Origin of the sequence: Rathayibacter sp. AY1G1 (genome assembly GCF_002932095.1) — a bacterium.
Taxonomy (GTDB): Bacteria; Actinomycetota; Actinomycetes; order Actinomycetales; family Microbacteriaceae; genus Rathayibacter.
On record NZ_PSUZ01000014.1, the window covers coordinates 1 to 103,176 of the forward strand.

Below are 103,176 nucleotides of genomic sequence, written 5' to 3' on the forward strand. Positions count from 1 at the left end.
TGAGGGCGGCGATGAGCGCGGGCCGCGGCGGGGTGTGCGACGAGAGCGCCCAGGCGCCGGCCGCGACCCCGGCGCCGAGCACCTGCACGGCGGCCGGCCAGGGGCGGGCGTAGGAGTCGACCAGCACCAGCTCGACCCCGAGCGAGCGCGCGCCGTCGAGCACCACGGCGATGCCGACGACGATGCCCAGCGTCAGCAGCCCGACCTCGAGCAGCCGGCCGCCCGCGGTGATCGGGAACCCGTTGATCGCGTCGTCCGCCGCTCCCACGAACGAGAGCCCGGCGAGGAGCACGACCACCCCCGACGCGACGACGAGCGCGGGCGGCAGCACCGCCAGCTCCACGGGCAGCCGCGGCACGACCGCGAGCAGCACCACCGCCACTCCGGTCGCCAGCGCGGCGCCCGCGATCTGCTGGAAGAAGGCGGGCAGGCCCCAGCGGGCGAGGAGCTGGTTGACCAGGTCGATCGCGGCGGCCGTCGCGGCGGCGAGGAGCACGACGAGGGGTCCGCCCCCGAGCAGGAGCGCGACGCCCGCCGCCATCAGTGCGAGCGTGAGGGTGACGACCCCGCGGCGGTAGCGGTGCGGCTGGACGAGGATCGCGTCGAGCCGGTCGTGCGCGGCCTCGAACTGGTGGCGGGCCTCCTCGCGGGCCTCGGCGGAGTCGACGGCGTCGGCGACGCGCACCTCCGGCGAGCCCTCGGTGATGGCGGTGACGAGCGCCGTCACGCGGGCGAGCCGCTCGTAGTCGGCGCTGCGGGAGGGGACGACGCGCAGCACGCTCACGCTGGGGGAGTCGTCGCCTCCGTCGTGCACGACCAGGATCGATGTGAAGGTGAGGTCGACCTGGCACTCGATGCCGTAGGCGCGGCACACCCGCTGGATCGTCTCGGTCACCTCGGCGGCCGCGGACCCCAGCGAGAGCAGCGTCTCGCCCAGCCGCACGGCCAGCTCGAGCACCCCGCGGACCGTCTGCTCGGCGAGGAGCGCCCGCTGCGCTCGACGGCTCACCGGGGCCGCGGGCCGCTGCCCGCCGAGCTTGCCGACGACCTGCTGCAGAAGACGAGGAGAGCGCACCGTCCAGGGTAGGCACGCAGGGGCCGGTCCGGGGACGGGTTGCGCCGGCTTTCCCGCGGATGTCCGAGCAGCAGTCCTCAGAAGCAGGCGAGCACCCGGGTCGTCAGCCAGAGGGCGGCCTCGAGCTCGGTGTGCAGCTCCCGGCCGAGGGCGAGCCAGCGCTCCTCCGCCTCGGCGCTCCTCCAGCCCTCGAACACGTCGCATCCGGACGCCCAGAGCTCCTGCCAGCGGAGCAGCGGTCCGTGCAGGGCCTCCGGGACGCCGATCGTACCCGGATCGTCGATCGGGCCGTCGACCGCCCAGAGCGGATACTCCGCGCAGTGGTCCGGGTACAGGCGGAGGTCGGCGAGCCGCCCCTCCCGATCGGCCCGCGCGCGGGCGAGGGTGTCCTCCTCGGTCGCGAACGGCGGGACGATCCACTCGATCTGCGTGACGGGATCGACGACTCGGCGTTCCACGGCTCCTCCTCCGCTCCTCGATGCGCGCACGACGGTAGCAGGGCCGTTCCGCGCCGCATCGGAGGGGGCCTGCCTACACTGGCGAGCGACTGCGTCCGCGAACGGGCGGGCGGGGCGAGGGGTGGGAGCGCATGAGGGTTCACGAGCGCGCGGTGCGGCACGGGCGGCTCCGGCGGCGGTCCGGGGTGCGGACAGTGGTGGTCGGGATCGCGGCGGTGGTCGGCGTCCTCGCTGTCAGCGCCACCTCGCTCGTGGCGATCGCGACGGTGAGCATCAGCCGGAACGTCGCCGACAACGCGGTCGACCTCGGCGTCGCTCCTCCCACCGCCGGGAACGTGCAGATGGGCGCGGTCGAGGGCGGTTTCGACGTCTTGGTGGTCGGCACCGACAACGACGCCACGCAGGGCGACACGTTCGGCGTCCGCGACGACACGCTCAACGACGTCAACATCCTGCTCCACGTCTCGGCCGACCATCGCAGCGCGACGGTGATCAGCTTCCCGCGCGACCTGATCCTGGACCGTCCCGCCTGCACGGACCCCGAGACGGGCGTCGTCACCGAGGCGGCCGCCGGCGTCCCGCTCAACTCCGCGTTCCAGTACGGCGGGCTCGCCTGCGTCAACGACACCCTGCAGCAGTTCACCGGCCTGACGGTGCCCTACGCCGGCTGGGTGTCCTTCAACGGCGTCATCGAGATGAGCAACGCCGTCGGCGGCGTCCCGATCTGCCTCACGGGTCCGATCCTCGACACCGACTCGGGCCTCGACCTGCCCGCCGGCACCTCCACCGTCTCCGGGTCGATGGCCCTCTCGTTCCTCCGCAGCCGCCACGGCGTCGGCGACCAGAGCGACCTCAGCCGCATCTCGTCGCAGCAGCAGTACCTGGCCTCCCTGATGCGCACCGTCCGCTCGGCCGACACCCTCTCGAACATCCCCGCCCTCTACGGACTCGCGCAGGCGACCTCGTCGAACGTGCACCTGTCGACCTCGCTCACGAGCCCGGCGACGATGATCTCGCTCGCCCTCGCGCTGAAGGACGTCGACCTCTCGAAGATGGTGTTCGTGCAGTACCCGGCGCTCGACGACCCGGACTATCCGGGCAAGGTCGTGCCGAACGCCGAGGTCGGCGCCGAGCTCATGAACCGCGTCCTCAACGACCAGCCGGTGACCCTCGCATCCGACGCTCCGGCGGAGGAGGCGCCCGCGGAGGAGGCGCCCGCGGACGGCGGCGCGGCTCCGACGGATCCCGCTCCCGTCGCCGTCGACGCTCCGGGTCAGACCGCGGCGGAGGAGACCTGCGCGGTGCCGTCCGACTGACCCGACAGGTCTCGCGACCGCGAAGGCGCCCGGGCGGTGTGCCCGGGCGCCTTCGTCGTGCGCGGTGCGCGGCCGTCTACGCGCGGCGGCGGCGGAGCACCGTCAGGGCGAGACCGCCGAGGATGCCGAAGGCGGCCAGGGCGAGCGGCGCGGTCGTCGAGACGCCGGTCGAGGCGAGGACGGGGCGGTGGCCGCCCGTCTGCGCCGCGGGTCCGGAGCCGGCCGGGTGCACTGCGGGCCCGGCGCCGGCAGGGTGCGCCGTGACGGCGGCGACCGCGGCGGAGCAGTCGGCCTCTCCGGCGATCGGGTCCTCCTCCGTCAGCGTGTAGTCGTAGGAGGTGCTCGCCACGAGACCGCTCGACGTGCCGCGGGCGATGACGCAGTAGATCTCGCTCGCCGGGTCCTGCAGCGGGTACTCGCCGAGGGAGATCAGGCTCCAGCCCAGCGCGTCGACGCCGACCTCGAGGCTCGAGCCGCCGCCCGTGAGCGTCTGGCGCGCACCCGAGGTCGAGAAGACGCCGATCGAGACGGTCTCGTCCGCGCCGAAGCCGAGGAGAGCGCCACCGCTGGTGGGCTGTCCGTCCGCCGGGGCGGGCTCGGGCGGAGCCCCCTGGGGCCAGATCCGGATCGCGGTGCGCGAGGGGACCTGCTCGAGCGACGACGTCACGGAGCGTCCGCTGGTCTCTCCCGTGGCGGTGACGGTGAAGGTGCCCAGCTGGTCCGCCATGGTGTCGGCGTCGAGCAGGACGAAGGCCTCGCCCGAGAGCGGGGTCGGCGCGGGGGGCACGAGGGCGGAGGTGCTGCCGTCGGGCGCGGTGAGCGTGACGGACACGTCCTCGCCGCGGTCGAATCCGCGGAACGAGGCGACGACGCCGTGGATCCGGAACTCTCCGACCTGGATGTCCGCACCGGCCGGGAGCACCCCGCCGTCCTTCCGGTTCTGGAAGACGACGCTCGTGTCGGGCTGCGTCACGGTCAGCTCGACGGCATCGGAGGCGACACGGGCGCCCGAGGCGTCGAGTCCCTCCGCGACGACGGAGATCGTCTCGCCGGGGAGCGGGAGGTGGGGGTCCACCGCGACGCCGTCCGCGTCGGTGGGGAGCCAGTCCTGGAGGCGGAGCTCGCCGGAGGCGGTGATCACGCTGGTGGTGACGGCCTCCTCCGAGGCGCCGTCGCGGAGCACGACGACGGCGACGGTGCCGGGCTGGAAACCGGTCCCGGACACGTCCAGGCCGCCGGCCCAGCCCTCCGCCGAGGGGATCGCGGAGAACGCCGAGCCCGCTTCGTAGGTGGTGCGGTCGAGGGCGATCGCCAGGGGCGACTGCGCGCTCTCGACGGGCGCGGTGGTCGGAGCCGGAGTGGGCGCCGGAGTCGAGGCCGGCTGCGGCGTCGCCGTGGGCTCCGGAGTCGCGGTCGGCTCCGCGGTGGGAGCCGGCTCGGCCGGTGCGGGGCTCGAGGCGGCGTCAGGGACGACCTCGGTGGCCAGGGCGACGGACGGGAACGCGAGCGCCCCCAGCAGTGCCGCAGTGGTGATGATGGTGACGCCGTGGCGTCGTCGCGCAGAACGCACGATTCCTGCTTTCTCCGAGCAGCTGATCGCGGTCGGCTTCCCCATGAGCGGGGGACGATCGCCCCCTGTGGCCGAGTGTGTCCTATGCGGAACCTCAGCCTGTGCCGGATCCTGCAACGATCCGATCACGCCGCGCGGCGCGAGGTGACGGTTCGGTCACGGCCGGGCGCGGCGATTCTGACGGGCCGGTGGTCGTCGCTCTCCGGAGGCTCCTCAGGCCGGCGGCACGACCAGCAGGACCACGCCGATCGCGGCGCTCACCGCGGCGACCACGCACCAGCGCTCCGCCCGGGTTCCCGCGGGTCCGCGCGTCCGCGCCACGGCGCCGAGACCGATCGCGAGCACGGCGATGCCGATCTGCAGGGCCACCGTCGTCCGGATCAGCGCCCACGCCTCGAAGGCGCTCGCTCCGGTCGATCCGGTGGCGAGGAGCGGCACTCCGCCGACGCCCGCCGGGACGAGCAGCAGGCCGGATCCGATCGCCAGCGCCGCGATCAGGTGGGCGAGCACGTCGTCCAGCGCGGTCCGAGGCGGCGCGCCGACCGGCGCGAGGGCGGCGGTGCCGGGCCTGATCGCGACCGTGCGGAGGTGCATGGGGCGAGCGTAGGCCCGGACCGCACCCGAGCGGACCCCCTGCGGAGGCCCCTGTCCGGTGGGCATTCCGGGGGAGGATCGGCGCTGAGCGAGTAGTCGAGGGCCCCGCCCTCCGGTCGCTCGTCGACGCCGTCCGGGCGGCTCGCTTCACGCCCGTCAATCGCTGCTTCCGGTCCAGGTCCCTTCGATCACCTGGATCAGGTCGTGCCGCTCAGCGGGACCCAGGTGGGGTTCGAACTCGATGACGAGCCGGTCCGACCGGTAGACGTCCGTCGTGTTGTACACCGTCGCCTGCCGCGCGAGATCGAGGGAGTGGTAGCGGTGGATCGACGCCCCGGGCCCGTCGACGCCCTCCACGCACCCACGACGATCTCCGCAGGCCTCCCTGCTCGGAGCGGCAGCGCGCTCGAGTCCGTCCAGCTCCGCGCGGGTGACGTCCCGGATCGTGATCCTCGATCTCGAGTCGTCGAGGAGGAGCCCCGCTCCGAAGACGGCGGCTCCGCCGACGACGGCCCCGACGACGAGACCCGCCGCCCCGAAGACGACGGCGGTCCGGCCGACCGTTCCCGTGGCTCTGCTCGTCGCTGTCATGGAGGTCCTCTCTTCGGCCGGCTGCTCGGGCGGACGGCGGAGTGCCACCGCATCCGGAGAACCTCCCAGCGCGCATCGGCGGAGTCAAGAGCGCACACCTCGATGGCAGGAGATGTGGCGCGATCGTCGACGCAGAGGGTGCAGCAGCAGGCTCCGCATCCGCCCGGCGCCTCCGCCTCAGGCGCCGTCTCCGGCAGGATCAGGGGATGCGCCTGCAGACCCTCACCACCGGATCCGGACCGCGACACGTCGGGCTGGTGCACGGCCTCGGCGCGTCGGCGACGACCTGGGGGCCGTTCGTCGAGCGGCTCGTCGCGACCGGCCGCTACACGGTCACGGCCGTCGATCTGCGTGGGCACGGCGCGAGCCCGCGGGCGGAGTCGTACCGGATCGACGACATGGCCGCTGATCTGGTCGAGTCGCTGCCGGCGGGGCTCGACAGCGTGGTCGGCCACTCGCTCGGCGGCGCGGTGCTGCAGCGCGCCGTCGCCGCACTCGCGCCCGGCCGGGCCGTCTACCTCGATCCCGGGTTCGCCCTGTCGCTGCCGACGAGCGGCCTCGCCGGACGGCTGTTCTGGGCGGTGCCGCTCCTGTCGCTCGGCCTCGCTCAGCTCGGACAGGCGCGGGCGGGCGCCGCGGTCCGCGCCGCCTACAGCCCCGAGACCCGCGCGCTCCTCGACGACGCGAAGAAGCGGTTCGACGCGCGGATGGCCGTCGGCGTGTTCCGGGACGTCGCCTTCCACCCGGTCCCGGTCGAGGCGCCGACGGTCCCGTCGACGGTCGTGCTCTCCGACCAGTCGCCGGCGGTGCTGCCGGACGCCCTGGCCGCGCGGCTCGAGCAGCGGGGCTGGCAGGTGCGCCGGCTCCCGGGCGTGCACCACGACATGCAGCTCGAGGACCCGGACAGGACGTTCGCCGCGATCGCGGACGTGCTCTAGCCGCGAGCCCCTCCGCGGGTCGGGCGCCGATGAGCGGGAACTACCGGCACATCCGCCCCGACGACCGCGGCCACGGGCGGCTCCGGACGGACGGACGCTCGAGCCGTCTGCGAGAGTGCTGGCATGTCCCCGCAGTCGTTGTCCGAAGCCGATCGTCGCCTCGTCGCCGCGTGGGCCGCCGACTGCGCGGAGAGGGTGCTCCCCCTCTTCGAGGCCGAGGCCCCCGACGACGTCCGGGCACGGGACGGCATCGCCCGCGCCCGAGCCTTCTCGCGGGGCGAGTCGGACGCGGCGGGGGAGATCCGGCTCCGCTTCGTCGCGGGTCGTGCGGCGCAGTCGGCGATCTCTCCGGCGGCGAAGGCTGCGGCGCGGTCGGCGGGACAGGCGTCCGGCGTCGCCCACATGGGAGCTCACGCGCTCGGCGCCGCCGCCTACGCAGTGAAGGCGGTCGGGCTGGCCTCGACGCGGGAGGGCGGCGAGGCCGAGATCCGGTGGCAGCTGGGGCACATGAGCGGGCAGGTGCGGGCGGCGCTGCGGACCCTGCCGCTCCTCGGTGAGGACCCGTCCGGCCCGCTCGGTCCGGGACTCCTGACCTCGGGTGTGCTCGGATCGAGCATCCGCGCGGTGCAGGCCGCGCTCGGCGCAGCAGCCGCGGACTGATCGCCGACGCAGGCGGCGCAGCAGAGGGATCGGGCGACGGCGCGCAGGTCGTCCCCCCCTCAGCGTCTTCACCCGCGTTCGCCCACCGCGGATCCGGACGCGCTGCCGTCCCAGGCGGAGAGCATGCTGAGCCGATCCGCACTGTCGCTGTCCGCGTCCGGGCAGAAGACCACCAGGACGCCCCCGCCCACCGGCAGCTTCTCGCACGGGCGTCGGTTCGCGCTCGTGCACATCCCCTCGACCAACCACTGCACCCTCGTGATCGCCGCCGAGCCGGACGGCGCGCGCTGGTCAGCGACTCCACGCAAGCCAGCGCTTCGGCTCGGTCCACATCCAGCCGCACCGCGGATCTTCGGATGAGCCGTGTGCTCATCTCGCGTCACTCGCCGATCGGCCGCCTGCCGTCGACCTCGAATCGCCGCTCCGACGGCTTCATCCACCCCGATGATCGGTCGCGTTGCCATTTCGCGGAGGAGGGGACGACGTGCTTCGCCGCACGATCAGTTCGGTTGAGACCGTCGTTCGAGCATCCACGGCCTCGCGGCCCTCGATGACCGCGACGAGTGTCCGAACGCTCACACGGCCGACCTCCATCAATTTCTGGCGGACCGTCGTCAGAGGGGGCCAGAAGGCCTCGGCCTCCTCGATGTCATCGAACCCCACGACGCTGACCCGGCCGGGCACGGGGATGTCCGCCTCGTGGTAGGCGAGGAGGACTCCTAGCGCCATCTGGTCGTTGGCGGCGAACACTGCGGTGACGTCATCCCGCTCTCTCAGCGTGACTCCGGCGCGGTACCCCGATCCGGTCGACCAGTCGCCGGCGAGGGTGGCCGGCGGTTCGATGCCGCGCTCACGCAGCGCCTCCCGCCAGGCGGCCTCCCGTCGCAGAGCCGCGAAGCTGTCGCTCGGTCCGCTGACGTGCCAGACCGTGTCGTGCCCGAGGTCGAGTAGATGCTGGGTGGCGAGCAGTGCGCCGTGCCTCTGGTCGGAGTCGACCACGGGATGGCTGGTCTCCCGGCTGGCGTCCAGGGAGACGACGGGAACGCCTGGCGGGAGGTGCACGTCCGGGTTGTCTCGGTAGTGGAACTGCTCGAGCACGATGATGATGCCGTCCAGGGCCTGGTCGGCGAGCACCGAGAAGGCGTTGCTCGTCTCGTCCCGGCTGGAGACGTCCACGGTGATGAGCGTGAGAGAGTACCCGGCCCGGTTGGCCTCTGCGGAGATCGCCTCGAGGGTTCGGCGGTTGCCGAACGAGGAGAGGGTCGAGAGCACCACGCCGATGTTCCGGTACCGGCCCGATCGGAGCGCGCGGGCCGCGCGATTGGGCCGGTAGCCGAGCTCGGTCATGCTCAGGAGGACCTTCTCCCGGGTGAAGGAGTCGACCTCGGGCGCCCCGTTCGCGACGCGCGAGACCGTCTGCTTCGACACCCCCGCCCGCTCGGCGACGTCGCTCTGAGACGGTCCCTTGTGCCTCGTCGCACCGGGACGGTGCGCCTCAGACATCCTGGTCGTCCGCGCGCACCGGGGCCGCGGGAGGAGGCGTCGCACGGGGATCCTTCTCGTTGCTCATGGCTCCATGCTAGAGTCCGGACGCAGATGGTCACGTGACCAAAAATCTCAACGACTGAGGAGCGACGATGGTGTCTCTGACGACAGCGGGACCGGTGAGCGCCCGCCGCGCCCGCCGCGACTGGCGGGGCTGGGGGTTCATCGGCCCGTTCATGCTCGTGTTCCTGGCGGTCCTGGTCGCGCCGGTGGTCTACGCGATCTACCTCAGCCTGTTCCGCCAGCAGCTGGTCGGCGGCAACGCGTTCGTGGGAGTGGAGAACTACGTCCTCCTCCTGCAGGACCCGCGCTTCTGGGAGTCGCTGGGCCGCGTCACGCTGTTCCTCGTTGTGCAGGTCCCGGTGATGCTGGTGCTCTCCCTCGTCGCCGCTCTCGCCATCGACAGCGCCCACCTCGTCGGCCGAGGCGCGTTCCGGATCCTGCTGTTCCTGCCCTACGCGGTTCCCGGCGTCGTGGCAGCACTGATCTGGGGCTTCCTCTACGGCAACCAGTTCGGCCTCACGGGCAGCGTCAACGATCTGCTCGGCGCGGAGATCCTGCAGCCGTTCAGCTCGGAGTGGGTGCTGGGCTCGATCGGCAACATCGTCACCTGGGAGTTCCTGGGCTACAACATGCTCATCTTCTACGCGGCACTGAAGGTCATCCCCGCCGACATCTACGAGGCGGCGGACCTCGACGGAGCGGGCGGCCTGCGAGTGGTGTGGAGCATCAAGCTGCCGGCCATCCGCAGCGCGGTCGTGATCGCCACCATCTTCTCGATCATCGGCAGCTTCCAGCTCTTCAACGAACCGAACCTCCTGAAAGTGCTGGCCCCCAACGTGATCTCCACCTACTTCACCCCGAACATGTACGCCTACAACCTCTCCTTCGCAGGCCAGCAGTACAACTACTCGGCCACGGTGGCGATCGTCATGGGGCTCCTGACCGCCGTTATCGCCTACATCGTGCAGCTGCGAGGACAGCGCTCCGAGGTGCGCTGAGATGACCGTCTCCTACGCACGCACCAGCCCCCGCGCTCGACGCCCGCGCCGCTCGATCCTGCTCGCCGTCATGATGGTCGTCTTCGTCGTGTATTCAGTGGTCCCGCTGGTCTGGCTCCTCATCAACGCGACCAAGAGCCAGAGCGATCTGCTCTCCACCTTCGGCCTCGGCTTCGGCGGCGAGTTCGCGCTCTTCCAGAACATCTACGAGACACTCACCTACCGCGACGGCGTGTTCCTGCAGTGGTTCGCCAACACCCTGCTCTACGTCGTCGTCGGAGCGGGCGGAGCGACACTCCTCGCCACGGTCGCCGGCTACGGACTCGCCAAGTTCGACTTCCCCGGGAAGCGGGGCGTCTTCGCTCTGATCCTCGGGGCGGTGGCGGTGCCCGGGACCGCCCTGGCCGTGCCGACCTTCCTGATGTTCAGCCAGGTGGGACTGACGAACACGCCCTGGGCGGTCATCCTGCCCTCGCTCGTGAGCCCCTTCGCGCTCTACCTCATCTGGAGCTTCGCCACCGAGGCCGTCCCGACCGAGCTGCTCGAGGCGGCACGCATGGACGGGTCGAGCGAGTTCCGCACTTTCTTCACCATCTCGCTGCGACTGCTCTCCCCGGGCATCGTCACGGTCGTCCTCCTCACCGTCGTCGCCACCTGGAACAACTACTTCCTGCCGCTCATCATGCTCAGCGAGCCGACCTGGTATCCGCTCACGGTCGGCCTCAGCCAGTGGAGCGCGCAGGCGACAGGCGTCGGAGCCCAGCCGATCTACAACCTCGTGATCACCGGCTCGCTGCTCACGATCGTCCCGATCGTCATCGCGTTCCTGTTCCTGCAGCGCTACTGGCAGTCGGGTCTGACCGCCGGAAGCGTCAAGCAGTGAACCTCCGCACCTCCTTCCTCCCCTCCCTTCCCGTACAACGAAGTCACTCGAAAGGAACTCCCATGACTCACTCCACCAGCAGGCGGCGTCTCGGCCGCTTCGGCACCCTGGCGGGCGCCGCGCTCACCCTCGGCCTGGTGCTCTCCGGCTGCTCCGCCGCCGGCGGCGCGACGAACTCGGACGCCGATGCGGCCGACCTGGACGCGGCCCTCGAAGAGGGCGGCGCCCTGACCTACTGGACATGGACTCCGTCCGCCGAGGCGCAGGTCGCCGCGTTCGAGAAGGCCTACCCGAACGTCGATGTGAACGTCGTGAACGTCGGCACCGGCACGACCGAGTACACGCAGCTGCAGAACGCGATCACCGCCGGCTCCGGCGCGCCCGACGTCGCCCAGGTCGAGTACTTCGCCATCCCGCAGTTCGCGCTGGCCGACTCCTTCGTCGACCTGACTCCGTACGGCCTCGCCGACCTCGAGGATCTGTACAGTACCGGTCCCTGGAGCTCGGTCAGCATCGGCGGCGGCCTGTACGGCCTGCCGCAGGACTCCGGCCCCATGGCCATGTTCTACAACCAGGCAGTCTTCGACCAGTACGGCATCGAGGTCCCCACTACCTGGGACGAGTACTACGCCGCCGCACAGAAGCTGCACACAGCGAACCCCGACGCCTACATCGCCGGCGACACCAGCGACCCCGGCTTCGCGACGAGCATGATCTGGCAGGCCGGCGGCCGCCCGTTCGAGGTCGCGGACGACGGCACGACGATCTCCGTCGACCTCGAGGACGAGGGCTCTCAGGCCTTCGCCGCGAACTGGTCCCGCCTGACCGAGGGCGAGCTCTTGCCGGACATCCCGAGCTGGAGCGACGAGTGGTACCGCGCACTCGGCGACGGCACCATCGCCACGCTCCTCAGCGGGGCCTGGATGCCCGGCGTGCTGGAGTCCTCCGTGCCCGAGGCCGCGGGCGACTGGCGCGCCGCAGCCCTGCCCACCGCCGACGGCGGCAGCACGGGCGGCAACTCGGAGAACGGCGGCGGCGGACAGGTCGTGCTCGAGCAGAGCGAGAACAAGGCTCTGGCCGCTGCGTTCGTGCGGTGGCTGAACTCGGACGACGAGAGCATCGACATCTTCCTCCAGTCCGGCGGCTTCCCCGCGACCGTCGCCGACCTCGAGTCGGACGAGTTCCTGGCGCAGACCCCCGAGTACTTCGGCGGGCAGGCGATCAACGAGATCCTCGTCGAAGCGTCCCGCACCGTCAGCACGGGCTGGCAGTACCTGCCCTTCCAGGTCTACGCCAACAGCGTCTTCCCGGACACCGTCGGTCAGTCCTTCGTCAACCACGAGGACATCGGCAGCGGACTGATGGACTGGCAGGACCAGCTCGTCGAGTACGGCGACCAGCAGGGCTTCTCCGTCAACAAGTGATACGGAGTCGCTGAGCGATACGAGAGCGCGGCGCGGGGCCTCCCCGCGCCGCGCTCTCATGCGCGGTCGAGGGCGCGATCGACTGTCCCGCGACAGCCGCCGCGCTCCGCGGGACCGGAGAGGATCGGCGCGGAGCGATCAGGGCCGGTACAGGACGGCCGCTGTGCCGCGGACTCCCGGCCGCACCTGGAACAGCGCTCCGGCGAGAGGGTGCGCGGCGGCATCGGCGGGAGAGTAGTCCTCGCGGGACGTCGTGATGAACAGGGTGTCCAGATCGGGTCCGCCGAAGGTCACGCTGGAGACCTGCGGGGCGTCGACGTGGACGACACCGATCAGCTCGCCGGAGGGGTCGTAGCGATGCACTGCCGAAGCACCCCACATCGCTACCCACAGCGCCCCCTCGTCGTCGATCGTCATGCCGTCCGGGCTCCCTGGCCGCGACGACAGATCGAGCGATCCGTCACGACGGAGGGCGGACCCCTCCGTGAGATACCGGTCGATGCGGTGGGTCGGGGTGTCGATGTAATGCATCGTGCCGCCGTCTGGGGACCAGGCCAGACCGTTGGAGATCGTGACCTCGGGGACCGCCTCCGTGACGACGCCCTGGTCGAGGGCGTAGAGGGAGCCGGCGCCCGAGCGCTTGTCCATCGCCATCGTGCCGAACCAGAACCGGCCGGCCGGATCGACCTTCCCGTCGTTCATGCGCCGGTCCACGCCGTCGCGCGGAAGGACGTCGACGACGGGGGAGACGGTGCCCTCTGGGGAGAGGGACCACAGGCCGTCCGCAGCCGCGACGAGCCAGCCGCCGCGCACGTCGCCGACGACGGCGCCCACGGGACCGTCGAAGGCGATCGGGGGGCGGAGCAGGAAGCTCGTACCCTCCGGGGTCGCGGAGCGGACGAGTCCCGCGTACTGGTCGACCCATATCAGCGTGTCGCCGCGCGGGTCCCAGAGCGGGCCCTCGGCGTGATGCGACACGGGCGGGATGCACACCGCGGCCTCCCAGAAGGCGGGGACGGCGGAGCTCATGCGCCGCCTCCCGGCGTCGCCGCGACCGCGTCGTCCGGGTGCTCCACGGGCTTCTCCAGGCGGCCCCGGGTCTGATCGACGAGCGCACGGGTGAGGCCGACCGCTGCTCCGGCGTCGCGTGCGGTGAGCGCGTCGGCGAGCCGGACGTGGATGGCCAGGGCCCGCTCGCCCTCCTCGTCGAACACCGGCACGCTGCCGGAGTAGCGCAGCCGGAGGGCGGCGAGGACGGTGTCGGAGAGCTGCGCGAGGACGGAGCTCGAGGCCGCGACGACGATCGCCGAGTGGAAGTCGAGGTCGGCCCGCGTGAACGCGGCGACGCGCCGGTCGCGGTAGGTCGCGGTCATCTCCTCGGCGGCCCGGACGATCGCGGTCAGCTGCTCCTCCGTGCCTTGGACCGCGGCGAGCTCCGCCGCCGCCGGCTCGATGATGGTGCGCAGCTGCATGAGCTCGCGGAGCTGGATCTGCGCGTCGTCCGTGTGCGACCGCCAGGCGATGACCCGCGGATCCAGGAGCTGCCAGTGCTCGCGGCCGAGGACGGTGATCCCCACCCGCTGGCGGGCGACTATCATCCCGAGCGTCTCGAGGATGCGCAGAGCCTCTCGGATCACCGACCGCGAGACGCCGTGCTCGCGGGTGAGCGTCTCGATGTTCAGCACCGTGCCCGTCGGCGGATCTCCACCGACGATAGCGGTGCCGATGGTGTCGACGAGGGAGCGTTGATGAGTCATGAGACGGGTGGGACCACTCCCTCGTAGGCGCGCTGTGGGAGCTGCGTGGCGAGCTTTCCGCCGCTCACGTCGATGAGCGTGCCCGTGATGTAGTCGGCGGCGTCGCTCGCGAGGAACACGAGCAGATCGGCGATGCTGTCGGCGGTGCCCCAGCGGCGGAGGGTCAGCGTGTCGAGCAGCCGGTCCTGAGCCGCCTGGGGCATCGTCTCGAAACCGTTCATGGCGCTCGGGATCATACCGGGAGCGTAGGCGTTGACCGTGACGCCCCACGGCCCCAGCTCGCCGGCGAGCACCCGGCTGAACTGCACGACGGCCGCCTTCGATGCGCCGTAGGCGGCCGCGCCCACCGAGGGGACGATCGCCGCGAACGAGGCCGCGTTGAGGATGCGTCCATGACCGGAGGCCTTCACATGCGAAAGCACCGCCTGCGACATCAGGAACACGCCGCCGACGTTCACGTCGAAGCAGCGGCGCCAGGCGGCCAGATCGAGATCCTCCACCCGGCCCTCGACGTTGATGCCCGCATTGTTGACCAGGACATCGATACCGCCGAACTCCTCGGCGACGCGAGCGACGCCGCTCGCCACGGAGTCGGGCTCGGTCACGTCGCCCTCGATCTGGAGGACGCCCTCGGGCGCGCCCTCCGGGAAGGCGACGTCGAACGCCGCCACCTTCGCACCCTCGAGGGCGAACCGCTCAGCGAGCGCCCGCCCGATGCCCCGGCCGCCACCCGTCACCAGGACGACCCGATCCGTGAGATCCATCAGCATGTCCTACCCCCGTCGTTCTGAAAAGTCTGCTTATTATAGATCTCATGGACGCGGAGATGCGAGTCGCCTGGGTGACAGGAGCCGGAAGCGGAGTGGGGCGCGCCTGCGCGACGGCCCTGGGGGAGCGGGGGTGGACCGTCGCCCTCTCGGGGCGCAGGGCGCCCGAGCTGTCCGAGACGGCGGGATTCGTCCGCGCCGCAGGCGGCACCGCCCTCGAGCTGCCGTTCGACGTCGCCGCGGACGACGCCCGTGAGCGCGTCGAGGCGATCGCCGCTGCGACCGGCACCGACCGCCTGGACGCCGTCATTCTCTCCGCCGGTGCCAACACCCCGCGGCGGGCGTGGGCGGACCAGTCGATGGCGGAGTTCGCGAGCGTCGTGCAGACCAACCTCCTCGGCGTCGTCCGCAGTGCCGACGCCGCACTTCCGGGACTGCGCGCCGCATCCGGCGTGATCGTCGTGGTCTCCTCGATCGCGGGCTGGCGCCCCTCGCCCGGCGCCGGAGTCGCCTACAGCGCCGGGAAGACGGCGCTCGCTCCGGTCGTCCGCACCCTCAACGACCAGGAGGCGGACTCGGGCGTCCGCGCGACACTCCTCTGCCCCGGGGACATTGACAGCGACTTCCTGCGCCAGCGCCCCGAGGTCCCCGGCGCGGCGGCCCGATCGGTGATGCTCGCGCCCGCCGATATCGCCCGCTCGGCGATGTTCGTGGTCGACGCACCCCGCCACGTGCGGATCGACGAGCTCGTCATCTCCCCGCTCTCTCAGCGCTCCGCCTGATCGCGCTCGACCCGCGCTCGACCCGACCCGACCCCACACGACCCGCGGTCGCCGTCTTCACGGCGCCCGGACACCGACGAGAGGCTCCCATGAACCACCGATGGCTCCGCACCGGCGAGGAGCGCACCCCGCGCATCTCCTTCGGCGCCGACTACAACCCGGATCAGTGGCCGCGCGAGGTCTGGGCCGAGGACGTCCGGCTGATGCAGGAGGCCGGGGTCGACGTCGTCTCCGTCGCCATCTTCTCCTGGGCGAAGATCCAGCCCGCCCCCGACCAGTGGGACTTCGCCTGGCTCGACGAGGTCCTCGACCTGCTGCACGCCGGAGGCATCGGAGTCGATCTGGCGACGGCGACCGCCTCCCCGCCGCCCTGGCTCACGCTGGCCCACCCGGAGATCCTCCCCGTCACCGCCGACGGCAGGATCCTCTCGCCCGGGGGCCGGCAGCACTGGCGTCCCACCTCAGCGGTCTTCCGAGCGCACGCCCTCGAGCTCGTCGAGCGCATCGCCGAGCGCTACCGGGACCACCCCGCGATCGTCGCCTGGCATGTCAGCAACGAGCTCGGCTGCCACAACGCCTGGGACCACTCCGAGGACGCCACGCGGGCGTTCCGCACCTGGCTCGAGCACCGCTACACCGGCATCGACGGCCTCAACGCGGCGTGGGGGACAGCGTTCTGGTCGCAGCGCTACAGCTCGTTCGAGGAGGTGCTCACTCCGCGTCTGGTGGCGGCCCTGCCGAACCCGACCCAGCGCCTGGACTTCCTCCGTTTCTCCTCCGACGCCCTGAAGGAGTACCTCGTCGCCGAGCGCGAGGTGCTGCGGCGGATCACCCCCGACATCCCGGTCACGACCAACTTCATGATCATGGAGGGCAAGAACCACGCCGCCTACGACGACTGGGCGCGGGAGGTCGACTTCGTCTCCAACGACCACTACCGCTTCGCCGGGGAGCAGTCCTTCGACGAGCTGGCCTTCTCAGCGGCGCTGACCTCAGGCGTCGCGCAGGGATCGCCCTGGTTCCTGATGGAGCACTCGACCAGCGCGGTGAACTGGCAGCCGGTCAACCAACCCAAGCAGCCGGGGGAGATGGCGCGCGACGCCCTCACCCACGTCGCCTACGGCGCCGACGCCGTCTGCTACTTCCAGTGGCGGCAGTCCGTCGCCGGAGCGGAGAAGTTCCACTCCGCGATGCTGCCCCACGCCGGCGAGGACAGCCAGCTGTTCCGCGACGTCGTCCAGCTGGGGGAGCGGCTGCGCCGGCTGGACGACGTCGCGGGGAGCCGGCGCGAGGCGGCCCCGGTCGCCGTCCTGTTCGACTGGGACTCCTGGTGGGCGAGCGAGCTGGAATCGCACCCCAGCACGCTGCTGCGCTACCGACGCGAGGCGCTGGACTGGTGGCGCGCGCTCGCCGACGCGGGCGTCCGCGCGGACGTGATCACCCCGGGCAGCGACCTGACCCCGTACGACGTCGTCGTCGCTCCGATGCTCTACCTCGTCTCCGGGCGGACAGGTCGCGAGCTGACCGGCTACGTCGAGGGCGGCGGGAACCTGATCACCACGTACTTCTCGGGGATCGCCGACGAGAACGACCACGTCGTCGCCAGCGGCTACCCGGGTGCTCTGCGCGACCTCCTCGGCATCCGAGTGGAGGAGTTCCACCCGCTCCTCGAGGAGGAGCACGTCCTGCTGGAGGGTGACCTGCGCGGATCCCTGTGGACCGAGGGGATCCAGCTCCGCAGTCCTGAGACGCGGGTGGTCCGCCGCTACGCGACAGGACCGCACGCGGGCGAGCCGGCGGTGACGCGGCGCGCGGCCGGAGCGGGCAGCGCCTCCTACGTCTCGACCCGTCTCCGAGGGGGTGACCTCCTCGATGTCGTCGCCGAACTTCTCGAGGCCGCCGGAGTGGCCTCCGAGCTCCCGTCGGAGATGGTCGGCGCCGTCTTCCACTCGCGGCGGACGATCGACGGCAGCGGGTTCGATTTCTACATCAACCGCACCGACCGCCGAGTCGCGCTTCCCTCTGATGAGCCGGACCTTTTCGAGCAGCGGGCTGTTCCTCCGAGGGGAGTCGCAGTGGTTCGTCGGATCGGCAGCCCACTCCGCTGACAGCGAGCCGGGCGGCGCTGCTGCTCGAAGCGCTGATCCGCTCGATCGTGCAGCGCGCGGGGGCCGTGCCGCATCGCGACCGGTCGCCGGGAGTCGGCGCGTCCTGATCGGAGGCGGGCTCACCGGTCCGGTCGTGCCGACACCCCCCCCCGACGCGAGGAAGGGCCGCCCCGAGGGACGGCCCTTCCTGCGACTCCGTCGGCCCGCGCTCCTCCAGAGGAGCCGGGCCGACGAGTGCTCAGTGCTGGCGGATCCTGTCGATCAGCTTCCCGCCGATGTCCTTGACCTTGTCGGTGATGGGGGTGCTCGACTTCGGGCGCTCGGTGACGGTGAACGGCAGGGTGATCGCCTTGCCGGTCTGGTCGCCGGTCACCGTGACGCTGTAGTCGCCGGGCGTGGCGGGCGCCTTCGCCGTGACGGTGAGGCCGCCGCCGGCGAGGTCGCGGGTCGCGGTGCGGTCCGTGAAGAGGGGCGCGGAGCCGATCAGCTGCGTGTCCCCGTTGAAGCCCTTCGCGGTGAGGGTGACGTCGGCTCCGGGGGCGAACGACGAGCCGGAGAGCTCGGCGGTGGCTCCGAAGCTCATCGAGCGGATGTCGCGGTCCACTCCGAGCGCGTTCGTGATGGTGAAGAACGTGTCGGTCTGGTCGGTGAGCCCGGCGACGTTCGCCGCGCCCGGCCCGTAGGCGGCGATGCGCAGCTGCGTTCCGGTGTGCTGCTGCGATCCGCCCTCGGCGGCGGTGCCGTACGACACCTTCATGGTGCTGCCGTCGGCGGTCTTCAGCGCGGTGCTGAGCGAGGTCGGCGGGGTCGAGTCGACGATCTGGCTGGAGTGGGCGTGGTCGGCGGTGACGATGACGAGGGTGTTCCCGTCCGCCTCGGCGAACGCGAGCGCGGCCTGGACGGCCTCGTCGAGGTCGACGGTCTCGCCGATCTGGCCGCACGCGTTCGCGGCGTGGTCCTGCTTGTCGATGCTCGCGCCCTCGACCTGGAGGAAGAAGCCCTTGTCGCCGGTGTCGAGGAGGTCGATCGCCTTCTCGGTCATGGAGCGGAGCGTCGGCTGCTCGGCCGGACGGTCGGGGTTCGCGACGCAGGTCTGCGGGGCGGCGTCCGCTCCGCCGACCGTCGCCGGGGTGGGCGCGTAGCGGACGGGCAGGTTGCCGGAGTTGAACAGTCCGAGCACGGGCGCGTCCTGGTCGGCGACGGTCAGCGCGTCGAGCTGCGCGGCGGTGGCGGCAGTCGTGGCGTCCCCGAGCACCTGGAAGCCGCGCTCCGCGGCCTGCTGGAACAGCGGCTCGCCGCTCCAGTCGCCGGCGCGGGCGACCTGCGCGAAGCTGGCCGAGCCTCCGCCGAGGGTCAGGTCGGCGCGGGTGTCGAGGATCTGCTCGCTGATCGAGCCGAGTCCGCCGTTCTCCAGCGCGTCGTCGCCGCAGCTCGCGCTGTCGGGTCCGTAGCAGCTGCGGGCGTCGACGTGGGCGGCCTGCACGGCCGGGGTGGCGTCCTGGATCTCGGCGGTGGTGACGTTGCCGGTCTTCAGGCCGTTCGCCTTCGCGATCTCGAGGAGGGTGTCCTTGCGCTGCTGGTCGATGTCGACCGAGATGGCGTTGTCGTAGGTCTTGGTGCCGGTGGCCCAGGCGCTGCCGGTGGCGGCGGAGTCGGGTACGTAGTCCGGGGCGCCCTTGACGGCGCCCGTCGCCGGGTCGTCCGCCCGGTAGAGCGAGTAGGTCGTGTACTGGCCGGTGATCGGCAGGGCGTCGATCCCGGGGAAGCGGCCGGCCGCTCCGTACTGGTAGTTGCGAGCGACGGTGATCTCCGAATCGCCCATGCCGTCCCCGATGAGGAGGATGACGTTCTTCGCGTCCTGCTCCTTCACCGCTGCGCGCAGCGAGTCGGAGAGGTCGGCGTCGACCGGGGAGATGCGGGCGGCTCCGCCGGTGGCGGAGAGGTCGGCGGCACCGACGGCAGTGGCGGCGCCGGGTGCGGCCAGGGCGGCGGCGCAGACCAGAGCAGCGGCCGAGAGGGCCAGAGCGGAGCGTCCGCGGTTCGCGGAGCGGAACAGTCGTGTCACGTCGTGGACTCCTTGAGAGGTGAGACCCCGGAAAGGGGCACGCTCATCTCACTCCTCATCGCCGCGTCGGTGGGTGAACGGTGATGCATAGCTGAGTGAACTTTCCGACGAGGGCTCTCGGCCCCGGCGGCCCGCCGGAGCGTCCTGCCGACCGGCGTCCTGCCGACCGGCGCTCACCGGGAGCGTCGGTCGGCAGGGGCGCGGTCGCCGGGAGCCTTTCGGGTCAGCGCTGGACGAGCGGGACGGCGATGTCGGTGACGTTCGCCCCGATGGCGCCGAGCGGAGTCGCCGTGCCGTTCAGCAGTCCGATCTCGTAGAGCGACCCGTTGACGGCGGCGAGGCCGACCGAGCCGATGGAGCTGCCGTTGCGGAGGACGGAGTAGATGTCGAAGCCGGTCGCACCCGCTGCGTCGAGGCCGAGCTTCCCGGTCGGCGCCAGGGTGCCGGCGTTGGCCGGGGACTGGATGGCGATCTGGTCGAGGGCCGTGTCGAGGACGAACAGGGTGGTCGCGCTGTTCGCGTCGAGGTCGTTGTTCGTGTACGCGGCCCCGGCGACACCGGTGGCCACGGCGGGCGCGGCGTAGCTGAGCGTGCCGTCGGCGACCGTCGCGGCGCCCGCGGTGGCGAACGGCTGACGGAGGTTCTGGCCCGTGTCGCTGACCACGCGCAGCGCGTTGGCGGCGGGGTTGAAGTCGACGCCGAAGGAGGTGCCGCTCAGCGCCACGGTGAGACGGGTCACCTGAGTGGCCACGCCGGTGGACGGGTTGATGGAGTAGACGCCGGCGCTCGCCGCGTTGTCGCCGACGCCGTAGAGGGCGCCGTCCTGGACCCGGTAGTCGATGCCGATGAGCGCGGTGTCGCCGCCGGTGAGGCCGGTGACGGCGACGCGGTTCGTGACCTTGCCGGGCTTCGTCGGGTTGAACTGCACGAGCTTCGTGCCGCCGTCGGAGAGTCCGACGACCCGCAGCTTCGCCGCCACGGAGCGGACCGCGTTGATCAGGTTCCTGTCCGACGCGCTGCTGGAGTCGCTGGTCGCCGCGGCGGGAGCGACGCTGCTCGCACCGGCGAGCACGGGTGCCACCGCCATCACGCCCGCGACGGCGACAGCTGCGATACCGACTCTGATGTTCCTGGTCATCGTGCACTCCTCGAGACTTGCGGTCGCCGGAGATCGGCGGCTCGGAAGGGGATACCGTCCGGAGCGCGCGAGCGTTCATCCGATCCGGAGATCCGTGCCCCGTCACTCCCGAGAGCCGTCGGCGAACCGGCGGAGCGCGGCCGCGTAGCGGTCCGGGTCCCGGTGGTCGCTGTCGGTCAGGAGCAGCACCGAGCCGGAGACGGCGCGCGTGTACTCGCCGCGGCAGGGGAGGGTGACCACCGTCCTCAGTCCGGCCTTCCAGGCGGGGACGAGGGAGCCGAGGCAGCGCCGCTCGGGGGCGGCGTCCAGCGGGACGTCCCGCGCGTCCATCCGGGTGGACCGCAGCTCGTCGTGCCAGGCGCGGAAAGGCGCTCCGAGGGAGTCGTCGCCGAAGCGCTCCCGCCAGCCGGGGCCGCGCGCGAGGTCGAGGAGGCGTGCGCGCTCGGGCGATCCGTCGGCGGTACTGGAGAGCCGTCGGAGGAGCGGGCCGGTCTCGACCGCCAGATGCTCGACGCAGTCCTGCCACAGCTGAGGCCAGGCGCGCTGCTCGTCGGCGCCGGGCTCCGCCGACCCGACCCGTTCCGGGGACCGCTCGAGCGGCGGCGGCCCGTCGCCCGCCGGAGTGAAGCCCCACGCTTCGCGGATCCAGAGGAGCTCGAGCAGCGCCGCGGGGTTGTCCTCGACCGTGATGACCATCTCCGACGGCCAGGGGTCGCCGGGAAGAGGACGGGATGCGCGCATGAGAGGAGCTCCTTCCGAGGGGATGAGGTCGGATCGTGCCGGAGAAGGCTCCAGGGAGGCTGGACTCGCGTCGGCCGACGCGCCACTCCTCCGTGCTCCCAGCGGCGTCGCCGGTGATCCTCCGCGCCGGCGGTCCAGGACGGCGCCGAGCGCCTCCCGAATGTCGGTGCCCCCGACCTACACTCGGACGCGTTCGAACACCCGTTCGATGAGACGAGGAGGGGGCCGACCATGGGCGTGACCGTCGTGGAGCGCATCGCGACCCCGGCCTCGGACGCCGTCGCCGTCATGTTCCTCGTCACCAGCGAGGCGGTGGCGGCCGGATTCCCGTCGCCGGCGCAGGACTACTTCGACGGGTCCCTCGACCTCAACGACCACCTGATCCGCGACAGGACGTCGACGTTCATCGTCCGCGTCTCGGGCGAGAGCATGGTCGGCGCGGGCATCAGCGACGGCGACGAACTCGTGGTCGACCGGTCGATCACGCCGACGCACGGGAGCGTGGTCATCGCGATCCTCGACGGCGAGCTGACCGTCAAGCGCCTCGAGCTGCACCCCGGGGGAGTGGTGCTGCGGGCCGAGAACCCGGAGTACCCGCCGATCCACGTCGCCGAGCTGAGCGACCTCCAGGTGTGGGGCGTCGTCACCGTCTGCCTCCACCGGCTGCACCGTGCGCTCTGAGCGGCGCATCGCCCTGGTCGACGTGAACTCGTTCTACGTCTCCTGCGAGCGGCTGTTCGACCCCAAGCTCGCCGGCCGGCCCGTCGTCGTCCTCTCGAACAACGACGGCTGCGTGGTCGCGCGCTCCGACGAGGTGAAGAGGCTCGGGATCGAGAACGGCACGCCTTGGTTCCAGATCGAGCCGCTCATCCGCTCCGGTCGCCTCCCGGAGGTGATCGCCCGATCGAGCAACTACGAGCTGTACGGCGAGCTGTCCGCGCGCGTCATGGAGCTGCTGGGCCGCTACTCCGCCTGGCAGGAGGTGTACTCGATCGACGAGTCCTTCCTCGGCGTCGACGGCGACGTGGCGGAGCGGGCGAAGGTCGGCCGGGCGATGCGGGCGGCCGTCGCGAAGAACGTCGGGCTGCCCGTCTGCGTCGGCTTCGGCCCGAGCAAGACGCTCGCGAAGTTCGTCAACAAGGGCGGAGCGAAGAAGCACCCGCGCCTGGGGGGCGTCTGCGACACCGACTGGTACACGCCCGAGCAGCTCGACGCGCTGATGGCCTCCCAGCACGTCACCGAGCTGTGGGGAGTCGCCGGCCGCACAGGGAAGCGCCTCGCGGAGCTGTCCATCCACACCGTCCGCGACCTCCGCGACGCGGACCCCGCGCTGATCCGCAAGAAGTTCTCGGTCGTCCTGCAGCGCTCCGTCTACGAGCTGCGCGGCATCGACTGCATCCCCCTCGAGCCCGCCCGCACCGTCCGCGACCAGCTGATCTTCTCCCGGTCGTTCGCCACTCCCGTGACGACGATCAGCGACATGGAGCAGGTGCTCTCCGTCTACGCGCAGCGCGCCGCCCACCGCCTCCGCGCGCAGGAGTCGGTCACCAGGACGATGAGCGTGTTCGCGTCGACGTCGCCGTTCGCGGACGCGCCGTACGAGTCCGCCGGCGGCCTGGCCGGCTTCCCCGTTCCCACGGACGACCCGGTGGCGATGGTGAGGGCCGCGATCGGCACCCTGCGCCCGCGGCTGCGGGAGGGCGCGCGCTACGTGCGGGCCGGCGTCATCCTCACGAACCTCTCACCGCGGAACTCCCACGCGCTGCTCGAGATCTTCGACACCGCCTTCGACACGAAGGGCCTCGGCGCCACCATCGACGCCGTGACGAAGCGCCACGGGCGATCCGCGGTCGGCCTCGGGCTGGCGGGCATCCGCACGGGGCCGGTGTGGACGATGAAGCGCGACGCCCTCTCGCTCCGGGCGACGACGCACTGGGGCGAGCTGGCGACGGCGCACGCGCGGTGACCCCGCCTGCGGGGAGATCGGGTCATCCGACGCGTAGGCGCCCGGGGCTCTCTCGGGCAGGCTCGTCGCCATCGACGAGTGTCGGTGCGGGGACGGCGGGAGGACCCATGGCCGAGAGCTGGCAGGACGCGTCGGTGCGGGGCGTCGCGATGATCGAGAACGAGCTGGTCGTGCGCGACTTCCTCGAGGTGTGGAGCGCTCGCGACAGCCGCCAGCTCATCCCGTTCCTGCATCCGGAGGTCGTCTACAGCGCGTCGAGCTCGCAGGAGATCGCGGGGCGGGCGCGGGTCCTCGAGATGTGCGACGAGGTCCACCGGGCGTTCACCGAGATCCGGATCGCCCTCGTCACGATCGCCGTCGCCGGCAGCGTCGTCCTCACCGAGCACGCCCTGCACCTCCGCTCGGACACGGGGGAGGGCCACTGGCTCCGCTGCTTCGGGAGCTACGAGCTCCGCGGCGAGCAGATCGTCACCTGGCGGCAGCTCCATGGGTGAGGGCCGCGCGTGACGGCGGTGACCGGCCCCGCGCGCCTCAGGCTCGCCCTGGTGCTGCTGGCCATCGCCTCGGGCGCGACCGACGCGTTCGCGTTCCTCCTGCTCGGCGGCATCTTCACCGCGAACATGACGGGCAACCTGGTGCTGCTGGGGCTGTACCCCCGCTCCGCCTGGCTGACGACCGCGGCCGGAGCGGTCACGGCGATCGTCTTCTTCGCCGGAGCGGTCTACGCCGGATTCCGCACGACCCGGGCGCGCACGCCGTCGACCGGCGACGGGAGACGTCCGCTCCGCGCGATCGCGCTCGTGGGGGTCGTCCTGCAGCTCGCCGTCGCGGTCGCCTGGCCGACGGTGCAGGGCGGCACATCGCTGCTCGTGGACTGCGCGTTCATCGCGACCAGCGCGGCGGCGCTGGGGCTGCAGACCGTGCTCGCGAAGCGGATCTCCGGCGCCGCCGGCCTGACGACCACGTTCGTCACGGGCACGCTCACGAGCCTGATGCAGGAGCTCGCCGAGCGCTCGTCCGGGTCGAGGACCCTCCAGGCGCTCATCGTCGCGAGCCTCGCGGTCGGGGCCGTCGTCGGAGCGGCGACCGTGACGCTCGCTCCGGCCTGGGCTCCGACGCCGGCCCTGGTGCTCTCGGCGCTCGCCGTCGTGCTGCTCTTCGCGCACCGCGCGCGAGCCGTGCCCGCGGGAGCGGAGCCCGGGGCCCCGCGTCCCGCGTGACCGGGATCAGGCGTCGAGCGCCCACTTCGGCCGGACCCAGTGGCAGGTGTAGCCGCCGGGGTGCTTGCGCAGGTAGTCCTGGTGCTCCTCCTCGGCGTCCCAGAACTCGCCGGCGGGCTCGACCTCGGTGACGACCGGTCCGGGCCAGCGGCCCGACGCGTCGATCTCGGCGATCGTCTGGCGCGCGACCCTCTCCTGCTCAGGCGAGAGGAAGAGGATCACGGAGCGGTAGGCCGTGCCGATGTCGTTGCCCTGACGGTTCTTCGTCGTCGGGTCGTGCACCTGGAAGAAGAACTCGAGCAGGTCGCGGTAGGAGAGCTGCTCGGGATCGAACTCGATCTCGACCGCCTCCGCGTGGTCGCCGTGGTGGCGGTAGGTCGCGTTCGGCGTGCTGCCGCCGGCGTACCCGGCGCGGGTGCTGAAGACGCCCGGCATGTCGCGGATGAGCTCCTGGAGCCCCCAGAAGCATCCGCCCGCGAGGATCGCGCGCTCCTCGGCCATCAGACGCCTGCCTTCGTGTCGTGCGCGGACTCGCGCGGAGAGATCATCATGCGGGCAAGTCCATCACGACCGGGGACGTCGCGGCGAGCGTCGGACGACTCTCGGAGCAGACCGTCGGCGGGGGAGCCGAGCGTGTCCCGGCCGAGCGCTCCGTCACTGCGATCGGTACGCCGCCGGAGATGCACCGGTGGGAACGAGTCATCTGACCGGGTCGCTCCGGGTGCCCCCGTTCCTACGCTCGTCGGTACAACCGAGGAGAGAGCGGAGCGGACCATGGAGCAGCCGAACGTCGAGACGCGCAGTGCACGGCGGGTGATCGAGACCCTGACCGCCAACGGCGTGAAGTACGTCTTCGGGATCCCGGGAGCGAAGATCGATGCGGTCTTCGACGTCCTCGCCGACGAGGGGCCGGAGCTGATCGTCTGCCGGCACGAGCAGAACGCCGCCTTCATGGCCGCCGCGGTGGGGCGGCTCACGGGCAGCCCGGGCGTCGTCCTGGTGACCTCCGGCCCCGGCACGACCAACCTCGCCACCGGCCTGCTCACGGCCAACACGGAGCAGGACCCGGTCGTCGCGCTCGCCGGGGCCGTGCAGCTCTCCGACCGTCTCAAGCGCACGCACCAGTCGATGGACGCGGCCGCCTTCCTCACCACCGTGACGAAGTACACGGTCGAGTCGACGGATCCGGACGACGTCTCGGAGGCGGTCAGCAACGCCTTCCGCGCCGCCGTCACCGAGCCCCGAGGCGCCGCGGCGGTCGTCCTGTCGGCCAGCGTGATGGCCGCGCCGACCTCGCAGGTCATCACCCGGGCGGCCACGGGGCCGACGAGCGGTCCGGCGCGCGCCGAGGACCTCACCCACGCCGCCGACCTGATCAACACCGCGGAGCGGCCCGTCCTCCTCGTGGGACTCCGCGCGTCGGAGCCGGCGACCGTGGCGGCACTGCGGGTCCTGATCAGCGAGACGGAGCTGCCGGTGATCGAGACGTTCCAGGCGGCCGGCCTCGTCTCCCGCGAGCTCGAGGACCACTACCTCGGCCGCGTCGGCCTGTTCAAGAACCAGCCCGCCGACCTCGCCCTCGCCGAGTCCGACCTCGTCGTCGCGATCGGCTACGACGCCGTCGAGTACGACCCGGTGATCTGGAACAGCGACGTCGACCGCCGGATCGTCCACATCGACTCCGTCGACGCCCCGCTGGACAACCACTACCTGCCCGCGCTGGAGCTGAAGGGCGACCTCGCGCAGACCGTCGCGGCCCTCACGCCGCTCGTCTCCGGCCTGCAGCTCGACGAGGACGCGGCCGACCGGGTCGCACGGCACCGGAGCGAGCTGGAGCGGATCGACGACGCGGCGCGCACGGCCGAGGCTGCTCCCGGGACCGTCGATCCCGCCCGCCTCGTGCTCCTGATGCGCGACCTGCTCTCGGACGACGCCACCGTGGCCTGCGACATCGGCTCGAACTACATCTTCATGGCCCGGCACTTCCGGGTGTACGAGCCCAAGCACCTGCTCTTCTCGAACGGGCAGCAGACCCTCGGCGTCTCCTTCCCGTGGGGCATGGCGGCGAGCCTCCTGCGCCCCGGGACCCCGGTGGTCTCCGTCTCGGGCGACGGAGGTTTCCTGTTCTCCGCGACGGAGATCGAGACGGCGACGCGGCTCGGCCTCTCGTTCACGCACGTGATCATGCGGGACGACACCTACGACATGGTCGGCTTCCAGCAGCTGCTGAAGTACGGCCGCAAGTCCGGGGTCCAGCTCGGCGACTACGACATCGAGAAGTTCGCGGCGGCGTTCGGCGCCACGGGCAGGAGGGTGAGCGGCCTCGCCGAGTTCGAGGAGGCGTTCCGGGCGTCCCTGGCCGAGCCGGGCGTCTCGATCATCGACGTCGCGGTGGACTACAGCCGCAACGTCGACATCGCCGCTCACCTGGTCGAGGACGCCTTCGAATGAGCACGCACACGGTCGACTCGACCGACGACTACGCGATCTACCAGAGCTCGACCATGGCCGCGCTGCTGGCCGGGGTGTACGACGGGGACCTGACGATCCGCGAGCTGCTCACCCACGGCGACCTCGGGCTGGGCACCTTCAACCACCTGGACGGCGAGATGGTGATCGTCGACGGCGTCTGCTACCACCTGCGCAGCGACGGCTCCGTCCAGGTCGCGGACGGCGACGACCGGACGCCCTTCGCCGCCGTGCTGCCCTTCCACGCGACCACGACGTTCACGGTCGAGGAGCCGACCGGTCTCGCCGGACTCACCCGGCTGATCGATGACGCGGTCGACGGCGGGAACATCCCCGTCGCCCTGCGGATCGACGGCCGGTTCACCGAGGTCCGCACTCGGACCGTGGGCGAGCAGACGGAGCCGTACCCGCCCCTGATTGAGGCGACCGCCCACCAGAGCGTCACCGGCATCGCCGACACCCGCGGCACGATCGCGGGCTTCCGCACTCCGCAGTTCGAGCAGGCCGTGTCGGTCCCCGGGTACCACCTGCACTACGTCGACGACGCCCGCGAGAAGGGCGGGCACGTCCTCGACGTGACCGTGGCCGAGGTGACGGTCTCGCTCACTACCGTCGCCGGACTGCACCTCGCGCTTCCGGAGACGGACCAGTTCCGCCGGGCGGACCTGGCGATGAAGGACATCGCGGCGCAGGAGGCGCGAGCGGAGGGGTGAGGCGGGCGGGACCTCCGGGGAGACGGGCCGGCCGCGACCCGTCTCCCCGGAGGCCGGTCAGGGCGCGAGCTCCTCGCGGACGATCGCTGCTCCCGCGCTCAGCGCGCTGAGCTTCCCCCAGGCGAGGTCGCGGGGCAGCGGTGCCATGCCGCAGTTCGTGCTCGGGAGGAGCAGGTCCGCGTCGACGAACTGGAGGGCGCGGCGCAGGGTGTCGGCGACCTCCTCGGGCGTCTCGACGGTCCCGCTCGCCACGTCGATCGCTCCGAGCATGACCTTCTTGCCGCGGACGAGCTCGATCAGCTCCATCGGCACGTGGGAGTGGTGGCTCTCCAGCGAGACGATTTCGAGCGAGGACTGCTGGAGGAGCGGCAACGACTCCTCGTACTGCCGCCACTCCGACCCGAGGGTCGCCTTCCAGTCGGTGTTCGCCTTGATCCCGTAGCCGTAGCAGATGTGCACCGCGGTCTCGATGCGGAGTCCCTCCGCCGCCCTCTCCAGCGCGGCCACGCCCCAGTCCTGCACCTCGTCGAAGAAGACGGTGAAGGCGGGCTCGTCGAACTGGACGATGTCGACTCCGGCGTCCTGGAGGGCTCGCGCCTCCTCGTTGAGGATGGTCGCGAACTCCCACGCCAGCTTCTCGCGGCTCCCGTAGTGCCGGTCGGAGAGAGTGTCGATCATCGTCATCGGGCCGGGCAGCGCCCACTTGATGGGCTGATCGGTCTGCTCGCGCAGGAACCGGGCGTCGTCGGCGAACACGGGCCTCTCGAGCCCTACGGCGCCGACGACGGTCGGCACGCTCGCGTCGTACCGGTCGCGGATGCGCACCGTCTCGCGCCGCTCGAAGTCGACACCCGTGAGGTGCTCGATGAACGTCGTGACGAAGTGCTGCCGGGTCTGCTCCCCGTCACTGACGATGTCCAGGCCCCGGTGGTGCTGCTCGTGGACGGCGGCGCGCAGGGCGTCCTGCTTGCCCTCGGCCAGGGCGTCGCCGGTCAGGCGCCACGGGGACCACAGGGTCTCCGGCTGCGCGAGCCACGACGGCTTCGGCAGGCTGCCGGCGATCGAGGTGGGCAGGAGCGGGAGGGACGTCGAGGATCCGCGGGCGCTCATCGGACCGCTCCCGCGTACCCGGCGGCCCACTGCCGCAGCCGCTCCCCGTGCGGCTTCATGAGGTGCTCCTCCGCGAACCGCCCCTGCTCGACCGCGAGCCGACCGCGCTCCTCGCGGTCGTAGGAGACCGCGGGCCGCACGTAGTCCTGCTGCTCCAGGTCCGGCCGGTAGACGTCGGCGGCGGCCGAGCGCGCGCCGTAGATCTCGGGCCGGTAGATCCTCTGGAACGTCTCCATCGTGCTGATGGTGGCGATGAGCTGGAGGTCCGAGTAGTCCTCCAGCAGGTCGCCGCCGCAGTAGAACGCGAGCGGCGCCGTGCTGCCGGGCGGCATGAAGAAGCGGACCCCGAGGCCCATCTCCGCGAAGTACCGGTCGGTCAGCGAGAGCTCGTCCTGCCGGTACTCGACGCCGAGGATCGGATGGAGGGTCCCGGTGCGCCGGTACGTCCTGCTCGTCGAGACGCTGATGCAGATGACGGGCGGCGTCGACGAGAGCTCCGCGTACTGCGCGGAGTCCCGGAAGTGCTGGAAGAGCGCGCCGTGCAGGACGCCGAAGTCGTCGGGGACGGTGAAGCCGGCCTGCGCGGCGTTGACCGCCGGCAGCCGCACGCTGAAGTCGTGGTCGCGGAGGTAGGAGGAGAAGTTGTTCCCCAGTGTCCCCGGCTGACATCGGCCGGTGCGGCGGTCGAGGATCCGGGTGCGCAGGACCTCCAGCAGGGGGAACTCCCGGTCCTCGCCGTCCGCGGTGAGCCGCAGCCCGACGGAGACGATGTCGAGCCCGACCGTGTAGCGGCCGCGGCTCGGATCGTCGCCCGGCACGAGATCGTTCAACCGGTCGTCGATCATCCGCAGCGCGGTCCGGAGGTTCTCCCGGCGGCGCTCGCCGCGGGCCAGATTCGCGAAGTTGGTGGTGATCCGGGAGCTCTGGGCCGGCGAGTAGTCCTCGTCGAAGGGGGTGAGGGTGATGCTGAAGGCGGGTTCGTTCGTCATGATCGGCCGATCGGTAGGAGGGACTGGGGCGGGGGCGCGATCAGTGCGGGTGGTCCTCGGTCAGCTTGAAGCCGAGTCGGCCGTGCGCGAAGGCGGCTCCGGCTCCGATGGCGGCCGCGACCCAGGCTGATTCGGCGAGCTCGGTCTCGGTCGCACCGGCGCGCACGGCGTTCTGGCCGTGGCCGTCGATGCAGTAGACGCACTGCTTGCTGATGCCCACGGCGTAGGCGATGAGCTCGCGGTACTTGAGCGGGATCTCGCGACCCTGCGGAGCGAAGACGGCGGTGTCGAAGGCGGTGAACGCCGCAAGGACGTCGGGGGTCTCCTTCTTGTAGGCGGCGGTGTAGCGGCGGTCGGCTGCGCGGTCGTAGTAGGCGTCGGTCATGGTCTTCCTTCGGAGGTCGGAGAGGGGGCGGAGGGGATGAGGTCACGGCCGGGCGGGGATCTCCAGGCCGAGGTTCTCCCGCAGGGTCGTGCCCTCGTACTCGGTGCGCAGCGAACCGCGCTCCTGCAGCAGCGGCACGACGCGGTCGACGAACTCGTCCAGACCTCCCGGGTGCAGGTGCGAGCCGAGGACGACCCCGTCGCCGCCTCCGCTCTGCACGAACTCGTCGAGACGGTCGGCGACCTGCTCAGCCGTGCCTACGTACTCCGTGCGGTCGAAGACGGTCTCGGCGAGACCGCGGAGGGTGAGGTCGCGCTCCTGAGCGAGCGCACGCCAGGCGCGCACGGTCCCCGCGCGATCACCGTGGATCAGTGCGCGGCCCTCGATCAGCGGCGGCGTCTCGAGGTCGGGCTCGAGATCGGGTACCGGCCCGTCGACGTCGAAGCCCGACAGGTCCCGGTTCCAGACCTGCTCGAAGAGCACCTGGATCGTGCGCGGTGTGAGTTGCTGATCGCGGATCCACCGCGCTCTCTCCTCCGCCTCCGCAGCGGTGCCGCCGAGGACGACGGCGGCTGACGGGAGGATCCGCACGGAGCCGGCCGGGCGACCCGCCGCCGCGACCCGGGCCGCGATGTCGCGCGCGAACTCGTGCGCCTCAGGTCCCCGGTGGTAGGGGGAGAAGATCACGTCGGCGCTCGACGCCGCGAAGTCGCGACCCTGCGGAGAGACGCCCGCCTGCACGATCACCGGGCGGCCCTGCGGGCTGCGCGGCACGGTGAAACGGCCGGAGACGTCGAACTGGCTGCTCGAGACGGCGAACGACCCCGTCGACGAGTCGGCGAGGAACTCGCCGGAGGGGGCATCGGGTCGCACGGCGTCGGAGGTCCAGGTGTCCCAGAGCGTCGTCACCGCGCGGACGGCCTCCTCGGCACGGGCGTAGCGGTCGGCGCGGTCGAGGAAGCCGCCGCGGCGGAAGTTCGCGCCCGTGAAGGCGTCGAAGGACGTGACCACGTTCCACCCCGCTCGTCCGCCTGAGAGGTGGTCGAGGGTCGCGATCTGACGGGCGAGCTCGAAGGGCTCGTTGAACGTCGCGTTGAGCGTGCCGACCAGGCCGATGTGCTCCGTGACCGCGGCCAGCGCGGCGAGGAGCGGCAGAGTGTCCGGTCGTCCGGCGATGTCATGGTCGAACGGGCGCCCCGCGCGCTCCCGCAGTGCCAGACCCTCGGCGAGGAAGAAGTAGTCGAACCGCCCGCGCTCCGCGGTCTCTGCGACGCGGCGGAACGTCGAGAAGTCGACCTGGCTGCCGGCGTCGGGGTGCTCCCACAGGGTGTGCTCGTTCACCCCGCCCACGTAGGCGGCGAGGACGATCTGCTTCGGTCGCCGCGTCATGACTGCTCCTCGGAGGCGTAGCGGTTCGGGATCGACGTGGGCAGGCCCAGGGCTGAGCGGAGGGTGCGGCCCTCCTCCGTCCCGACGAGCAGACCGCGTCGGCGCAGCTCGGGCACGAGGTCGTCGGCGATCAGCGGCAGATCGGTGGCGAGAACCGCGGGTCGGAGGCGGACGCCGTCGTAGCCGAGCCGTGAGAGCTCGGCGATGCGGTCGGCGACGGACGCGGCCGACCCGGCGGCGACGGCGGCGTCGCCGGTGAGCGGTCGGCCGAGAGCGTCGAGGCGCGAGAGTCTGGCCGCGGCGGACTCCGCCGGGGTGTCGAGGACGACGACGAGGTCGGCGAGGACCCGCAGGCGCTCGCCCGTGCGCCCCGCCCCGCGCTCCGCCTCGGCGATCTCCTGGAGGATCCTCTCGGCGTCCGCTGCGTTCTGAGGCGTCGCGAACACGACGTCGGCCGAGCGCGCGGCGAAACGGTACGGGATGTCGGCGTGTGCGAGCGCGGCGACGACGGGCTGCCCCTGCGGCGGCCGGGGAGTGATCGCGGGGCCGCGCACCGAGAACCAGCGTCCTGCGAAGTCGACGCGGTGCACCTTGTCGGCGTCGAGGAAGCGATCGGTGGCGACGTCGCGGATCTCGGCGTCGTCCTCCCAGCTGTCCCAGAGTCTCCGTGCGACCTCGACGGCGTCGGCCGCCTCCTCGAAGAGCTCGTCGACGACGGCGCGGATCGCGGGGTCCTCGAGAAGGGGCGTGCCCGGCTCCGGCGGCACCATCGCCGCGATTCGTCGTCCGACGTGCGAGGCTTCGTCGACGCGTGACGACACCCTGACCTGCCAACCGCCCCGCCCCCGGCTCAGGTGGTCGAGCGTCGCGACGGCCTTCGACACGTGGAAGGGCTCCGTGTGCGTCACGGTGACCGTGGGCACGAGACCGATGCGGCTCGTGAGGGGGGCGACGTAGGAGGCGATCAGCAGCGCGTCGAGCCGGCCGCGGACCTCGTCGGTGCGGTCGTCGGCCAGGAAGGGGTCCGCCGATTGCAGGGCGAAGGAGTCCTCGATCGTCACGAAGTCGATCCCGCCGCGCTCCGCCCGCTGCACGATGTCCGCCCAGTACGCGCCGGTGAAGAGCGCGTCGGGACGGGCGCCAGGCTCGCGCCAGGACGCGGGGTGCCAGCCGGCGCCCTCGAGGGCGACGGCGAGGCTGAGGGGTGGGGCGGCGGTCATCGTGCTCCTCGGATCAGGGTGCCGGCTCGGACGAGCTCCTCGTCGTCGAGTGCGCGGAGGCGGCGCAGCAGCGCGCGCGCGACCTTGTCGTTCTCGCGGAACGACACCGCGTTCGTGCCCGGCCGGGAGAAGGCGCCGACGAACGGCGAGTCGGTGTACGGGCCGATCGCGTACCGGCGGCCGACGCGGCCTCCCGCCGTCGAGCGCAGCAGGGTGTCGTCCTGGTGCACGCGCAGCCTCCCGGTCGACAGGAGAGTGTCGCCGACGTCGACGAGGTCCTCGACCGCCGACCCCGACGCGACAAGCGCTCGCATCAGCGCGTCGTCACTCCTCGCAACGGACGTCCGGGGGAGGCGCGCGTCGACGAGAGCGTCAGCGAGGACGACCTGATCGGTCGCCCCGCCGCTCGCGACGAAGCGGCCCTTCTCTTCGGAAGTCTCCACACGGATGCCCGGGCCGAGGAAGTCGACGACGCCCGCGTCCGAGAGTGCGAGCAGCTCCTCGAGACGGTGCGCGGGCGGCCCGCTCGCGAGGAAGCTGAACCAGCCGAGCCACCATCCGTGCAGATCCTCGATCCGCGAGCGGGGCGTCCACCTCGCGGACGCGGTGAGATCGGCGACGAGGAAGTGGCTGCGCAGAAGCGCGAGGAAGAGCGCCATCGTGGCGCTGTGCTCCTGCCGGCTGCGCAGAGCCAGGTCGTCCCGGATATAGGCGCGCACCGCCTCCTGCAGCGCCGAGCCGTCGGCGAACCGCACATCGGCGAACGGGCGGTCGAGATCGGGGAGGAGCAGCCTGTCGAGGCTGTCCGGCACAGTGTCCGCGACGAGCGCGGTCAGAGTCCGCGCATCTCCGAGGACCCGCTCGGCGTCGGCCCCGAGTGCGGGGAGAGCGTACCCCTGTCCCGCTTCGGGTCGCGGGCCGCGGGAGCCGGCGAGGACCGAGGCGCGCGGGTCGAGCCGCGAGAACACCTCCGAGAAGTGCGTCCAGTCGGTGCTCACCCGGTCGGGGTGCCCGGTGAAGAGCTCACGGTAGTAGCCCCAGAGCATCTCCTGGGCGATCAGGGGCCAGACGTCCTCGCTGAAGTCGAGCGGGCGGTGTCGCGAGCGCAGCTCCTCGACGACGGACGCCGAGAACCAGCGGGGCTCGGGCGCGGCTCCCTGGATCGTCGAGCCGATCTTCGAGTGGTAGGGGACCCCGCGGCGGCTGCCGATCAGGATGCGCGGCTCACGTCCCGACGGGTGGTAGCGCAGTCCGCCGGCGTCGTCCCGTTCGAAGCGGCCGCCCCGGCCCTCGGTGAGCAGCACCAGGAGGTCGACCGCGACGAGGCCGAGGCCGCGCACGATCACGTCGTGTCCGGCGCGGAGGGATCCGAGGTCGGCGTCGGCCGTGAACGACGGCGGCAGGTAGGCGAGGCCGTGGCGCTCGGCGAACCCGGCCAGCCGGGTCTCGTCGACCGTCGGCAGAGCGCCGCTGTGCCCGAGCGAGAACAGGACCAGGTCCGCCTCGATCACGTCGCCGGAGTCGAGGACGACCCGCTGCGCACCGTCGTCGCGGCCGAGCACCTCGACGACGCGCGCCGCGTGCTCGCGGACCTCGACGTCAGGGCGGAGAGCGACGAGCGCCTCCCGGTGGAACCAGCGCAGATAGAGGCTCTGCAGCCGGCGGGTGGGGAAGCTGTCGGCGCGGAGCCCGTCGAGCTCGCGGCGCACGGCTTCGTCGCCCTCTGCGAGCGCGATCCGGCCGGCCCGCACCGCCTCCGCCCACTCGATCAGCGAGGGTCCGGGGCGCACCGGCCCCTCGATCGTCGCGCTCGCGTCGGTGAACATCGTCACGTCGGCTGCGCGCGAGTTGAGCTTCAGCAGCGGCGACTGCTCGTAGCGCCAGATCCGGCCGGGGCCGACGGGGTACGGGTCGACGACGTGGACGACGAGCGCGGCCGGCCCGAGGGCGTCCTCGGCGGCATTCGCGGCGAGGCGCTCGAGGACCCCGACCGCGCGGGGACCTCCCCCGACGATCACGAGGGAGCGGGTCCCGTCCGATGGCGCTGACATGCGTCCACGATGACCCTTCCCCCGTGAGGACGCCGCTCTGTGACGACTCGTGACGATGTGAAGAAGTGTGTAGCGGCGGGGTTGGAGCCGGGTGGCCGCGGACCCTAGCGTCGGCCCCCACGGCGTGCAGAACGGTGCGCCCCGACAGGCAGGAGCCTCGAGTGCCCATCGAATTCCTCGGCATCGCCGCGCTCAACGACGGCAGCGAGACACGAGCACGCAGCGGCGCGAGCTTCGACCCGGAGTACACGGTGCGTCTGGCCGCGGCTCATGAGGACAGCGGGTGGGACCGCATCCTGTTCGCCTACCACTCCGGAGCCCCCGACCCCGCCGTCGCCGCCGCTTTCATCGCGTCGCGGCTCGAGCGCATCCAGCTGCTGCTGGCGCACCGGCCCAACGTCTCCTACCCCACGGTCGCGGCGAAAGCCTTCGCGACCCTCGATCAGCTGAGTGGAGGCCGCCTGAGCGTCCACGTGATCACGGGCGGGTCGGACGCGGACCAGGCCGCGGAGGGCGACTACCTGAGCAAGGACGAGCGCTACGCGCGCACCGCCGAGTACATCAGGATCGTCAAGCAGGTCTGGACGACCCGTGAGCCGTTCGATCACGCCGGGGAGCACTACCGCTTCTCCCGGTTCGTCAGCGACGTCTGGCCGGTGCAGCAGCCTCGGCTGCAGATCTCGTTCGGAGGCTCCTCTCCCGCCGCTCTGTCCGTCGGTGCCGCCGAGAGCGACGTCTACGCGCTCTGGGGCGAGCCGCTGCGGGACACCGCCGAGCAGATCCGCAGCATCCGGGAGGCGGCGGCGGCGGCCGGCCGCGACGTCGCGCCGCGCATCCAGGTCGCCTTCCGACCCATCCTCGGGGCCACCGAGGAGCAGGCCTGGGAGAAGGCGGAGGGGATCCTCCGCCGCATCGAGGCGCGCACCCGCGAGACCGCCCCCGGAGGCCTCGCCGCGCCGGAGAACACCGGCTCGCAGCGCCTCCTCGCGATCGCCGCCGCAGGCGACCGTTTCGATCGCGCGCTCTGGACCAGGGCGGGAGTCGCCGCGGGAGCGCGCGGCAACTCGAACGCCCTCGTCGGGACGCCGGAGACGGTGGCCGCCGCGCTGCTCGACTACGTCGATCTCGGGGTCGACATCATCTCGGCGCGCGGCTACGACTACGTCGACGACACCCTCGACTTCGGTCGCCACGTGATACCGCTGGTGCGCGAGGAGATCGCTCGACGCGACGCCGCGGCCGCCCAGGCCGCCGAGGAGGCCGCTCGTGTCCTCGTCTGACACCGTCGCGGCCGACGAGTTCGTCCATGTGCGGGCCGATGACCCGCGGGCCCGGCCCCTGCTCGACGAGCTCGAGCGCGAGTACGACACCCGCTACGGCACCGCCTGGGGCGAGCCGGCATCGGCCGAGCTCGCGCGCTACCCGAGCGAGGTGTTCGCCCCGCCGGAGGGATCCTTCGTCCTGCTTCTGCGCGACGGCACCGCGATCGCCGGAGGCGCGCTGAAGAGATTCGACGACACGACCGCCGAGCTCAAGCGCATCTGGACATCCTCGGCGCACCGTCGGCAGGGACTCGCCCTGCGCGTGGTCGCAGAGCTCGAGGCGGAGGCCCGCCGGCTCGGCTACTCGACCGTCTACCTCACGACCGGGCCGCTCCAGCCGGAGGCGCAGCGGCTCTACCTCACCGCGGGCTACACACCGCTCTACGACGTGACCCAGCCTCCGGAGGTGGTCGTCCTGCACGGCTATGCGCGGACGCTCACCGATCGGCCGCTCGACGTCGCGAGGATCCGGACCGCGCACGACGACTCCTTCGCGCAGCTCACCGCGTCCCTGCCCGACGGCGGAGCACGCCTGCGCGGTCGCGTCACGGGGCGTGCCTCATGAGCGGCACGATCGCGCCGCCTCGACCGCGGGACACGTCCGGCCCCCTTCCCGGAGGCATCGACCTCGCCCGACTCGGCGAGCGGCCGGTGCTGCCGCTGCGCCACCCGGTGCGCTGGGTGGTCGCCGCACTGGTCCTCGTGCTCCTGCTGAACGCCGGACAGACCCTCTTCACGAACCCGTCGTGGGAGTGGCCGAAGGTCGGGACCTGGCTCTTCAGTCCGGCGATCCTGAAGGGGCTGCAGCTGACGCTCCTCGCCACCGCCATCAGCGCCGTGATCAGCTTCGTCGGAGGCATCGTCGTCGCCGTAGCCCGGCTCTCGGGCAATCCGGTGCTGTCGACGCTCAGCTGGGTCTACATCTGGCTGTTCCGCTCGGTGCCGCTGATCCTCGTCCTCATCTTCCTGTTCAATCTCGGCAACCTGTATCCGACCGTCGGCATCGGCATCCCCTTCGGTCCGCAGTGGTCGGTGCCGACGGTGTCGCTGCTGCCTCCGCTCGCCCTCGGCGTGATCGGCCTGAGCCTGTCCGAGATCGCCTACAGCGCCGAGGTCGTCCGTTCCGGGGTGCTCGCGGTCGATCAGGGGCAGCACGAAGCGGCGAAGGCGCTCGGGATCCCGCAGCGCCGCCAGTTCACCCGCATCATCCTCCCGCAGGCGCTCCGCTCGATCGTGCCCGCCTACGTGAACCAGATCATCGGCCTGCTGAAGGCGAGCTCGCTGCTGTTCTACGTCTCGCTGCTCGACCTGTTCGGGGTCGCTCAGAACCTCGGCAGCACGTACCCGACGGACATCATCCCCCTGCTCGTCGTCGCGACGATCTGGTACCTGGTGCTGACCTCGGCGATCTCGGTCGTGCAGTTCTACATCGAGCGCTTCTACGCCCGCGGCGCGCACCGGGAGCTCGCGCCCACGCCCCTCCAGCGGGTGCGGCGCTCGCTCGCCGGCCTGAGGAGTGCGCGATGACCGCCGCCATCGAGATCCACAACGCGACCAAGTCCTACGGCGACCGGACCGTGCTCCGGGGAGTCGACCTGCGCGTCGAGGCGGGCACCGTCACGGTTATCCTCGGTCCGAGCGGCTCGGGCAAGTCGACCCTGCTGCGGGCGATCAACCATCTCGAGAAGCTCGACGAGGGGTTCGTCTCCGTGAACGGCGAGCTGATCGGGGTGCGGCTGCGCGGCGGTCGGCTCAAGGAGCTGCGCGAGAAGGAGATCCTGCGCCAGAGGGCGAGGATCGGCTTCGTCTTCCAGAGCTTCAACCTCTTCCCGCACCTGACGATCCTCGAGAACGTCACCGAGGCGCCGATCTCGCAGGGGCAGCCGCCCGCGGAGGCCCGCGAGCGGGCACGCGCCCTGCTCGAGCACGTCCGTCTCGCCGACAAGGCGGCGGCCTATCCGAGGCAGCTCTCCGGCGGCCAGCAGCAGCGCGTGGCCATCGCGCGTGCGCTCGCGCTCGACCCCGAGGTGATCCTCTTCGACGAGCCGACCTCGGCTCTCGATCCCGAGCTCGTCGGGGAGGTGCTGCAGGTCATCCGGTCGCTGGCCGAGAGCGGCCGCACCCTCATCGTCGTGACCCACGAGATCGGCTTCGCCCGCGAGGTCGCCGACCGGGTGGTGTTCGTCGACGACGGCCTCGTCGTCGAGCAGGGCAGCCCGAGCGAGGTCCTCGACCGCCCGCAGAATCCGCGGACCCGCGACTTCCTCGGCCGAGTCCTCGGCTGAGCCCCCGCACTCCTCCTCCTCTCCATCCGCACGACAGACACAGGAATCGAATCATGACCAGACCGCACATCACTCGTTGGACCAGAGTCGGGGCGCTTCTCGCTGCCGCCGCGCTGACGACGGGCCTCGCGGCCTGCTCCGGTGCCGCCGCCTCCGACCCGGCCTCCCCGGGAGCCGCCTCCGGCACCACCACCGTCACCGTGGGTGCCCTCTCCAACGGAGCGGCGACCGAGACGGACATCGACGTGCCGGTCGTCGACGAGATCCGCGGCACGCTGCCGCAGGAGATCCTCGACCGCGGGACCCTGACGATCGGCGTCGGCGCTCTCCCCGCAGGCTTCCCTCCGCTCGCGTTCACCGGGACCGACACCGAGACCCTCACCGGCTCGGAGCCCGATCTCGGCCGCCTCGTCGCCGCCGTCCTCGGGCTGCAGCCCGAGGTGGAGAACTCCACCTGGGACAACCTCTTCGTGGGCATCGACACCGGAGGCAGCGACGTCGGCTTCTCGAACATCACCGTCACGGAGAAGCGCAAGGAGAAGTACGACTTCGCCTCCTACCGCGCCGACACCCTCGCGTTCCAGGTCCTCGCCTCGAACGACTGGGAGTTCGACGGCGACTACGAGAACCTCGACGGACTCACCGTCGCGGTCAGCAGCGGCACCAACCAGGAGAAGATCCTGCTCGAGTGGCAGGCCCGTCTGCAGTCCGAGGGCAGGTCCCTGGAGATCACGCGACTGCCCGATGCCAACTCCGTCACTCTCGCTCTCGGCTCCGGCCGGATCGACGCCTACTTCGGGCCCAACCCGACGACGGTCTACCAGAACCGGATCTCGGAGGACGGCGCCGACCCGACCCGCAACGCCGGCACGTTCTCCGGAGCGGGCGAATCGCTCGACGGGCTGATCGCGGCGACTGTGAAGAAGGACTCCGGACTCGCCGAGCCGATCGCCCAGGCCCTCGGCTACCTCATCGGGAACGGTCAGTACCAGGACTGGCTGTCGGCCTACGGCCTGCAGGACGAGGCCATGGACGAGGCCCTGGTGAACCCGCCCGGGCTCCCGCTCGACAACAGCTGAGCCGCCCCCGCCTCGGGCGCCCCGATCGACCAGCGGGGGCGCCCTCCGCCCGCTTCCCCGAGGACTCCCATGCACCTGTTCGACTCGCTCACGCGCGAACGACTCGACCGCCCGACGAGCCGCAAGTGGAGCCTCCGCCCCGGCACCATCGGAGCCTGGGTCGCCGAGATGGACTTCGGTACGGCGCCGGCCGTTCGGAGGGCACTGCACGACGCCGTGGCCGGCGACGTGCTGGGCTATCTGTCCCCCTCGACTGCGGGCGAGCTGGGCGAGGCCGCCGCGGAGTACCTCGCTGAGCAGTACGCGTGGACGGTCGACCCCGCCCGCGTGCACTCCGTCTCGGATGTCATGGCCGCGCTCGGAGTGGCCGTCACCGAGTTCTCCCGCCCCGGCTCACCGGTGATCGTGCCTACCCCCGCTTACATGCCGTTCCTCACCTACCTGTCGGCCATCGGACGCGAGGTGATCGAGGTCCCGGGAACGATCGTCGACGGCCGCTGGGAGCACGACCTCGACGGGATCGATGCGGCCTTCGCGCAGGGAGCGGGCACCCTGGTGCTCTGCAATCCGCACAACCCGACGGGCTCGGTCCTGCCGCGGTCCGAGCTCGAAGGTCTCGCCGCTGTCGTCGAGCGCCACGGCGGGCGGGTCTTCGCCGACGAGATCCACGCGCCGCTGCGGTTCGACGGCGTCCCCCACATCCCCTACGCCTCGGTCTCGGAGGAGGCCGCCCGGCATTCCGTCACCGGAACGAGCGCCTCGAAGGCGTGGAACATCCCCGGCCTGAAGGCCGCGCAGCTGATCACCACGAACGACGCAGACGAGGACGTCTACTCGCGCTTCGGGTTCGCGGTGCAGCACGGCGCTTCGAATCTCGGCGTGATCGCCTCGACGGCCGCCTACCGGGAGGGCGGAGCGTGGCTCGACGAGGTCGTCGACTACCTCGACGGCAACCGGCGCCTCATCGCCGACTTCCTCGCCTCCGAGCTGCCCCGGATCGGGCACCGCACCCCGGAGGCGACGTATCTCGCCTGGTTCGACCTGGGTGCTCTCGGCCTCGCCGATCCCGCGCAGCACCTGCAGCGCGAGGCGGGAGTGACGCTCACCTCCGGACGCCTGTGCGGCGCCGGCTACGCCGACCACGTGCGTCTCGTCTTCGCCATGCCGCGTCCCCTCCTCCTCGAGACGCTCGAAGCCGTGCGGGCCGCCGTGTGAACGGCGGAGCGCCTTCGCGGGGACTCGACGAGGTGGGACGGCGGAGCACCGAGGCGGGCGGCATCGCACGACAGTGGCGAGGAGCCGTCCTTCAGCGCCTCCGCTCCCTCTGCACCCCCGATGAGGCCGGGCCGCCGGCGGTGGACCGGGCGGCCTCGCGTGTCGAGGCTGTGCAGCTCGCCCACGAGATCGAGCACGGATCCTTCCGCCCGGTGCCCGGCCGGGCGCAGGATCCGGAGTGAGACGGGGCGGACCCCCCCTACGTCCCGAAGAGGTTGGCGCGGGTCCCGCCGGGAGCGAGCTCGTCGCGGAGGATCCCGCGGCGGCGCAGCACGGGGACGAGGTCGTCGAGCATCCGGTGCAGGGTGACCGGGTGCAGGTCCCCGGAGAGGAGGAGCCCGTCGCTGCCGCCGTCGTCGCCGAGCTCCTCGACGAAGTCGGCGAACTCCTCCGCGGTGCCGACGAAGCCGGCGCGCTCGGCGACGCGGCCCTTGCGCGCCTTCCTGATGAGCAGCTCCCGCAGCGGAGCGTCCTCCGTGCCGCCGTAGAGGCCGGCGATGGTGCCGTGCGAGACGTGCTCGCCGAACACCGACCGCGGGACGGGGAGGTCCAGGTCCAGCCCGGTGAGGTCGGTCTCCAGGTCGCTCGACCAGCCGAGCGCGATCCGCCGCAGCGCGTCCTCGTCGGGGTGGCGCGACGCCTCGACGACGCGCGCGGCCTCCTCCGGGCTCGACACGATCTCGGGCTTCACGACGAAGAGCACGCGCAGGTCGTCCGCCGTCCGCCCGAGCTGCTCGGCCGCGGCGAGCACGCGCGCCCGGTAGTCGCGCACCGCCCGGGCCTCCAGAGGGGCGAGCGCGAGCTGCACGTCCGACTGCGTGCCGGCGAAGGCCAGCCCGCGGGGGGAGCCGCCTGGGGAGACGACGATCGGGTCGCCGTTCGCGAAGGGGACGGCGTTCAGGGGGCCGTCCACGCGGAAGTGCTCCCCGCGGTGCCGGAACGCGTCGATCCGGGTGCCGTCGGCGTAGCGGCCCGACCCGGGGTCGGCGACCAGCGCGCCCTCGCCCCAGCTGTGCCAGAGCCGGCGGACGACCGCCATCCACTCGTCGGCCCGGTCGTAGGCCGCGTCGTGCGACAGCGGCTCCAGGCCCACGTGTCGGGCGCTGCCGACGTCGGTGACCAGGTTGATCCCGAAGCGGTCGGAGCTGAGGTGCTGCAGCGTCGCCGCCTGCCGGGCAGCGAGGTACGGGGGCGTGATGCCGGCGTTGATCGTCGGGGCCAGCCCGATCCGCTCGGTCGCCGCGAACAGGTACGGCGCCAGGAGGAGCGGATCGTGCTTCGGCCCGCCGTACGCCCCCCGCACCCGCAGGTCGAGCGTCTCCGGGGAGCCGAGCGAGACGGCGTCCTCCATCACGATCAGCTCGAAGCCGGCCTGCTCCAGCTCGCGGGCCGACTGCTGGTAGAGGCCGGGCTTCGTCCAGTCGTGGTTCCACTCCCGGTAGGGGTGCCCCCACCCCTGCGGGCCGAAGCCGCGGGAGAAGAACCAGCCGAAGTGCTGACGGCGCGCCACGCTCACACCTCCGCGAGCGCGGGGAGGGCGTGTGCGCGCACCGCGGCGAGCCCGCGCTCGAGGTCGCGGAGGAGGTCGTCGACGTCCTCGATCCCGATCGACAGCCGGAGGAGCCCGGGGTGGATCCCGGCGGCGGCGCGCTCGGCGGGGGTGCGTCCGGCGTGGGTGGTCGACGCGGGATGCAGCACCAGCGAGCGCACGTCGCCGAGGTGGGTCATGTGGCTGAACAGCTCGACGGCGTCGATGAAGGCGGCCGCGCCCGCCTCCCCTCCGGCCACGGTGAAGGAGAAGACGGAGCCCTGCCCGCGGGGGAGCAGGCGCTGCGCGAGGGCGAACGACGGGCTCGACTCCAGGCCGGAGTAGTCGACCGACACGACCTCGGGCCGCCCCTCGAGGAAGCGGGCGACGGCGAGGGCGTTCGCGGAGTGCCGCTCGACCCGCAGCGACAGCGTCTCGACGCCCTGCCGCAGCAGGAAGGAGTTCAACGGTGACGGCGTCGGTCCCAGGCGGGAGACCACGATGTCCCGCGTGTACGAGACGAAGGCGCGCCGGCCGTGCTGCTCGGTCCAGCTGCGGCCGCCGAACGACCGCTCCTCCTGGTTGAGGTGCGGGAAGAGCGCGGGGCGCGCCGCCCAGTCGAACGTGCCGGCGTCGACGATCACGCCGCCGAGGGCGGAGCCGTGCCCGGCGAGGAACTTGCTGGTCGAGTGCACGACCACGTCGGCCCCGTGCTCGATCGGGCGGAGGAGGTACGGGGTCGCGAGCGTGTTGTCGACCACGAACGGCAGCCCGTGCCGATGCGCGATCGCGGCCAGCGCCGGGAGGTCCAGCAGATCGTTCTTCGGGTTCGGGATCGGCTCGCCGAAGAGGACCCGGGTGTCGGGCCCGATCCGCCGCTCCCACTCGCCGAGGTCCGACGCGTCGTCGACGAAGTCCACGCCGATCCCGAGCCGACCGAAGTTCTGCACCAGCAGCCCCCGGTTGCCCTCGTACAAGCGGCGCGACGAGAGCACCCGGTCGCCGGCCTGCAGGATCCCCAGGAGAGCGGAGGCGGTGGCCGCCTGGCCGCTCGCCACCAGGATCGCCTCGGCGCCGCCCTCGAGATCGGCGAGCCGACGCTCGACCTCCTCGGTGGTCGGGTTCCCGTTGCGGGTGTAGAGGTAGCCCTCGTCCTCGCCGGCGAACCGCTCGCGGGCGTGCTCGAAGCTGTCGAACACGAAGCCGGCGCTGAGGTGCACGGGCGTGACGCGCGCTCCGTGGGCGCCGTCGGGCGCGGCACCGGCGTGCACCTGGCGCGTGGTGAAGCCGGCCGCCGCGGAGGCACGGGGTGCGGGCGCGGAGACCCTGGTCGCGGCGCTCGCCGCCGCAGTGGTCGCGGTGGTCGCCGGTGCAGTGATCGTCACGGTGTGCTCCTGTCCAGACGCCCGGAAGGCGGATGCCGGGAGCCTGTCAGGCCGAGGGGAGTGCGCGCCGGATCGTGACGGAGTGTGACTGCGCGGGTCGTGGACGTCGACCGCTCGGCGTCCACGGGTCGTGCCTCAGCTGTGCGTCGTGTTCGCCCGGATCTCCTCGACGGACAGCTCCGGCGCACCGCCCGCCGCAGCCGCCGGGTCCATCCAGACGAAGTCCCAGTGGTGGCCGTCGAGGTCGTCGAAGCTCTTCGAGTACATGAAACCGTGGTCCTGCTCGCCGGCCGGGGTCGCGCCCGCGGCGAGGGCCCTGCCGTGGAGGGTGTCGACCTCCTCCCTGCTGTCGGCGCTGAGGGCGAGCTGCACCTCGGTCGAGGTGGTGGCGTCGATGATCGGCTTGCTGGTGAACTCGGCGAAGAACTCCCGAGTGAGCAGCATCGCGGTGATCGTGTCACTGATCACCACGCTGACGGCGTTCTCGTCGCTGAAGCCCTCGTTGATCGAGTAGCCGAGCGACTCGTAGAAGGCCCTCGCCCGGGCGAGATCGGCGACGGCCAGGTTGACGAAGAGCATGGTGGGCATCGGTGCACCGTTCCTGTCGGGTCGCCGGTGGCACGCCGCCGCCGGTCGTGACTGCATGATGATGACCGGCCGGCGGCGGTGTCAAGGAAGCGCCGTCGAGAAGGCGGCGGATGCCCGGTGCGGGGCGCCCGGGTGAGACTGCGGCGCGCGAGCGGGGAGCGGCTCATCGTCGTGAAGCCCTTTGGGAAGGGTCGTCACGGCTCCGCGTCCGCGCCAGTTCTGGTGGAAGCCGCGCCTGTACGGAGAAGGCTGTTGTTCCCTCGGCCGCTCGAACCTATGGTCGGCGATCGTGACCGCGGCGGCGGGGCTCCTCCTCCGTGACGGACCGCTCGGAAGGGTTGACCATGCGACGAAGCAGAACGTTCCACCTCTCGATCACCGCTGTGATCGCCTGCCTGACCGTCGGGACGGTCGCACCGGCCCCAGTCGCTCCTGCCGCCTCGACGAGTGTCCCGGTCGTCGTGAGCCGCGTCGACGGCATGTCCACGGGATTCCTCAGCGGTGTCGACGTCTCCTCCGTCCTCTCCCTCGAGGAGAGCGGGGTCGTCTTCCGCGAGAGGAGCGGCTCTCCGGCGGATCTCTTCGCCGTCCTCGCTGATGCGGGCGTCACGGCGGTCCGGGTCAGGGTGTGGAACGATCCGTTCGATGACCGCGGCCGAGGCTACGGCGGCGGGAACGTCGACGTCGGGCGAGCCGTCGAGGTCGGCAGACGCGCCACGGCTGCTGGACTGGGAGTGCTGGTCGACTTCCACTACTCCGACTTCTGGGCGGACCCCGGTCGTCAGCTGGCTCCGAAGTCGTGGGCCGGCTCGACGCCGGAGGCGACGGCAGCAGCCGTGCGAGGCTTCACGGTCAGCGCGCTGCGGAGGTTCGAGGACGCCGGCGTCGACGTGCGCGTCGTTCAGGTCGGAAACGAGACGAACACCGGGATGGCCGGCTACTCCCGCGACGCCACATCGATGGACGCCTCCCTCGCAGCGCTCTTCGCAGCGGGTGCTTCCGCCGTGCGGGAAGTGCTGCCGCATGCTCTTGTCGCTCTGCACTTCACGAACCCGGAATCCGTCGGGCGGTACTCGGCGATCGCCGCGGGGCTCCACCGCTTCGGAGTCGACTACGACGTCTTCGCGAGCTCCTACTATCCGTACTGGCACGGCTCGACCGCGAACCTCACCGAGGTGCTGGCCCAGGTCTCACGGACCTACGGCAAGAAGGTGATGGTCGCCGAGACCTCGTGGCCATACACCCTGACGGACGGCGACGGGCATCCGAACGTCATCGCCACTGCTCCCTCTTCGAGCCGGTACCCGATCAGTGTGCAGGGCCAGGCGACGGCTCTCCGGGATGTCGTCGCAGCAGTGCGCGATGTCGGATCGACGGGCATCGGCGTCTTCTACTGGGAGCCGGCCTGGCTGCCCGTCGGTCCTCCATCGGCTCTCGCCGCGAACCGGTCGCTCTGGGAGCGCTTCGGCGCGGGATGGGCGACGAGCCGCGCCGCGGGCTACGACCCGGTCCACGTCGGCGGGAGTCACGGCGGATCGGCCTGGGACAACCAGGCCCTGTTCGCTGCGGACGGCCGTCCCCTTGAATCCCTGCGCACCTTCGAGTACCTTCGCGGCACCCGCGGTTCCCGCGAGGTCTCGACCTCGGAGTGAAGCAGGTGGTCGATCCTCAGTGGTCCCGCCGCACGACCCGGACGCCCTTCCCCGGAACGACCACGGTCCCGTCCACGGTGCTGCCGGTGATGAGCTCGAGCGTGCCGGGGCTCGCGACCGCCGCGTCCGTCTCGGCATGGTTGATGAGGAAGGTGAAGTCCGCGACGTCACCGTGGCGGACGACGACTTCGAGCCCTTCCACTGTCTCGGCGGGTGGAGTGATGCCGGCGTCCGTGAGCAGGGTGTCGACGAAGTCCGCGAGGTCGTCGCCCCGGAGCCGCGTGGAGAGGTACCAGGCCGATCCGTCGCCGAGCACGTTGCGGGTGATCGCCGGTCCTCCGGCAGCTGGTCCGGTGGCGTACCGCGCTCTCTCGACCGCGCCCTCGAGGGCGATGTCGTCGGTCCAGCCGCTTCCTCGCGCTCCGGAGTCGAGCTCGACGACCTCGCCGTCGCGGAGCGGCAGGAACTCGGGGATCGAGAGGCCGAGGACCGCGCGAAGGGCGCCGGGGAAGCCGCCCTCGTGCACGGCGTCGTTCTCGTCGACGATCCCTGAGAAGTAGGAGGCGGCGAACGTGCCGCCGGCGCGGACGTACTCGGTCACGTTCGAGGACGACGTCCGGTCCATCAGGTAGAGCGAGGGGGCGAGGACGAGGCCGTAGCCGCTGAGATCGGAGTGGGGGTGGGCGAAGTCGACCGTGACACCGCGCTTCCAGAGCGCGGAGTAGAAGGCCTCGATCCGCTCGCGGTGATCGAGCTCGACCGAGGGCCGCCACTCCAGATCGTGCGCCCAGAAGGACTCGATGTCCCACAGGATCGCGACGCGAGTCCGGACGACGGAGCCGAGGACCGCTGAGAGGCGGTCGAGGTCGGCGCCGAACTCGACGACCTCCTTCCAGACCCGCGTCCGCGCCCCGGCGTGGGGGAGCATCGCGGAGTGGAACTTCTCGGCTCCGTACCGGGAGGCCCGGAACTGGAAGAAGAGGACCGCGTCGGCCCCGCGCGCGAGATGGCTCGCGGCGTTGCGTGCGAGCTCACCGGGGCGTTTCGCGATGTTGCGCGGCTGCCAGTTCACCGCCGACGTCGAGTGCTCCATGAGGATCCACGGACGCCCTCCGGCGAAAGATCGCGTGAGGTCGGCGTCCATCGCCAGCAGCACGTGGTTGTCGTGGCGCTCTGCGGCCAGGTAGTGGTCGTTCGAGACCAGGTCGACCTCGCTGCTCCATCTCCAGTAGTCGATCGAGGGGCAGTTGGTGGCCATGAAGTTCGTGGTGACCGGCTTGTCCGAGTAGCGCTTGATCGCGTCGCGCTCCGCCGTGAAGCAGGCGAGGAGCGCGTCCGAGGTGAAGCGGGCGAAATCGAGCCGCTGCGTCTGGTTCACGACGGTGGCCGCGACCCGTGGCGCGTCGATCTCGTCCCACTCCCCGTACACCTGGCCCCAGAAGAGCGTGCCCCACGCCGCGTTCAGAGCGCCGAGCGTCGCGTACTTCGCCTGCAGCCAGGCGCGGAAGGCCGCGACAGAGTAGTCGGAGTAGTCCTCGCTGACCGGAGCGCCGTACTCGTTGTGCACGTGCCAGAGGACCACCGCGGGATGCGCGGCGTAGCGCTGCGCGAGCTGCTCCGTGACGGCGACGGCCGCCGCCCGGTACTCGGGCGAGCTCGGGCTGACCATGCCGCGCGAGCCCCGGCCCAGGGTGACGCCCTCCCGGGTGACAGGGTGGGAGTCCGGGTACGCCTTCCAGAACCAGGCGGGCGGGACGGTCGTCGGGGTCGCGAGGTCGACATCGATCCCGGCGCCGTGCAGCAGATCGAGCAGCTCGTCGAGGAACCCGAAGTCGTACCGGCCCTCCTGCGGCTCGAGCAGTGCCCAGGAGAAGATCCCGACGCTGACGAGGTCGACGCCCGCCTCGCGCATCAGGGCGACGTCCTCCGCCCAGACCTCCCGCGGCCACTGCTCGGGGTTGTAGTCGCCTCCGTAACGCAGCCCCGGCCGCCCCGGGATCCACGGAGCCCGGGGGAGCGGACGCCCGTCGGCTCCGGGGAGCCGGTAGCGGAAGGCGGAGGGGGTGTCGCCGGTAGCGGTGGTCATGCGAGCTGTCTCCTTCGGCTGTGCGCGGTCCCAGTGTCGTGCCCTGGTGCGGGTGGCTGCGCCACTGTTGACAGGACCATACACGTATGGCTAACTGTAACCGCTCACAGGGCACGCCGCCGTCCTCCTCCCGAGCGGAGGCGCCGGGGATCGACAAACCAGCTTCTTCAAGGAGGACGAATGCACATCCCGTTCCGCAGGATCCGCTCCCTCGGCGCCGCCGCTGTCACCGGAGCGCTCCTGCTCACCGGTTGCTCCACCGGCTTCGACGACGGAGCCTCGGGCACTGTCGAGCTGACGTATTGGGCCTGGGCGCCGAACCTCGATCAGGTCGTCGACATCTGGAACGAGGACCACCCGGAGATCCAGGTCACCGTCAGCAAGCAGGACGGCGGCGACCCCGCCATCACCAAGCTGCTCACCGCCGTCAAGGCGGGCAGCGGAGCCCCCGATCTGGTTCAGGCCGAGTACCAGAAGATCCCCACCCTCGTCGCGGCGGATGCTCTGGCCGACATCTCCGACGAAGGCGCCGGCGATCTGGAGGGCAGCTTCTCCGACGGCACCTGGTCGGCCGTCACGCTCGGAGGTGACGCCGTCTACGCGATCCCCCAGGACTCGGGGCCGATGATGGCCTACTATCGCGCGGACATCCTCGAGAGCCTCGGCCTCGGCGTCCCGACGACGTGGGAGGAGTACGCCGCGGCCGCGGAGGTCGTCCACGCCTCCGACCCGGCCCGACACCTGGGCACCTTCTCCTCCAACGACGCGGGCTGGTTCGCCGGCCTCGCGCAGCAGGCCGGAGCCTCCTGGTGGTCGACGGACGACCGGAGCTGGGGCGTCGACATCGACGCCGGACCGACCGAGAAGGTCGCGGCCTACTGGGGAGAGCTCGTCGAATCCGGGGCGATCGGCAACACGCCGATGTACACGCCGGAGTGGAACGCAGGGTTGAACGACGGTTCGCAGGTCGGCTGGATCAGCGCCGTCTGGGCACCCGGCGTGCTCAGCGGCAACGCCCCCGACACGAAAGGCGCGTGGATCGCCGCAGCTCTGCCGCAGTGGGACGCCGCGAACCCCTCCAGCGGGAACTGGGGAGGAAGCACCACGGCAGTCACCAGTCAGACGAAGAAGACCGCGGCCGCTGCCGAGTTCGCGACCTGGCTGAACACGGATCCGGTGGCGGTCGCGGCACTCGCCGAGGTCGCGGGCGTCTACCCGGCGGCGACCGAGGCGGCGAGAGCAGCGCTCAGCAGCCCGCCCGACTTCTTCAGCACCCAGGGGGACTTCTCCGACATCGCCGCCGCCGCCTCCGAGTCGGTCGCTCCGTTCACCTACGGGCCGAACGTGAACGTCGCCTTCAGCGCGTACAACGACGAGTTCGCGAAGGCCGCCGCCGCGAGGACGCGGTCCGCCTTCGTCGACGCCGTGGCCGAGATGCAGCGGATCACCTCCGACGACCTCGTGAAGAGCGGCTTCTCCGTGGAGTGACCGGTGCGCGGCCCGCGTCCACCATCGGGCCGCGCGCCTCCCGGCGGCGAGGATCCGGCGCCGCTTCCCGACCGCTCTCGTTCCGAAGGACTCGGCATGGCTCCCCCACCCCTGACTCTCCCGACCGCGCCGCCGAGGAGAGGTCGACTCGGCACCGGCTTCCGCGCCCGAGTACTCGCTCCCTATGCGATGCTCGCACCGGCGATCGTGCTCTTCGCCGCCTTCATGGCCGCGCCGATCCTCTACACCGTCATGCTCAGCTTCCAGAAGAAGCAGGCCGTTGGGCTCGGCCTGGGTTCCGGCGGCCGGAAGCAGGTCTTCGCCGGCATCGAGAACTACCTCGGGTCGCTCAGCGATCCGGAGTTCGGGGCCAGCGTCGGACGGGTGCTCCTCTACGGGCTCGTCCTCATCCCGTGCATGCTCGGTCTCGCGCTCCTCTTCGCTCTCCTCCTCGACGCGAGGCGGGCCCGTGCGGTCTCGTTCTCGAGGGTCTCGATCTTCCTGCCTTACGCCGTACCGGCCGTCATCTCCTCGCTGCTCTGGGGATTCCTCTACCTGCCGGCCGTCTCGCCTTTCGCGTACGTGATTGAGCGGCTGGGCGGGGAAGCCCCCGACATCCTGTCCTCCGGCGCCGTCGTCTTCGGGATCGCGAACATCGCGCTCTGGGGCGGCGTCGGATTCAACATGATCGTCATCCACACCGCCCTCCAGGCCATTCCCTCCGACGTCTACGAGGCGGCACGGATCGACGGGGTGAGCGATCTGCAGATCGCGCTGCGCATCAAGATCCCGATCGTCACCCCCGCTCTGGTGATGACGGCGCTCTTCTCGATGGTCGCAACTCTGCAGGTGTTCGCCGAGCCGACGACGCTGCGACCGCTGACCAACAGCCTCTCGACCTCCTGGTCCCCGCTGATGCTCGTCTACCGGGACGCGTTCACCCGCGACGACATCCACTCCGCCGCCGCGACCTCCGTCGTGATCGCGCTCGCCAGTTTCGCCGTCTCCTTCCTCTTCCTCCGGGTCGTGCAGAAGCGAGCCTTCGGACAGGAGGACTGATCCGTGCCCGGCATCCTTCAGCGGCCCCCCGCCCGCACCGTCGGGCGGACACGGTCCAGGACCGCACGCCGCGACCCCGATCGCGGACGTCCGGGCTGGATCGCGACGACGATCCTGCTGATCGGCGCCGTCTACTGCCTCTTCCCCGTGCTGTGGGTGGTGACGGCGTCCACGAAGAGCGGCGGCGAGCTCTTCTCCACCTTCACGCTCGCGCCCGGCTCGCATCTGATCGACAACGTGGTCGCTCTCGCGCAGTACCGGGGAGGTCTGTTCTGGCGCTGGATGCTGAACACCGCGCTCTACGCGGGCGTCGGTGCAGTGGCCTCTACCTGGGTATCGGCACTGTCGGGATACGTGCTCGCGAAGTTCGACTTCCCAGGCAGGAAGGGCGTCTTCGCCGTCCTGCTGATGGGCGTCCTCGTCCCCGGCGTGATCCTCGCGATCCCTCAGTACTTCCTGCTGGCCGAGGTGGGGCTGACCAACTCGTTCTGGGGAGTGCTGCTGCCGCAGATCATCAGCCCCTACGGCATCTACCTCGCGCGGATCTACGCCGCGGCCGCCGTGCCGACGGAGGTCATCGAGGCCGCCCGGACCGACGGCGCCCGGGAGATGGGGATCTTCACCCGGATCGCCGTTCCGATGCTCCTGCCGGGGCTGGTGACGATCTTCCTCTTCCAGTTCGTCGCGATCTGGAACAACTTCATGCTGCCGTACATCATGCTCGGCGACGACTCGCTCTTCCCGCTCACGGTCGGCCTGAACGGGCTGCTCAACCAGGGCGCCTCCGCGCCGGCGCTCTACACGCTGGTCATCACCGGGGCACTCCTCTCGATCCTGCCGCTGATCGCGATGTTCCTCGTCCTGCAGCGGTTCTGGCGGGTCGACCTGGCGGCCGGGGCGGTGAAGTGACGCGGATGCCTTCGCGCGGAAGAGGCGGGACGCCCTCACGCCCCACGATTCAGGACGTCGCTGTCGAGGCCGGTGTCTCGCGCGGGACGGTCTCGCGCGTGCTGAACGGCGGAAGATGGGTCAGCCCCGAAGCGCACGCGCGAGTGGAGGCGGCGATCACGAGGACCGGCTACCGCGCCAATCCCCACGCCCGGAGCCTGTCCCGCAGCCGCACCGACACGGTGGCCTTCCTCCTCACGGAGGACGCGCGCTCGCTCTTCGAGGATCCGAACTTCGCCACTCTGCTCCGAGGCGCCTCAGCCGCACTCGCGGAGCACGACGTCGCCCTCGTCCTCATCCTCGCGGGGACGGAGCACGAGCAGAGGCGAGCCCTCGCCTACATCGACGCGGGCCACGTCGACGGGGTCCTGCTCATCTCCGCCCACGTCGGCGCACGGCTGCTCACGGACATCCAGAGATCCTCAGTGCCGGCCATCGCCTGCGGCGTGCCGGTCGGCTACGAGAAGCGCATGGGCTACGTCGCCGCCGACGACGAGGAGGGAGCGCGGGAGATGGTCGCTCATCTGCGGAGCCTCGGACACTCGCGCATCGCCACGATCGCCGGACCGCCCGACACTACGGGAGGGATCGCGCGGCTCGCGGGCTACCGCGCGGAGGTGGGCGGTGCGGAGGCGGTGGAGTTCGGCGACTACGGACGGGCCGGTGGGGCCACTGCGATGGAGGCGCTTCTCGCCGCGCATCCCGACATCGACGCCGTCTTCGCCGCCAACGACCGCATGGCAGCAGGCGCTATCGACGCACTCGCCCGGCTCGGCAAGCGTGTGCCGGAGGACGTCGCCGTCGGCGGATTCGACGATTCGGCCGTCGCCCTCACGACGGACCCGCCGCTGACGACCATGCGGCAGCCCTTCGAGCGGATCAGCGCGGAGATGGTCCGCCTCCTCCTGCAGGCGATCGAGGGGGAGCGCCCGGCTGCCATCACCCTGCCTACGGACCTGGTGAGGCGCGGGTCGACCCAGCCCGGCGTGAGCCCCTGACGACGGCGGTGCCGGTCTGGGCCTCGCGATCACCCGGGCGATCCTCGCCCGGGCAGGCGGGACCGTCACCGTCTCGACGTCGTTCACCCGGCCCGCCGGGGGCCGGTCTTCACGGCGACCCTCTCGGTACCGGCCTGACGGCGACTGCCCGGCAGCGGTCATCATGGGAGGCGTGCGCCGGTGGTCGGGTCCGACACCGCAGCACGGGCAGGAGGGAGCGGGAGTGGTCCGGACCCTCGTCCTCACCGCCGTCGCGGCAGCCCTCCTCGCCGCCGCCTGGCACGCGATCGGACCCTCGCGCCCGGTCTTCGCCGTGGTCGGGCAGATGGTCCTCACCGGCTGGGCGGCACTGACCTTCGGTGCGCGCACCCGTCCGCTCGAGCAGTCCTGGTTCGACGTGGGCCGCCGTGAGCCGACGGTGCTGCGGGCGCTCGGGGTCGGCGTCTTCGGTCGGCTGCTCGACGTCGCCGGGTGGAACCGCCTCGTCACCCGCGAGCGCGGCTTCGACGGCACGCGCGCGGGGCTGGCCGCTCTCGATCAGCACACCCGCCGCTCCGAGGCGGTGCACGTCGCGTGCACGGCCGTCGGAGTCGCGCTCGCCCTCGCCGCGACAGTCACGGGTGCGACGGGCGGCGCGGCCTGGCTGCTCGGGTCGACGATCGCCGTTCAGCTCTACCCCGCGCTGCTGCAGCGGCTGGTGCGGGCGCGCATCCAGCGGGCGGGGCGGGCGGCGCGAGGTGCGCTTCACGTCGCGGACGCGGGAGACAGCGCCGCCGGCGGCGGACCGTCCACGGCTCCGGAAGGGCGGTGATCACGGGGTGCCCGACGCGCCGCGATCGTCACCGGGATCGGCCAGGGGATGGCGGCGCGCGAGGACATCGCGAGCCACGTCGGGCGGATCGCGCCGGTCGTCCTCCGCCGCCGTCAGCAGGAGAGCGAGGGCCGTGTCGGCGGGGACCCGCTGCGCTGCGCTGATGAAGCCGACGGCCTGCAGCACGGCGATCGTCCCCGGCGTGAGCGGGGCGCGGGACGCCGCCCAGCGACGGACCTCGGCGTCGTCCGTGTCCCCGGTCAGAGCGTCGGCCAGGGGGCGTGGAGGGAGGCCATGGGCGGGCCGGTCAGTGTCCGAAGCCGTGCTCGAGCTCGACGTCGAAGGTGATGTCGTCCTCGCTCGGCTGCACGGGGAACACTCCCGTGAGCGCCCTGGTGCGTTCGCGGATGCGGGCGACCTCGGCCGTGTTGTCCGGCTCGGGGAGATCGGAGGGAGTGGTCTCGGCGACCAGGGCGGCGCCGGCGTTGAGCAGGAACACCGCCTGCACGGTGCCGCCGTCGGCGCCGATGCCGGTGTACTCCACGCGGTCCGCCGTGCTGCTCGCGGCGAGGGCGACGCCGTACTCGACCAGAGCGTCCGCCGCGTCGTCTCCCACGAGGATCGTCTTGTTCGCGAAGAGGAGGTGCTTCATGCCCCCAGCGTGCGCAGCGCCGAGGCCGACGGGGGAGAGACTTGACAGCTCCTGGGGCGGTCGACAGACGCGACCGCGGCACCCGGTGACGCCCGGTCGTCCTCGGCGTCGCCGAGACGGCACCCGTGGCGTCGGCCGTCCTCTGAGCAGGTCCGCGTCACAGGGACGTGGATCGACGGACCCGTGCTGATGTCGGCCGCCGAGACACCCGGCCGAGAGCAGGGCGACGTGACAGGCGGTGTCAGCGGACCATTCGCCGACGCCCGCGCCGCTTCTCCCCTCTGAGGATCAGGGCCGCGAGGAACGCGGCGAGGAGTGCGCCGATGGTGTTCATGAACCAGTCGTTCGTGTCGCAGGAGCGGCCGATCGCCGGAACGCCCGCCTGGACCAGCTCGATCAGGGCGGACAGGCCGGAGACGGCGGCGGCGACGAGCAGGGGCCGGCCGACCGCGACCGCGAGCAGCAGGGCCCCGGGGAGCGGGAGCGCGATGTTCGCGAGGGTGTCGATGCCGTCGAACGGCACCGAGAACTGCACGGTGCAGAAGACCCGCGGCGTCCCGTCGGGCGGATACACGGTCAGCGCGATCCCCACGACGAAGGCGAGCGCGGCGAGGACGAGAAGAGACCTTTCCGCGCCGCGCCGGTGCAGCAGCCAGGCGATCGCCGTGACCACCGCGACCGCGATCCAGAAGGCGATCGGGACGAGCGCGGCGTGGTCGACGAGGAACGTGCTGATCACGGTGCTCCGCTTCGAGGTGTCGGGGTGGCGGGAGAGGAAGAGGTCTTCCGTTGACGGACGGCCCGCTCACTCCAGGTCGGCCTGTGCCGACGGCCGGCAGGCCTTCGGCGCGAGTCAGCTCCGGAGGGGAGAGCCTGCTGCGTCGAAGCGGTAGCCGCCGAAGGCGCCGCTGAGCAGCGGGCGCGCCGTCGCGATCGCGGCCTGGACCCGGGGGAGGGCGAGGGAGGCCCGATGCGCCTCGGCGCTCTCCCACAGCTCGACGACGAAGACGGTGTCGGGCTGCTCGTCGTCGACCCCGACCTCGTAGAGCAGGCAGCCGGCGTCGACGAGGTCGTCGTTGTGCTCGGTGAGGACGGCGACGAGCTCGTCGCGTCTGCCGGGGACGGCCCCGAGGGTGCCGACGTTCACGAAGGTCATGCCGCGAGGGTACCGCCGAGGACACCGGCGGCGGGTGGCCGTCCCGACGGTCGGAGTGCGGTCGGGACGTCACGCTGGACGGAGTCGCCGTGCTCCCGCCTGCGACCCGCAGACCGATCGCGCTCGGCCCGAGGCCACGCCCGCTCGGGAGGATCGCCTCGCGAGAGAGGATCTCCGGTGGTCTCCGCGACCCCCGTCGTGTCCCACCGGCCAGGCATGGGCGTGCTCGGACCGACGGAGAGCGCCCGATCAGCCGGCGGGCCTGCTGAACAGATTGACGACGTTCCCGTCCGGGTCGCGGACGAGGGCGGAGCGGTTGCCCCACGGCATGGGGCTCGGCGGGAGCACCACGTCCTCGCTCCGGGGTGCGAGCTCGGCGAAGGCGCGGTCGACGTCGGCCACCTCGAACTCGAGCAGGACGGAGCGGTTCGACGCGGGGACGACGGCGCCGTCGAGCATCGCGACCGTCGAGGTGCGGGCGATCGCGAGGGTCGCACCCGCTCCCGTGAACTGCGCGAAGACCGGCGCCGGGCGCTCGGCCGGTCGGCCGACGACCTGCTCGTAGAAGGCGACGAGGCCGTCGAGGTCGTCGGTGACAATGCGGAGGGAGGTGAACGACATGGGGCTCCTTCAGGGCCGGGATGAGGTGATGGCACCAGGCTCGCCGGTCGTCGCGACACCGTCCTGTCGGTGTTTCCGAAGATCGTCCGCGACTCCGCGAGGTCCGCGGCGGCCGTCCCCGGGGCGGGTCAGTCGTCGACGACGGACCGCAGCCGTCCGTACTGGAGCGCGAGGTCCTCGGCTCGCAGGGTGCGCTGCGGAGGCCGCTCGTCGGTCACCTCGACCGACAGCATCTGGTCGCCGCGGAACGCCCTGACCCCCTCCCGCAGCCGGCACCACGCGATCAGGTACCAGTGCTCCTCCTTCCCGATCGAGCCGAGCGGTTCGACGTCGCGGACCGACTCCGCGCCGCTGCTGTCGCGGTAGCGCAGCCGGACGACACGATCCGCTCGGAGGGCCGTCGCGAACTCCGCCGGGACGACCGCCTCCTCCTCGCTCTCGAGGAGGAAGTGCACCCGGGAGGCGACCGCGCCGGCGCGGGCGGCCACGTCGTCCGGCAGGACCGCGAGCGTCTTCCGGGCAGCGGTCAGGGCCGCCTGCCGGAACGGACTGCGCCGCGGCGCACTGAGGCCGATCAGCACGGCGACGGCCTCCTCCACCGTGAACCCGGCCGGACCGAGGGTCGCGGACGCGTCGATGACGTAGCCGCCCGTGCGGCCGGGCTCCGCCCAGATCGGCAGACCCGCCTGCTGCAGCGCGGACAGGTCCCGCTCGATGGTCCGCACCGACACCTCGAACCGCTCGGCGAGACGGCGCGCGCTCCGCGGCCGGGGCGAGACCGCCCGCAACTCCTCGACGAGCCCATACAGACGATCGGTGCGGTTCACCCGACCATCATCCGCCCGAGGCCGCCGCGAGCGCCCGCAGAGCTGGGCTCAGTACTGCGCCTGCTCGTGCACCTCGACCGAGCCGTAGAGGGGGGCGCGTCGGGCGTACCGCACGGCGTCGTCCCGGGTCGGGCAGTCGAGCAGGTAGTAGCCGACGAGGGCGGACCGCTCCTCCGCTCGGGAAGGGGCCGGAGCGCCGCTTTCTCTGCCCGCCACGGTCAGATCCGTCTCGACGGAGACGTCCCCGGAGGCGTCGGCGAAGCGTCCGGAGTCGACGAGGACGCCGTCCGCCTTCAGCGACGCGTCGTAGTCCGCCCAGGCCGCGTAGTCCTCGGGCGCATCGCCCCCGGCGTAGCTGCCGTCCGACCGCATCACGAGCATGATCTTCATCGCGCCTCCTGGTTCATCCGACCACCGTTCCCCCGGCGGCCGCCTCCGCGGTCGGATCGCCCCCGGGAACCGGCACGCCGAGCCTCCGACCATTCCGGGTCGAGGTGACCGTGCAGGGAAGGGATCGCTACGGAGCGGGATCGTCCGCGTCGAGGGCCTGCTGGAGGAGCCGGAGCGCCTTCGGCCCGACTCCGTGGAGGGTTGCGAGACGGTCGAGGCCCACCCGCCTCACGTCGTCCACATCGTGCACGCCCGCGTCCTCGAGCGCACGGGTGGCCGGGGCGCCGACGGCGGGAAGCGGTCGCGGATCCATACGTCCGACACTACGAACCGGACGACCGTGCCGACAGCCGATCATTCGGCGACTTCTGGCGGCGGGTGATTCCGGCGGCTGCCGTCACGACAGCAGCGGCGGCGAAGGCGACCATCGTGCCCGGCCCGTCGAGCAGCGCTCCGAGCCCCACTGCGCCCACGGCCTGTCCGGCGATCAGCACTACGAAGAGCAGGGCCGTGCCGGTCGCCGCGCGGTCCGAGTCGAGAGCGGCGGTCCAGGCGATGAGCGACCCGGTGGCGGCGGTGTATCCCCATCCGAAGAGCAGGCAGGCCGCGAGGGCGGACGGAGTGTCGGCGGCGAGCGCCAGGCCCAGAGTTCCCGCGGCGGCGGTCGCGGTGGTGATGGTCCACGCGGTGCGAGGCGACAGGGTACTGGTCCAGCGGGCGGTGGCGATCGCGACGGCGGGGCGCGAGCCGCTGCGTCGAGCGAGACCTGTCGTCCGCCCGGCCCGTGCTCGTGGTGCCGGAAGGCCGTCGACCGTTCCGCCGATCGGAGGTCGGCACGACGCTCCGGAGGGACTCGAGAACGAGGGACGGATCAGACCACTGTCTCGATAGCCTCTGGATCGAGACGCCCGGTCTCACGCCCTCCTCCTGCCACCGAGGCAGGGCCCTGCAGCCCCGAGAGGACCGCTATGAGCTTCCCGCCTGTCGATTACGCCACGTACCAGGCCCTGCGTGACGAGGACATCAGCCATCCCGATGTCGAGGGAGGGGGCTGGAAGCTCGGGCACGCGACGTCCTGGGCGAGGTGGGGCGAGCGCGGTGACCTGGCCGGCCCCGTCACGGCGAGCAGTCCCGAGGAGTTCGTCGAGCTGCAGCCCATGACGACATCCGTCGTGCTGTTCGCGATCAACTGGGGCGGGAAGAACCCTCCCTCCGACCCGACGTTCTGGCAGACCTTCCATTCGCCCGGTCATCGGGGCGACGGCGCACTCCGGAACAGTGTGCGCGCCGCCTACGACGAGGTCCTCGACTCGAGTGCGCCTGTCGCCTACATGTCGGACGTCTTCAAACTGGTTCCGACCCGTGACGCGGGGGCTCTTCGGACGACTCTGCGCGACGAGCAGCAGGCGGGCAGGGACCACGTCGAACGCTGCGCCGAGCTGCTGACCTGGGAGCTGACCACCTGTCGCGAAGGAGCCGACGGCCGGACGCCGGTGGTGGTCGGCATGGGCGACGCCGCGTTCGAATGGCTGTCGGGCACAGGACCGGACACCCGGATCGCCGAAGCACTGGAGAAGGCTCTCGGACCCGACGCCCGGTCGTTCGTGAGGAGGATGCCCCACTACACGTTCGGATCGGCCACCAACCACGAGAGGACGACAGCGCTGACCCGCATCCTTCGGGAGGTTCTCGACGACCTCTGAATCCGCGGCTGATGCTCTCGCTGGTCGCGACTGCTGCCGGACTCCGGGGTCCCGACGCCCTCCTGCGGTCCGCTGCCGACGCCTCGTGGTCGTGGTCCCGGGTGGAGGGAGAGGGCGCCCGGGCGAGGTCGTCCGCTCAGGCCGCGGGAGCCGGACGCGGAGGCGCCGTGCTGCCACGTTCGACGATCTCAGGGCCGAGGAGGCGCACGACGTACGCCTCCTCGGTGTCGGTCGCGCCTTCGATCCGGCGGACGAGCTGACGCACCGCCATGCTCCCTAGCCGGTCGGGTGCGCTCTCCACGAAGGAGTAGGGGAGCGAGAAGGTGCGCGCGAACTCCTCCGAGAACCGGCCGAGCACGGAGACGTCCTCCGGGCTCCTCGTGCTCCGCGCTCCCAGAACGCTCGGAAGTGCCGCTGCGGCCGCCTCGTTGTTGACGAGCAGGCCCGTCGCCCGAGGGTGCGCGTCGAGCAGGTCTCCGAGCGCCCGGCCGACGTCCGGCTGGGTGGAGGGCGCGAACGACGTGTGCAGTCGGATGCCGTGGGCGTCGGCGGCCTCGAGAGCGGCGTCCTGCAGGCGCCAGACGTAGGCGCCGCCGCGATCGACGACGTGCTGGGGCGGGGACACGAGCACGAGCTCCCGATGCCCGAGGGCGTGGAAGTGCTCGATCATCGCGCGACCGGTCTCCTCGAAGTCGAGGTCGAAGACGTCGACGCCGGAGCAGTCCCTCGGCAGGCCGACGAGGGCGCCCGGCTGCCGGGCGTTGCGCAGGATGTCCAGCCGCGGATCGTCCACGGCGACGTTGAGCAGGACGATCCCGTCGACCATGCGGGAGTCGCTGATGCGTCGCAGGGCGCTCGTGCCGTCGGCGTCGGTGACCAGCAGGATGTCGTATCCGAGCTCGCGGGCCATGTTCGAGACGCCGAGGGTGTACTGCAGCATCGCGGGGGCGAACTCGTCCTCGAGGAACTGCGCCAGCAGGCCGATGACCCGGGTCTGCGAGGTCGCCAGCGATCGCGCGCCCGCGTTGGGCGTGAACTCCAGGCGACGAGCCGCAGCGAGCACTCGCCGGCGCACTTCGGCCGAGATCGGGCGGTTGCCCGAGAACGCGTAGGACGCGGTGCTGCGGGAGACGCCCGCTTCGCGGGCGACGTCTGCGATGGTGGCCACTGTCGTTCTCCTCGGAGGCTGTCGGACGGCGAGGACCGGTCGGACTGCTGCCGGCTCTCCGCTCAGGTGCAGGAGAGCACGCGGCGGTCGCACCTCATGCTCCTGCATCCAGGGGCCGCTGCCGGTCCGGGTGGGGGGCGCCCCAGCTGCGCCCAGCCTGCCGTGGCATGCCCCGCACACGCTCGAGGCGCCCCGTACGGATACGGGGCGCCTCGAGGTCCGGGTCAGTTCAGGGTGAACTGGACGGTGGTGGTGTTCCCGGCGACGTCGTGGACGACCATGGTGTTGGCACCCTTGACCGCGCCGAAGACGCCCGGCTTGATGAAGTTCACGTCGGACCACGCGTTGTCGGTGAGATCCTTCACGCGACCGTTGATGACCGCCCTGTCGATCCTGCCCGCGTCGTACAGCTTGAAGCTCACCTGGTCGTAGACGCCCTTCTCACCGGTGGTGAAGGAGGGCTCGGTCTTGACCGTGGCCGTCGGCGCCGTGCTGTCCAGCGTCACCGCGAAGGTCTTCGTGGGCGCGATGTTGCCCGCGAGATCCTCCGCGTTGTACTTGACGGTGTAGTTCCCGTCGGGCAGCTGCACCGTGGCCGAGTGCGATCCGGTCCTCGCTCCACCGGCGACCGGGGACTGCGTGCTCGTGACGAGCTTGCCGTCCTTGTAGATGTTGGCCACGATGCGCTTCAGTCCGAGGTCGTCCGTCGCGTCGACCTGGACGGCCAGTGCGGAGAAGGGGCCCGCCGTGGTGGGCGACACCAGCGTGACCGCCGGCTTGGTCGTGTCGGCGACGGCGACCGGCGTGAGCGTCCAGAACCGGTCGGCGGTCTGGGCGTCGGTCGCGGTGCTGGTGGTGGCCCCGTCGGTTCCGAGCACGATGGTCCCGTTCCGGTTGTTCCCCGAGGAGTCCTGGAGCGCGGCTCCGGACGCCTCGTCGAACGCGTACTGCGCGACGGTGCCCGCCGCCGCCCGGCCGCCGGCCAGAGCGGCCACGTCGGCCGCGGACAGCGCCCGGTCGTAGACGGCGAAGTCGTCGATCGCGCCGTCGTAGGCCGGGTCCCCGTACTGCGACTTGCCCAGGTAGTTCCGGTTGGTGTTCCCGAGAGCCGACGGCTTCACCGTCATGTTCGGGTTCGTGGCGACGACCGTGCCGTTGAGGTACATCGTGCCCTGCGTGCCCGAGACGGTGACGACCACGTTCGACCACTGGTTGAGCGGGAAGTTCTGACCGCCGTAGGTCAGTCGCTGCTCGCCTCCGGCGCCGGTGTTCGTGATGGCGAACCGCGGTCCGGCACCCCCGGCGTTGAGAGTGAGGAACATGTTGACGTTCTGGCCCGTGCCGAAGTCGAAGACGCGGGAGTAGTTCGTCAGCGACGCCGGCTTGATCCAGGTCGAGACGGACCAGTCGCCGGTGAGTCCGCTGACGATTCCGCTGGGGAGCGACCCGTACGACGCCGTCTTGCAGAAGTCCAGTGCCGTGCCGAACCTGCCCGGCTGGCGGGCTCCGCTGACCTGGCAGTTGGACGTCGGTGCGCCGTCGGACCACTGGATGACCGCAGCGCCCGCGTCCTTGCTCAGGTTGAGGACCCCGAGCGTCTTGCCCGTCGCGTAGTTCGCGAGGCGGACCTTCCCCTTCCCGTCGGGGATGAGCTGCCACAGCTGCTCGTCTCCGCCGTTCGCGTCGGCGATCACCGCGGCTGCTCCGTTGGACGCTGCGGCGCCCGCGATGGTCAGGGCGCGCCCGCTGGGGGTGTGGACGACGCGGTAGAGGCCCTGGCCCGCTGCCGTGATCCTCCACGCCTGTCCGGTCGCGGTCGTGGAGTCGGCCTGGACGACCGGCGTCCCGTTCGCGGTCGCGCCGCCCTGCGTGGCGAGCTGCAGACCGGAGTTCGCGTTGCCCACGGTGTAGTCGCCCGCCAGGCTGGTCGGGCTCTTCTCCGGGGTGACGATCACCTGGTAGCCGTAGGTCGGGTTCATCACGATGGGCACCGTGATCGATCCGTCGGCGGCGACCTCGTAGGTCGTGTTCGAGATGGTGACCGGGCCGTCGGTCTTCACCGTGCGGCCGTAGGAGGCGGTGAAGTCCACCTGGACGTCGACCTTCGAGCCGAGCGACAGCTCGTCGAGCCCGTTGACCTTGATGGACGTGGCTCCGGTGTTGCCACCGGCGATGACGCGCACTTCGTCGCCCTCGTCGCTGACGGAGGCGGCGCCGTCGAGCGGGCTCTCGTTCGACGGCGGCGTGGTGGTAACCATCTGGCCGCTCATCTGGGCGTACCAGGTGTAGAGCCAGTACGCGCCGTTGGGGTCGCCGTTCCGTCCGGTGAGGAGGTCGCCCAGGGCGCCCGACTGGTTCCAGAACGGGAGCTCGGCGCGGGTGATCCCGTAGCGCTCGAGCTTCGCGATGTATCCGACCAGCGGGCCGGACAGGCCGACCTCGGCGGGTGCCGCGTACTCGGTGATGTCGATGGGCGGCTCGGGGAGGTCGAGGTCGTCGAGGATCGCCCGGACCTTCTCGACGTCGCCCTTGATCTTCGAGGAGCGGATCAGCTCGTGCCACTCGAGGACGTCCGGGAGGGTGTCGGTCGCCTTCGCGTGCTCGTAGAACGCGCGCATGTTCGTGATGTTGTCGGAGTAGGCGGGGCCCTGGATCGGCATCTCGGGGTCGAGGGTGCGGATCAGACGGTAGGTCTCGGTCCAGAGATCGAAGAAGGAGCCGTTCGACGCCTGCCAGGTGATATCGGGCTCGTTCCAGATGGCATAGGCGACGATGTTCGTCTTGCCGGACGCCTGGGTGTCCTCGACCATCTTCTCGACGGCCGGGAGCCAGGAGGCCTTGTCGTATCGATAGGGCCAGCCGGGCAGGTAGTCCACCAGGCGGACGACGACGCCCGCACCGGCCGACTTCGCGGTGTCGGCGACCGACAGGGCGTCACCGGTCGGCTGCTGGGTGCCCCCCTCGGGCTTCTGCACGAAGGTGTGCGGCTTGATGGGGAGGATCTTGTCGAGGGACGGGACGCCGGCGCTCGCCAGTCCGTACAGGGACCCGCTGGCCATGTGAGTGACGGGACGGAAGGGCTGGTCGGCCTCCACGACGAGCGTGGCTGCGGCTCCGGGTGCCGCCTCCGCGGGAGCGCCCACGGCGAGGACGCTCCCCGCTGCGACGACCGCCGCTGAGACGACTGCTGCGAGGACACGACGCCCGCGGGTCCGACGGCGCAGTCGCCGGTCGGCATCCGTGGGAGGCGTCTCGCGTAGAGCGATGGATCTGTTCATCTGCTGTATCTCCATTGATCGAGCGATTGGTAGAACCTGTCCGCACAGTGCTGCATAGATCATCGAACCGGTTCGATGTGGATTAAAGCATTAACGGGCCGAGGCCTCAATACCTCTGGGCTCTTCGAGCCTTTCGCGCCTGATGCGACATGATGCGTTCGTATCTTTCCGACACCTCTGCACCAGAAGTTGCGAAAGCTTATGAGGACCGTCGAGTGGCGCGGGAAAGAGCTGTCGACGGCGTCTCGTCCTGGGCGCGTCTCACGGGGAGGACCGTGCGGGAGCGGATCCTGGCTGGGCCGCATCGTCCAAGGTCTCGGCCCGGACCGTTCGCCGGGGCGGGGTCGAGGGAGAAGCCCCTCCGCCGCGACGAGCGGCAGAGCAGCGACCCCCAAGCGGTTCGGACCTCTACCGTTGCACCCGTGCCCCTCCTTCTCGCCGACCTGCTGTCGTGAGAGCGCTCGTCGCCTGGCTCGAGCACCGCCAGATCCCGCTCTACCTCGCCGCGATCGCCGTCGGCGCCGCTCTCGGACTGCTGCTGCCCGCCGCGCACCACCTCGAGGTCGCGATCGAACCGGTGCTCGCGCTGCTGCTGTTCGCCACGTTCCTCGGGGTCCCGTTCGCCGCGATCGGACGGTCTCTGCGCGACGGCCGCTTCCTCGCCGCGGTCGGGGTGCTGAACTTCGTCGTCGTGCCGCTCGTCGCCTACGGGCTGTCCCGATTCGTCGCCGACACTCCGGTGCTGCTGTTCGGGGTCCTCCTGGTGCTCCTGACGCCGTGCATCGACTACGTGATCGTGTTCGCCGGGCTCGCCGGAGGGGCGTCCGACCGGCTGCTCGCCGCCGCACCGCTGCTGATGCTCGCGCAGATCCTCCTCCTCCCCGTGTATCTGCTGCTCTTCATCGGTCCTGCGGGGGTGGCGGTGGTCGACGCCGGTCCGTTCGCGCGGGCGTTCCTGCTGCTGATCGTGGTGCCGTTGTCTGCGGCCGGGCTGGTGCAGGCCCTCGCGCGCCGACACGTGTCCGGCCGGATCGTCGAGACCACGATGCTCGGGCTCATGGTGCCGCTCATGACGGCCACGCTCTTCACCGTCGTCGCCTCCCAGGCCGGCGCCGTGGGCGCCTCGGCCGGCCGGCTTCTCGTCCTCGTCCCGCTCTACGCGGGATTCCTCGTGGTCATGACCGCTCTGGGGCTCGGTGCTGGACGCGTCTTCCGACTCGACGTGCCCGCGACGCGCGCCCTCGTGTTCAGCGGCGCGACCCGCAACTCGCTCGTCGTGCTGCCCCTCGCACTCGCGCTCCCGGCACCGCTGTCGCTCGCGCCCGTCGTCGTCGTCACGCAGACTCTCGTGGAACTCGTCGGCATGGTCGTCCTCGTCCGACTGCTCCCTCGGCTCGCCCGAGACCGAGCAGCGCGGGCCGGCCCGGTCTGACGCGGACTCACCAGCGCCCGAGACGACTCGGGCCTGCAGAAGGGTTGCCCCGGGGAGTCGCCCGGGAGGTGCTCGCCGGTCAGTCCTTCTCCGGTCTGCCCGCAGTCCCCGCGTCAGCGGGCTCATCGGCCGGGGCGACAGGAGCTGCGGACTCGACCGCGGTGGGCTGGACCTCGGCTGATCTCGCATTCCTGGCGGCGAGGCGCTTCTTCTGGGACTTGCCGGTGCTGAACGGGCTCACCCACAGCCAGGAGAAGCGCCGCAGCGACTGGAAGATGAACAGCGACGCCCAGAGGGAGAACACCGTCAGGGCGACCGGGAAGACCGTCGCCGGAAGGGTTGGGACATGCGTCTCGCCGAGCAGGGGGACGAATGCGACGACGACCGCGATCACGAAGAGGTGCAGGAGGTAGATCTGGAAGCTCTGCTGCCCCATGGTGACGAAGATCTTCAGTGCGCGGACCTTGACGAGGTACTGGGAGCCGGCGATGCCCGCGATGATCGCGACCGAACTGGCGATCAGGATGACGCCCGGAACGCGGTTGGCGTCGAAGGCGACGATCACCGCGATGATGCCGAGGTAGGCCACCGCGAGCGCGAGCGCCTGCCAGAGCTTCACACGAGCGGCGAAGCGGTAGAACGTGCGGGGGATGAACATCGCCACGAGGAAGAAGATGAAGTTCTGGAGCACCCGGTCCCAGCCGATGTTGTCGGTGTCCAGCAGGCCGGTGGTCGTCGCCGCGACGGCCAGCAGCCCGGCCACCGAGAGCTGGATCCACCGGGGCACCTTGCGGATCAGCCAGGCGAGGATGCTGAAGATCGCGAGAGCCCAGATGAACCAGTAGCTGCTCGACGGCAGGATGGGGAGCACCAGCACGTTGAGCGGGTCCGTCGGCGAGGTCGCCTCCGACCGTGAGAACGGGACGATGAGGTAGAAGACGACCCGGATGAACGACCACAGCAGGTAGAGGTACACCAGCGCGAGGACTCTGCGGCGCCACAGTTCGGCGAACGTCCACGTCAGCATCCGGGCGGCCGTGAGGCCCGCGATGAAGAAGAACACGGGCATGGGGAAGTAGAGGAGCACGGTCCGGAGCTTCGGGACGTACCCCGCGAGGTCGAAGAATCCGAGGAACAACGACGAGTGGTAGAGCACGACGAGGCTGATCGCGACGCCCTTGGCGAAGTCGATCCACTCCCGCGACTCGGGGCGCTTCACCACGGCGCCGGTCGCACTCGACCCGGTCATCCGCCGCTCCTCGCGTGGGCGCACAGGGCGCGATCACTGTTCACCAATTGCTGCGGATCCATTGCGCCCCCAAGATGTCGAATTCGAACCGGATGCGAATGAGCCCCCGGTTCATTCCCCGTACGGGTCCTGAGAGTACGGGAAAGTTTCCGATCACGGACGAGTCGATGGAGTATCGAGGCGGCAAGGGAAGTCCGGACGCCTCGCCGCCGCCTGTCCGCGGAGATCGCCCGTCCGATCCCGGAGTCGCTCGGTGGATCGGGACGGGCGGCGGAGGATCGCAGACGAATGGACCGTCGAGAGACCCGCAGACGGCGCTTTCGTCCAGCCCCGGGGGTCGCGGACCCGAAGAACGAGACGAAACCGGCGTGCGGCCAGGACACCTCGACCTCTCCGGCATACTCCATGACGTGAACGACGCCACCACCGCCCCCAGTCTCGACGGCCGCGAGTTCGTGATGACCTCCTCGACCAACAGCGCGGTCGACCCGGAGTCGCCGTCGCGATTCCACTACTCCGAGCGCGACGGAGTGGTCTGGGGCGACTACGTCGGCGACACCGTGACCTTCGGCCGGTTCGTGGGCACGCGCACCGGCGACGCGCTGCAGGTCTCGTTCGTGCACCAGCTGCTCGACGGCGGGACCGTGGTCAGCGGCACCGGCGGCAGCCGCGTCGAGCTCGACGGCGAGGGCCTGCTGCGGCTCGTCGAGGAGTTCGAGATCGACGGCGACGACCACGTCAGCATCTGCGTCGAGGTCTGACGCTCAGCGCGCCGCGTCGCGGCCGTTCCCCGCGGTGGTGAACCGCGTCATGCCGAGCCGGTTCGTCGATCCGGAGCGGTCGGGGATGTCGGAGGGCAGCAGATAGGCCTTGCGCACCACCTCGTCGAGCACGACGACCGAGACCACCGACTTCACCTCGGGCCGGGCCGCGACCACGCCGGTGACGAAGTCGTGTACGCCGCCGATGTCGAGCGAGCGGACCAGGAGCATCGCGTCGTGCTCGCCGGTCGTGATGCAGCAGTACTCCACGTCGGGCATCTGGAGGATGCCCTCGCGGAACCGGTGCCACGACTGCGGATGCACCGTCACGAACACCAGGGCGCAGACGTCGAGCCCCACCTTCCCCGGATCGACCAGGGCCGAGAATCCGGTGATGACGCCGGATGCGGTCAGCTGCTCGACCCGGTTGTAGACGCTCGCCCGCGAGACGTTCACCCGCTCGGCCAGGGCGGACATCGAGATGCGCCCGTTCTCGCGCAGGACGGCGAGGATGCGCAGATTGAGGTCGTCGAGCCCGCCCGCGCTTTGTCCAGCGACCGCACCGGCGGCCGGATCGGTGATCGACATAATCCACTCCTTCGTCGCTGCGGGCGGCAGTTCGTCCACGATAGCGGCCCTCTGGAAACGGAGTGCGTCGCGATGTGCCATCGTTTCGCAACACGTCCAGCCGAACCCTCGCCAGGAGGCCTCCATGGTTGTCCGCTCCACCCGCACCCCGCGCTCCGCCCCGACGCGAGTGGTGATCGCCGCTGCGGCGGTCTCCCTCGCCCTTCTGGTGGCGGGCTGCTCCTCGGGCCGCGTCGACACCGCCGACGGCAGCAGCGCGACGCTCACCATCAACAAGGCGTTCGACCTCAAGACCGCCGACCCGGGCCGCATGTACGAGCCGACCGGCCAGATGGTCGACAAGGCGCTCTACGAGACCCTCCTCACCTTCGAGGGCGGCGACGTCTCGCAGGTCGTCGACGGCCTCGCGAGCCTCGAGCAGGCCGACGACGCGAAGACCTTCACCCTCACCCTGAACGGCGAGCACACCTTCTCGGACGGCACCGCGATGACCGCCGACGACGTGGTGTTCTCGCTGCAGCGCGTGATCGGCCTCAAGGGCAACCCCTCGTTCCTCCTCGACGGCGTCACCGTCACGAAGAAGGACGACACGACGGTGGTGCTGACCACCGAGAACCCCACGCCCGCCCTGCCGGCGATCCTTGCGAACCCGGCGCTCGGCATCCTGAACTCGAAGGTCGTGAAGGAGAACGGCGGCACCACCGACGAGACCGACACCGCCGAGACGTTCCTCAACACCACCTCCGCCGGCTCCGGCCCGTACGTGCTCGACACGCTCGACCTCGCCTCGCAGGTCGTGCTGACCGCGAACGAGAACTACGACGGCGACGCCCCGGGCTACGGCCGCGTGGTCATCCAGAACGTCGAGGGTGCGACCCAGAAGATCAACGTCGAGGGCGGCAGCGCCGATGTGGCGCTGGACCTCTCGGGCACTCAGGCGGAGGCGCTCGGCGACTCGGTCGCGGTGACCAGCGACCCGTCGGCGAACGTGATCTTCCTGCTGCTCAACCAGAACCCGAGCGTCTCGGCGATCACGTCGAACCCCGACTTCGTGAAGGCTGTGAAGGAGGCCGTCGACTACGACGACCTCGTCTCGATCGCAGGCAACGGCACCGCCCAGGCGTCCGGCGTCATCCCGAGCATGCTGCTCGGCGCCCTGCCCGAGAGCGGCGCGCTCACCCAGGACCTCGACGCCGCGAAGGCTGACCTCGCGAAGAGCGGCTACGCCGGCGAGTCCGTGACGCTCAACTTCCCGAGCGACATCAGCCTGAACGGCATCGACTTCCCGACCATCGCGCAGCGCATCCAGTCGCAGCTGAAGGACGCCGGCATCACCGTCGAGCTCGCCCCGGCCCCCGTCGCCACCGAGCTCGACGCCTACCGCAACGGCACCGAGACCATGGGCCTCTGGTACTGGGGCCCGGACTACCCGGACCCGAGCGACTACCTCGTCTTCACCCCGGGCGACGTCGTGGGTCTCCGCTCCGGCTGGACCGACGGTGCGGCCCCCGCGATCTCGGCGCTGGCCGACGCCGCGGCCACCGGCGGCAGCGACGACGAGCGCCAGTCGCGCTTCGAGGAGCTGCAGACCGCGCTGAACGCCGACGGCCCCTTCATCCCGCTGCTCCAGCCCGGCAACAACATCGCCGCGGCGAAGGACGTCTCGGGTGTCGTCTACAACGCGGTGTGGACCATCGACATCGCGGCCCTCACCGCGCAGTAGCCCGTGTCCACCACCACGACGGCCGCCCGGACCCCGCGTCAGCGCGGGGGCCGGGCGGCCCACCCGTTCCTCCGCTACGCGCTCCGCCGCGTGCTCACCTCGCTGCTGCTGGTGGTGGGCGTGACCCTCGTCACCTTCATCCTGACCAACCTCGTGCCGGGCGACCCCGTGGCGGCCGCTCTCGGCCAGCGCGCTGCGGAGGATCCGGAGATCGTCGCGCAGTTCCGCGCCCAGTACGGTCTCGACCAGCCGCTCGTCGTGCAGTACTTCACCTATCTCGGCAACCTGCTGCACGGCGACCTCGGCGTCTCCACCACCACGCACAACCCGGTGGTCGCCGACCTGGCGAAGGCGCTGCCGGCCACCCTCGAGATCGCCTTCGGCGCCATCGTGCTCAGCGTGATCGTCGGCGTGCTGTTCGGCACCGTCGCCGCCTACCGGCGCGGCAGGGCCTCCGACCACGTTCTGCGCGTCGTGTCGCTGGCCGGCCTCAGCGTGCCGACCTTCTGGCTCGCGCTGGTCCTCTACTACGTCCTCTACTTCCAGCTCCGGATCGCGCCGGGATCCGGCCGGCTGAGCAGCGACTTCACCACGCCGCCGACGGTGACGGGCCTCTACACGGTCGACGCCCTGCTCGCCGGCCAGCTCGACACCTTCCTCGACGCGGCGTCGCACCTCTTCCTCCCCGTCCTCGTCCTGACGCTCTACACGGTGGGCCTGCTGACCCGGTTCGTGCGCACCGCGGTGCTCGAGATCCTCGACCAGGACTACGTGCGGGCCGCCCGCGCGAAGGGGCTGCCGAACCGCGCGGTCACCTTCTCCTACGTGCTGCGCGGGGCGAGCATCCCGATCCTCACCGTCGTGGGCCTCGCCTTCGGCAGCCTGCTCAGCGGCACCGTGCTCGTCGAGGCGGTCTTCGGCTGGCCCGGGATCGGCTCCTACGCCTACCAGGCCGCGTCGCACCTCGACCTGCGCGGCATCATGGGCGTCGGCCTGCTCATCGGCGTGATGTACCTGCTCGTGAACCTGATCGTCGACCTGCTGTACGGCGTGCTCGACCCGAGAGTGAGGCTGGCCTCGTGACGGATCCGCGAACCACCCGGTCCGACCCGCGCGACGGCGCTCCTGCCGGTCCGCGCGACGGCGTCGGTGCCGGAGTGCTCGACCCGGTCGCCGCCCCCGGCCTCCGCCTGCGCCGCCCCCGCCTGCGCCTGGGTCGCTGGTCGGCGCCGCTCGGACTCCTCGGCGCCGCCGTCGGCGTGCTCTGGATCCTCATCGCCGTGCTCGCCCCCGTCATCGCCCCGCACGATCCGCTCGCGCAGGACCTGCCCCTCCTCCAGGCGCCCGGCGAGGGCACGCTGATGGGGACCGACGCGCTCGGCCGGGACGTGTTCTCGCGGGTGATCTGGGGTGCCCGGGTCACGATCCCGCTCGCCCTGCTGCTCGTCGTGATGTCGGTGCTGATCGGCGCGATCGTCGGATCCGTCGCCGGATTCCTCGGCCGTGCGGTCGACGAGGTCGCGATGCGCATCACCGATCTCGTGATGGCGTTCCCCACGGTCATCCTGGCGATGGTGATCGCGGCCGCGCTCGGAGCGTCGCTCCTGAACGCGGTGCTCGCGGCGCTGATCGTGTCGTGGCCGTCCTACGCCCGGCTGACCCGCGGTCTTGTCCTCGGCCTCCGCTCGTCGAACTACGTCGTGTCCGGCCAGCTGCTCGGCTTCTCGCCGCTGCGCTCCCTCGTCCGCGACATCGCGCCCAACATCGTCGGCCCGGTGCTCGTCCTCGCGAGCCTCGACATCGGCACGGCCATCCTCCTGCTGTCGGGCCTGTCGTTCCTCGGGCTCGGCGCGAAACCGCCGACCGCCGAGTGGGGCTCGATGGTGTCGGACGCCATCCAGAATTTCGATGCGTGGTGGATCGGGGTCTTCCCGGGCCTGGCCATCCTCACCGTCGTCATCGCGTTCAACTTCGTCGGCGACGCCCTGCGCGACGCCCTGGACCCGCGGTCGCAGACGATCCGCGGAGGAGGCGCCACGCTGTGAGCGACGCACTGACCATCAGCGGGCTGCGCATCCGCACCCGCAGCCACGCCGTCGTGGACGGCATCGATCTGGCGCTGCGCCGCGGCGGCATCCACGGTCTCGCCGGCGAGTCCGGCTCGGGCAAGACCATGACCGCCCTGGCGGTGCTCGGACTGCTGCCCGGATCGATGACGGCCAGCGGGAGCATCCGCCTCGCCGACGACACCGGCGACGGCACGACGGAGCTCGTCGGCGCGTCCCGGCAGGTGCTCGGCGCGGTGCGCGGACGCCGGGTCGCCATGGTCTTCCAGGACCCGTCGACGAGCCTGCACCCGCAGCTCACCGTGGGCCGCCAGCTCACCGACCACCTGCGCCACCACCTCGGTCTCGGCAAGGAGGCCGCGCGGTCCAGGGCCGAGGCCCTGCTCGAGCGGGTGCGGGTGCCGGACGCCCGGGCCTCCCTCGGGCGCTACCCCCACCAGTTCTCCGGTGGTCAGCGGCAGCGCATCGCGATCGCGGTGGCGCTCGCGTGCGAGCCCTCCGTGCTGCTGGCCGACGAGCCGACGACCGCGCTCGACGTGACCGTGCAGGCCGGAGTGCTGCAGCTGCTGCGGGAGCTGGTCGACGACGGCGGGCTGAGCATCCTGCTCGTCACCCACGACCTCGGCGTGATGAGCGCCGTGGCCGACGAGGTGACGGTGATGCGCCAGGGGCTCGTCGTGGAGTCGGCTCCGCGGGAGCGTCTGTTCACCGCGCCCGAGGACGAGTACACGCGGGCGCTGCTGGCGGCTCTGCCCGGCTCGAGCTTCGAGGAGAGCCCGGAGGAGCTGGTCGCCGAGCTCGTCGAGGGGCACGAGAGGGCCGCCGCCGCGGACGATCCGGGCGCGGCCACGGCAGGCGTCGTCGAGAGGGGTGCGCGATGAGCGCGGGAGTGGTTCTCGAGGCCGATGGCATCGTGGTCGAGTACGGGCGGCGACCGCCGCTGCGTGCCGTCGACGGGGTCGGCTTCCGGGTGGCGGCCGGCGAGGTCGTGGCGCTGGTCGGAGAGAGCGGCTGCGGCAAGTCGAGCCTCGCGCGCGCCGTGGTCGGCATCGAGAAGCGCCGCGGTGGCGACGTGCGCCTGAACGGCGTCGACGTGCCCGCGCTCGGACTCCGTCGGCGCAGTCCGGCGATGACCGGCGTGCAGATGGTCTTCCAGGACCCGAACTCCTCGCTGAACCCCCGTCGCCGCATCGGCGAGCAGATCGGCGACGGCGTCCGGGCGGCGCTCGCCCGGGGCGCCGAGGGCTCGGACCCGGCCGACTGGCTGCGCCGCGTCGGGCTCGACCCGGCGATGGCGAGCCGGTTCCCGCACGAGTTCTCCGGCGGCCAGAAGCAGCGCATCGCCATCGCGCGGGCCCTCGCGGCGCGGCCGCGGATGCTCGTGGCCGACGAGCCGATCTCGGCCCTCGACGCCTCGACCCAGACGAGCGTCGCCGCGCTGATGCGCTCGCTCAGCGTCGAGGCCGGCGCGGGCATGCTGTTCATCTCGCACGACCTCTCGGTGGTCCGGCGCATCGCCGACCGGGTGCTCGTGATGTACCGCGGCCGGGTCGTGGAGTCGGGGGACACCGAGACGGTGTGGCAGAGCCCGCTGCACCCGTACACGCGAGCGCTGCTCGCGGCGATCCCGCTGCCGGACGGCCTGGGGCGGCTGCCGCTGGCTCCACTCGACGCCGACCGGGCGGCCTGGCTCGAGGAGCTGCCCGACGCGCTGGAGCGGACGGGCGCGTGAGCGCGGTGGAGGAGGCCCGGGCAGAGGAGTCCGCACTCTGGAGCATGCCGAGGGCCGTGAACCGCAGCCCGCTCCCCGGGGACGGCGCGTTCATGACCGCCGGCTGGGCCGATCCGGAGCCGGTGATCGACCCCGACGACCCGGTGCTCGCCTACACCGCGGAGCGCCGGTCGCGACTGGCGCAGGCGCTGCCCGCCGAGCTGCTGATCATCCCCGCCGGCCTGCCGCGGGTGCGCTCGAACGACAGCGACCACCGCTTCCGCCCGGGCACCGACCACGTGTGGCTGACGGGCAACGGAGTCGCCGAGAGCGTGCTCGTCGTCGACACGACGGGAGGGGAGGCCGACTCGATCCTGTACCTGCGTGCTCCCTCCGGCCGCGACGGAGACGAGTTCTGGCAGAACGACGCGCTCGGCGACCTCTGGGTCGGGCCGCGGCCGTCGCTCGCCGAGACGCAGGCGGCGCTGGGCATCGAGACCCGGCCGCTGGCCGACTTCACCCGCGACGTGGAGCGGGCCGCGCGGCGGGCCCGGCGCATCCGGGTCCTGCCCACCCTCGACGAGAGCGTCGACGAGCTGGTGCGGAGCATCTGCGGGCCGGAGCTCGGACCGCACCTCGTGCTCAAGGCGACGCTCGACGAGCTGCGCCTGATCAAGAACGACTGGGAGATCGGACGGCTGCAGCTCGCCGTCGACGGCACGGCGCGGGGCTTCGACGACTGCCTCGAGGCGTGGCCGGTCGCCCGCGCGATGCCCCGCGGCGAGCGCTACCTCGAGGGCACCTTCGCCCGCCGCGCCCTGGTCGAGGGACAGGGGCCGGCCTACGGATCGGTCGTCGCCTCGGGAGCGCACGCCACGACCCTGCACTACACGCGGAACACCGGGCCCCTCGCCGACGGCGATCTCGTCCTGATGGACATGGGGGTCGAGCTGCCCTCGCTCTACGCCGCCGACATCACCCGCACCTTCCCGGTCAGCGGGGAGTTCACCCCGCTGCAGCGGGACGTGTACTCGATCGTGCTGCGCGCGCAGCAGGCCGGCATCGACTCCCTGCGCGCGGGAGTGCGCTTCCAGGACTACCAGGACGCGTGCGGGCGAGCCCTCACCGAGGGGCTGATCGACCTCGGCCTGATCCGCTGCTCCGTCGACGAGGCCGTGGCCCCGTCCGCGTCGTACCACCGCCGGTGGAGCATCTCCCGCGCCGGGCACATGCTCGGGATGGACGTGCACGACTGCAACCACGCTCCGCACGAGACGTACCTCGGCGGAGTGCTCGCGGCCGGCCACACGCTCACCGTGGAACCGGGCCTCTACTTCCAGCCGGGCGACCTGACGGTCCCCGCCGAGCTGCGGGGGCTGGGCATCCGGATCGAGGACGACCTCGTGGTCACGGAGACGTCGTCGATCCTGCTCTCGGCGGCGATGCCGCGCACGCCCGACGCGGTGGAGGAGTGGATGGCGAGGTTGGCGGGCTGAGAGATCGGGCCCTCGACGCGATCGGCCGACGCGGCCTACGGGAGCTGCGGGGGCGCGATCAGTTCGAGGAATCCGCCGAGGGCACCTTCGAGGTAGATGATGCGCGTGCCGGCTCGGGCGCCAGCGGTCATCCGGTGAGGTGTCCCGACCGGTCTCCAACCGTGTCCAGAGCAGAGCTCGAGGACACGATCGAGGTCCGAGACCGTGAGCGCGATGTGCACCGTGCCGACCTGTGCGGGCGAGCCGGCGGACTCGAGCTGTCGGGGCGGGTCGTACTGCAGCAGCTCCACACGGTGGGGGCCGAGGGTCACCGTCGCTGCGCGGATCACGGCTCCACGGACGCCGGTGGTCGCCGCCGTGACCTCCACGTCGAGCGTGAAGGTGCGCTCGAGCACGAACCCGAGACCGGAGCACCACAGCACCAGCGCGTCGTCGAGGTCGGCCACGGTGAGACCGGAGTGAGCGACGTCGGAGACGAGCGGTGATGCCATGACCTCAGTATCGAGCTCCGACACGCCTGCCTGAGGATGTGCGGCACTCCTCACCCTCCCTGGGTGAGGCCGGTGATCAGGTTGATGGCGACGGCGACGACGAAGGTGCCGAAGAAGTAGGACAGCAGGGCGTGGGCCAGGGCTACGCGGCGTGAGGGGGTGGAGGACTGGGTGATGCTGCTCGCGCTGTAGGCCATCCCGATCGAGAACGCGGTGTAGGCGAAGTCGCTGTAGGACGGTTCCTCGTCCTGGTCGAAGTCGAAGCGGTGGCGGTCGTCGAGGTAGTACATGCGCGCGTACTTGAAGGCGTAGACGGTGTTGATGAGCGCCCAGGCCGCGACGACCCCGACGACCGCGAGGATCGCGGCCGCGGATCCGACGGGGTCCTTCTGCTGGCTGCGGAGGAGTGCGACGACCACGAGGACGAGGCTGAAGAAGGTGGCGGCGATGATGAGCGAGTCGACCAGCTTCCGGGACCGGTCCTCGTGGCGGGCGAGGTCGCGGGTGCGTTCCGGGCCGGCCGGCCACGCCGTCGACCAGGCCCAGACGAGGAACACCGCCGCGGCGATCGCCCAGCGGAGCAGAGGCGACAGATCGGGGACCGCAGTGGACCCTGAGCGCTCGGGCCGGAGATCCTTCAGACGGGCACGATCGGCCCCAGCACATTGAGCGCGACGACGGCCACCAGCTGGACGACGCCCGCGGTGACCAGTCGACCACCGAGGTGCGACGTGTCAGCGGGCCGCTCGGTCACCGAGCCGATCCGTACTGCTCCCGACGTCGTCCGGCACGTGAGTCAGGATGTCGCCCACCTGGCAGCCGAGGACCTTGCAGATGGCGTCGAGTGCTGAGGAACTCACACCATCCTCCTGCGAAGAGGGGGCGGTGTCAGCCGGAGAGGGCAGTGCCCGAGAGCGGGTGGGTCAGTCGTCGTCGCTGTCGGGCGCGGGTGCCTGATCGGTGCTGGTGCTCGAGGTGGAGTCGGACCAGACTGCTTGTGCGCCGGAGTCGCCGATGCGGATGACGTCGATGGTCGCTCCGACGGAGATGGCGATCGCTGCGACGGCGAGCACGATTCCGACGAGGGGGCGGCGGGTGGTGGCGGCTCGGTCCTCGGTTCGTCGCGTGCGGCGGAACCAGAGCCACTGGACCAGGGCGACGAGGAACAGGCCGGCAGCCCAGGGGAGCAGGTGGTCGCCGAGCTCGGTGTGCTTCTCGAGGATCGCGGACGGCTCCGTCTGTCGTTCGAGCGCTTCACCGGCCTGCGTGGTGAGCGGGACGGCGATCAGCGCGGCGAGGGCGATGATCGGGGTGAGGATCCCGAACTTGCGGCGGGCGGCCGGCCAGAGGCTGCCGAGGATGAGCATCAGTGCGGCGAGGGGGAGCAGAACCACGACGGCGTGCACGAGGAGCGGGTGGAGGGGGAGGCCGTTCATCTGCCAGTCGTTCATCGGGGGCGCCTTCGGTCGAGAGGGGGGCTGTCCTCGTGACGCTAACGCGCCCCGCCCTGCGCGCTCTGCCGTTGGACGTATTCGTGTGAGCCCTCGAACGATCACTCGCCCGTCCTCCGAGCCGACTCCCCGCTTCACCGCCGATATGCGAGGAGCCGACCGAGCGGAGTCAGGACGTGTGCCGGCTCGCCGGTGCGATCAGGCGGCGGAGCCGGTCGGTCACGAGAAGGGCACCGGCGGCGTCGATGGTGAGGACGTCGACGTCGAAGCGGTCGGTGACGGTGTCGAGCGTCCCGACGCCGCCGGCGAGGATCGCGGTCGCGAGGACGTCGGCGGTGACGATGTCCTCGGCGATCACGGACACCTGCACGAAGGGGACGTCACCGGGCTCGGCAGGTCGGCGCCAGACGTGCTCTCCGCGTTCGGCGGTCCCGGAGGTGGCGATCGCGCGGCGACCGTCGCCGAGGGGGACGATGCAGAGCAGCGCCTGCCGGTCGCCGGGATCCACGATCCCGATCGTCCAGCTGTCGGCGGGCGAGGTGAGGACGTCTCCCCCGACATCGAGGAGCCATTCGCCGTCGCCGAGCAGCCGGGCCGCGTGCGCCATGGTGGTCGCTTTGACGGTTCCGGCGAGGTCGATGACCCCGTCGGGCCGGTGCGGGGTGAAGGCGCCGTCCGTCGCCGTTCGCCAGTGCAGCGATTCGGTGTAGGCGGTCCGCATCTGCTCGGACGCGGCCGTCAGCGCGAGCTCGCCGCGGGCGATCCGTGACGCCTCCGACTCCGGCCGGTACAGGCTGAAGCGGGCGTCGGCGTCGGCGAAGACGGCTTCGACGTCGCCGACCGGGGTGTCGTCGGCGGCGCGCAGGCTGACGACGGTGCCCATCGTCGTGAACGTGTGCACGGTCAGAGTCCGGCCTGGTCGATCGCCGATTGCAGGGAGGTGAGGTACCCGTCGCTGGTGTAGGTCGCTCCGCTGACCGCCTGCACGTTCGCGGACTGGGCGGCGAGGACTTCTTGACGCAGGATCGGCGCGGCCCGGTGCGAGATCGACACGGACCGGCCGTCCTTGTCCGTGAGGTGCACGGCCGTGACGTCGGTGATCTGCCCGCCGGCGACGGTGATCGCGACCTGCACAGCGCCGAAGCGAGTCGGAACAGATGAGCCGGTCCACGTGCCGTCGGCCGAGGCGGACGGGCTAGCAGTGGCCGTCGAGCTCGTACCGGCCGACGGGTCGGTGGGCGCGCCGGCGGAGGGCGTCGTCGAGGCGGGGGCGCCGGCCGGGGTCGGCGTGGTCACCGCGGGAGCCGCTCCTTCCGTGGCTGTGGTGTCGCTCGTCCCGGTGGCGAGCGGGGACCCGGTGGCGCCGGCGGATCCCATCTGCCAGCCGACGACGAGGACGGCGAGGGAGGCGAGGACGCTGGCGACTGCTGCTCGTGTTCTCACCAGTCGAACCTCTCCACGTGGATCTGCCGGTCGGGCAGGCCTGCCGCTCGCGCGTCGCGGACGACGAGGTCGGCCCAGGCGGTCGGACCGCAGACGAACAGGTCGGATTCGAGCAGGCCCGGCAGTGCCGAGGTGATCGTCACACCTCGGGCGACGGACTCGGCGGACATCCACGTCGCCAGCCCTGCGGGCCGCCAGCCGATCATCCCGAACAGCGTGCCGCGGCTGCTGCGGACCAGTGTCCGAGTCTCGTCCCAGAGGTAGGTCTGGGAGTCGTCGGTGGCGCGCAGCAGGACGGTGGCCTCGCCGGGTCGGAGGCCGCCGTGCTCGAGGAGCGCTCGGGCGGGGGTGATGCCGATGCCGGCGGCGATGATCGCGAGCCGCGGGGCGGTGCGGGCGACGTCGGTGAAGATCCCGTAGGGCCCCTCGATCGAGACCGCGGTCCCGGGGCGCAGTCGTGCGAGACGGTCGGTCCCGGCTCCGAGTGCGCGGACGGTGATCCGAGCGCGGGTGTCGGTCGGGACGGCGGAGAAGGAGATCGGGTGCGCATGCCACCAGGTGCCGCGGCTCCAGAACCGCCAGATCGCGTACTGCCCGCCGATCACGCCGAGGCGGGAGAGGTCGCGGCCGGAGAGGTGGAGCGAGAAGACGCCGGGGGCGATCGTCTCGACGGCCTCGACCTGGATCCGGTGCCGCAGGGTGGCGAGTACGGGCACCGCGAACCGGAACCTGGCGATCGCTCCGAACGCCAGGACGTAGAGGGCGAGCCAGTAGACGCGCTGCGGGGTGCTCCCGGCGAGGACCTGGCCGGCGGAGAGCTGGTGGGGGACGGCGACGAGGACGGCCGCGTAGCTGAGGAGGTGGATCGCGTGCCACGCCTCGTAGGCGAAGCGGCGGCGCACGGCGACGAGGGAGGTGACGACGACGAGAACCAGCAGGGTGCTGCCGAGGAGCGCCTGGAGCATGTCGGCGCCGGAGTACAGGGTGAGCGTCTCGTTCCACAGCGTCAGCCCGTCGGTGAGGGCGTAGCCGACGGTGAGCAGGGCACCGTGCCCGAGGATCAGGTACAGGGCGGGCTTGCCGAGGCGACGGTGCAGCGCCATCGCGGTGTCCTGGCCGAAGGTGCGGTCGATCCAGGGGATCCGGGCGGCGAGGACGAGCATGACCAGGATCAGGTCGGTGCCGACGAGGCCGGCGACGATCCCTGCGGCCGTGAGAGCTCCGGCGATATCGGTGGCCTCCGCGGGCCCGCCGGCTGCGAGGTAGAGCGCGATGGCGAGGGCGACCGAGACCCAGCCGGCGGTGACGAGCGCGTCCGCGGACCGCAGGCGCCGACGCAGGGATCGCTCGCGGTCGGCCTGCGACCGCCGCAGCGTGGTCGGCGCGTGGGGTGCGGGTGCGTTGGTCGGTCGGATCGTGGTGCTCACGGCGGCGCCCTCCGGTCGGTGTCGCATGCGCCGACCTCGGGTTTCCGGGGGCGCGCTCCTACCGTCGCGGGGGAGTCTTGGTGTCGACTATGAGGGATGCGTGCCGATTCCCCGCCGGAGTCCGATTCGTGTTCGAGGTCTCACATGTCACCGCTCGGGCAGCACGACCGTCACCCTCACTCCGGCGGGTCGACAGTTCTCGATGGTGACCGATCCGTCCGCGGTGTCAACGAGAGCTGCGACGAGGGCGAGCCCGAGCCCGCTGCCGCCGTCGCGGCTGGTGCGCGCCTCGTCGGGTCGAGAGAAGCGCTCGAACGCGTGCGGCACGAACTCCTCCGGGATGCCGTGCCCAGTGTCCCGGACGCTCAGCTCGAGGGTGGAATCGTGCTGCTCGAGGAGGAGGGTGATGCGTCCGGCAGGAGGTGTTGCGGCGATCGCATTCGCGCCGAGATTGTCGAGGATCCGCGAGAACGCGCTCACCGAGAGCGGGTAGGGCGCGTCGGCGCGCTCGATCGCGGTATCGAGCTCGATGTCGGGGCCGGTGCCGCCGGTGATCGTCCTCAGCCGGTCGACGGAGTCCATCAGCTCGGTCTCCAGCTCGCTCGCCGTCGCGCGCGCGGTGACGGGCGGGGCGGCGTCCAGCCGGGAGAGCTCCAGGAGGTTCGTCGCCAGGCGGGACAGGCGGGCGAGGGACCCCTCGGCGGCGCGGATCTCTTCTTCGAGGGCGTCCGCGTCGCCGAAGTGCCGGTGCGCGAGTTCGAGCTGGGTGATGACGACTGCCAGCGGCGTGCGGATCTCGTGGCTGGCCGCGGACACCATCTGCCGCTCCCGATCGGCGGTGTCCCGCGTCCGGGCGATGAACGCGTTCAACGTCTCCGCCAGATCCGACAGCTCATCAGTCGCCGGGCCTACGGGAAGCTCGCCGCCGTGCCGGTCGCCGAGCGACGCGGCGGTGCGGCGCATCCGCTCGACCGGACGCAGGGCGGCGCCGGTGAGCAGCCATGCGGCGAGGGCGGACAGGATCACGAGGGCCGCGGCGCTGACGAGCAGCGTCCGGTCCAGGGCCGCGACGGTCAGGTCGCTGCCGGCGCCGCTGCGAGCCGCCCACAGCTCCCACGTGCCCGCACTCGTGTCCAGGGTCCGGGAGACGATCGTGAACCGGACGTCCTCGTCGGTCATCACCGTCGAGGTGCCGTCGCTGCCGGTGCTGCGCTCCAGAACCTCGTGGACGTCGTGCGGCATCGTGTCGACGGGGACCGCCCCGCCGGGAGCGCGCGCGAAGATCAGGATCCCCTCGGCCGGAGGGTCGGGGGTCTCGGTCGGGTCCGATCCCAGATCGGCGAGATACGGGGCGAGGTCGCCCTCGGCGAGGGTCACCTCGGACGCGACGACGATGCTGCGGAACTGCCCGTGCAGCACGAGGGTGATCACGCCGACCCCGATCAGCGCGACGAGGAGGCTGCCGAGGGTGATCCGGGAGCGGATCGACAGGGAGCGCAGCAGCCTCACTCGGCGCGCTCCAGCCGGTATCCGGCGCCGCGGACGGTCGTGATCCGGAGGCCTGTGTCGGCGAGGGCGAGCTTCTTGCGGAGGTAGCTGACGTACTGATCCACGAGGGTCGGCTCGAACGTCTCCGTAGACCCCCACACTTCGGCGAGGATCTCCGTCCGGGTCAGTACCTCATCGAGATGCACGGCGAAGAAGCGCAGCAGCGTGAGCTCCTTGACACTCAGCGCGAAGGGACGCTCTCGGACCGTCGCGCGCACGGACAGGGCATCCAGGCGCAGCGCTCCGATCTGGACCACTGGCTGCGGGCCGCTGGCTCGGCGCCGGATCTGTGCTCGGATCCGGGCGCTCAGCTCGCCGAAGTGGAACGGCTTGGTGACGTAGTCGTCGGCGCCCGAGTCCAGCCCGAAGATCCGGTCCTCGACGGCGTCCCGCGCCGTGATCAGCACGACCGGGACGGTGCTGCCCGACTCGCGCATCCGACGGCAGACCTCGAACCCGGTCATCCCCGGCAGCATGACGTCGACGACGGCGACGTCGACATCTCCCGCCGTGAAGGCGATCAGCGCATCGACACCGTTGTCGACGAGTTGCACGTCGTAGCCGTCCTCCCGCAGTCCTCGCTCGACGAGGGCGCCCATCTGCGGGTCGTCCTCGACGACGAGGATCCGGGACATCAGATCGCGCCGGACGTGCCGAGCAGCGACCCGATCAGGAACGTCGCGGCGAGGGCCAGCGCGCCGCCGACGACGATGCGGATCATCGGGCGCAGAGCCGGGCTGCCGCCGACCCGTGCGCTGATGTATCCGGTCGCGGCGAGGGCGATCAGCACCACGGCGAAGGTCACCGGAACCCTCCAGTCCGGCGGAGGGAGCAGGATCGCCAGCAGCGGCAGCACGGCTCCCAGGAGGAACGCCAGCGCCGAGGCGCCGGCGGCGGCGAGCGGGCTGGCGACCGCTTCCTCGTTCAACCCCAGTTCCGCTTCCAGATGTGCGGTCAGAGCGTCGTTCTCGGTCAGCTCGCGGGCGACCTGATGCGCTGTCTCCGGGGTTAGACCGCGCGCCTGGTACAGCCAGGCGAGTTCTTCGAGCTCCCCGTCGGGATCCTCGGCCAGCTCGACGCGCTCCTTTGTGATCAGCGCACGCTGACTGTCGCTCTGGCTACTCACCGACACGTACTCGCCCAGCGCCATCGAGATCGCACCGCCGACGACACCCGCGACACCCGCCGTCAGGATCGGTGCCGTCGCGGTCGTCGCACCGGCGACACCCACGACGAGAGCGGCGACCGAGACGATGCCGTCGTTCGCGCCCAGCACGCCCGCTCGCAACCAGTTCAGCCGACCTGAGATCGCGCTGTCGTGCGGTTCCGCGCGGGGCGAGGAGGGCGGAGGCGTGGACGGGGTCGACATGAGGGCCATGCAAGCACCCGCCCCGCGGGAGCGCTAGCCAGGAGAGCCTGCCCAATCCCGTCGGTGCTGCACCGGCTGAGAAGAGACGCAGGGGAGAGGCAGAGCCCAGCGCTGGCAGGGAGCTACGGTGCGAGCACGCCCCGGACTGAAGGAGTCACCATGCCACTCATCCGCATCGACCTGATCGAGGGCCGCTCCGACCAGCAGATCACCGCACTCGGTGACGCGCTGATGCGCACCCTCGTCGAGGTCTACGGCCTCCCGGAGCGTGACCGCTTCCAGATCGTCACCGAGCACAAGCCCGGCCGACTCACCGCCCTGGACGTCGGACTCGGCATCGAGAGGTCCGAGCAGATCGTCATCATCCAGATCTTCACCCAGACCGGCCGCAGCACCGAGGAGAAGCAGGCGTTCTTCGCCGCCCTCGCCGCCGCGCTGGACGCGATCGGCATCGACGGCGCCGACCTCGTCATCGGCTTCATCGAGAACACCGCGGCCGACTGGTCCTTCGGTTTCGGCCGAGCGCAATACATCACCGGCGAGCTCGCGGCGCCCGGGAGCGCTTGACGGTGAGGCTCGGCGGAGGAGCGCTGCCAGCGTACCTGCGGTGAGGGGGTGAGCCTCAGAGTGCGGTGAGCCGATCGAAACGCGGGAGTATTTCGGCGCTGTCGCGCGGAACGACAGTGAACCCCAGCCGCTCCAGCTCTGCCACGGCGGTCATCGGATCGTCGGACACCGCGGCGGCGAGTTGACGCTTGCGCCACCGAAGGCGACCCTCGTGAAGGGCGGCGCCCGCGCCACTGATGGTGTCGATACCGAACTCGATGATCATCATCTCCAGCACGTCCTCGAGGCACGGTCGGAACCGATGGCCGCCAGTCGGGAAGTGAACATCGCCGAATCGCGGCGGGTCACCTTTCGCTACGCGCTTCTGGTAGATCTTGCCGCGACGTCGAGCTCCTGTGGCGGCGAGGGCGTCCGTCATGTCCTGCCGCTCGGCATGCACGTTGTAGTGCGCCGAGGGGACGTCGCTGCCGCTGTCTCGGAGGTAGTCGACGGTGAAGAGCGGCCGGGCCGAGCCGCGCACGTTCACTTTGAACGTCGAGCGTTCCACAGAGACGAGGTGGCTCACCGGACTCAGGACCAGCCGATACTGGACGACGAGACGGAAGGTCTCGGTGCCCTCGATGTCCAGACGAAGCCCGAGCTCCTCGGTGGGCTCGACAGTGACGGCGACACCGCCGCCGCGCATGCGAACCACGCTGCTCTCTAGGCCGACGAGTCCGTTGGGGATGATCTTCGCGAGCATCTCCATGATTTCGAGCATGAAGTCGAAGACCTTCTCTTCGAGGTCCCCGTCGGACTGACCGCCAGGGTCAACGCTCGGCATGCTCCCGCAGGTACGTCAGGTCCTCGAGCTTGCGCAGGATCGACTGTCCCTCCTGGGACAGCTCGTACCGGTCGGCGCGCTGGCGCAGCTCATCAACCGAAGCCCCTGCGCGTGCCTCAAGTTCAGCGAGACGAGCGCTGATCTTCGAAATCGTCAGTACCTCGAGGGTGGGAACCATGCAGTCATGGTGACACGGACCCCCGTCATTCGCACTCGGACAGATTCATCGATGGCGCAGGGCTCCAGTCGAAGCGGCGATCTGCACACCTCGGTGGGTGAGGAGATGCGGACGGTGCCGGCGGGCTGACCGCTGCCAGCCGGACGGCGCTCGCTCGCCCGAAGGGCCAGCCCCCACTTGAGCACGCTCGATAAAATACCCCCGGGGGTATAATTTGGTCATGAGTTCCTACTGAAAGGGGAAGTGATGCTGCTCGAACGCTTCTACGACGACGACCTCGCCCAGGCGAGCTACCTCATCGGCTGCCAGGCCACGGGAGACGCGGTGGTCGTGGACCCGCGACGGGATGTCCAGGTCTACCTCGACACCGCCGCCCGCAACGGCATGCGCATCGTCGCGGTGACCGAGACCCACATCCACGCCGACTACCTCTCCGGCACGCGCGAGCTCGCCCGCGCCACCGACGCCGAGATCTTCGTCTCGGGGGAGGGCGGCGTCGACTGGCAGTACGGCTTCGACGCGACCCGGCTGCACGACGGTGACGTGATCCCCATCGGCAACCTCCGCCTGCAGGCCCGGCACACTCCCGGTCACACTCCGGAGCACCTCGTGTTCCTCGTCACCGATGGCGCCCTGACTCAGGATCCCGGCTACCTGCTCTCCGGCGACTTCGTGTTCGTCGGCGACCTCGGCCGCCCCGATCTGCTGGATGAGGCGGCAGGCGGTCAGGACACGCGGTTCCAGGGCGCGCAGGACCTCTTCGACAGCCTCAAGCGCGTCCTGCTCACCCTTCCCGATCACGTGCAGATCCACCCCGCGCACGGCTCGGGTAGCGCCTGCGGCAAGGCGCTCGGAGCGATCGCGTCGACCACCGTCGGCTACGAACGCCTCTACACCTGGTGGGGTCCCTACCTCGCGGCGGATGACCGGGACGGGTTAGTCCGCGAGCTGCTCGACGGGCAGCCCGACGCGCACGCCTACTTCGCCCGCATGAAGCGCGAGAACCGCGACGGCCCCGCCGTGCTCGGACCCCTGTCCGAACTGGCGGCGGTGACGTCCGAGGACGCCGCCGAGCTGCTCCGCGACGACGAGGTGATCCTGGTGGACACCCGCGCCCCGGCCGACGTGCGCGCCGGCTCGGTACCCGGTGCCCTGGCGATCCCCGCGACAGGGAAGACCGCCGCGTGGGGTGCCTGGGCGGTGGACCCGGAGCAGGAGAAGCGCCCCCTTCTTCTCCTGGTCGACGGGCCGGAGCAGGCCGATCACGTGCGCGATCACCTGATCCGCGTCGGAATCGACTCCTACGCCGGCTACCTCACCACCCTCGACGGGCTCGAGACGCGACCCTCCGCCACCATCGCCCCCGACGAGGTCGCGGACATCGAGGACGCCTTCGTGCTCGACGTGCGCGAAGCGAGCGAGTACGCCGCCGGCCACGTCCCCGGAGCGACCCGGATCGGCGCAGGACGCGTGCTGTGGGAGACCGACCGGCTCCCGAAGGACCGCACGATCATCAGCTACTGCCAGAGCGGCGCCCGCAACATCATCGCCAGCCAGGCGCTGCGCCGCGCCGGGTTCCCCGTCATCGAGATCGAGGGCAGCTACCTCGGCTACTCCCGCGCGCAGCAGAACGCCGACGCACCCACCGCCTGACACACCCTCCTCACGGCGTCCCGCCCGCCGCGCCCCACCCTGGCGCGTCCTACTCACGCGCCCGAACTCGGGCGCGGCGGGCGGACACCGGCCCGAGCGCGAGTGTCCCCTCGCCGGGCTGCCGGGCCCCGCCGCCCGGCATCTCACCCGTGCCGGCCACGGCCTACCTCTTCGCTTCCCACCATCGGCGACGCCCGCCTTCGGTGTTTCCGCGCTCTCGAAAGGGCAACCATGACGACCACTTCTTCCCCTCTCACCGTCGACTCGAGCACTCTCCAGGAGTGGGTGAGCGAGCACGAGGACCTGCTCGTCATCGACGTGCGCTCCGCAGCGGAGTTCGAGTCGCTGCACATCCGCGGCTCCTTCAACGTGCCCCTGCCGCTGCTGTCCGAGCACGCCGACCAGCTCGCCGAGCGCCTCGGAAGCCGCGTCGTGCTGGCCTGCCAGTCCGGGGTCCGTGCGGAGCAGGCTCGACAGCGCCTGGCCGCGACCGGCCTCACCGGCGCCTACGTCCTCGCCGACGGAGTGCCCGGCTACGCCGCCGCCGGCGGCGACGTCGTCCGAGGCGCTGAACGATGGGCGATGGATCGCCAGGTCCGCTTCGCCGCCGGCGTCCTCGTCCTCCTGGGTCTTGTCGGCGGACGCGTCATCGGCTCTCCGCTGCGTCTGCTGTCCGGCGCGATCGGCGCGGGCCTGACGTTCTCGGCCGCGGTGAACAGCTGCCCGATGGCCTCCGTCCTCGGACGACTGCCGTGGAACAAGGCCGCCGTCGAGCCGACAGCCACCGGCGCCATCACCCAGATCCCGGTCCGGAGCGCAGCCTGATGGGTCTTCTCGACCGCCTGTTCCGCCGCTCGTCCCGCACTGTCTCCGTCGCGCAGGCGAAAGAGCTCGTGCTCTTCGGCGCCACCCTGGTCGACGTGCGCACCGCACAGGAATGGCGCACCGGCCACGCCGCAGGAGCCGAGCACGTCCCTCTGGACACGTTGCAGAGCACGAGCGCAGGCATCCGGAAGGACCGTCCCGTGGTGCTCATGTGTCAGTCCGGCGTCCGCTCCGCATCCGCGGCTCGCCTTCTCGCCGACCGCGGCTACAGCACCCACTCCCTGCGCGGCGGGATCACCGCCTGGCGCTCCGCCGGCGAACCCCTCCGCTGACCCCTCCCAGTGAGGCATTACCCCGCTCATTACTTGAAGGAGAACTGATGAACGAGATCACCGTCACCGAAGCCGACCGTCGTCGTCCGACGAGCCAGATCCTCGACGTCCGCGAGAACGACGAGGTCGCCACCGGCATGATCCCCGGCGCACTGCACGTGCCGATGGGGCAGCTGGGGCAGCGCCTCTCCGAGCTCTCGGCCACTCAGCCGATCATCGTCGTCTGCCGCAGCGGAAGACGCAGCGCCGCCGCAGCGGCCGCACTCGCCGGCGCCGGCTTCACCGCCGACACGATGGCCGGCGGGATGGACGCCTGGACCCTCGCCGGCCTCCCCATCACCTGACCTCGGATCGATGACCGTCCACACCCTCACCACGCACACCTTCGACGCCGCCACGACAGCGCACGACGTCGCCCTCATCAGCTACCGGGCGAGCTGGTGCGGACCCTGCCGAGCCTTCGCACCCGTGTTCGCGAGCCTCTCCGAGCACTACCCGGCAATCCTCTTCGCCACCGTGGACACCGAAGCCGAACCGCTTCTCGCTCGAGCAGCCGGAATCCGGTCCATCCCAACAGTCCTCCTCCTGCGCCGCGGCGAGGTGGTGCGCCGCCACTCCGGCATCCTCGCCGCCGCGGCCCTCGCCGACCTCGCGGAGAGTGCCCTCACCCACCCGACAATCCGGAAGAGCGCATGAGCCTCATCTCCCTCCCTCTCGGCCTCCTCATCGGAGCAGTCCTCGGCCTGGTCGGCGCCGGCGGCTCGATCATCGCCGTCCCCGCCCTCGTCTACGGCGTCGGACTGTCGACCGACGAGGCCGTCCCCGCGTCCCTGATCGTGGTCGGGCTTGCCGCGCTCTCCGCCGTGATCCCTCGACTGCGCCGTGCGATCGACTGGCGCACCGCCGCCCTCGTCGGCGCCGCAGGAATCCCTGCCGCGTGGGTCGGCTCCCAGATCAACAAGGTCCTCGATCCGGACGTGCTGATGCTGCTCTTCGCAGCCCTCATGGTCGCTGCCGGCATCCGCATGCTCACCGCCCCACCCACCGGACACGATCACCGGGTCCGCCTCTACGCGCTCCGCGCGATCGGAGTCGGCCTGGTCGTCGGATTCCTCACGGGCCTGCTCGGCATCGGCGGGGGATTCCTCATCACCCCCGCCCTCATCCTCCTTCTCGGCCTGTCCGCCGGCACCGCGGTCGGCACTTCGCTGGTCATCATCGTGATCAACTCAGTCGCAGGTCTCAGCGCCCACCTCCCTGGCGCCACCCTCGACTGGCCCGCCATCCTCCTGTTCAGCGGCGCCGCGATCACCGGATCCCTCATCGCCTCCCGCTATGCTTCCCGCCTCCCGGACAGAACCGTCAAGATCGTGTTCGCCGTACTCGTCCTTGTCGTCGCCGTGTTCGTCGCGTCCGTCAGCATCGCGGGACTCCTCACCCGCTGACGCTCCGGCAATGAGACGGACAAGCGATCGAGAATCGCGTCACAGTCTCCGCGCTGATACCCCCAGGGGTACTCTGATCCGGAAGCTGACGCTCACCCGCAGCATCACAGCACTCGACGCGCCTCCCGCGCCGCGAACAGGAAGAACGAGCATGACCGACACCGCTGGCCAACTCCACGACACGGACGCCATCCGGAAGATCGTGAACCGCCTCAAGCGCGCGCAGGGGCAGCTCACCGCCGTGATCAGCGCGGTCGAGAGCGGCGGTGACTGCCGAGACGTCGTCACCCAGCTCTCCGCCGTCTCCAGCGCTCTGGATCGGGCCGGCTTCGCGATCATCTCCACCGCCATGCGTCAATGCCTCATCACCGATGACGCGGACTCCGCCGACGACGTCGCGGCTGACGCCTCTCCGCGCAAGCTCACCGTGGAAGAGCTCGAGAAGCTCTTCCTCACCCTCGCCTGACACGCCAGACCGGGCACTTCGTGTCCGGTCATCGTGTTCATGGGGAGCGCCGCGCCGCACGTGCGGCTGGACACTTCCGCGGCCACTACTCGACGTCTGGCAAGAGGAGACGGCGTTCCAGGATGTCGGGGGCGAGGATGCTCAGGTCGGGGCGCAGCTGCTGCGCCTTCTGCTGGAAGGCCCGCGGAGCGTCGCAGGGCGCGCGGATGACGCCGGCGCCGACGCCGTCAGCCCACCCTCTAGAAGGGCCACACCGGTCGCACTTCGACGAGCCCGAAACGCGCCATCGGATGCTCGGAGGCAATCGCGATCGCCGCGTCGAGATCATCAGCCTCGACGATGTCGAAACCGGCCACCTGCCCGGAACCGTCGATGGACGGCCCGTCGACGACGATGCGTTCCCCTCCACGCACCCGCACGGTTCTGGCGTCCTCGGCTGGTCGCAACCGGTCACCGACCGCATGCGAGCCGGATGCTCGCAGCGCCTCTACCCGCTCGCCGGTGGTCCCGTCGCTCCCGGTGAACGTCGCTACGCCTAGGTCGCCGGCCAGTGACGTGGCGAAGCCGTCGTCCGTGTTCGTCGCCAGAGGCGGGCCGACGGTGCAGGCTGCGCCGTGCACCCCGTCACGACCATCAGGCATGCCGCGATCGCGACCGTGCTGCGCACTTTCGAGAACGTCCCCACCGGATCAGGCTGAGCGACGTCACCACTTTCCTGGTGGTCGCCTCTCGGCCTGAGCGACTCAGCGCCGTTCCGAAAAGGAGTGTCTGCTGCGGGTCATCAGGAAGCCCGACGGCTCCTAGGCTGACCCGATGAGTTCCCCGGCACCGACCCGCCCATTCGTGGGTGTAGCGCGCATCGCCGTCGGTGCAGCCGCCGTCGCGGTGATCCTCCACACCTACGCGCTGAGCATCGCGGCCGGCGACCCGAATCCGTTCGACTACTTCGGCTACTTCACGAACCAGACCAGCCTCCTCGCGAGCGCGGTGCTCATCGTCGCCGGATCGGTCGCGCTCGCCCGCCGCCCGACGCCGGTGTGGCTGAGCTACGTCCGCGGCGCGGCGACGGCCTACTCGATCGTCGTCGCCGTGATCTACAACACCCTCGTCCCCGGTACCGGGACGGCCCCGCCCTGGGTCAGCGCCGTCCTGCACGTGGTGCTCCCAGCGCTCGTCCTCCTCGACTGGATCGTCGTCAACGATCGCGGACCGCTCTCCTGGCGCCGGCTGTGGGTCGTCCTGCCCTACCCGATCGTCTGGGTCGTCGTCGTGCTCGTCCGCGGAGCGACCGACGGGTGGGTGCCGTACGGTTTCCTGCTCCCCGAGAACGGAATGCCGTCGCTCGTCCTGCACGTCGCCGGGCTGACCTGCGCGGTGCTCCTCGCGGGCGCGCTCGTCTGGGCACTGAGCCGACGCCGCAGATCGGCCGGTTGATGTCCTGTTCTCCGTCGCCGTGAATCATGAGGCGTGCTGATTCCCGACGTCGGGCGCGTCACCTCTCGTGCGCCGCGGCTCGGCCGCAGCGTGCTCTGATCACGCGCGACACGAGATCGATGACCAGCAACCCCGACATCAGTTCAGTCTCGCGAACCCGAGCGCCTTGTGCGCGTCCCGTATGGGGATGATCCAGCGGGCGTCCGGCAGGGCGTCTCCATGCCGGACGACGAGCGGCCCGCTCGCAGGGGGGGGCTTAGCGACGCGCGGATAGTGTGCACTGCGTGGTTGACGTCGCTCGGAAGGGACCCCTGAGTCCGGTGATCGCCGCGATCGCCGTCCTCGGGATGATCGTCGCGCCCGTCGTGCTGACCTACCTCTCCATCAGCGAGAGAGGAATCGGCATGGGATTGATGCCCACCGACGAGGAGGCCGCAGCAGGGAAAGCCTTCCTCCTCGCGGCTGGCATCGTCGCCCTCACCAGCGCTATCAGCGTCTGGGTCCTCACCGTCATTCGCGCGACAAGCGGGGCCCATGCTCACCACGGGTGGGAAATCGTCTGGTGCATCCTGGCGTTGCCGACCGCACTCGTCGGCTTCGCCCTCGCGGCCATCGCCTCCCACATGCCTCAAGGCCGTCCCTCGACTCCCGAGCGATGATCACGGCGGCGCGATGCCAGGCCGACCGTCGCGCGCGGATGATGATCTGGCGCGCGTCCGGTAGGGGATAGGTCACAGAGGCACTGTCGAATTGACAAAGTTCGTTAATGACGCCTGAGACGAAACGGTGCTCTGAGGGCATTCACTACTGAGGGGGTGATGTCGGGTGGTCGGTGCTGCTGAGGCGACGCTGGTGGATCGACTTCGCGGCGGTGACCCGTCGGCGCTGGACGTTCTCTTCCGGATGCACGGCCGCGCGGTCTACCGCGCCGCGGGAAGCTTCCTCGCGGACGCCGGCCAGGCGGAGGACGTCGTTCAGGAGAGCTTCTTCCTGCTCTGGAAGCGCCGCACGAGCGTGCGCATCGTGGGGGAGTCGGTGCTGCCCTGGCTGCTGGTCACGGTACGCAACCTCAGCTTCTCGACCAATCGCCGCGAGCAGCGCCGACGCCACCTGCCCCTCTCCGACGACACCGCCTCTCGCGGCGTCGACGCGGAGACGAGCGACCGGCTGCTCGACGTGCGGCGTCTGGTCGAGCAGATGAGCGCGACGGACCGGGCGATCTGGACGGCGTGCATCGAGGACGACCTCAGCTACAGCGATGCCGCTCGCTCCCTCGGCCTGTCCCACGGGACTGTCCGCAATCGCCTCTCGCGGGCACGGGCATCGGTGACGAGAGCCCTGACGGAACGGACAGAGGACCATGGACAGTCGTGACCTGAGCGATGAGCAGCTCGAGCGCATCAGCGCACGCCTCGCGCACCGCATCCGCCGCCGCCGACGTCTTCGCCAGGCCGCGGCGGTGACGCTCGCCGGCATCGCCGGCGCCGTCCTCAGCGCGGCAGTCCTCACGGCGGTGACGACCGAGCGCGGCACTCCGGTCGCAGCGCCCGTCACCTGCTGGGAACCGGACGGTCAGGGCGTTGCCCTGTCGGGCGAGATCCAGACACCCGCAGAACACTCCACTGCGTCGCTCGCCGCGGCGTGCGCTGCGCTCGCGGGCACCAACGGAGACGGAACGGACGCCGCCCTGTTCTCCCTCGCAGGAACCCAGGTGTGCCGGGAGGGCGGCCGGATCGAGATCTTCACGGGACTGCCCACCACAGTCGACTGCACCAACCCGCCCGCGACGCGGACCGGAGTCGACCAGTGACCTTCCGACGCACGAAAACACTCGCCCTCACCATCCTCTGCCTCTCCGCGGCGCTCCTCGTCAGTGGATGCGCGACGAGTGCCGACAGCCCCGGTTCCCCACCGACGTCGCAGGTGCCGGGTGAACTGCTCGGCGCCGAAGTCGCGACCAGGCTCGTCTACGAGACCACTTCGGTCGTCGGTGACCAGGGATCGGGCGGATGGCTGCTCGATCACCCCGTCAGCCTTCGCATCACCGGCACCGACGGCCGGTCGCAGCTCAGCGTCGACGGTCCCTGCAACACGCTCACCTACGACCTCCAGTCCGCCGGCCTGCAGACCTCTGTATGGGTCGTCATCGGAAGCCCCGCGACGACGTACGTCGGCTGCCTCGACGCCGCCGGCGAACGAGAGCAGTGGCTGATGGACGTCCTGGGCACCGAGGACGTCAGCCTCACCCTGACCTCCACGACGATGCGCATCCGCTCCGGCCCCGTCACCATCGACGCCACCGCCAGCACGACCCCCATCTCCACCGAGACGCCTGCCCAACCAACAGAGACGACGGAGGCCCTGACACCCACCGTCCCGACAGAGGGCCCGCCGGGCACCCCCATCGCCGCCGCCGCCTCTGAGGGGCCGATCATCGACGTCCAGCAGCTGACAAATCCGGCGCTCCACCTGGCCAACGGCACCGGAAGACTCCTCTCGACGCTCAGTGCGGAGGAGAAGAAGCAGTACCCGATCTACGCGGTCGGAACCACGTACGAGGAGCTCGCCGCGTATGACCCCGCTCTCGCGGACCACTACTGGGTCGCGCAGGACGAGCCGGTCTGGGCGCTGACCGTGCACGCGCCCGCGGAGAGAACAGACGTGCCCTATGGCTTCGACCTCCATCGGGTGGACGTCTTCACCGCCGTCTACGACGGGATCAGCGGAGAGCTCCTGACGTCACAGGGCGATGTCGACCTCGCTTCTCTCGGTGCGCCCGGCGAGCTGATCACCGCCGGATAGATCCTTAGTTACCGTCCGTATGGGAATCCCCAAACGGGACGCCAGAGGCGATGCGGATGAGGCGAAGCGCGCGATTGCTTGGTGGCGCGCTCGCTACGCTCACGTGATGGTCGGCCTCTCGCAGTGGCGCCGGCGAGCTGACGCTCGCCGTTCGCGCCGCGCCCGGTTCCGGGTTCTGCTCGCTGAGGTTTGTGGTGAGTGCTCGCACCCCTGGGTGGAGCACCTCGCGGACGCCGGCCTGGTCGGCAGCCCCGTGTGCTCGGAGTGCGTCTACGAGCTCGAGCATGGGTTCAGTAGCGGACCGATTTGTCACCGACCGGTTCCGATCGATGTGTTGAGTCGCGCTGATGCCGCTGCGGCGGCGGCAGGGCAGGGCGGCAGTGATCAATTGGTCGGAGGAGGCCAGATTCGGGTCGCAAAAGAAAACCTTGACGCCTCATGTCAGCGTCCGGCGAGAGTGGTCAGCAGGTCCTGGATGCTCGTCTTCTCGACAACCGGGTCGGGGCTGCCGGCGCGGACGGAGGAGAGAACGGGGTCGATCTGCTGGTCGACGTAGGTCCACGTCTGGCAGTTCGCGGCGCTCAGTGCGGGCTCCGCGTCGTCCCAGGCGGTCTCAAGGTCGGTGGCGCGGGCTTTCGCGCCGGCCTGATCGCCGCTGGTGACGAGGGCGAGGGTGTCGGCGGTGATCGTCTGGAAGTTCTGCACGTCGGCGGAGGGGAAGTCGGTCTGAACGGATGCCTTCGCGTCAGCTGCGGACAGCGTTCCCGACGCATCGCAGGCCGGGGCTGCGCCTTCCGGTGCCGGACTGGTGTGCGGCTGGCTGTTGGTGAAGGCGAGCAGCCCGACGACGGCGACGGCGAGGACCGCGAAGGCGACGAGTGAACGGCGTTCGCGGGCGACTGGCGTGGTGTAGTGCTCGGATGCGCCCTTGTCGACATCGGCCTTGCTGAGGGAGAGGTAGACGACGGTGGCGAGGATCGCGAGCAGGAAGATGATGCTGGTGACGAAGGTGCCGAGCCCGAGGCCCTGCTCGTCGGGGGACAGGCCGAGCCAGTCGCCGATATTGGCGCCGAGGGGGCGGGTGAGGATGTAGGCGATCCAGAACGCGAGGACCGGGTTCGCGCCGTAGCGCCAGAGGCCGGTGACGATCGCGAGCAGCGTGAGGGGCAGGAGGATCGAGACGCCAGGGCCCCAGCCGGTGAGCTCGAGAGTCCAGTCGCCGAGGGCGGTGCCGAGCGCGAAGGTGACCAGGACGGTGACCCAATAGAACGCCTCCCGCGGGGTGGTGTCGATGCTGTGGATCGAGAGGGTGCGCTCCTTCGAATACCAGACGCCGAACACGATCACGAGCAGCAGCGAGAAGACGAGGGAGCTGGCCCAGAGAGGCACTCCGAGCTGGTCGGTGAGGATGTCGGTGAGCAGGGTGCCGGTGACGCTCATCACCACGACAGTCAGCCAGTACGCGGCGGGCACGTAGCGTCGCAGCCGCATCTGCACGGCGAGCACGACCGCGGTGACGATGATGAAGATCACAGCCGTCGCGATGAGGCCGACGCCGAGGACCATGTTGATCCAGTCGGCGAAGCTCTCACCGACCGTGGTGCAGAGGATCTTGATTATCCAGAACCAGATCGTGACCTCGGGGACCTTGCTGAGCAGCCGCCGGCCGCGGGACGGTGCTGCCGTCGTTGAGATGTCCATGCCCGCAGAGTCCCAGCCGGGACGTGGGCGGCGGCTCGGGATGCGCCGTGCTGCGTTGTGTTTGCTCACAACGACCCGAAGCTCCGCGGTTCGACCAGGTCGGTACCGAGCCGATGGGCTCAGGTTCTGTGCTTTCACAACGGATGCGGGGGAATCCTCCGCACCCGGAGCCCGCGCATTCGTAGCGTGGACTCCTCCGGCGTGCTGCGCGCCGAGCGAGGAGGACGGAACTGATGCCGAACAGCGGACCCCTGGCCGATGGTGCGATCGCCTATCGGGCGGCGCGACGCTGGCCGCTGATCTCGGCGGGCCTCGCGGTGCTGCTCACGGGACTTCTGGCCGCGCTGATCTTCTACCGGGAGCACGACAAGCCGTTCGGGTTCGACACCGCCTGGATGAACGAGATCATCGAGCACCGGTCGACGTTCTGGTTGGTGCCGTCGCTGGTGATGAACAGCCTCGGCGGCGGGATCGTCGGCACGATCGTGATTCCGCTCGTCGTGTTCGTGGGGCTGCTGGTCTGGCGGGGTCGGTGGGCGGCGACGTACTTCGCGATCGCCGCGCCGCTGAGCGGGCTGCTGGTGCAGATCCTCAAGAACGCTGTCGGTCGTCCGCGGCCGCTGGAGATCCTCGTGAACGCCGACTTCGGCTCGTTCCCCTCCGGCCACAGCGCGAACGCCGCCTCGACCGCGATGGTCCTCGCGATCGTCTTCCCGCTGTGGTGGGTCCGCATCGCCGGAGCCCTTTACACGGTGGCGATGATGCTCAGCCGCACCTACCTCGGTGCGCACTGGATCTCCGACACCGTCGGCGGGCTGCTCCTGGGCGCCGGGGTGGCGTTGATCGTCTGGGCGCCGCTCGCGGTCAGGCTGCACACCGAACGTGCTGTATCACCGTCGTTCCGTTGGCGGCGCTTCTCCGGGCACCGTCCGACCAGATGACGGCGGAAGGCAGCGGGCAGCGCTGCCGGTGAGCGGGTCGCTGTGCGCTTGTTCAACGGACCCGGCGAAGCCCCCAGCCCCGGGTACCGCAGGCTGCCCGAGCATGGCGGCATGATGCACCTCACCGATCAGCGCCGCCCTCCGCTCCCTCGGATCCGCTCACATCTCGTCGCCGGCCGGTACGCCGCCTCGACGGTGCCCGAGGCGACGGCGCTGTTCTGGATCCTCAAGGTGCTGACGACGGGGATGGGCGAGACGGCGTCGGACTTCCTCGCGACCGCGTTCGACCCGGTGATCGTGGTCGGCGCGACCGGGCTCGCGTTCCTCGCGGCCCTCGGGCTGCAGTTCGCGGTCCGCCGGTACATCCCGTGGGTGTACTGGCTGGCCGTGCTGATGGTGAGTGTCTTCGGCACGATGGCCGCCGACGTGCTGCACGTGGTCGCCGGGGTCCCGTATCTCGTCTCCACTCTCGGGTTCGCGCTGGCTCTCGCGGCGGTCTTCGTCGTGTGGTGGCGGGTGGAGCGGACGCTGTCGATCCACTCGATCACGACGCCGCGCCGGGCCGCGTTCTACTGGCTCGCCGTCTCCGGGACCTTCGCGCTCGGCACGGCCGCGGGCGATCTGACCGCGTCGACGCTCGGGTTCGGCTACCTGCCGTCCGCGGTCCTGTTCGCGGCGGTCATCGCGGTGCCGGCGCTCGCGCACCGGTTCACGGGGCGGAACGCGGTCCTCGCGTTCTGGGCCGCCTACGTCGTCACGCGACCGCTCGGCGCCTCGGTCTGCGACTGGCTCGCGGATCCGGTCGACCGGAAGGGCCTGGGCCTGGGCACCGGCCCGGTCACGCTCGCGGCCCTCGCGGTGTTCCTGCAGCTGGTCGCGGTGATCGCGCTCCGCCGACCGCGCGCGGCCGTCACGGCGACCCCCTGAGCGCTGGGCTCAGGCGTCGCGTCCGGCGCGGTTCTTCTGCCGCCAGTAGGTGAGGGCGATGCCGGCGAGGCTGAGAACGACGATGCCGACGAGGACGATGTCGATGTACTTCCCCACGAAGTCCGCGACGCCGGGGATCTGCCCGAGGAAGAAGCCGAGGAGGATCACGCCGGTGGACCAGACGGCGGCGCCGAGGGCGTTGAAGCCGACGAAGTGGCCGTAGTGCATCTTCCCGACGCCGGCGGCGACGGGGGCGAAGGTGCGCACGACCGGCACGAAGCGGGCGATGGTGACCGCCCAGCCGCCGAACCGGTCGAAGAACGACTGGGTGCGGGCGACGCTCGAGCGGCTGAAGAGCCCGCTGTCCTTGCGCTCGAAGATCCGCGGCCCGCTCGCGCGGCCGATGACGAACCCGAGCTGGTCGCCGAGGAACGCGGCGGCGGCGACCATCAGGATCACCAGCGGCACCGGCAGGGAGATCACGCCGGTCGCGACGAAGACACCGGTGAAGAAGAGGAGGGTGTCACCGGGGAGGAAGAACCCGATCAGCAGGCCCGTCTCGACGAAGGCGATCAGGCAGACCAGGGCGATCGCCCAGGGGCCGGCGCCGTCGAGGAGGGATTGGGGGTCGATCATCGGTTCTCCTTGCGAGAGGTCGGGTGGGGCTGCGTCGCGGGGATGCGGACGTCGACACCGAGGCCGTGGGGGGCGAGGTTGCGGAGTCGGAGCTCGCCGCCGGCGGCGCGGCTGAGACCGGCGACGATCGCGAGCCCGAGGCCGGCGCCGCCGTCGCGGGAGCGGGCGGCATCCGGGCGGGTGAAACGGTCAGTCGCGACCGCGAGGAACGCGTCAGGAACGCCCGGGCCGTCGTCGTCGACGGAGAGGACGATCTCTTCGGCGCGCTCGACGAGGGTCGCGCTGACGCTGCCGCCGTCGGGCGTCGCAGTGACGGCGTTCGCGAGCAGGTTGTCCAGGATCCGGCCGAAATCGGTCGGGGAGATCGGGTACCGGGCGGCGACGATCGAGGCGGGGGCGACGAAGTCGATCGCGAGGTCCCGCTCGCGGGCGAGCATCCGGGCGCGGTCGACGCTGTCGGCTACCTCCTCCCGCAGAGCCGCCGAGGAGGCGTCGCCGGTAGCGATGCCCGCGTCGATCCTCGACAGGATCAGCAGCCCGTCCGTCAGGGACTGCAGGCGGTCGATCGAGCGGCGCGCGTCGACGACATCGGCGTAGAGAGCCGCCGGATCGTCGCGGACCCGCTCAGCGAGCTCGAGCCGGGTGCGCAGCGCGGCGAGCGGGGTGCGCAGCTCGTGGCTCGCGTCGGCGACGAGCCGCCGCTCCCGGTCCGCCGACTCCCGCAGGTCCGCGATCAGCGCGTTCAGGGTCGAGGCGAGGTCGGAGAGCTCGTCGCGGGCGGGCCCGACCGGGAGCAGCTCGGTGGAGCGTCCCTGGCGCAGCCGGTCGGCGATCGCGCGCATCCTGCCGACGGGGCGCAGCGCGAGGCCGACCAGGACCCAGGACGTCACAGCGAACGCGACGAACAGGATCGCGAGGGCGATCAGGAGCGTCGTGCTGACGCCGCCGACGACGGCCTCGGCGGTGTCGCGGCTCTCCTCGATCAGCGCCTGCGACGCTCCCGAGCGGACCAGCTCGATCGTGGAGGCATCGAGGATGTGATCGAGCTGCTCGCGCACGACGACCGCGACGATCCCGAAGAACAGCATCGCGACCAGCAGGCTCGACACCGTGATCCGCACCCGGATCGACAGGGACCGCCAGCTCACGGCGTCACCCCGAGGCGATAGCCCGCACCCCGTCGGGTGAGGATCTCGACCGACGCCCCGCCCGCGGCCAGCTTGCGGCGGAGGTAGCTGATGTACTGCTCCGCGATGTTGTGGTCCACGAACTCCGCCGACCCCCACACCTCGAGCAGGATCTCCTCCCGCGGCACGAAGTCCCCGGCGCGCGCCGCGAGCGCGCGGAGGACGCCGAACTCCTTGGGGCTCAGAGGCAGGACGGCGCCGTCGACCGTCGCGGCGTGCGCGTAGGGGTCGACGCGCAGATTTCCCAGCACGACCGGTGCCCGGTTCGTGAGGTGCTCTCTGCGGATCATCGCTCGGAGGCGGGCGGAGAGCTCCTCGAAGTGGAACGGTTTCGCGAGGTAGTCGTCGGCGCCCGCGTCGAGGCCGAACACGCGGTCCTGCAGGGCGTCGCGGGCGGTGAGCATGATCACCGGGAGCGTGGCACCGCTCGCGCGCAGGTGCCGGCAGATCTCGAAGCCACTCATCCCCGGGAGCATCACGTCGAGGATCGCCGCGGAGTAGTCCGCTTCGCGCGCCGAATTGAGCGCGTCGACCCCGTTCGAGAACAGGTCGACGTCGTAGCCGTCGCCGGTGAGGCCCCGCTTGATGAGCTCGCCCATCTCGACGTCGTCTTCGACGACCATCACCGCGTCACGCATCCAGGCCTCCTACGGTCATGCTCGCACCCGTGGCGCGGCGGAACCGGCCTACTCCGCGGAGATATGCGGCTTCTCAGCGGTACGCACTGCATACAAAGGCAGCACGTGCGGCCCGATGGAGCAGCACGCCCCTGGTGCGCAGACGATCTCGGACGCGGGCACCGACATGGACGCCGACCTCCGGTCGACGCGGTGCTGTGCGCTGTGCGCATTTTTGCCTGGAAGCCTTCGGCAACGTACGGGCCTGCGGCGTCCACGCAAGCCGCTGCGCGGCCGGCTCCTCCGACGTTCTCGGCACGCGGTCGCTGCGCTCCCTCACATCGCGCCGACAACCTCTCCTCCTCCGCCTTCCGGGTTGCGCTCCCACCTCCGACCCTGCTCGGCACTACGTGCCTTCCAGGCAAAAAAACGCTGGGAGAGAAGGAAGAACAACCGAGCCAGACCACCCCCGCTGGCTTGACAAACCTGATTGAGAATCTTCACCTCTCCGCGGTTCCAACCTATTTCGCTCCACCGGCTGCGTGCCACCGATCCCGGACGCGCCCTACGGGCTTATTTCGCCCGTGATCGGTGTCACTCCGCCGGCTCCACTCAAACGGTTTTCCCCGCCGGAGAGGCAAAGAAAAACGATCAGCCAGGAGCAGGAGCAACACACATGGACACCCTCGAAGCGATCCTCCGTGACCAGACGGTCACCTACCTCGTCAGCAAGAACATCCTCTGCCCGCGCACCGGGGCCGTTCTCGACTCGCGCACCTGTGTCGTCTTCAACGACGCGGACGGGGATCCCGCGGTCGTCATCTCGCCCGAGGGCTGGCAGCAGATCGCGAAGGAGCCCGCCACCCTCGACCGCCTCGCGGAGCGCGGGATCACCGTCGACATCAACACCGCGCTGGCCGCAACCCGCTGAGAGGAACAGACCATGTACCGCACCGACACCGACACCGGCCTCGCGACCCCCGATCAGGTCGCCCTCATCATCACCGACCAGCGCGCTCACTGGGACCAGAACGCCGACGACAGCGACGACGTGATGCTCGCCGCCGTCCGCAACGCCCACGCCCTGCAGGGCGCCGAGCCCGTCGAGGACGACAGCTCCGCCCTCGCCGCCGCACTGATCGCGTTCCTCACCCCGGACCCCGCCCGCACCGCACCGGTCATCGACGCCGACACCGGATGCGCGACGCCCGAGCAGATCGGCCTCATCGTCGCGTTCGAGCGCAACTACTACGAGGAGCACGAGAGCTACAGCACCGAACGGCTGCTCGCGGGCGTCCGCAACACGCTCACCCTCCCCGGGGTGTGGGTGCTCGGAGGGTTCCCCGTCCGGGAGGACGGCACCGACCACGCCGCCGCGCTGATCGCGTTCCTCATCCCGGCGGTGACTACGTGATCGAGCGCAGCCGTGTCGATGAGCGGCCCGGGGCCGCGCGCGCGGCTCATCAGCTCTCGCGCCTGTCCAGCGGCCGACTCCAGCAGGAGGCCGACCGTGTGCGCCTGCACGGCGAGCGGCTGACGGGGCTGAGTCGGAAGACGAGCCGCCGCCTGATCGAGCAGGAGGAGGCGATCCGAGCGAACCGGATCGCCGCGGCGGACAGCGCCGCTGAGCGGCGGCTCATCGTCGGAGTCGTCATCGCGACGGGCGCTCTTCTCGCGGTCGGGCTGCGGCTGATCCTCACCTCAGGGCAGCTCCCTCCTCTGTTCTGACGAGCGGGCCGCGCTGACTTGTTGTCATGCTTACAAGTCGGACCTCGCCCACCGTCCCGCCTCCGCCCGCGCATCCCGTCAGGGCGAGCAGCAGTGCTCCTGCCAGTGCGATCCCTGCGGTCGTCCGCCTCATCGTGTCCCCCGATCACTCCGCCGCGGCACGTCGCCGGGCGCGTCACCTCGACGCCAACAGCAGCCGCCCGCCCGGACGGAGTCGTCCTGGCGGGCGGGCAGCCCCCGTCCCGGTCACGCGCGCGGGATGACCACCGAGACGCTCGCGCGCGAGGCGCCCGAGACGGCCGTGACCGTGCCGGTGCCGGCGGCGATCGAGCTCTTGCCCGTGCGGAACACCTTGGTCACCGTGGCGCCCGGGGCGACCGCGGCCGAGGACGCCGTGCCGTAGGGCGTCACGACGGTCAGATCGGCGGCCGCGCGGCCGGTGTTCGTCGCCGTCACCGTGACGACGACCTTCCCGAGGATCAGCCGCGAGGTCGCCTTCGCGGTGACGGAGGCGCCGGGCGCAACGCTCGCTCCGGCCAGCGCCGTCGTCACGCCGTCGACGCGCGCGGTGATCGAGACGGTGCCGGCGGTGGAGCCGGTGCGGATCCGGGGGAGCGCGGCGACGCCGTCGGCGCCCGACAGCACCGCGGCGGTCGTCGCTCCGCTCTCGAAGGCCGCCGGCCCGGTGATCGCGAAGCCCACCGAGCGGCCCGCGAGGGCGCGACCGGAGGAGTCGCGCACCAGCACGGACTGCGCGAGGTCGCGCGTCGTCGCGGTCGGCACGCTCTGCAGCGTCCCGCGCGCCTCCGCCGAGGCCGCGAGGGCGATGCCGTTCACCTCGATCTCGGCCACGCCCGTGGACCCGCCGTACTCGCCGGCTCCCCACGCCGTGAACACGAGCCGCAGCGCCGTCGTGGTCACCGGAGCGAACGTCGCGCGGTTCAGCACGTCGCGCTCGCGGCCGGGAGCCGCTCCGCTCACGGGAGTCCAGACGTCGCCGACCAGGTGCTCGACCCGCCACGACCGCGCGGGGATCAGCCCGCGTCCGTCGGCGTCGGCCGCGTCGCTCGCGAACAGCACCGAGGCGCTGTCGACGGTCACGGCGCTCGGCCAGCGCAGCTCGACGTGCTGCTCTCCGACCCGGGGCCAGGAGCCCCAGATCGTCGAGGCGGCGCCGTCGGCGACCGCTCCGACCGAGGTCCACGGCGAGGTGTACGAAGCGCTCGTCGACGAGGCGAGCGGAGCGATGTCGCCGACGTAGTCGGTGCACGGCACGGTCACGGTGACCGTCGCGGTCCGGGTGAGCTCGTCGATCCGGTCGACCCGCACGGACATGCCGGAGTTGAGCACTGCGCTCTCTCCGGCGAGCACGAACTCGTTCGCCTCGCTCGCGTCGCCCGGACGCTCGAGCAGGTCGCCGGCGTACGGCTGGCCCGGGTTCGAGCGCAGGATCTGCACGCCCGAGACGTCGCGGCGCACCTGGAAGGGACTCGTGTACGCGCCGCCGTCGGACGTCGTGTCGGCGCGGTCGTTGTACTGCGCCCAGTAGCGGATGCCCGTGTCCTGCGGGTCGTTCCAGGTGAGCGCACGCCGGCCAGCGGGTCCGGCTCCGAGGGTGTCGAGCGTCGTGGTGCGGGGTGCGCCGCAGACCGGCTGGCGGGTGTTCGGCAGCGTGCCCAGGCGCGCCAGCGACGGGGACGACAGCGGCAGGAACGACCAGGCGCCGCCCATCACGTCGGTCCGGTTGCCGTACTCCTCGCGGCGGCAGTCCGCGGGCAGCGGGGTGGAGGCGTAGTCGCGGGTCGTGGCGCAGTTCACGCTGTAGGCGTGCGGCAGCGAGAGGTTGTGGCCGAGCTCGTGCGCGAGGAAGTACGCGTCCGGTCCGGGCTGGAACGCGCGTCCGCCGTCATCGGGATCGCCGGACTGCTCGCCGTTGGCCCAGTTCGGGCACGGGTCACCCTCAGGCACCATGGCGACCAGGTGCTTGCCCGGTCCGCGCTGCCAGCCGGTCCTCTGCGCGATCCAGTCCTGCAGTCCGCCCGTGTTCGTGCAGCCGATCGGCTGGTCGACGACCTGCCAGTCGACGACCTGGTCGAGCTCGAAGCGGATCGCCCCGCTGGTCTCGCGGGAGTAGAACCGGTCGACGAGGTCGAGGGCGCGGACGGCGTCGGCGGTCGTGTACCCGCCCGGGACGGTGCCCTGCGGAGCGACGAGCGCGATCGTCACGCGGTGCGTCTGCACCTGGGCGCGCGCCGGGATCTCGACGTCGACGAAGTCGGCGTCGAGGGCGAGGGCGGCCTGCTGCGTCGTCGCGTCCGCCTCCGGCTCGATCACGGTGGGCTCGGCGTCCGGAGCCGCGACGGGGCGGTCCGGAGCGGGAGCGGGAGCGGCGGGAGCGGGGGCCACCGGAGCGGCCGCCGCTGGAGCCGCGGCGGGCCCTCCGGCGACGAGCCCGGAGGCCAGCAGCAGTCCGGTGAGCGCTCCAGGGAGCAGGGCGTGTCGTCGTCGCATGGTCGTCCTCTGGGTCGGTCCTCGCTGAGTGCCCCGAGCGGCAGCAGGCGGGGGCACGAGCTCCCGCCGACCTCCTCGCCGCTGAGGAGTCGGCTGACGTTACCGTGAACATCCGTGCAGGAACGGGCAGATGTCCCTCCGCGGCGGCCCCTTTCCGGGTGGGGACCAGAAATGACGAAGGCCGGGAGCGGGACCCCGGCCTTCAGCGACGATCAGATCTCGGTGTGCCCCAGATCCGCCGCGTCCAGCAGTCGGATCTCGGTCTCACATGCAGGGGTCGCAGGTGGGGGAGGGCCGGCCTTCCAGCCGGCCCGCGAGGGGCGATCCCCTCACACTCTCTAATGATCTCGGCTGGCCTGGTGCCGGCTGTCAGGCTGGTCCTGGCTTGCTCGGGCGTGACTCATCACACTCTTGACCGCTGTGT

107 protein-coding genes are annotated in these 103,176 nt (G+C 71.1%); 53 read left to right on the plus strand and 54 right to left on the minus strand.

From position 1 onward, the window contains the following. Together C5C36_RS17325 and C5C36_RS17595 are read right to left on the minus strand one after the other, a co-directional pair. Window positions 1-1,075: threonine/serine exporter family protein (locus C5C36_RS17325; RefSeq protein ID WP_181133799.1), on the minus strand; the 1,075-nt coding region annotated here is incomplete at its 3' end. A 77-nt stretch (window positions 1,076-1,152) separates the two neighbouring features. Then, entirely contained in the window at window positions 1,153-1,533 is a 381-nt protein-coding gene (locus C5C36_RS17595; protein ID WP_104309620.1) for a hypothetical protein, read from the minus strand. 131 nt (window positions 1,534-1,664) lie between these two features. On the opposite strand from C5C36_RS17595, the gene C5C36_RS09310 reads away from it, so the two are divergent. Next, complete coding sequence (locus tag C5C36_RS09310) at window positions 1,665-2,849, plus strand: LCP family protein (RefSeq protein WP_146081501.1); 1,185 nt, start codon at window positions 1,665-1,667, stop codon at window positions 2,847-2,849. Window positions 2,850-2,925: 76 nt separating this feature from the next. Here C5C36_RS09310 and C5C36_RS09315 read toward each other — a convergent pair whose 3' ends face one another. The 3 genes from C5C36_RS09315 to C5C36_RS09325 all read right to left on the minus strand — a co-directional run bounded on the left by C5C36_RS09315 (window position 2,926) and on the right by C5C36_RS09325 (window position 5,604). Continuing rightward, window positions 2,926-4,419: an LPXTG cell wall anchor domain-containing protein gene (locus C5C36_RS09315; RefSeq protein ID WP_146085322.1), complete on the minus strand. Its 1,494-nt coding sequence runs from the start codon at window positions 4,417-4,419 to the stop codon at window positions 2,926-2,928. 213 nt (window positions 4,420-4,632) lie between these two features. Then, window positions 4,633-5,013, minus strand: coding sequence for a hypothetical protein (locus C5C36_RS09320; protein WP_104262235.1), 381 nt, complete (start codon window positions 5,011-5,013; stop codon window positions 4,633-4,635). A 156-nt stretch (window positions 5,014-5,169) separates the two neighbouring features. After that, window positions 5,170-5,604: a hypothetical protein gene (locus C5C36_RS09325; RefSeq protein ID WP_104309622.1), complete on the minus strand. Its 435-nt coding sequence runs from the start codon at window positions 5,602-5,604 to the stop codon at window positions 5,170-5,172. A gap of 206 nt (window positions 5,605-5,810) precedes the next feature. Between C5C36_RS09325 and C5C36_RS09330 the strand changes: the two genes are divergently transcribed. Both C5C36_RS09330 and C5C36_RS09335 read left to right on the plus strand, forming a co-directional pair. Further along, window positions 5,811-6,542 (plus strand): alpha/beta fold hydrolase, encoded by a 732-nt coding sequence (locus C5C36_RS09330; protein WP_104226554.1) that lies wholly within the window; start codon window positions 5,811-5,813, stop codon window positions 6,540-6,542. A 123-nt stretch (window positions 6,543-6,665) separates the two neighbouring features. Continuing rightward, window positions 6,666-7,202: a putative immunity protein gene (locus C5C36_RS09335; protein WP_104238872.1), complete on the plus strand. Its 537-nt coding sequence runs from the start codon at window positions 6,666-6,668 to the stop codon at window positions 7,200-7,202. Between the two features lie 432 nt (window positions 7,203-7,634). On the opposite strand, the gene C5C36_RS09345 is transcribed toward C5C36_RS09335, so the two are convergent. Next, window positions 7,635-8,705: a LacI family DNA-binding transcriptional regulator gene (locus C5C36_RS09345; RefSeq protein WP_104223311.1), complete on the minus strand. Its 1,071-nt coding sequence runs from the start codon at window positions 8,703-8,705 to the stop codon at window positions 7,635-7,637. Between the two features lie 134 nt (window positions 8,706-8,839). Here C5C36_RS09345 and C5C36_RS09350 point away from each other — a divergent pair, with 134 nt between their 5' ends. The 3 genes from C5C36_RS09350 to C5C36_RS09360 all read left to right on the plus strand — a co-directional run bounded on the left by C5C36_RS09350 (window position 8,840) and on the right by C5C36_RS09360 (window position 12,055). Further along, window positions 8,840-9,748, plus strand: a complete 909-nt coding sequence (locus tag C5C36_RS09350) for a carbohydrate ABC transporter permease (protein WP_104309624.1) — start codon at window positions 8,840-8,842, stop codon at window positions 9,746-9,748. Between the two features lies 1 nt (window position 9,749). Then, window positions 9,750-10,631 carry a carbohydrate ABC transporter permease gene (locus tag C5C36_RS09355; RefSeq protein WP_104223309.1) on the plus strand — a complete coding sequence of 294 codons (882 nt, stop codon included), beginning with the start codon at window positions 9,750-9,752 and terminating at the stop codon, window positions 10,629-10,631. A gap of 62 nt (window positions 10,632-10,693) precedes the next feature. Further along, complete coding sequence (locus tag C5C36_RS09360) at window positions 10,694-12,055, plus strand: ABC transporter substrate-binding protein (protein WP_104233995.1); 1,362 nt, start codon at window positions 10,694-10,696, stop codon at window positions 12,053-12,055. Window positions 12,056-12,193: 138 nt separating this feature from the next. Here C5C36_RS09360 and C5C36_RS09365 read toward each other — a convergent pair whose 3' ends face one another. From C5C36_RS09365 to C5C36_RS09375, 3 genes are read right to left on the minus strand one after another with little or no spacing between them, the layout of a single operon-like run. Further along, window positions 12,194-13,084, minus strand: coding sequence for an SMP-30/gluconolactonase/LRE family protein (locus C5C36_RS09365; RefSeq protein WP_104309625.1), 891 nt, complete (start codon window positions 13,082-13,084; stop codon window positions 12,194-12,196). Beyond that, window positions 13,081-13,812 carry a FadR/GntR family transcriptional regulator gene (locus C5C36_RS09370; RefSeq protein WP_104309626.1) on the minus strand — a complete coding sequence of 244 codons (732 nt, stop codon included), beginning with the start codon at window positions 13,810-13,812 and terminating at the stop codon, window positions 13,081-13,083. Before C5C36_RS09370 ends, C5C36_RS09365 begins: the two co-directional genes overlap by 4 nt. Further along, the gene (locus tag C5C36_RS09375; protein ID WP_308470897.1) at window positions 13,809-14,576 is read right to left on the minus strand and encodes an SDR family NAD(P)-dependent oxidoreductase; all 768 of its coding nucleotides are present in this window, start codon (window positions 14,574-14,576) and stop codon (window positions 13,809-13,811) included. Before C5C36_RS09375 ends, C5C36_RS09370 begins: the two co-directional genes overlap by 4 nt. 50 nt (window positions 14,577-14,626) lie before the next feature. Between C5C36_RS09375 and C5C36_RS09380 the strand changes: the two genes are divergently transcribed. Together C5C36_RS09380 and C5C36_RS09385 are read left to right on the plus strand one after the other, a co-directional pair. Then, a complete protein-coding gene (locus C5C36_RS09380) occupies window positions 14,627-15,361 on the plus strand; it encodes an SDR family oxidoreductase (protein WP_104309628.1) in 735 nt (244 codons plus the stop codon). 89 nt (window positions 15,362-15,450) lie between these two features. Then, a complete protein-coding gene (locus C5C36_RS09385; RefSeq protein ID WP_104309629.1) occupies window positions 15,451-17,469 on the plus strand; it encodes a beta-galactosidase in 2,019 nt (672 codons plus the stop codon). A 238-nt stretch (window positions 17,470-17,707) separates the two neighbouring features. Here the strand turns inward: C5C36_RS09385 and phoA are convergent, their stop codons facing one another. The 3 genes from phoA to C5C36_RS09400 all read right to left on the minus strand — a co-directional run bounded on the left by phoA (window position 17,708) and on the right by C5C36_RS09400 (window position 21,413). After that, window positions 17,708-19,534, minus strand: coding sequence for an alkaline phosphatase (gene phoA / locus C5C36_RS09390; protein ID WP_308470898.1), 1,827 nt, complete (start codon window positions 19,532-19,534; stop codon window positions 17,708-17,710). Between the two features lie 223 nt (window positions 19,535-19,757). Further along, window positions 19,758-20,672, minus strand: a complete 915-nt coding sequence (locus C5C36_RS09395; protein ID WP_219813325.1) for a DUF4394 domain-containing protein — start codon at window positions 20,670-20,672, stop codon at window positions 19,758-19,760. Window positions 20,673-20,774: 102 nt separating this feature from the next. Continuing rightward, complete coding sequence (locus tag C5C36_RS09400) at window positions 20,775-21,413, minus strand: hypothetical protein (protein ID WP_104309630.1); 639 nt, start codon at window positions 21,411-21,413, stop codon at window positions 20,775-20,777. Between the two features lie 288 nt (window positions 21,414-21,701). On the opposite strand from C5C36_RS09400, the gene C5C36_RS09405 reads away from it, so the two are divergent. The 4 genes from C5C36_RS09405 (at window position 21,702) to C5C36_RS09420 (ending at window position 24,599) form a co-directional block, all read left to right on the plus strand. After that, on the plus strand, window positions 21,702-22,094 hold the full coding sequence (locus C5C36_RS09405; protein ID WP_244230689.1) for a LexA family transcriptional regulator: 393 nt from the start codon (window positions 21,702-21,704) through the stop codon (window positions 22,092-22,094). Next, window positions 22,084-23,379 (plus strand): Y-family DNA polymerase, encoded by a 1,296-nt coding sequence (locus C5C36_RS09410; RefSeq protein ID WP_104309631.1) that lies wholly within the window; start codon window positions 22,084-22,086, stop codon window positions 23,377-23,379. The genes C5C36_RS09405 and C5C36_RS09410 overlap by 11 nt, the downstream gene beginning before the upstream one ends. Window positions 23,380-23,486: 107 nt before the next feature. After that, complete coding sequence (locus tag C5C36_RS09415) at window positions 23,487-23,873, plus strand: nuclear transport factor 2 family protein (protein ID WP_104247117.1); 387 nt, start codon at window positions 23,487-23,489, stop codon at window positions 23,871-23,873. A gap of 9 nt (window positions 23,874-23,882) precedes the next feature. Beyond that, entirely contained in the window at window positions 23,883-24,599 is a 717-nt protein-coding gene (locus C5C36_RS09420; RefSeq protein ID WP_104309632.1) for a YoaK family protein, read from the plus strand. A gap of 6 nt (window positions 24,600-24,605) precedes the next feature. Here C5C36_RS09420 and msrA read toward each other — a convergent pair whose 3' ends face one another. Then, on the minus strand, window positions 24,606-25,100 hold the full coding sequence (gene msrA / locus C5C36_RS09425; protein WP_104288389.1) for a peptide-methionine (S)-S-oxide reductase MsrA: 495 nt from the start codon (window positions 25,098-25,100) through the stop codon (window positions 24,606-24,608). A 273-nt stretch (window positions 25,101-25,373) separates the two neighbouring features. Here msrA and alsS point away from each other — a divergent pair, with 273 nt between their 5' ends. Both alsS and budA read left to right on the plus strand, forming a co-directional pair. Then, window positions 25,374-27,050: an acetolactate synthase AlsS gene (gene alsS, locus C5C36_RS09430; RefSeq protein WP_104283990.1), complete on the plus strand. Its 1,677-nt coding sequence runs from the start codon at window positions 25,374-25,376 to the stop codon at window positions 27,048-27,050. Continuing rightward, entirely contained in the window at window positions 27,047-27,781 is a 735-nt protein-coding gene (budA, locus tag C5C36_RS09435; RefSeq protein ID WP_104255916.1) for an acetolactate decarboxylase, read from the plus strand. The genes alsS and budA overlap by 4 nt, the downstream gene beginning before the upstream one ends. A gap of 57 nt (window positions 27,782-27,838) precedes the next feature. On the opposite strand, the gene C5C36_RS09440 is transcribed toward budA, so the two are convergent. From C5C36_RS09440 to C5C36_RS09465, 6 genes are read right to left on the minus strand one after another with little or no spacing between them, the layout of a single operon-like run. Next, the gene (locus tag C5C36_RS09440; protein WP_104309633.1) at window positions 27,839-28,891 is read right to left on the minus strand and encodes a methionine synthase; all 1,053 of its coding nucleotides are present in this window, start codon (window positions 28,889-28,891) and stop codon (window positions 27,839-27,841) included. After that, window positions 28,888-29,880 (minus strand): putative oxygenase MesX, encoded by a 993-nt coding sequence (locus tag C5C36_RS09445; protein WP_104309634.1) that lies wholly within the window; start codon window positions 29,878-29,880, stop codon window positions 28,888-28,890. The genes C5C36_RS09440 and C5C36_RS09445 overlap by 4 nt, the downstream gene beginning before the upstream one ends. A gap of 40 nt (window positions 29,881-29,920) precedes the next feature. Next, window positions 29,921-30,265: a carboxymuconolactone decarboxylase family protein gene (locus C5C36_RS09450; protein WP_104223293.1), complete on the minus strand. Its 345-nt coding sequence runs from the start codon at window positions 30,263-30,265 to the stop codon at window positions 29,921-29,923. A 42-nt stretch (window positions 30,266-30,307) separates the two neighbouring features. Beyond that, complete coding sequence (locus C5C36_RS09455; RefSeq protein WP_104309635.1) at window positions 30,308-31,654, minus strand: NtaA/DmoA family FMN-dependent monooxygenase; 1,347 nt, start codon at window positions 31,652-31,654, stop codon at window positions 30,308-30,310. Then, window positions 31,651-32,874: an LLM class flavin-dependent oxidoreductase gene (locus C5C36_RS09460; protein ID WP_104223291.1), complete on the minus strand. Its 1,224-nt coding sequence runs from the start codon at window positions 32,872-32,874 to the stop codon at window positions 31,651-31,653. Before C5C36_RS09460 ends, C5C36_RS09455 begins: the two co-directional genes overlap by 4 nt. Then, on the minus strand, window positions 32,871-34,925 hold the full coding sequence (locus C5C36_RS09465; protein WP_104309636.1) for an FAD/NAD(P)-binding domain-containing protein: 2,055 nt from the start codon (window positions 34,923-34,925) through the stop codon (window positions 32,871-32,873). Before C5C36_RS09465 ends, C5C36_RS09460 begins: the two co-directional genes overlap by 4 nt. Window positions 34,926-35,086: 161 nt before the next feature. On the opposite strand from C5C36_RS09465, the gene C5C36_RS09470 reads away from it, so the two are divergent. From C5C36_RS09470 to C5C36_RS09495, 6 genes are all read left to right on the plus strand, one after another. Beyond that, window positions 35,087-36,205: an LLM class flavin-dependent oxidoreductase gene (locus C5C36_RS09470; RefSeq protein ID WP_104309637.1), complete on the plus strand. Its 1,119-nt coding sequence runs from the start codon at window positions 35,087-35,089 to the stop codon at window positions 36,203-36,205. Further along, window positions 36,192-36,812: a GNAT family N-acetyltransferase gene (locus C5C36_RS09475; RefSeq protein ID WP_219812350.1), complete on the plus strand. Its 621-nt coding sequence runs from the start codon at window positions 36,192-36,194 to the stop codon at window positions 36,810-36,812. The genes C5C36_RS09470 and C5C36_RS09475 overlap by 14 nt, the downstream gene beginning before the upstream one ends. Then, window positions 36,809-37,774, plus strand: coding sequence for an amino acid ABC transporter permease (locus C5C36_RS09480; protein WP_104309638.1), 966 nt, complete (start codon window positions 36,809-36,811; stop codon window positions 37,772-37,774). The genes C5C36_RS09475 and C5C36_RS09480 overlap by 4 nt, the downstream gene beginning before the upstream one ends. Then, entirely contained in the window at window positions 37,771-38,532 is a 762-nt protein-coding gene (locus tag C5C36_RS09485) for an amino acid ABC transporter ATP-binding protein (protein WP_104223287.1), read from the plus strand. Before C5C36_RS09480 ends, C5C36_RS09485 begins: the two co-directional genes overlap by 4 nt. A gap of 53 nt (window positions 38,533-38,585) precedes the next feature. Continuing rightward, window positions 38,586-39,611, plus strand: a complete 1,026-nt coding sequence (locus tag C5C36_RS09490) for a transporter substrate-binding domain-containing protein (RefSeq protein WP_104309639.1) — start codon at window positions 38,586-38,588, stop codon at window positions 39,609-39,611. A gap of 69 nt (window positions 39,612-39,680) precedes the next feature. Next, window positions 39,681-40,826 (plus strand): MalY/PatB family protein, encoded by a 1,146-nt coding sequence (locus C5C36_RS09495; protein WP_104247108.1) that lies wholly within the window; start codon window positions 39,681-39,683, stop codon window positions 40,824-40,826. A gap of 259 nt (window positions 40,827-41,085) precedes the next feature. Here the strand turns inward: C5C36_RS09495 and C5C36_RS09505 are convergent, their stop codons facing one another. The 3 genes from C5C36_RS09505 to C5C36_RS09515 all read right to left on the minus strand — a co-directional run bounded on the left by C5C36_RS09505 (window position 41,086) and on the right by C5C36_RS09515 (window position 44,387). Then, window positions 41,086-42,396, minus strand: coding sequence for an LLM class flavin-dependent oxidoreductase (locus C5C36_RS09505; RefSeq protein ID WP_104309641.1), 1,311 nt, complete (start codon window positions 42,394-42,396; stop codon window positions 41,086-41,088). Between the two features lie 2 nt (window positions 42,397-42,398). Then, window positions 42,399-43,799, minus strand: a complete 1,401-nt coding sequence (locus C5C36_RS09510; RefSeq protein WP_258072247.1) for an O-acetylhomoserine aminocarboxypropyltransferase/cysteine synthase family protein — start codon at window positions 43,797-43,799, stop codon at window positions 42,399-42,401. 135 nt (window positions 43,800-43,934) lie between these two features. Continuing rightward, window positions 43,935-44,387, minus strand: coding sequence for a VOC family protein (locus C5C36_RS09515; RefSeq protein WP_104238888.1), 453 nt, complete (start codon window positions 44,385-44,387; stop codon window positions 43,935-43,937). Between the two features lie 344 nt (window positions 44,388-44,731). On the opposite strand from C5C36_RS09515, the gene C5C36_RS09520 reads away from it, so the two are divergent. Next, a complete protein-coding gene (locus tag C5C36_RS09520; protein ID WP_104223281.1) occupies window positions 44,732-46,039 on the plus strand; it encodes a glycosyl hydrolase 53 family protein in 1,308 nt (435 codons plus the stop codon). Between the two features lie 16 nt (window positions 46,040-46,055). On the opposite strand, the gene C5C36_RS09525 is transcribed toward C5C36_RS09520, so the two are convergent. Continuing rightward, entirely contained in the window at window positions 46,056-48,125 is a 2,070-nt protein-coding gene (locus C5C36_RS09525) for a beta-galactosidase (protein ID WP_104309642.1), read from the minus strand. A gap of 180 nt (window positions 48,126-48,305) precedes the next feature. On the opposite strand from C5C36_RS09525, the gene C5C36_RS09530 reads away from it, so the two are divergent. The 5 genes from C5C36_RS09530 (at window position 48,306) to C5C36_RS09550 (ending at window position 53,429) form a co-directional block, all read left to right on the plus strand. After that, entirely contained in the window at window positions 48,306-49,613 is a 1,308-nt protein-coding gene (locus tag C5C36_RS09530; protein ID WP_104309643.1) for an ABC transporter substrate-binding protein, read from the plus strand. A 96-nt stretch (window positions 49,614-49,709) separates the two neighbouring features. Further along, window positions 49,710-50,672, plus strand: coding sequence for a carbohydrate ABC transporter permease (locus C5C36_RS09535; RefSeq protein WP_104309644.1), 963 nt, complete (start codon window positions 49,710-49,712; stop codon window positions 50,670-50,672). 99 nt (window positions 50,673-50,771) lie between these two features. Continuing rightward, window positions 50,772-51,581 (plus strand): carbohydrate ABC transporter permease, encoded by an 810-nt coding sequence (locus C5C36_RS09540; RefSeq protein ID WP_258062243.1) that lies wholly within the window; start codon window positions 50,772-50,774, stop codon window positions 51,579-51,581. A gap of 5 nt (window positions 51,582-51,586) precedes the next feature. Further along, the gene (locus C5C36_RS09545; protein WP_104309645.1) at window positions 51,587-52,618 is read left to right on the plus strand and encodes a LacI family DNA-binding transcriptional regulator; all 1,032 of its coding nucleotides are present in this window, start codon (window positions 51,587-51,589) and stop codon (window positions 52,616-52,618) included. A 223-nt stretch (window positions 52,619-52,841) separates the two neighbouring features. Then, on the plus strand, window positions 52,842-53,429 hold the full coding sequence (locus C5C36_RS09550) for a hypothetical protein (protein WP_104309646.1): 588 nt from the start codon (window positions 52,842-52,844) through the stop codon (window positions 53,427-53,429). Here C5C36_RS09550 and C5C36_RS09555 read toward each other — a convergent pair whose 3' ends face one another. From C5C36_RS09555 to C5C36_RS17600, 9 genes are all read right to left on the minus strand, one after another. Continuing rightward, window positions 53,430-53,615, minus strand: a complete 186-nt coding sequence (locus C5C36_RS09555; RefSeq protein WP_104233977.1) for a hypothetical protein — start codon at window positions 53,613-53,615, stop codon at window positions 53,430-53,432. A gap of 121 nt (window positions 53,616-53,736) precedes the next feature. Next, the gene (locus C5C36_RS09560) at window positions 53,737-54,081 is read right to left on the minus strand and encodes a hypothetical protein (RefSeq protein ID WP_104309647.1); all 345 of its coding nucleotides are present in this window, start codon (window positions 54,079-54,081) and stop codon (window positions 53,737-53,739) included. Between the two features lie 241 nt (window positions 54,082-54,322). Continuing rightward, entirely contained in the window at window positions 54,323-54,820 is a 498-nt protein-coding gene (locus C5C36_RS09565) for a VanZ family protein (protein ID WP_104309648.1), read from the minus strand. Window positions 54,821-54,934: 114 nt separating this feature from the next. After that, complete coding sequence (locus C5C36_RS09570; RefSeq protein ID WP_104226533.1) at window positions 54,935-55,237, minus strand: putative quinol monooxygenase; 303 nt, start codon at window positions 55,235-55,237, stop codon at window positions 54,935-54,937. A 249-nt stretch (window positions 55,238-55,486) separates the two neighbouring features. Continuing rightward, window positions 55,487-55,858 (minus strand): VOC family protein, encoded by a 372-nt coding sequence (locus C5C36_RS09575; RefSeq protein ID WP_104309649.1) that lies wholly within the window; start codon window positions 55,856-55,858, stop codon window positions 55,487-55,489. A gap of 128 nt (window positions 55,859-55,986) precedes the next feature. Next, a complete protein-coding gene (locus tag C5C36_RS09580) occupies window positions 55,987-56,685 on the minus strand; it encodes a YafY family protein (protein ID WP_104309650.1) in 699 nt (232 codons plus the stop codon). Window positions 56,686-56,733: 48 nt separating this feature from the next. Further along, the gene (locus C5C36_RS09585; RefSeq protein ID WP_181133800.1) at window positions 56,734-57,075 is read right to left on the minus strand and encodes a YciI family protein; all 342 of its coding nucleotides are present in this window, start codon (window positions 57,073-57,075) and stop codon (window positions 56,734-56,736) included. Window positions 57,076-57,202: 127 nt separating this feature from the next. After that, window positions 57,203-57,388 carry a DNA-binding protein gene (locus tag C5C36_RS09590; protein ID WP_104223264.1) on the minus strand — a complete coding sequence of 62 codons (186 nt, stop codon included), beginning with the start codon at window positions 57,386-57,388 and terminating at the stop codon, window positions 57,203-57,205. Between the two features lie 10 nt (window positions 57,389-57,398). After that, window positions 57,399-57,569: a hypothetical protein gene (locus tag C5C36_RS17600; protein ID WP_181065424.1), complete on the minus strand. Its 171-nt coding sequence runs from the start codon at window positions 57,567-57,569 to the stop codon at window positions 57,399-57,401. A gap of 474 nt (window positions 57,570-58,043) precedes the next feature. Between C5C36_RS17600 and C5C36_RS09595 the strand changes: the two genes are divergently transcribed. After that, the gene (locus C5C36_RS09595; protein ID WP_104223263.1) at window positions 58,044-58,778 is read left to right on the plus strand and encodes a hypothetical protein; all 735 of its coding nucleotides are present in this window, start codon (window positions 58,044-58,046) and stop codon (window positions 58,776-58,778) included. A 136-nt stretch (window positions 58,779-58,914) separates the two neighbouring features. Here C5C36_RS09595 and C5C36_RS09600 read toward each other — a convergent pair whose 3' ends face one another. Both C5C36_RS09600 and C5C36_RS09605 read right to left on the minus strand, forming a co-directional pair. After that, entirely contained in the window at window positions 58,915-59,946 is a 1,032-nt protein-coding gene (locus C5C36_RS09600) for a LacI family DNA-binding transcriptional regulator (RefSeq protein ID WP_104226529.1), read from the minus strand. Window positions 59,947-60,170: 224 nt separating this feature from the next. After that, on the minus strand, window positions 60,171-63,005 hold the full coding sequence (locus C5C36_RS09605; RefSeq protein ID WP_219814893.1) for a LamG-like jellyroll fold domain-containing protein: 2,835 nt from the start codon (window positions 63,003-63,005) through the stop codon (window positions 60,171-60,173). 670 nt (window positions 63,006-63,675) lie between these two features. On the opposite strand from C5C36_RS09605, the gene C5C36_RS09610 reads away from it, so the two are divergent. Next, window positions 63,676-64,656, plus strand: coding sequence for an arsenic resistance protein (locus C5C36_RS09610; RefSeq protein ID WP_104309653.1), 981 nt, complete (start codon window positions 63,676-63,678; stop codon window positions 64,654-64,656). Window positions 64,657-64,735: 79 nt separating this feature from the next. Here C5C36_RS09610 and C5C36_RS09615 read toward each other — a convergent pair whose 3' ends face one another. Then, window positions 64,736-65,905, minus strand: a complete 1,170-nt coding sequence (locus tag C5C36_RS09615; protein ID WP_104309654.1) for an acyltransferase — start codon at window positions 65,903-65,905, stop codon at window positions 64,736-64,738. A 410-nt stretch (window positions 65,906-66,315) separates the two neighbouring features. Between C5C36_RS09615 and C5C36_RS09620 the strand changes: the two genes are divergently transcribed. Continuing rightward, on the plus strand, window positions 66,316-66,666 hold the full coding sequence (locus C5C36_RS09620; protein WP_244229563.1) for a hypothetical protein: 351 nt from the start codon (window positions 66,316-66,318) through the stop codon (window positions 66,664-66,666). Between the two features lie 3 nt (window positions 66,667-66,669). Here the strand turns inward: C5C36_RS09620 and C5C36_RS09625 are convergent, their stop codons facing one another. After that, window positions 66,670-67,254 carry an Lrp/AsnC family transcriptional regulator gene (locus tag C5C36_RS09625; protein ID WP_104223259.1) on the minus strand — a complete coding sequence of 195 codons (585 nt, stop codon included), beginning with the start codon at window positions 67,252-67,254 and terminating at the stop codon, window positions 66,670-66,672. Window positions 67,255-67,378: 124 nt separating this feature from the next. Between C5C36_RS09625 and C5C36_RS09630 the strand changes: the two genes are divergently transcribed. The 6 genes from C5C36_RS09630 to C5C36_RS09655 are packed head-to-tail and all read left to right on the plus strand — an operon-like array spanning window position 67,379 to window position 74,250. After that, window positions 67,379-68,977, plus strand: a complete 1,599-nt coding sequence (locus tag C5C36_RS09630; RefSeq protein WP_104260247.1) for an ABC transporter substrate-binding protein — start codon at window positions 67,379-67,381, stop codon at window positions 68,975-68,977. Between the two features lie 3 nt (window positions 68,978-68,980). After that, window positions 68,981-70,060, plus strand: coding sequence for an ABC transporter permease (locus C5C36_RS09635; RefSeq protein ID WP_104288399.1), 1,080 nt, complete (start codon window positions 68,981-68,983; stop codon window positions 70,058-70,060). After that, a complete protein-coding gene (locus C5C36_RS09640) occupies window positions 70,057-71,022 on the plus strand; it encodes an ABC transporter permease (RefSeq protein WP_258063303.1) in 966 nt (321 codons plus the stop codon). Before C5C36_RS09635 ends, C5C36_RS09640 begins: the two co-directional genes overlap by 4 nt. Then, window positions 71,019-71,924: an ABC transporter ATP-binding protein gene (locus C5C36_RS09645; protein ID WP_104309655.1), complete on the plus strand. Its 906-nt coding sequence runs from the start codon at window positions 71,019-71,021 to the stop codon at window positions 71,922-71,924. Before C5C36_RS09640 ends, C5C36_RS09645 begins: the two co-directional genes overlap by 4 nt. Further along, window positions 71,921-72,775 carry an ATP-binding cassette domain-containing protein gene (locus C5C36_RS09650; protein WP_104239496.1) on the plus strand — a complete coding sequence of 285 codons (855 nt, stop codon included), beginning with the start codon at window positions 71,921-71,923 and terminating at the stop codon, window positions 72,773-72,775. Before C5C36_RS09645 ends, C5C36_RS09650 begins: the two co-directional genes overlap by 4 nt. A 56-nt stretch (window positions 72,776-72,831) precedes the next feature. Beyond that, window positions 72,832-74,250, plus strand: a complete 1,419-nt coding sequence (locus C5C36_RS09655) for an aminopeptidase P family protein (protein ID WP_219814894.1) — start codon at window positions 72,832-72,834, stop codon at window positions 74,248-74,250. A gap of 35 nt (window positions 74,251-74,285) precedes the next feature. Here C5C36_RS09655 and C5C36_RS09660 read toward each other — a convergent pair whose 3' ends face one another. The 10 genes from C5C36_RS09660 to C5C36_RS09705 all read right to left on the minus strand — a co-directional run bounded on the left by C5C36_RS09660 (window position 74,286) and on the right by C5C36_RS09705 (window position 81,979). Then, a complete protein-coding gene (locus tag C5C36_RS09660; protein ID WP_104309656.1) occupies window positions 74,286-74,741 on the minus strand; it encodes a VOC family protein in 456 nt (151 codons plus the stop codon). A 50-nt stretch (window positions 74,742-74,791) separates the two neighbouring features. Next, on the minus strand, window positions 74,792-75,382 hold the full coding sequence (locus C5C36_RS09665; protein WP_104297593.1) for a DUF1345 domain-containing protein: 591 nt from the start codon (window positions 75,380-75,382) through the stop codon (window positions 74,792-74,794). Between the two features lie 93 nt (window positions 75,383-75,475). Further along, complete coding sequence (locus tag C5C36_RS18260) at window positions 75,476-75,601, minus strand: helix-turn-helix transcriptional regulator (protein ID WP_181065672.1); 126 nt, start codon at window positions 75,599-75,601, stop codon at window positions 75,476-75,478. Window positions 75,602-75,664: 63 nt separating this feature from the next. Beyond that, window positions 75,665-76,192: a DUF2231 domain-containing protein gene (locus C5C36_RS09675; RefSeq protein WP_104309657.1), complete on the minus strand. Its 528-nt coding sequence runs from the start codon at window positions 76,190-76,192 to the stop codon at window positions 75,665-75,667. 169 nt (window positions 76,193-76,361) lie between these two features. Continuing rightward, on the minus strand, window positions 76,362-77,093 hold the full coding sequence (locus tag C5C36_RS09680) for an FAD:protein FMN transferase (RefSeq protein WP_258059425.1): 732 nt from the start codon (window positions 77,091-77,093) through the stop codon (window positions 76,362-76,364). 2 nt (window positions 77,094-77,095) lie between these two features. Then, window positions 77,096-77,635: an FMN-binding protein gene (locus C5C36_RS09685; RefSeq protein WP_258063405.1), complete on the minus strand. Its 540-nt coding sequence runs from the start codon at window positions 77,633-77,635 to the stop codon at window positions 77,096-77,098. Further along, on the minus strand, window positions 77,632-79,062 hold the full coding sequence (locus tag C5C36_RS09690; RefSeq protein ID WP_258072248.1) for a ferredoxin reductase family protein: 1,431 nt from the start codon (window positions 79,060-79,062) through the stop codon (window positions 77,632-77,634). Before C5C36_RS09690 ends, C5C36_RS09685 begins: the two co-directional genes overlap by 4 nt. Window positions 79,063-79,209: 147 nt before the next feature. Beyond that, complete coding sequence (locus C5C36_RS09695; RefSeq protein ID WP_104226517.1) at window positions 79,210-80,571, minus strand: cell wall metabolism sensor histidine kinase WalK; 1,362 nt, start codon at window positions 80,569-80,571, stop codon at window positions 79,210-79,212. Next, window positions 80,568-81,245 (minus strand): response regulator transcription factor, encoded by a 678-nt coding sequence (locus tag C5C36_RS09700; RefSeq protein ID WP_104226516.1) that lies wholly within the window; start codon window positions 81,243-81,245, stop codon window positions 80,568-80,570. Before C5C36_RS09700 ends, C5C36_RS09695 begins: the two co-directional genes overlap by 4 nt. Beyond that, entirely contained in the window at window positions 81,245-81,979 is a 735-nt protein-coding gene (locus C5C36_RS09705; RefSeq protein ID WP_258063306.1) for a VIT1/CCC1 transporter family protein, read from the minus strand. Before C5C36_RS09705 ends, C5C36_RS09700 begins: the two co-directional genes overlap by 1 nt. A gap of 159 nt (window positions 81,980-82,138) precedes the next feature. On the opposite strand from C5C36_RS09705, the gene C5C36_RS09710 reads away from it, so the two are divergent. Then, complete coding sequence (locus tag C5C36_RS09710) at window positions 82,139-82,546, plus strand: tautomerase family protein (RefSeq protein ID WP_104268952.1); 408 nt, start codon at window positions 82,139-82,141, stop codon at window positions 82,544-82,546. Window positions 82,547-82,601: 55 nt separating this feature from the next. Here the strand turns inward: C5C36_RS09710 and C5C36_RS09715 are convergent, their stop codons facing one another. Then, on the minus strand, window positions 82,602-83,369 hold the full coding sequence (locus C5C36_RS09715; RefSeq protein WP_104273010.1) for a hypothetical protein: 768 nt from the start codon (window positions 83,367-83,369) through the stop codon (window positions 82,602-82,604). Continuing rightward, complete coding sequence (locus C5C36_RS09720; RefSeq protein WP_104268950.1) at window positions 83,356-83,547, minus strand: hypothetical protein; 192 nt, start codon at window positions 83,545-83,547, stop codon at window positions 83,356-83,358. Before C5C36_RS09720 ends, C5C36_RS09715 begins: the two co-directional genes overlap by 14 nt. A 246-nt stretch (window positions 83,548-83,793) precedes the next feature. Here C5C36_RS09720 and C5C36_RS09725 point away from each other — a divergent pair, with 246 nt between their 5' ends. The 7 genes from C5C36_RS09725 to C5C36_RS09755 all read left to right on the plus strand — a co-directional run bounded on the left by C5C36_RS09725 (window position 83,794) and on the right by C5C36_RS09755 (window position 88,268). Then, the gene (locus tag C5C36_RS09725; protein WP_104309659.1) at window positions 83,794-85,200 is read left to right on the plus strand and encodes a rhodanese-like domain-containing protein; all 1,407 of its coding nucleotides are present in this window, start codon (window positions 83,794-83,796) and stop codon (window positions 85,198-85,200) included. Between the two features lie 231 nt (window positions 85,201-85,431). Then, window positions 85,432-86,025 carry a rhodanese-like domain-containing protein gene (locus C5C36_RS09730; protein ID WP_104309660.1) on the plus strand — a complete coding sequence of 198 codons (594 nt, stop codon included), beginning with the start codon at window positions 85,432-85,434 and terminating at the stop codon, window positions 86,023-86,025. Continuing rightward, window positions 86,025-86,357: a rhodanese-like domain-containing protein gene (locus C5C36_RS09735; protein ID WP_104309661.1), complete on the plus strand. Its 333-nt coding sequence runs from the start codon at window positions 86,025-86,027 to the stop codon at window positions 86,355-86,357. The genes C5C36_RS09730 and C5C36_RS09735 overlap by 1 nt, the downstream gene beginning before the upstream one ends. A 47-nt stretch (window positions 86,358-86,404) precedes the next feature. After that, window positions 86,405-86,701, plus strand: a complete 297-nt coding sequence (locus tag C5C36_RS09740; RefSeq protein WP_104273012.1) for a rhodanese-like domain-containing protein — start codon at window positions 86,405-86,407, stop codon at window positions 86,699-86,701. 10 nt (window positions 86,702-86,711) lie between these two features. Next, window positions 86,712-87,053 (plus strand): co-chaperone YbbN, encoded by a 342-nt coding sequence (locus C5C36_RS09745; RefSeq protein WP_104268945.1) that lies wholly within the window; start codon window positions 86,712-86,714, stop codon window positions 87,051-87,053. Further along, window positions 87,050-87,802, plus strand: a complete 753-nt coding sequence (locus C5C36_RS09750) for a sulfite exporter TauE/SafE family protein (RefSeq protein WP_104268944.1) — start codon at window positions 87,050-87,052, stop codon at window positions 87,800-87,802. The genes C5C36_RS09745 and C5C36_RS09750 overlap by 4 nt, the downstream gene beginning before the upstream one ends. A gap of 151 nt (window positions 87,803-87,953) precedes the next feature. Next, window positions 87,954-88,268, plus strand: coding sequence for a metal-sensitive transcriptional regulator (locus tag C5C36_RS09755; RefSeq protein ID WP_104309662.1), 315 nt, complete (start codon window positions 87,954-87,956; stop codon window positions 88,266-88,268). Between the two features lie 239 nt (window positions 88,269-88,507). On the opposite strand, the gene C5C36_RS09760 is transcribed toward C5C36_RS09755, so the two are convergent. After that, window positions 88,508-88,909: a YciI family protein gene (locus C5C36_RS09760; protein ID WP_104309663.1), complete on the minus strand. Its 402-nt coding sequence runs from the start codon at window positions 88,907-88,909 to the stop codon at window positions 88,508-88,510. A gap of 172 nt (window positions 88,910-89,081) precedes the next feature. On the opposite strand from C5C36_RS09760, the gene C5C36_RS09765 reads away from it, so the two are divergent. The 5 genes from C5C36_RS09765 (at window position 89,082) to C5C36_RS09785 (ending at window position 92,504) form a co-directional block, all read left to right on the plus strand. Then, on the plus strand, window positions 89,082-89,702 hold the full coding sequence (locus C5C36_RS09765) for a Pr6Pr family membrane protein (protein WP_104309664.1): 621 nt from the start codon (window positions 89,082-89,084) through the stop codon (window positions 89,700-89,702). Window positions 89,703-89,986: 284 nt separating this feature from the next. Next, the gene (locus C5C36_RS09770; protein WP_146082412.1) at window positions 89,987-90,361 is read left to right on the plus strand and encodes a hypothetical protein; all 375 of its coding nucleotides are present in this window, start codon (window positions 89,987-89,989) and stop codon (window positions 90,359-90,361) included. Between the two features lie 193 nt (window positions 90,362-90,554). Then, entirely contained in the window at window positions 90,555-91,076 is a 522-nt protein-coding gene (locus C5C36_RS09775) for an RNA polymerase sigma factor (RefSeq protein ID WP_146085323.1), read from the plus strand. Further along, complete coding sequence (locus C5C36_RS09780; protein WP_104288412.1) at window positions 91,063-91,512, plus strand: hypothetical protein; 450 nt, start codon at window positions 91,063-91,065, stop codon at window positions 91,510-91,512. The genes C5C36_RS09775 and C5C36_RS09780 overlap by 14 nt, the downstream gene beginning before the upstream one ends. Further along, window positions 91,509-92,504 (plus strand): hypothetical protein, encoded by a 996-nt coding sequence (locus C5C36_RS09785; RefSeq protein ID WP_104309666.1) that lies wholly within the window; start codon window positions 91,509-91,511, stop codon window positions 92,502-92,504. Before C5C36_RS09780 ends, C5C36_RS09785 begins: the two co-directional genes overlap by 4 nt. Window positions 92,505-92,945: 441 nt before the next feature. Here the strand turns inward: C5C36_RS09785 and C5C36_RS09790 are convergent, their stop codons facing one another. Continuing rightward, complete coding sequence (locus C5C36_RS09790) at window positions 92,946-94,205, minus strand: hypothetical protein (RefSeq protein WP_104226509.1); 1,260 nt, start codon at window positions 94,203-94,205, stop codon at window positions 92,946-92,948. 233 nt (window positions 94,206-94,438) lie between these two features. On the opposite strand from C5C36_RS09790, the gene C5C36_RS09795 reads away from it, so the two are divergent. Both C5C36_RS09795 and C5C36_RS09800 read left to right on the plus strand, forming a co-directional pair. Then, window positions 94,439-95,146 carry a phosphatase PAP2 family protein gene (locus C5C36_RS09795; RefSeq protein ID WP_258072249.1) on the plus strand — a complete coding sequence of 236 codons (708 nt, stop codon included), beginning with the start codon at window positions 94,439-94,441 and terminating at the stop codon, window positions 95,144-95,146. A gap of 111 nt (window positions 95,147-95,257) precedes the next feature. Continuing rightward, window positions 95,258-96,073, plus strand: coding sequence for a hypothetical protein (locus tag C5C36_RS09800; protein WP_104309667.1), 816 nt, complete (start codon window positions 95,258-95,260; stop codon window positions 96,071-96,073). 9 nt (window positions 96,074-96,082) lie between these two features. Here the strand turns inward: C5C36_RS09800 and C5C36_RS09805 are convergent, their stop codons facing one another. Genes C5C36_RS09805 through C5C36_RS09815 form a run of 3 tightly spaced genes read right to left on the minus strand, consistent with a single transcriptional unit; the run spans window position 96,083 to window position 98,534 of the window. Further along, window positions 96,083-96,709 carry a DedA family protein gene (locus tag C5C36_RS09805; RefSeq protein ID WP_104226507.1) on the minus strand — a complete coding sequence of 209 codons (627 nt, stop codon included), beginning with the start codon at window positions 96,707-96,709 and terminating at the stop codon, window positions 96,083-96,085. Beyond that, complete coding sequence (locus tag C5C36_RS09810) at window positions 96,706-97,857, minus strand: HAMP domain-containing sensor histidine kinase (protein WP_258059421.1); 1,152 nt, start codon at window positions 97,855-97,857, stop codon at window positions 96,706-96,708. The genes C5C36_RS09805 and C5C36_RS09810 overlap by 4 nt, the downstream gene beginning before the upstream one ends. Next, a complete protein-coding gene (locus C5C36_RS09815; protein ID WP_104223238.1) occupies window positions 97,854-98,534 on the minus strand; it encodes a response regulator transcription factor in 681 nt (226 codons plus the stop codon). Before C5C36_RS09815 ends, C5C36_RS09810 begins: the two co-directional genes overlap by 4 nt. 655 nt (window positions 98,535-99,189) lie before the next feature. On the opposite strand from C5C36_RS09815, the gene C5C36_RS09820 reads away from it, so the two are divergent. From C5C36_RS09820 to C5C36_RS09830, 3 genes are read left to right on the plus strand one after another with little or no spacing between them, the layout of a single operon-like run. Next, complete coding sequence (locus C5C36_RS09820; protein WP_104223237.1) at window positions 99,190-99,444, plus strand: hypothetical protein; 255 nt, start codon at window positions 99,190-99,192, stop codon at window positions 99,442-99,444. Between the two features lie 12 nt (window positions 99,445-99,456). Then, a complete protein-coding gene (locus C5C36_RS09825) occupies window positions 99,457-99,927 on the plus strand; it encodes a hypothetical protein (protein WP_104309668.1) in 471 nt (156 codons plus the stop codon). Continuing rightward, window positions 99,924-100,241, plus strand: coding sequence for a hypothetical protein (locus C5C36_RS09830; protein WP_104260266.1), 318 nt, complete (start codon window positions 99,924-99,926; stop codon window positions 100,239-100,241). Before C5C36_RS09825 ends, C5C36_RS09830 begins: the two co-directional genes overlap by 4 nt. A 246-nt stretch (window positions 100,242-100,487) precedes the next feature. Here the strand turns inward: C5C36_RS09830 and C5C36_RS17605 are convergent, their stop codons facing one another. Continuing rightward, on the minus strand, window positions 100,488-102,752 hold the full coding sequence (locus C5C36_RS17605; protein WP_181027133.1) for an Ig-like domain-containing protein: 2,265 nt from the start codon (window positions 102,750-102,752) through the stop codon (window positions 100,488-100,490). Between the last annotated feature and the right edge of the window lie 424 nt (window positions 102,753-103,176).

What these genes read in the sequence shown, in the direction of transcription:
- C5C36_RS09310 (WP_146081501.1), top strand. Translation starts at nt 1,665, where the DNA reads ATGAGGGTTCACGAGCGCGCGGTGCGGCACGGGCGGCTCCGGCGGCGG.
- C5C36_RS09320 (WP_104262235.1), bottom strand. Translation starts at nt 5,013, where the DNA reads ATGCACCTCCGCACGGTCGCGATCAGGCCCGGCACCGCCGCCCTCGCG.
- C5C36_RS09325 (WP_104309622.1), bottom strand. Translation starts at nt 5,604, where the DNA reads ATGACAGCGACGAGCAGAGCCACGGGAACGGTCGGCCGGACCGCCGTC.
- C5C36_RS09330 (WP_104226554.1), top strand. Translation starts at nt 5,811, where the DNA reads ATGCGCCTGCAGACCCTCACCACCGGATCCGGACCGCGACACGTCGGG.
- C5C36_RS09335 (WP_104238872.1), top strand. Translation starts at nt 6,666, where the DNA reads ATGTCCCCGCAGTCGTTGTCCGAAGCCGATCGTCGCCTCGTCGCCGCG.
- C5C36_RS09345 (WP_104223311.1), bottom strand. Translation starts at nt 8,705, where the DNA reads ATGTCTGAGGCGCACCGTCCCGGTGCGACGAGGCACAAGGGACCGTCT.
- C5C36_RS09350 (WP_104309624.1), top strand. Translation starts at nt 8,840, where the DNA reads ATGGTGTCTCTGACGACAGCGGGACCGGTGAGCGCCCGCCGCGCCCGC.
- C5C36_RS09355 (WP_104223309.1), top strand. Translation starts at nt 9,750, where the DNA reads ATGACCGTCTCCTACGCACGCACCAGCCCCCGCGCTCGACGCCCGCGC.
- C5C36_RS09360 (WP_104233995.1), top strand. Translation starts at nt 10,694, where the DNA reads ATGACTCACTCCACCAGCAGGCGGCGTCTCGGCCGCTTCGGCACCCTG.
- C5C36_RS09365 (WP_104309625.1), bottom strand. Translation starts at nt 13,084, where the DNA reads ATGAGCTCCGCCGTCCCCGCCTTCTGGGAGGCCGCGGTGTGCATCCCG.
- C5C36_RS09370 (WP_104309626.1), bottom strand. Translation starts at nt 13,812, where the DNA reads ATGACTCATCAACGCTCCCTCGTCGACACCATCGGCACCGCTATCGTC.
- C5C36_RS09375 (WP_308470897.1), bottom strand. Translation starts at nt 14,576, where the DNA reads ATGGATCTCACGGATCGGGTCGTCCTGGTGACGGGTGGCGGCCGGGGC.
- C5C36_RS09380 (WP_104309628.1), top strand. Translation starts at nt 14,627, where the DNA reads ATGGACGCGGAGATGCGAGTCGCCTGGGTGACAGGAGCCGGAAGCGGA.
- C5C36_RS09385 (WP_104309629.1), top strand. Translation starts at nt 15,451, where the DNA reads ATGAACCACCGATGGCTCCGCACCGGCGAGGAGCGCACCCCGCGCATC.
- C5C36_RS09395 (WP_219813325.1), bottom strand. Translation starts at nt 20,672, where the DNA reads ATGACCAGGAACATCAGAGTCGGTATCGCAGCTGTCGCCGTCGCGGGC.
- C5C36_RS09400 (WP_104309630.1), bottom strand. Translation starts at nt 21,413, where the DNA reads ATGCGCGCATCCCGTCCTCTTCCCGGCGACCCCTGGCCGTCGGAGATG.
- C5C36_RS09405 (WP_244230689.1), top strand. Translation starts at nt 21,702, where the DNA reads ATGTTCCTCGTCACCAGCGAGGCGGTGGCGGCCGGATTCCCGTCGCCG.
- C5C36_RS09415 (WP_104247117.1), top strand. Translation starts at nt 23,487, where the DNA reads ATGGCCGAGAGCTGGCAGGACGCGTCGGTGCGGGGCGTCGCGATGATC.
- msrA (WP_104288389.1), bottom strand. Translation starts at nt 25,100, where the DNA reads ATGGCCGAGGAGCGCGCGATCCTCGCGGGCGGATGCTTCTGGGGGCTC.
- alsS (WP_104283990.1), top strand. Translation starts at nt 25,374, where the DNA reads ATGGAGCAGCCGAACGTCGAGACGCGCAGTGCACGGCGGGTGATCGAG.
- budA (WP_104255916.1), top strand. Translation starts at nt 27,047, where the DNA reads ATGAGCACGCACACGGTCGACTCGACCGACGACTACGCGATCTACCAG.
- C5C36_RS09440 (WP_104309633.1), bottom strand. Translation starts at nt 28,891, where the DNA reads ATGAGCGCCCGCGGATCCTCGACGTCCCTCCCGCTCCTGCCCACCTCG.
- C5C36_RS09445 (WP_104309634.1), bottom strand. Translation starts at nt 29,880, where the DNA reads ATGACGAACGAACCCGCCTTCAGCATCACCCTCACCCCCTTCGACGAG.
- C5C36_RS09450 (WP_104223293.1), bottom strand. Translation starts at nt 30,265, where the DNA reads ATGACCGACGCCTACTACGACCGCGCAGCCGACCGCCGCTACACCGCC.
- C5C36_RS09455 (WP_104309635.1), bottom strand. Translation starts at nt 31,654, where the DNA reads ATGACGCGGCGACCGAAGCAGATCGTCCTCGCCGCCTACGTGGGCGGG.
- C5C36_RS09460 (WP_104223291.1), bottom strand. Translation starts at nt 32,874, where the DNA reads ATGACCGCCGCCCCACCCCTCAGCCTCGCCGTCGCCCTCGAGGGCGCC.
- C5C36_RS09465 (WP_104309636.1), bottom strand. Translation starts at nt 34,925, where the DNA reads ATGTCAGCGCCATCGGACGGGACCCGCTCCCTCGTGATCGTCGGGGGA.
- C5C36_RS09480 (WP_104309638.1), top strand. Translation starts at nt 36,809, where the DNA reads ATGAGCGGCACGATCGCGCCGCCTCGACCGCGGGACACGTCCGGCCCC.
- C5C36_RS09485 (WP_104223287.1), top strand. Translation starts at nt 37,771, where the DNA reads ATGACCGCCGCCATCGAGATCCACAACGCGACCAAGTCCTACGGCGAC.
- C5C36_RS09490 (WP_104309639.1), top strand. Translation starts at nt 38,586, where the DNA reads ATGACCAGACCGCACATCACTCGTTGGACCAGAGTCGGGGCGCTTCTC.
- C5C36_RS09495 (WP_104247108.1), top strand. Translation starts at nt 39,681, where the DNA reads ATGCACCTGTTCGACTCGCTCACGCGCGAACGACTCGACCGCCCGACG.
- C5C36_RS09515 (WP_104238888.1), bottom strand. Translation starts at nt 44,387, where the DNA reads ATGCCCACCATGCTCTTCGTCAACCTGGCCGTCGCCGATCTCGCCCGG.
- C5C36_RS09520 (WP_104223281.1), top strand. Translation starts at nt 44,732, where the DNA reads ATGCGACGAAGCAGAACGTTCCACCTCTCGATCACCGCTGTGATCGCC.
- C5C36_RS09525 (WP_104309642.1), bottom strand. Translation starts at nt 48,125, where the DNA reads ATGACCACCGCTACCGGCGACACCCCCTCCGCCTTCCGCTACCGGCTC.
- C5C36_RS09530 (WP_104309643.1), top strand. Translation starts at nt 48,306, where the DNA reads ATGCACATCCCGTTCCGCAGGATCCGCTCCCTCGGCGCCGCCGCTGTC.
- C5C36_RS09535 (WP_104309644.1), top strand. Translation starts at nt 49,710, where the DNA reads ATGGCTCCCCCACCCCTGACTCTCCCGACCGCGCCGCCGAGGAGAGGT.
- C5C36_RS09545 (WP_104309645.1), top strand. Translation starts at nt 51,587, where the DNA reads ATGCCTTCGCGCGGAAGAGGCGGGACGCCCTCACGCCCCACGATTCAG.
- C5C36_RS09560 (WP_104309647.1), bottom strand. Translation starts at nt 54,081, where the DNA reads ATGAAGCACCTCCTCTTCGCGAACAAGACGATCCTCGTGGGAGACGAC.
- C5C36_RS09570 (WP_104226533.1), bottom strand. Translation starts at nt 55,237, where the DNA reads ATGACCTTCGTGAACGTCGGCACCCTCGGGGCCGTCCCCGGCAGACGC.
- C5C36_RS09575 (WP_104309649.1), bottom strand. Translation starts at nt 55,858, where the DNA reads ATGTCGTTCACCTCCCTCCGCATTGTCACCGACGACCTCGACGGCCTC.
- C5C36_RS09585 (WP_181133800.1), bottom strand. Translation starts at nt 57,075, where the DNA reads ATGAAGATCATGCTCGTGATGCGGTCGGACGGCAGCTACGCCGGGGGC.
- C5C36_RS09590 (WP_104223264.1), bottom strand. Translation starts at nt 57,388, where the DNA reads ATGGATCCGCGACCGCTTCCCGCCGTCGGCGCCCCGGCCACCCGTGCG.
- C5C36_RS09595 (WP_104223263.1), top strand. Translation starts at nt 58,044, where the DNA reads ATGAGCTTCCCGCCTGTCGATTACGCCACGTACCAGGCCCTGCGTGAC.
- C5C36_RS09605 (WP_219814893.1), bottom strand. Translation starts at nt 63,005, where the DNA reads ATGGCCAGCGGGTCCCTGTACGGACTGGCGAGCGCCGGCGTCCCGTCC.
- C5C36_RS09615 (WP_104309654.1), bottom strand. Translation starts at nt 65,905, where the DNA reads ATGACCGGGTCGAGTGCGACCGGCGCCGTGGTGAAGCGCCCCGAGTCG.
- C5C36_RS09625 (WP_104223259.1), bottom strand. Translation starts at nt 67,254, where the DNA reads ATGTCGATCACCGATCCGGCCGCCGGTGCGGTCGCTGGACAAAGCGCG.
- C5C36_RS09630 (WP_104260247.1), top strand. Translation starts at nt 67,379, where the DNA reads ATGGTTGTCCGCTCCACCCGCACCCCGCGCTCCGCCCCGACGCGAGTG.
- C5C36_RS09650 (WP_104239496.1), top strand. Translation starts at nt 71,921, where the DNA reads ATGAGCGCGGGAGTGGTTCTCGAGGCCGATGGCATCGTGGTCGAGTAC.
- C5C36_RS09660 (WP_104309656.1), bottom strand. Translation starts at nt 74,741, where the DNA reads ATGGCATCACCGCTCGTCTCCGACGTCGCTCACTCCGGTCTCACCGTG.
- C5C36_RS09675 (WP_104309657.1), bottom strand. Translation starts at nt 76,192, where the DNA reads ATGAACGACTGGCAGATGAACGGCCTCCCCCTCCACCCGCTCCTCGTG.
- C5C36_RS09700 (WP_104226516.1), bottom strand. Translation starts at nt 81,245, where the DNA reads ATGTCCCGGATCCTCGTCGTCGAGGACGACCCGCAGATGGGCGCCCTC.
- C5C36_RS09705 (WP_258063306.1), bottom strand. Translation starts at nt 81,979, where the DNA reads ATGTCGACCCCGTCCACGCCTCCGCCCTCCTCGCCCCGCGCGGAACCG.
- C5C36_RS09710 (WP_104268952.1), top strand. Translation starts at nt 82,139, where the DNA reads ATGCCACTCATCCGCATCGACCTGATCGAGGGCCGCTCCGACCAGCAG.
- C5C36_RS09715 (WP_104273010.1), bottom strand. Translation starts at nt 83,369, where the DNA reads ATGCCGAGCGTTGACCCTGGCGGTCAGTCCGACGGGGACCTCGAAGAG.
- C5C36_RS09720 (WP_104268950.1), bottom strand. Translation starts at nt 83,547, where the DNA reads ATGGTTCCCACCCTCGAGGTACTGACGATTTCGAAGATCAGCGCTCGT.
- C5C36_RS09725 (WP_104309659.1), top strand. Translation starts at nt 83,794, where the DNA reads ATGCTGCTCGAACGCTTCTACGACGACGACCTCGCCCAGGCGAGCTAC.
- C5C36_RS09730 (WP_104309660.1), top strand. Translation starts at nt 85,432, where the DNA reads ATGACGACCACTTCTTCCCCTCTCACCGTCGACTCGAGCACTCTCCAG.
- C5C36_RS09735 (WP_104309661.1), top strand. Translation starts at nt 86,025, where the DNA reads ATGGGTCTTCTCGACCGCCTGTTCCGCCGCTCGTCCCGCACTGTCTCC.
- C5C36_RS09740 (WP_104273012.1), top strand. Translation starts at nt 86,405, where the DNA reads ATGAACGAGATCACCGTCACCGAAGCCGACCGTCGTCGTCCGACGAGC.
- C5C36_RS09745 (WP_104268945.1), top strand. Translation starts at nt 86,712, where the DNA reads ATGACCGTCCACACCCTCACCACGCACACCTTCGACGCCGCCACGACA.
- C5C36_RS09750 (WP_104268944.1), top strand. Translation starts at nt 87,050, where the DNA reads ATGAGCCTCATCTCCCTCCCTCTCGGCCTCCTCATCGGAGCAGTCCTC.
- C5C36_RS09755 (WP_104309662.1), top strand. Translation starts at nt 87,954, where the DNA reads ATGACCGACACCGCTGGCCAACTCCACGACACGGACGCCATCCGGAAG.
- C5C36_RS09760 (WP_104309663.1), bottom strand. Translation starts at nt 88,909, where the DNA reads ATGCCTGATGGTCGTGACGGGGTGCACGGCGCAGCCTGCACCGTCGGC.
- C5C36_RS09765 (WP_104309664.1), top strand. Translation starts at nt 89,082, where the DNA reads ATGAGTTCCCCGGCACCGACCCGCCCATTCGTGGGTGTAGCGCGCATC.
- C5C36_RS09780 (WP_104288412.1), top strand. Translation starts at nt 91,063, where the DNA reads ATGGACAGTCGTGACCTGAGCGATGAGCAGCTCGAGCGCATCAGCGCA.
- C5C36_RS09790 (WP_104226509.1), bottom strand. Translation starts at nt 94,205, where the DNA reads ATGGACATCTCAACGACGGCAGCACCGTCCCGCGGCCGGCGGCTGCTC.
- C5C36_RS09795 (WP_258072249.1), top strand. Translation starts at nt 94,439, where the DNA reads ATGCCGAACAGCGGACCCCTGGCCGATGGTGCGATCGCCTATCGGGCG.
- C5C36_RS09800 (WP_104309667.1), top strand. Translation starts at nt 95,258, where the DNA reads ATGATGCACCTCACCGATCAGCGCCGCCCTCCGCTCCCTCGGATCCGC.
- C5C36_RS09805 (WP_104226507.1), bottom strand. Translation starts at nt 96,709, where the DNA reads ATGATCGACCCCCAATCCCTCCTCGACGGCGCCGGCCCCTGGGCGATC.
- C5C36_RS09815 (WP_104223238.1), bottom strand. Translation starts at nt 98,534, where the DNA reads ATGCGTGACGCGGTGATGGTCGTCGAAGACGACGTCGAGATGGGCGAG.
- C5C36_RS09820 (WP_104223237.1), top strand. Translation starts at nt 99,190, where the DNA reads ATGGACACCCTCGAAGCGATCCTCCGTGACCAGACGGTCACCTACCTC.
- C5C36_RS09825 (WP_104309668.1), top strand. Translation starts at nt 99,457, where the DNA reads ATGTACCGCACCGACACCGACACCGGCCTCGCGACCCCCGATCAGGTC.
- C5C36_RS17605 (WP_181027133.1), bottom strand. Translation starts at nt 102,752, where the DNA reads ATGCGACGACGACACGCCCTGCTCCCTGGAGCGCTCACCGGACTGCTG.